This window comes from Streptomyces sp. HUAS YS2 (genome assembly GCF_033343995.1).
Taxonomy (GTDB): domain Bacteria; phylum Actinomycetota; class Actinomycetes; order Streptomycetales; family Streptomycetaceae; genus Streptomyces; species Streptomyces solicathayae.
In genome coordinates this window covers 3683539-3796863 of sequence record NZ_CP137573.1, presented here as the reverse complement: position 1 = coordinate 3796863, position 113325 = coordinate 3683539, and the positions used below count along the sequence as shown (strand labels likewise).

The 113325-nt window shown below is 72.3% G+C and carries 108 protein-coding genes and 2 tRNA genes (1 of these 110 only partly in view); 75 read left to right on the top strand and 35 right to left on the bottom strand.

Annotated elements, in window-relative coordinates; all coding sequences use genetic code 11:
• Positions 1-33: 33 nt before the first annotated feature.
• The 6 genes from R2D22_RS17335 to R2D22_RS17310 all read left to right on the top strand — a co-directional run bounded on the left by R2D22_RS17335 (position 34) and on the right by R2D22_RS17310 (position 5595).
• Positions 34-879, top strand: coding sequence for an SRPBCC domain-containing protein (locus tag R2D22_RS17335; RefSeq protein ID WP_318104568.1), 846 nt, complete (start codon positions 34-36; stop codon positions 877-879).
• Positions 880-905: 26 nt separating this feature from the next.
• The gene (locus R2D22_RS17330) at positions 906-1739 is read left to right on the top strand and encodes an aldose epimerase family protein (protein ID WP_318109829.1); all 834 of its coding nucleotides are present in this window, start codon (positions 906-908) and stop codon (positions 1737-1739) included.
• A 10-nt stretch (positions 1740-1749) separates the two neighbouring features.
• Positions 1750-2298: an orotate phosphoribosyltransferase gene (pyrE, locus tag R2D22_RS17325; protein ID WP_318104566.1), complete on the top strand. Its 549-nt coding sequence runs from the start codon at positions 1750-1752 to the stop codon at positions 2296-2298.
• A gap of 171 nt (positions 2299-2469) precedes the next feature.
• Positions 2470-3492: a class II fructose-bisphosphate aldolase gene (fbaA, locus tag R2D22_RS17320; protein WP_318104565.1), complete on the top strand. Its 1023-nt coding sequence runs from the start codon at positions 2470-2472 to the stop codon at positions 3490-3492.
• Between the two features lie 114 nt (positions 3493-3606).
• The gene (locus R2D22_RS17315) at positions 3607-5088 is read left to right on the top strand and encodes an MFS transporter (protein WP_318109827.1); all 1482 of its coding nucleotides are present in this window, start codon (positions 3607-3609) and stop codon (positions 5086-5088) included.
• A gap of 93 nt (positions 5089-5181) precedes the next feature.
• Entirely contained in the window at positions 5182-5595 is a 414-nt protein-coding gene (locus tag R2D22_RS17310; protein WP_318104563.1) for a DUF3151 domain-containing protein, read from the top strand.
• Between the two features lie 185 nt (positions 5596-5780).
• Here the strand turns inward: R2D22_RS17310 and R2D22_RS36125 are convergent, their stop codons facing one another.
• Positions 5781-6065, bottom strand: coding sequence for a hypothetical protein (locus R2D22_RS36125; RefSeq protein WP_411977037.1), 285 nt, complete (start codon positions 6063-6065; stop codon positions 5781-5783).
• On the opposite strand from R2D22_RS36125, the gene R2D22_RS17305 reads away from it, so the two are divergent.
• The 11 genes from R2D22_RS17305 (at position 6043) to R2D22_RS17255 (ending at position 17523) form a co-directional block, all read left to right on the top strand.
• Complete coding sequence (locus tag R2D22_RS17305) at positions 6043-6609, top strand: DUF3152 domain-containing protein (RefSeq protein ID WP_411977036.1); 567 nt, start codon at positions 6043-6045, stop codon at positions 6607-6609. The genes R2D22_RS36125 and R2D22_RS17305 overlap by 23 nt on opposite strands.
• Before the next feature lie 108 nt (positions 6610-6717).
• Positions 6718-7566, top strand: coding sequence for a tryptophan 2,3-dioxygenase (locus tag R2D22_RS17300; RefSeq protein ID WP_318104561.1), 849 nt, complete (start codon positions 6718-6720; stop codon positions 7564-7566).
• Positions 7559-8764: a kynureninase gene (kynU, locus tag R2D22_RS17295; RefSeq protein WP_318104559.1), complete on the top strand. Its 1206-nt coding sequence runs from the start codon at positions 7559-7561 to the stop codon at positions 8762-8764. The genes R2D22_RS17300 and kynU overlap by 8 nt, the downstream gene beginning before the upstream one ends.
• Before the next feature lie 121 nt (positions 8765-8885).
• The gene (locus R2D22_RS17290) at positions 8886-9755 is read left to right on the top strand and encodes an alpha/beta hydrolase (protein ID WP_318104557.1); all 870 of its coding nucleotides are present in this window, start codon (positions 8886-8888) and stop codon (positions 9753-9755) included.
• A 165-nt stretch (positions 9756-9920) separates the two neighbouring features.
• On the top strand, positions 9921-10844 hold the full coding sequence (locus tag R2D22_RS17285; protein WP_318104556.1) for an alpha/beta hydrolase: 924 nt from the start codon (positions 9921-9923) through the stop codon (positions 10842-10844).
• Positions 10844-12205: an acyltransferase family protein gene (locus R2D22_RS17280; protein WP_411977035.1), complete on the top strand. Its 1362-nt coding sequence runs from the start codon at positions 10844-10846 to the stop codon at positions 12203-12205. Before R2D22_RS17285 ends, R2D22_RS17280 begins: the two co-directional genes overlap by 1 nt.
• Positions 12198-13544, top strand: a complete 1347-nt coding sequence (locus R2D22_RS17275; RefSeq protein ID WP_318104553.1) for a sensor histidine kinase — start codon at positions 12198-12200, stop codon at positions 13542-13544. The genes R2D22_RS17280 and R2D22_RS17275 overlap by 8 nt, the downstream gene beginning before the upstream one ends.
• The gene (locus R2D22_RS17270) at positions 13541-14218 is read left to right on the top strand and encodes a response regulator transcription factor (RefSeq protein ID WP_318104552.1); all 678 of its coding nucleotides are present in this window, start codon (positions 13541-13543) and stop codon (positions 14216-14218) included. Before R2D22_RS17275 ends, R2D22_RS17270 begins: the two co-directional genes overlap by 4 nt.
• 126 nt (positions 14219-14344) lie before the next feature.
• Positions 14345-15670, top strand: a complete 1326-nt coding sequence (locus tag R2D22_RS17265; protein WP_411977034.1) for a sensor histidine kinase — start codon at positions 14345-14347, stop codon at positions 15668-15670.
• Positions 15667-16326, top strand: a complete 660-nt coding sequence (locus tag R2D22_RS17260; RefSeq protein WP_318104550.1) for a response regulator — start codon at positions 15667-15669, stop codon at positions 16324-16326. Before R2D22_RS17265 ends, R2D22_RS17260 begins: the two co-directional genes overlap by 4 nt.
• Before the next feature lie 9 nt (positions 16327-16335).
• On the top strand, positions 16336-17523 hold the full coding sequence (locus tag R2D22_RS17255) for a cytochrome P450 (RefSeq protein ID WP_318104549.1): 1188 nt from the start codon (positions 16336-16338) through the stop codon (positions 17521-17523).
• 77 nt (positions 17524-17600) lie between these two features.
• Here R2D22_RS17255 and R2D22_RS17250 read toward each other — a convergent pair whose 3' ends face one another.
• Both R2D22_RS17250 and R2D22_RS17245 read right to left on the bottom strand, forming a co-directional pair.
• The gene (locus R2D22_RS17250) at positions 17601-19181 is read right to left on the bottom strand and encodes an ABC transporter permease (RefSeq protein WP_318104547.1); all 1581 of its coding nucleotides are present in this window, start codon (positions 19179-19181) and stop codon (positions 17601-17603) included.
• On the bottom strand, positions 19178-20077 hold the full coding sequence (locus tag R2D22_RS17245) for an ABC transporter ATP-binding protein (RefSeq protein WP_318104545.1): 900 nt from the start codon (positions 20075-20077) through the stop codon (positions 19178-19180). The genes R2D22_RS17250 and R2D22_RS17245 overlap by 4 nt, the downstream gene beginning before the upstream one ends.
• A 93-nt stretch (positions 20078-20170) precedes the next feature.
• Here R2D22_RS17245 and R2D22_RS17240 point away from each other — a divergent pair, with 93 nt between their 5' ends.
• Positions 20171-20647, top strand: a complete 477-nt coding sequence (locus tag R2D22_RS17240) for a GbsR/MarR family transcriptional regulator (protein WP_411977033.1) — start codon at positions 20171-20173, stop codon at positions 20645-20647.
• Here R2D22_RS17240 and R2D22_RS17235 read toward each other — a convergent pair.
• Complete coding sequence (locus tag R2D22_RS17235) at positions 20644-21498, bottom strand: diacylglycerol kinase family protein (protein WP_318104542.1); 855 nt, start codon at positions 21496-21498, stop codon at positions 20644-20646. The two genes, R2D22_RS17240 and R2D22_RS17235, sit on opposite strands and share 4 nt — an antisense overlap.
• A gap of 143 nt (positions 21499-21641) precedes the next feature.
• On the opposite strand from R2D22_RS17235, the gene R2D22_RS17230 reads away from it, so the two are divergent.
• Complete coding sequence (locus tag R2D22_RS17230; RefSeq protein WP_318104541.1) at positions 21642-22925, top strand: adenylosuccinate synthase; 1284 nt, start codon at positions 21642-21644, stop codon at positions 22923-22925.
• 64 nt (positions 22926-22989) lie between these two features.
• On the opposite strand, the gene R2D22_RS17225 is transcribed toward R2D22_RS17230, so the two are convergent.
• Positions 22990-24828 (bottom strand): serine/threonine-protein kinase, encoded by a 1839-nt coding sequence (locus tag R2D22_RS17225; protein ID WP_318104539.1) that lies wholly within the window; start codon positions 24826-24828, stop codon positions 22990-22992.
• Positions 24829-25003: 175 nt separating this feature from the next.
• On the opposite strand from R2D22_RS17225, the gene R2D22_RS17220 reads away from it, so the two are divergent.
• Both R2D22_RS17220 and R2D22_RS17215 read left to right on the top strand, forming a co-directional pair.
• A complete protein-coding gene (locus tag R2D22_RS17220; protein ID WP_318104537.1) occupies positions 25004-25942 on the top strand; it encodes an NADP-dependent oxidoreductase in 939 nt (312 codons plus the stop codon).
• 111 nt (positions 25943-26053) lie between these two features.
• A complete protein-coding gene (locus R2D22_RS17215; RefSeq protein WP_411977032.1) occupies positions 26054-26464 on the top strand; it encodes a hypothetical protein in 411 nt (136 codons plus the stop codon).
• 13 nt (positions 26465-26477) lie between these two features.
• Here R2D22_RS17215 and R2D22_RS17210 read toward each other — a convergent pair whose 3' ends face one another.
• Positions 26478-26939, bottom strand: coding sequence for a MarR family winged helix-turn-helix transcriptional regulator (locus tag R2D22_RS17210; protein ID WP_318104536.1), 462 nt, complete (start codon positions 26937-26939; stop codon positions 26478-26480).
• 13 nt (positions 26940-26952) lie between these two features.
• The gene (locus R2D22_RS17205) at positions 26953-27564 is read right to left on the bottom strand and encodes a DJ-1/PfpI family protein (protein WP_318104535.1); all 612 of its coding nucleotides are present in this window, start codon (positions 27562-27564) and stop codon (positions 26953-26955) included.
• 207 nt (positions 27565-27771) lie between these two features.
• Between R2D22_RS17205 and R2D22_RS17200 the strand changes: the two genes are divergently transcribed.
• From R2D22_RS17200 to R2D22_RS17190, 3 genes are all read left to right on the top strand, one after another.
• On the top strand, positions 27772-29133 hold the full coding sequence (locus tag R2D22_RS17200) for an aspartate aminotransferase family protein (protein WP_318104534.1): 1362 nt from the start codon (positions 27772-27774) through the stop codon (positions 29131-29133).
• A gap of 95 nt (positions 29134-29228) precedes the next feature.
• Positions 29229-29978, top strand: a complete 750-nt coding sequence (locus R2D22_RS17195; protein ID WP_318104532.1) for a GntR family transcriptional regulator — start codon at positions 29229-29231, stop codon at positions 29976-29978.
• Positions 29979-30088: 110 nt separating this feature from the next.
• A complete protein-coding gene (locus tag R2D22_RS17190) occupies positions 30089-30739 on the top strand; it encodes a hypothetical protein (RefSeq protein ID WP_318104531.1) in 651 nt (216 codons plus the stop codon).
• Positions 30740-30779: 40 nt separating this feature from the next.
• Here the strand turns inward: R2D22_RS17190 and R2D22_RS17185 are convergent, their stop codons facing one another.
• Positions 30780-31562 carry an SLATT domain-containing protein gene (locus R2D22_RS17185; protein WP_411977143.1) on the bottom strand — a complete coding sequence of 261 codons (783 nt, stop codon included), beginning with the start codon at positions 31560-31562 and terminating at the stop codon, positions 30780-30782.
• 276 nt (positions 31563-31838) lie between these two features.
• Between R2D22_RS17185 and R2D22_RS17180 the strand changes: the two genes are divergently transcribed.
• From R2D22_RS17180 to R2D22_RS17150, 7 genes are all read left to right on the top strand, one after another.
• Entirely contained in the window at positions 31839-32195 is a 357-nt protein-coding gene (locus R2D22_RS17180; RefSeq protein WP_318109818.1) for a YbaB/EbfC family nucleoid-associated protein, read from the top strand.
• Positions 32196-32250: 55 nt separating this feature from the next.
• The gene (recR, locus tag R2D22_RS17175; protein WP_318104527.1) at positions 32251-32850 is read left to right on the top strand and encodes a recombination mediator RecR; all 600 of its coding nucleotides are present in this window, start codon (positions 32251-32253) and stop codon (positions 32848-32850) included.
• A 44-nt stretch (positions 32851-32894) separates the two neighbouring features.
• Positions 32895-33557: a DUF5063 domain-containing protein gene (locus R2D22_RS17170; protein WP_318104525.1), complete on the top strand. Its 663-nt coding sequence runs from the start codon at positions 32895-32897 to the stop codon at positions 33555-33557.
• Positions 33558-33697: 140 nt separating this feature from the next.
• Positions 33698-34972 (top strand): aspartate kinase, encoded by a 1275-nt coding sequence (locus R2D22_RS17165; RefSeq protein ID WP_318104524.1) that lies wholly within the window; start codon positions 33698-33700, stop codon positions 34970-34972.
• Positions 34969-36057, top strand: a complete 1089-nt coding sequence (locus R2D22_RS17160) for an aspartate-semialdehyde dehydrogenase (protein WP_318104523.1) — start codon at positions 34969-34971, stop codon at positions 36055-36057. The genes R2D22_RS17165 and R2D22_RS17160 overlap by 4 nt, the downstream gene beginning before the upstream one ends.
• A 289-nt stretch (positions 36058-36346) precedes the next feature.
• Entirely contained in the window at positions 36347-37081 is a 735-nt protein-coding gene (locus R2D22_RS17155) for a SigE family RNA polymerase sigma factor (RefSeq protein WP_318104520.1), read from the top strand.
• On the top strand, positions 37078-38298 hold the full coding sequence (locus R2D22_RS17150; protein WP_318104519.1) for a hypothetical protein: 1221 nt from the start codon (positions 37078-37080) through the stop codon (positions 38296-38298). Before R2D22_RS17155 ends, R2D22_RS17150 begins: the two co-directional genes overlap by 4 nt.
• Before the next feature lie 85 nt (positions 38299-38383).
• Here R2D22_RS17150 and R2D22_RS17145 read toward each other — a convergent pair whose 3' ends face one another.
• Both R2D22_RS17145 and R2D22_RS17140 read right to left on the bottom strand, forming a co-directional pair.
• The gene (locus R2D22_RS17145; RefSeq protein ID WP_318104518.1) at positions 38384-39127 is read right to left on the bottom strand and encodes an SURF1 family protein; all 744 of its coding nucleotides are present in this window, start codon (positions 39125-39127) and stop codon (positions 38384-38386) included.
• A 22-nt stretch (positions 39128-39149) separates the two neighbouring features.
• Positions 39150-41018 carry a S9 family peptidase gene (locus tag R2D22_RS17140; protein ID WP_318104516.1) on the bottom strand — a complete coding sequence of 623 codons (1869 nt, stop codon included), beginning with the start codon at positions 41016-41018 and terminating at the stop codon, positions 39150-39152.
• Between the two features lie 70 nt (positions 41019-41088).
• On the opposite strand from R2D22_RS17140, the gene R2D22_RS17135 reads away from it, so the two are divergent.
• Positions 41089-41919: a class I SAM-dependent methyltransferase gene (locus R2D22_RS17135; RefSeq protein WP_318104514.1), complete on the top strand. Its 831-nt coding sequence runs from the start codon at positions 41089-41091 to the stop codon at positions 41917-41919.
• On the opposite strand, the gene R2D22_RS17130 is transcribed toward R2D22_RS17135, so the two are convergent.
• Both R2D22_RS17130 and R2D22_RS17125 read right to left on the bottom strand, forming a co-directional pair.
• On the bottom strand, positions 41897-42226 hold the full coding sequence (locus tag R2D22_RS17130) for a DUF6191 domain-containing protein (protein ID WP_318104513.1): 330 nt from the start codon (positions 42224-42226) through the stop codon (positions 41897-41899). The two genes, R2D22_RS17135 and R2D22_RS17130, sit on opposite strands and share 23 nt — an antisense overlap.
• 98 nt (positions 42227-42324) lie before the next feature.
• Positions 42325-42975 carry a peroxiredoxin-like family protein gene (locus tag R2D22_RS17125; RefSeq protein WP_318104512.1) on the bottom strand — a complete coding sequence of 217 codons (651 nt, stop codon included), beginning with the start codon at positions 42973-42975 and terminating at the stop codon, positions 42325-42327.
• Positions 42976-43099: 124 nt separating this feature from the next.
• On the opposite strand from R2D22_RS17125, the gene R2D22_RS17120 reads away from it, so the two are divergent.
• Positions 43100-43723 (top strand): TetR/AcrR family transcriptional regulator, encoded by a 624-nt coding sequence (locus tag R2D22_RS17120; RefSeq protein ID WP_318104511.1) that lies wholly within the window; start codon positions 43100-43102, stop codon positions 43721-43723.
• Between the two features lie 46 nt (positions 43724-43769).
• Positions 43770-43976: a cold-shock protein gene (locus tag R2D22_RS17115; protein ID WP_318104510.1), complete on the top strand. Its 207-nt coding sequence runs from the start codon at positions 43770-43772 to the stop codon at positions 43974-43976.
• Between the two features lie 27 nt (positions 43977-44003).
• Here the strand turns inward: R2D22_RS17115 and R2D22_RS17110 are convergent, their stop codons facing one another.
• On the bottom strand, positions 44004-44837 hold the full coding sequence (locus R2D22_RS17110; protein WP_318104509.1) for an alpha/beta fold hydrolase: 834 nt from the start codon (positions 44835-44837) through the stop codon (positions 44004-44006).
• A 125-nt stretch (positions 44838-44962) separates the two neighbouring features.
• Between R2D22_RS17110 and R2D22_RS17105 the strand changes: the two genes are divergently transcribed.
• Positions 44963-45412 (top strand): helix-turn-helix domain-containing protein, encoded by a 450-nt coding sequence (locus tag R2D22_RS17105; protein WP_318104508.1) that lies wholly within the window; start codon positions 44963-44965, stop codon positions 45410-45412.
• A gap of 43 nt (positions 45413-45455) precedes the next feature.
• On the opposite strand, the gene R2D22_RS17100 is transcribed toward R2D22_RS17105, so the two are convergent.
• Positions 45456-46031 carry a TetR/AcrR family transcriptional regulator gene (locus tag R2D22_RS17100; RefSeq protein ID WP_318104507.1) on the bottom strand — a complete coding sequence of 192 codons (576 nt, stop codon included), beginning with the start codon at positions 46029-46031 and terminating at the stop codon, positions 45456-45458.
• A gap of 141 nt (positions 46032-46172) precedes the next feature.
• Here R2D22_RS17100 and R2D22_RS17095 point away from each other — a divergent pair, with 141 nt between their 5' ends.
• Both R2D22_RS17095 and R2D22_RS17090 read left to right on the top strand, forming a co-directional pair.
• Entirely contained in the window at positions 46173-47021 is an 849-nt protein-coding gene (locus R2D22_RS17095) for an SDR family NAD(P)-dependent oxidoreductase (RefSeq protein ID WP_318104505.1), read from the top strand.
• Positions 47022-47424: 403 nt separating this feature from the next.
• The gene (locus tag R2D22_RS17090) at positions 47425-47943 is read left to right on the top strand and encodes a hypothetical protein (RefSeq protein ID WP_318104502.1); all 519 of its coding nucleotides are present in this window, start codon (positions 47425-47427) and stop codon (positions 47941-47943) included.
• Positions 47944-48040: 97 nt separating this feature from the next.
• Here R2D22_RS17090 and R2D22_RS17085 read toward each other — a convergent pair.
• From R2D22_RS17085 to R2D22_RS17070, 4 genes are all read right to left on the bottom strand, one after another.
• Positions 48041-48114 (bottom strand) — tRNA-Pro (locus R2D22_RS17085).
• Positions 48115-48173: 59 nt separating this feature from the next.
• Entirely contained in the window at positions 48174-48929 is a 756-nt protein-coding gene (locus tag R2D22_RS17080; RefSeq protein WP_318104501.1) for a Pr6Pr family membrane protein, read from the bottom strand.
• 35 nt (positions 48930-48964) lie between these two features.
• Positions 48965-49903, bottom strand: a complete 939-nt coding sequence (locus tag R2D22_RS17075) for a metallophosphoesterase (RefSeq protein ID WP_318104499.1) — start codon at positions 49901-49903, stop codon at positions 48965-48967.
• Between the two features lie 32 nt (positions 49904-49935).
• The gene (locus R2D22_RS17070; RefSeq protein WP_318104497.1) at positions 49936-50862 is read right to left on the bottom strand and encodes an SMP-30/gluconolactonase/LRE family protein; all 927 of its coding nucleotides are present in this window, start codon (positions 50860-50862) and stop codon (positions 49936-49938) included.
• 100 nt (positions 50863-50962) lie between these two features.
• Here R2D22_RS17070 and R2D22_RS17065 point away from each other — a divergent pair, with 100 nt between their 5' ends.
• Entirely contained in the window at positions 50963-51427 is a 465-nt protein-coding gene (locus tag R2D22_RS17065) for an Lrp/AsnC family transcriptional regulator (RefSeq protein ID WP_318109816.1), read from the top strand.
• A gap of 32 nt (positions 51428-51459) precedes the next feature.
• The gene (locus tag R2D22_RS17060; protein ID WP_318104496.1) at positions 51460-51924 is read left to right on the top strand and encodes a GatB/YqeY domain-containing protein; all 465 of its coding nucleotides are present in this window, start codon (positions 51460-51462) and stop codon (positions 51922-51924) included.
• A 127-nt stretch (positions 51925-52051) separates the two neighbouring features.
• Here the strand turns inward: R2D22_RS17060 and R2D22_RS17055 are convergent, their stop codons facing one another.
• Positions 52052-54277 (bottom strand): transglycosylase domain-containing protein, encoded by a 2226-nt coding sequence (locus R2D22_RS17055; RefSeq protein WP_318104494.1) that lies wholly within the window; start codon positions 54275-54277, stop codon positions 52052-52054.
• Positions 54278-54684: 407 nt separating this feature from the next.
• On the opposite strand from R2D22_RS17055, the gene R2D22_RS17050 reads away from it, so the two are divergent.
• Positions 54685-55029 (top strand): WhiB family transcriptional regulator, encoded by a 345-nt coding sequence (locus tag R2D22_RS17050; RefSeq protein WP_318104491.1) that lies wholly within the window; start codon positions 54685-54687, stop codon positions 55027-55029.
• Positions 55030-55118: 89 nt separating this feature from the next.
• Here the strand turns inward: R2D22_RS17050 and bagB are convergent, their stop codons facing one another.
• Positions 55119-56381 carry an ATPase BagB gene (gene bagB / locus R2D22_RS17045; protein ID WP_318109814.1) on the bottom strand — a complete coding sequence of 421 codons (1263 nt, stop codon included), beginning with the start codon at positions 56379-56381 and terminating at the stop codon, positions 55119-55121.
• Between the two features lie 65 nt (positions 56382-56446).
• Positions 56447-57409 carry an ATPase BagA gene (gene bagA, locus R2D22_RS17040; RefSeq protein WP_318104490.1) on the bottom strand — a complete coding sequence of 321 codons (963 nt, stop codon included), beginning with the start codon at positions 57407-57409 and terminating at the stop codon, positions 56447-56449.
• A 72-nt stretch (positions 57410-57481) separates the two neighbouring features.
• Between bagA and R2D22_RS17035 the strand changes: the two genes are divergently transcribed.
• The 5 genes from R2D22_RS17035 to R2D22_RS17015 all read left to right on the top strand — a co-directional run bounded on the left by R2D22_RS17035 (position 57482) and on the right by R2D22_RS17015 (position 60983).
• Entirely contained in the window at positions 57482-57643 is a 162-nt protein-coding gene (locus R2D22_RS17035) for a Sp36 family protein (RefSeq protein ID WP_143608830.1), read from the top strand.
• On the top strand, positions 57640-58116 hold the full coding sequence (locus R2D22_RS17030) for a RidA family protein (protein WP_318104486.1): 477 nt from the start codon (positions 57640-57642) through the stop codon (positions 58114-58116). Before R2D22_RS17035 ends, R2D22_RS17030 begins: the two co-directional genes overlap by 4 nt.
• A gap of 180 nt (positions 58117-58296) precedes the next feature.
• Positions 58297-59175, top strand: a complete 879-nt coding sequence (locus R2D22_RS17025) for an NUDIX hydrolase (protein ID WP_318104485.1) — start codon at positions 58297-58299, stop codon at positions 59173-59175.
• Positions 59172-60002, top strand: a complete 831-nt coding sequence (locus R2D22_RS17020; RefSeq protein ID WP_318104483.1) for an MBL fold metallo-hydrolase — start codon at positions 59172-59174, stop codon at positions 60000-60002. The genes R2D22_RS17025 and R2D22_RS17020 overlap by 4 nt, the downstream gene beginning before the upstream one ends.
• 99 nt (positions 60003-60101) lie before the next feature.
• Positions 60102-60983, top strand: a complete 882-nt coding sequence (locus R2D22_RS17015) for a prohibitin family protein (protein ID WP_318104481.1) — start codon at positions 60102-60104, stop codon at positions 60981-60983.
• A gap of 74 nt (positions 60984-61057) precedes the next feature.
• Here R2D22_RS17015 and R2D22_RS17010 read toward each other — a convergent pair whose 3' ends face one another.
• Positions 61058-61732, bottom strand: coding sequence for a Crp/Fnr family transcriptional regulator (locus tag R2D22_RS17010; protein WP_015034542.1), 675 nt, complete (start codon positions 61730-61732; stop codon positions 61058-61060).
• 350 nt (positions 61733-62082) lie between these two features.
• Positions 62083-62496 carry a hypothetical protein gene (locus R2D22_RS17005; protein ID WP_318104461.1) on the bottom strand — a complete coding sequence of 138 codons (414 nt, stop codon included), beginning with the start codon at positions 62494-62496 and terminating at the stop codon, positions 62083-62085.
• 121 nt (positions 62497-62617) lie between these two features.
• Here R2D22_RS17005 and nth point away from each other — a divergent pair, with 121 nt between their 5' ends.
• From nth to R2D22_RS16990, 3 genes are all read left to right on the top strand, one after another.
• Positions 62618-63463, top strand: coding sequence for an endonuclease III (gene nth, locus R2D22_RS17000; protein ID WP_318104458.1), 846 nt, complete (start codon positions 62618-62620; stop codon positions 63461-63463).
• 76 nt (positions 63464-63539) lie between these two features.
• Complete coding sequence (locus R2D22_RS16995; protein ID WP_318104456.1) at positions 63540-64265, top strand: NUDIX hydrolase; 726 nt, start codon at positions 63540-63542, stop codon at positions 64263-64265.
• A 46-nt stretch (positions 64266-64311) separates the two neighbouring features.
• Positions 64312-65511 carry a MarP family serine protease gene (locus R2D22_RS16990; RefSeq protein WP_318104455.1) on the top strand — a complete coding sequence of 400 codons (1200 nt, stop codon included), beginning with the start codon at positions 64312-64314 and terminating at the stop codon, positions 65509-65511.
• A gap of 44 nt (positions 65512-65555) precedes the next feature.
• On the opposite strand, the gene R2D22_RS16985 is transcribed toward R2D22_RS16990, so the two are convergent.
• From R2D22_RS16985 to R2D22_RS16960, 6 genes are all read right to left on the bottom strand, one after another.
• Positions 65556-65744 (bottom strand): hypothetical protein, encoded by a 189-nt coding sequence (locus tag R2D22_RS16985; RefSeq protein WP_318104454.1) that lies wholly within the window; start codon positions 65742-65744, stop codon positions 65556-65558.
• A gap of 114 nt (positions 65745-65858) precedes the next feature.
• Positions 65859-66797 (bottom strand): alpha/beta fold hydrolase, encoded by a 939-nt coding sequence (locus R2D22_RS16980; protein WP_318104453.1) that lies wholly within the window; start codon positions 66795-66797, stop codon positions 65859-65861.
• Positions 66794-67267, bottom strand: a complete 474-nt coding sequence (locus R2D22_RS16975; protein ID WP_318104452.1) for a phage holin family protein — start codon at positions 67265-67267, stop codon at positions 66794-66796. The genes R2D22_RS16980 and R2D22_RS16975 overlap by 4 nt, the downstream gene beginning before the upstream one ends.
• A 37-nt stretch (positions 67268-67304) precedes the next feature.
• Positions 67305-68702: a Na+/H+ antiporter NhaA gene (nhaA, locus tag R2D22_RS16970; protein ID WP_318104450.1), complete on the bottom strand. Its 1398-nt coding sequence runs from the start codon at positions 68700-68702 to the stop codon at positions 67305-67307.
• A 212-nt stretch (positions 68703-68914) separates the two neighbouring features.
• Positions 68915-70870 (bottom strand): acetate--CoA ligase, encoded by a 1956-nt coding sequence (gene acs, locus R2D22_RS16965; RefSeq protein ID WP_411977031.1) that lies wholly within the window; start codon positions 70868-70870, stop codon positions 68915-68917.
• Between the two features lie 223 nt (positions 70871-71093).
• Positions 71094-73418, bottom strand: a complete 2325-nt coding sequence (locus R2D22_RS16960; RefSeq protein ID WP_318104448.1) for a bifunctional SulP family inorganic anion transporter/carbonic anhydrase — start codon at positions 73416-73418, stop codon at positions 71094-71096.
• 326 nt (positions 73419-73744) lie between these two features.
• Here R2D22_RS16960 and R2D22_RS16955 point away from each other — a divergent pair, with 326 nt between their 5' ends.
• Positions 73745-75043: a polysaccharide deacetylase family protein gene (locus R2D22_RS16955; RefSeq protein ID WP_318104446.1), complete on the top strand. Its 1299-nt coding sequence runs from the start codon at positions 73745-73747 to the stop codon at positions 75041-75043.
• Positions 75044-75196: 153 nt separating this feature from the next.
• On the opposite strand, the gene R2D22_RS16950 is transcribed toward R2D22_RS16955, so the two are convergent.
• On the bottom strand, positions 75197-76183 hold the full coding sequence (locus tag R2D22_RS16950; RefSeq protein ID WP_318104445.1) for an ATP-binding protein: 987 nt from the start codon (positions 76181-76183) through the stop codon (positions 75197-75199).
• A 102-nt stretch (positions 76184-76285) separates the two neighbouring features.
• Here R2D22_RS16950 and R2D22_RS16945 point away from each other — a divergent pair, with 102 nt between their 5' ends.
• Positions 76286-77104 carry a Fic family protein gene (locus R2D22_RS16945; RefSeq protein ID WP_318104444.1) on the top strand — a complete coding sequence of 273 codons (819 nt, stop codon included), beginning with the start codon at positions 76286-76288 and terminating at the stop codon, positions 77102-77104.
• 317 nt (positions 77105-77421) lie between these two features.
• Here R2D22_RS16945 and R2D22_RS16940 read toward each other — a convergent pair whose 3' ends face one another.
• Complete coding sequence (locus R2D22_RS16940; RefSeq protein ID WP_318104442.1) at positions 77422-78276, bottom strand: HAD family hydrolase; 855 nt, start codon at positions 78274-78276, stop codon at positions 77422-77424.
• Positions 78277-78759: 483 nt separating this feature from the next.
• On the opposite strand from R2D22_RS16940, the gene ssd reads away from it, so the two are divergent.
• The 7 genes from ssd (at position 78760) to R2D22_RS16905 (ending at position 83756) form a co-directional block, all read left to right on the top strand.
• Positions 78760-79863, top strand: a complete 1104-nt coding sequence (ssd, locus tag R2D22_RS16935) for a septum site-determining protein Ssd (protein WP_318104439.1) — start codon at positions 78760-78762, stop codon at positions 79861-79863.
• The gene (locus R2D22_RS16930) at positions 79860-81038 is read left to right on the top strand and encodes a TadA family conjugal transfer-associated ATPase (protein WP_318104437.1); all 1179 of its coding nucleotides are present in this window, start codon (positions 79860-79862) and stop codon (positions 81036-81038) included. The genes ssd and R2D22_RS16930 overlap by 4 nt, the downstream gene beginning before the upstream one ends.
• Positions 81032-81901, top strand: a complete 870-nt coding sequence (locus R2D22_RS16925) for a type II secretion system F family protein (protein ID WP_318104436.1) — start codon at positions 81032-81034, stop codon at positions 81899-81901. Before R2D22_RS16930 ends, R2D22_RS16925 begins: the two co-directional genes overlap by 7 nt.
• Complete coding sequence (locus R2D22_RS16920) at positions 81898-82671, top strand: type II secretion system F family protein (RefSeq protein WP_318104434.1); 774 nt, start codon at positions 81898-81900, stop codon at positions 82669-82671. Before R2D22_RS16925 ends, R2D22_RS16920 begins: the two co-directional genes overlap by 4 nt.
• An 80-nt stretch (positions 82672-82751) precedes the next feature.
• The gene (locus R2D22_RS16915) at positions 82752-82958 is read left to right on the top strand and encodes a DUF4244 domain-containing protein (protein WP_318104432.1); all 207 of its coding nucleotides are present in this window, start codon (positions 82752-82754) and stop codon (positions 82956-82958) included.
• The gene (locus tag R2D22_RS16910; RefSeq protein WP_411977030.1) at positions 82945-83364 is read left to right on the top strand and encodes a TadE family type IV pilus minor pilin; all 420 of its coding nucleotides are present in this window, start codon (positions 82945-82947) and stop codon (positions 83362-83364) included. The genes R2D22_RS16915 and R2D22_RS16910 overlap by 14 nt, the downstream gene beginning before the upstream one ends.
• Complete coding sequence (locus R2D22_RS16905; RefSeq protein ID WP_318104431.1) at positions 83361-83756, top strand: Rv3654c family TadE-like protein; 396 nt, start codon at positions 83361-83363, stop codon at positions 83754-83756. Before R2D22_RS16910 ends, R2D22_RS16905 begins: the two co-directional genes overlap by 4 nt.
• On the opposite strand, the gene R2D22_RS16900 is transcribed toward R2D22_RS16905, so the two are convergent.
• Complete coding sequence (locus R2D22_RS16900) at positions 83662-86184, bottom strand: DEAD/DEAH box helicase (RefSeq protein ID WP_318104429.1); 2523 nt, start codon at positions 86182-86184, stop codon at positions 83662-83664. The genes R2D22_RS16905 and R2D22_RS16900 overlap by 95 nt on opposite strands.
• Before the next feature lie 79 nt (positions 86185-86263).
• On the opposite strand from R2D22_RS16900, the gene R2D22_RS16895 reads away from it, so the two are divergent.
• From R2D22_RS16895 to R2D22_RS16850, 10 genes are all read left to right on the top strand, one after another.
• A complete protein-coding gene (locus R2D22_RS16895; RefSeq protein WP_318104428.1) occupies positions 86264-86617 on the top strand; it encodes an STAS domain-containing protein in 354 nt (117 codons plus the stop codon).
• Positions 86618-86721: 104 nt separating this feature from the next.
• Positions 86722-87180 carry an ATP-binding protein gene (locus R2D22_RS16890; RefSeq protein ID WP_318104426.1) on the top strand — a complete coding sequence of 153 codons (459 nt, stop codon included), beginning with the start codon at positions 86722-86724 and terminating at the stop codon, positions 87178-87180.
• A gap of 215 nt (positions 87181-87395) precedes the next feature.
• Positions 87396-89792, top strand: coding sequence for a sodium-translocating pyrophosphatase (locus tag R2D22_RS16885; RefSeq protein WP_318104425.1), 2397 nt, complete (start codon positions 87396-87398; stop codon positions 89790-89792).
• 165 nt (positions 89793-89957) lie between these two features.
• On the top strand, positions 89958-90587 hold the full coding sequence (locus tag R2D22_RS16880) for a small secreted protein (protein ID WP_318104421.1): 630 nt from the start codon (positions 89958-89960) through the stop codon (positions 90585-90587).
• A gap of 116 nt (positions 90588-90703) precedes the next feature.
• A complete protein-coding gene (locus R2D22_RS16875; RefSeq protein WP_318104420.1) occupies positions 90704-92257 on the top strand; it encodes a class I SAM-dependent methyltransferase in 1554 nt (517 codons plus the stop codon).
• Positions 92258-92482: 225 nt separating this feature from the next.
• On the top strand, positions 92483-92680 hold the full coding sequence (locus tag R2D22_RS16870) for a hypothetical protein (protein ID WP_318104419.1): 198 nt from the start codon (positions 92483-92485) through the stop codon (positions 92678-92680).
• A 251-nt stretch (positions 92681-92931) separates the two neighbouring features.
• A complete protein-coding gene (gene topA, locus R2D22_RS16865; RefSeq protein ID WP_318104416.1) occupies positions 92932-95784 on the top strand; it encodes a type I DNA topoisomerase in 2853 nt (950 codons plus the stop codon).
• A gap of 117 nt (positions 95785-95901) precedes the next feature.
• Entirely contained in the window at positions 95902-99057 is a 3156-nt protein-coding gene (gene tmk / locus R2D22_RS16860) for a dTMP kinase (protein ID WP_318104414.1), read from the top strand.
• A 168-nt stretch (positions 99058-99225) separates the two neighbouring features.
• Positions 99226-100062, top strand: a complete 837-nt coding sequence (locus R2D22_RS16855; protein WP_318104412.1) for an ABC transporter ATP-binding protein — start codon at positions 99226-99228, stop codon at positions 100060-100062.
• Positions 100059-102515, top strand: a complete 2457-nt coding sequence (locus tag R2D22_RS16850; protein ID WP_318104411.1) for an ABC transporter permease — start codon at positions 100059-100061, stop codon at positions 102513-102515. The genes R2D22_RS16855 and R2D22_RS16850 overlap by 4 nt, the downstream gene beginning before the upstream one ends.
• A gap of 34 nt (positions 102516-102549) precedes the next feature.
• Here the strand turns inward: R2D22_RS16850 and R2D22_RS16845 are convergent, their stop codons facing one another.
• Both R2D22_RS16845 and R2D22_RS16840 read right to left on the bottom strand, forming a co-directional pair.
• A complete protein-coding gene (locus R2D22_RS16845; protein WP_318104408.1) occupies positions 102550-103191 on the bottom strand; it encodes a LuxR C-terminal-related transcriptional regulator in 642 nt (213 codons plus the stop codon).
• Positions 103179-104342, bottom strand: coding sequence for a sensor histidine kinase (locus R2D22_RS16840; protein WP_318104406.1), 1164 nt, complete (start codon positions 104340-104342; stop codon positions 103179-103181). Before R2D22_RS16840 ends, R2D22_RS16845 begins: the two co-directional genes overlap by 13 nt.
• A gap of 158 nt (positions 104343-104500) precedes the next feature.
• On the opposite strand from R2D22_RS16840, the gene R2D22_RS16835 reads away from it, so the two are divergent.
• From R2D22_RS16835 to R2D22_RS16820, 4 genes are all read left to right on the top strand, one after another.
• Positions 104501-104677 (top strand): hypothetical protein, encoded by a 177-nt coding sequence (locus R2D22_RS16835; RefSeq protein WP_318104404.1) that lies wholly within the window; start codon positions 104501-104503, stop codon positions 104675-104677.
• Between the two features lie 70 nt (positions 104678-104747).
• A complete protein-coding gene (locus R2D22_RS16830; RefSeq protein ID WP_318104403.1) occupies positions 104748-105950 on the top strand; it encodes a DNA polymerase III subunit delta' in 1203 nt (400 codons plus the stop codon).
• Between the two features lie 70 nt (positions 105951-106020).
• Complete coding sequence (locus R2D22_RS16825) at positions 106021-107577, top strand: alpha/beta hydrolase (protein WP_318104401.1); 1557 nt, start codon at positions 106021-106023, stop codon at positions 107575-107577.
• Between the two features lie 74 nt (positions 107578-107651).
• Positions 107652-107725 (top strand) — tRNA-Thr (locus tag R2D22_RS16820).
• Between the two features lie 99 nt (positions 107726-107824).
• On the opposite strand, the gene R2D22_RS16815 is transcribed toward R2D22_RS16820, so the two are convergent.
• Positions 107825-108196 (bottom strand): hypothetical protein, encoded by a 372-nt coding sequence (locus tag R2D22_RS16815; protein ID WP_318104399.1) that lies wholly within the window; start codon positions 108194-108196, stop codon positions 107825-107827.
• Between the two features lie 211 nt (positions 108197-108407).
• On the opposite strand from R2D22_RS16815, the gene R2D22_RS16810 reads away from it, so the two are divergent.
• The 4 genes from R2D22_RS16810 to R2D22_RS16795 all read left to right on the top strand — a co-directional run.
• Entirely contained in the window at positions 108408-109802 is a 1395-nt protein-coding gene (locus R2D22_RS16810) for an outer membrane protein assembly factor BamB family protein (RefSeq protein ID WP_318104398.1), read from the top strand.
• A 177-nt stretch (positions 109803-109979) separates the two neighbouring features.
• Positions 109980-110570 (top strand): hypothetical protein, encoded by a 591-nt coding sequence (locus R2D22_RS16805; protein WP_318104397.1) that lies wholly within the window; start codon positions 109980-109982, stop codon positions 110568-110570.
• Between the two features lie 211 nt (positions 110571-110781).
• The gene (locus tag R2D22_RS16800) at positions 110782-112341 is read left to right on the top strand and encodes a hypothetical protein (RefSeq protein WP_318104395.1); all 1560 of its coding nucleotides are present in this window, start codon (positions 110782-110784) and stop codon (positions 112339-112341) included.
• Positions 112342-112515: 174 nt separating this feature from the next.
• Positions 112516-113325, top strand: partial view of an MFS transporter gene (locus R2D22_RS16795; protein WP_318104392.1) — the 5' portion only. Its footprint extends 489 nt past the window's final position; the window shows 810 of its 1299 coding nt (coding positions 1-810); the start codon lies at positions 112516-112518; its stop codon lies off the right edge, out of view.

Below are 113325 nucleotides of genomic sequence, written 5' to 3'. Positions count from 1 at the left end.
CGGCGGCGGGCGGTCTGAGTAGGCTCGGCTTCCATGGAGCATGAGGTGTTCGTTCCGGTCACGACCGAACTGCTGCGCGGGACGCTGGCGGACCCCGCCCGGGTGGCGCGCTGCGTGCCCGGGCTCCAGCAGGACGCCGACGCGGACGCCGGTCCGTTGGCCGGCCGGCTGAGGATCCGGGTGGGCGGCCACACCATCACGTACCGCGGCGCGCTGCGGCTCGCCGGGCGCGGCGACGCCTGGACGGTCGAGGGCGAGGGTACGGAGGCGCGCGGTTCGGGCTCGGTGAAGCTCGCGCTGACGCTCCGGCTCACCCCGACGGAGGAAGGCGCCACGCTCGCGTTCAGCGGGACGGCCGGGGCGGAGGGCCGACTCGTGGAGCTGCCGGCCGACACCGTCGACGCGGCGGCCCGGCGCCTGCTCGACCGGTTCGCGGCGGCCCTGGGCGCCGAGGCGGAGCGGGCGGAGGAGGCTGCGGCGCGTCAGGCCGAGGCCGACGACGAGGGGGCGGACGCCGCTGAGGAGTCCGGGGACGCGGAGGCCGGTGCGCCGCCCGCGGCCGGCCACGACCTGCCCGTACCTCCGCCGTCCGTCGAGCCCCTCGAGCCCCTCGAACCGCTCGTCGGCGACGAGCCCGACGCCGAGACCGCCGCGCCGGACTTCGTCGGTCCTCCCGCCGAGGCCGCGCACGCCCGGCGGACCATGATCGGCCGCAGTGCCGAGGAGGTCGACCACGCGCCGCCGCGCGGCCGGTACGCCCCGGTGCCCGCGCCGGAGACCGCCCGGGCCGGGGCCACACTCCGATGGGTCGCCCCCGCCGCGGCCCTCGCCCTCGCCTCGGCGGTCGTCGTCGGACGTGCCCTGCGCCGCCGTCGCTGACACCGCCTAAGGTCGGGGCTGTGAGCATGCAGACGCGACTGACGGCGGGCGACGCCGAGTTGACCATCGACCCCGACAACGGCTGCCGCATCGCGGGCCTGCGCATCGGCGGCACCGAACTCCTGCGCCAGGGCGAGCGGTACGGCAGTTTCCCGATGGCTCCATGGTGCGGGCGGGTGGCGAACGGCGAGTTCCGCGACGGCGCCGACAAGCACCAGCTGCCGCTGAACGCCCCGCCGCACGCCATCCACGGCACCGTCCGCGACGGCGCCTGGCGGCGGGCCGAGGCCGACGAGCGCACTGCGGCGTTCACGTACGACCTGGTCGCGCCCTGGCCGTACGCGGGCCGGGTCACCCAGACCTTCGAGCTCGCCGAGGACACGCTGACCCTGCGGATGGGCGTCGAGACCGCGGGCGAGTCCTTCCCGGCGCAGGCCGGCTGGCACCCCTGGTTCAACCGCGTCCTCGACGGCCCCGACGGCCCGTCGGCCCCGGTCCGTATCGACTTCACGGCCGGCTGGCAGGAGGAGCGCGGCGACGACCACCTGCCCACCGGCCGCAGAATCGACCCTTCCCCGAGCTCTCAACTTCGTTCGAGCAGGGGATACCCCATTCCGGGTCTGTGGGACGACTGCTTCGGCATGCCCGGCGGCGTCGACGTGACCCTCACCTGGCCGGAGCGGTTCGAGGTCAAGATCACCAGCCGCGACGAGTGGGTGGTGATCTACGACGAGCAGGAGGCCGCGGTCTGCGTCGAGCCGCAGTCCGGTCCGCCGAACGGCCTCAACACCCACCCGCGCCTCGTCACCCTCATCGATCCGCTGGAGATCACGGCGACCATCGCCTGGCGGCGGCTTTAAGCTCATGACCATGACTGACGTACGCGCTGAGCTGCTCCAGCAGATCAAGGACAAGGCCGTGGTGCACGGCAAGGTGACCCTCTCCTCGGGTCTGGAAGCCGATTACTACGTGGACCTGCGCCGGATCACGCTGGACGGTTCCGCCGCGCCGCTGGTCGGTCAGGTCATGCTCGACCTGACCGCCGACCTGGACTTCGACGCGGTCGGCGGGCTCACCCTGGGCGCCGACCCGGTCGCGACGTCGATGCTGCACGCGGCCGCCTCCCGGGGCCGCCGCCTGGACGCCTTCGTGGTCCGCAAGGCCGCCAAGGCGCACGGCATGCAGCGCCAGGTCGAGGGTCCGGACATCAAGGGCCGCCGGGTCCTGGTCGTCGAGGACACCTCCACCACCGGCGGTTCGCCCCTGACGGCCGTCGAGGCCGCGCGCGCCGCGGGCGCCGAGGTCGTGGCCGTCGCCACGATCGTCGACCGGGCCACCGGCGCCGGCGAGAAGATCAGCGGTACGGCGGGCGTGCCGTACCTGTACGCCTTCGCGCTCGACGAGCTGGATCTCGGCTGATCAAGAGTGTGACCTGCAGGTTTCGGTCAGGGCGGAGTGTTTCACGTGAAACGCTCCGCCCTGACCTGTAAGGGGAGGTCAAGAGTCTGGAAAGATGGGCCCCGACGATGACGTCGCCCCCAGGTCAGGGCTAAGCACCACACATCCCCGCACATCACAAGGAGCGGACGAATGCCCATCGCAACCCCCGAGGTCTACAACGAGATGCTCGACCGGGCGAAGGCAGGCAAGTTCGCCTACCCGGCCATCAATGTCACCTCGTCCCAGACGCTCCACGCTGCGCTGCGCGGTTTCGCGGAGGCCGAGAGCGACGGCATCATCCAGATCTCGACCGGTGGCGCCGAGTTCCTGGGTGGCCAGCACAAGAAGGACATGGTCACCGGCGCCGTCGCCCTGGCCGAGTTCGCGCACATCGTCGCTGCGAAGTACGACATCACGGTGGCTCTGCACACCGACCACTGCCCGAAGGACAAGCTGGACGGCTACGTCCGTCCGCTGCTCGACATCTCTGCCGAGCGCGTCGCCCGCGGCGACAACCCGCTGTTCCAGTCGCACATGTGGGACGGCTCCGCCGAGACCCTCGCGGACAACCTGGCCATCGGCCAGGAGCTGCTCGCGAAGGCCGCCGCCGCCAAGATCATCCTCGAGGTCGAGATCACCCCGACCGGTGGCGAGGAGGACGGCGTCACCCACGAGATCAACGACGAGCTGTACACCACCGTCGACGACGCGATCCGTACCGCCGAGGCCCTGGGCCTGGGCGAGAAGGGCCGCTACCTGCTGGCCGCCTCCTTCGGCAACGTGCACGGCGTCTACAAGCCGGGCAACGTCGTGCTCCGTCCCGAGCTGCTGAAGGACCTGCAGGCGGGCGTCGCCGAGAAGTTCGGCAAGGTCTCCCCGTTCGACTTCGTCTTCCACGGTGGCTCCGGCTCCTCGCAGGAGGAGATCTCCACCGCCCTGGAGAACGGCGTCGTCAAGATGAACATCGACACCGACACCCAGTACGCCTTCACGCGTCCGGTCGCGGACCACATGTTCAAGAACTACGACGGCGTCCTGAAGGTCGACGGCGAGGTCGGCAAGAAGTCGACCTACGACCCGCGGACCTGGGGCAAGCTGGCCGAGGCGAGCATGGCCGCGCGCGTGGTCGAGGCCTGCGCGGCGCTGCGCTCCACGGGCACCCGCCTGAAGTAGTCGTTCCGCGCGTACGTGACGACGCGTCTCGTACGTGACGACGCGTTGCCACACGCCGACGGGCCCGGCACCTTCCTGGTGCCGGGCCCGTCGGCGTACGCGAGGATGGCCGGTATGGAGATGCGGCTGAAGTCCCGCGCCGGGCGCTGGGTCGTCTTCGTGACGGTGCTCGGGTCCGGGATGGTGCTGCTCGACTCCACCGTCGTCAACGTCGCCCTGCCCCACATCGGGGAGGACCTCGGCACCGACATGGCGGCCCTCCAGTGGACCGTCAACGCCTACATGCTCACCCTCGCCGGGCTGATCCTGCTGGGCGGGGCGCTCGGCGACCGGTACGGGCGCCGGCGGGTGTTCCTCATCGGTGTGGTGTGGTTCGCCCTGGCCTCGCTGCTGTGCGGGGTCGCGCCGAACGCGGGCGTCCTGATCGCCGCCCGCGCCCTGCAGGGCGTCGGCGGTGCCCTGCTCACCCCCGGCTCCCTCGCGATCCTCCAGGCGAGCTTCCACCCCGACGACCGGGCGCGGGCGGTCGGCCTGTGGTCCGGATTCGGCGGGGTGGGCGCGGCGGTCGGGCCGTTCGTGGGCGGATGGCTGGTCGACGGGCCCGGCTGGCGCTGGGTGTTCCTGCTGAACGTGCCGCTTGCCGCCCTCTGCGTGCCGATCGCGCTGCGCCACGTCCCCGAGACCAGGGACTCGGAGGCGGACCACGGGCGGTTCGACATCCCGGGCGCGCTGCTCGGCGCGGCGTCGCTGGCCCTGATCACGTACGGGTTCATCGGGGAGAGCTGGGCCGCGGGGATCAGCGGCGTGGTGGTCGGGGTCGCGTTCGTGGCCGTCGAACGGCGCACCGCCCATCCGATGCTGCCGCTGTCGATCTTCTCCTCGCGGTTGTTCACCGCGGTCAACCTGGTCACCCTGTGCGTGTACGCGGCGTTCGGCGGCTTCTTCTTCCTCGCGGCGCTCCAGCTCCAGGTGGTCTCCGGGTACTCCGCGCTCGGCGCGGGCACCGCGCTGCTGCCGACGACCGTGCTGATGCTGCTGCTCTCCGCGCGGGCCGGGGAGCTCGGCGAGCGGATCGGGCCGCGGATCCCGCTGACCGTCGGCCCGCTGCTGTGCGCGGCGGGGATGCTGCTGATGCTGCGGGTCGGCGAGGACGCCTCGTACGTACTCGACGTGCTGCCCGCGATGCTGGTGCTGGGGCTCGGCATGACGACCCTGGTGGCGCCGCTCACCGCGACCGTTCTGTCCTCCGTGGACGTCGCGCGGGCGGGTCTGGCCAGCGGGATCAACAACGCGGCGGCGCGGGCGGCGGGCCTGCTCGCGGTGGCCGCGCTGCCCCTGCTCGCCGGCATGGGGCCGGAGGCGTACCGCTCGGCCGAGGAGTTCGGGGAGACCTTCCGCCGCGCGATGCCGATGTGCGCCGGGCTGCTGGTGGCGGGCGCGGCGCTGGCCTGGGCGACGATCCGCGAGCCGAAGCCTGCCGGCTGCCACCCCGACTGCAAGGTCCACTGCGGCGTCACCGCGCCCCCGCTGGACCCGGGCGACGCACGCGGCGGCACGGGCGACCAGGGCCCCGCCCCGGACGCCGCGGGGTCCTGAGGCGTGGGCGGTGCAGGCCCCCCGGGGGCCTGAGGCAGGAGTGACAGGGGCGTCGCCCGAGGCGCCGCGGGGTCCTGAGGCAGACTTGGCCTCATGGCCATCCACGAGAACCTGCTGGGGGGACCCGCCCCCACCCACCTGCCCGACGAGCCCGAGCCGCGCGAGCTGCTCGCCGCAGGCACCGCTCCGGCGGACGTCGCCGCGAAGTACCCGACCTCCTCGCTGGCCTGGGCGCAGCTCGCCGACGAGGCGTTCGAGGGCGGCCGCGTCGTCGAGTCGTACGCCTACGCCCGGACCGGCTACCACCGCGGCCTCGACGCGCTGCGCCGCAGCGGCTGGAAGGGCCACGGCCCGGTGCCGTGGGAGCACGAGCCGAACCGCGGCTTCCTGCGGGCGCTGCACGCGCTGGCGCGGGCCGCGCAGGCGATCGGCGAGCAGCACGAGTACGAGCGCTGCTCGACGTTCCTGCGCGACTCCTCGGCCACCGCGGCCGACACGCTGAACTGACGACCGACCTCCGGTGAGGCGCGCGGCGGGACCCGCCGCGCGCCACGCGGGGAGCCGGGGGGCGACAGGGGCGGCCGGTACGATCGCACGCACCATCGAATTGACCATCCGGCCCACGAGGCCGGCGCAGGGGGGAAATCTGTCGTGGGCAAGCGTGGTGCCGGTTCACGGGGACGCCGGCGTGCTCAGGGGCGTCGCCGGGCCCGGAACAGACGCCGTCCCGTGGCGCGGGTGATGCTGCTCGCCGTCGCGCTGATCGGCATGACGTTCGCGGGGGGCGCGGCGCTGGCGTACTGGAAGAACGCGCGGGAGACCGGGGCGTCGGCGGCCCCGGAGCCGACCCGGACGCCCACCCCGAAGCGGGTCGCGAGCCCCCGCCCGAGTCCGAGCCCGACGCCCACCCCGAAGCCCAAGCCGTCGCCCTCGCCCTCGCCGAAGAAGACGACCGTGCCGAAGTCCGGCGCCGGCACGTTCACCACCGCCCAGGCCGCCGGCGACGCGGTCGGCTCCGGGACGCTGCGCCGCTACCGGGTCCAGGTCGAGGACGGCATCGACATCTCCGCGCGCGAGGCGGCGAAGGAGATCCAGGAGATCCTGGCCCACCCGCAGGGCTGGGCCGCGCACGGCCGAGGCCGGTTCCAGCTGGTCTCGGAGAACGCCGACTTCGTCATCCGGATCGCCACCCCGGACACCGCCGACCGGCTGTGCCTGGCACAGGGTCTCAACACGCACGGCGAGCTGAACTGCGAGACCACGCAGGGCGTCGTGGTGAACCTGAAGCGCTGGATGCTCGGCTCCCCGACCTTCGCCGGGCCGCCCTCCGAGTACCGGCACCTGATCATCAACCACGAGGTCGGGCACGAGATCGGCATCCGGCAGCACATGAGCTGCCCGGGTCCGGGCAAACTCGCGCCGGTGATGCAGCAGCAGATCAAGGGCCTGAACGGCTGCCGTTCGAACGCATATCCGTATGACGAAGACGGGAGCTACATCACGGGCCCAGTCGTGCCATGATGCGCGTGGGACGTACACGAAGTCGTGTGCGCCCCGAGGGGACCGGGGCTCCGTCGTCACACGGAAGGAGCGGACCGCTACCCGGAAGTACGTATCGAGGAGACAGAAATGTCTACTTTCCCCGATGCCTCCGGAGCCGGTTCGGTCGATGACCCGAACCTCGACTTCGCGGGCACCACGCCGTACGAGGACTACGTCCAGGCGGACGTTCTCACCCACCTCCAGCACCTCCGCTCCGACGATCCGGGCGAGATGGTCTTCCTGGTCACGACCCAGGTCATGGAGCTGTGGTTCACCGTGATCGTCCACGAGTGGGAGACCGCGAGCCGCGCCCTGCGCGAGGACCGGATCCCGGTGGCGCTGGACGCGCTCAAGCGCTCCGTGCGCGAGCTGGAGGCCCTGAACCACTCCTGGCGGCCGCTCGCCCAGCTCACCCCGGCACAGTTCAACGCCTACCGCGGCGCCCTCGGCGAGGGCTCCGGCTTCCAGTCGGCGATGTACCGGCGGATGGAGTTCCTGCTCGGCGAGAAGTCCGCGTCCATGCTGGTGCCGCACCGCGGCGCGCCGCGCGTGCACGCCGAGCTGGAGAAGGCGCTGCAGGAGCCGAGCCTGTACGACGAGGTGCTGCGGCTCCTCGCCCGGCGCGGGCTGCCGGTGCCGGACGCGGTCCTCGGCCGCGACCTGGCGCTGCGCTACGAGCCCTCGCCCGAGGTCGAGACGGTCTGGGCCGGTATCTACGCCGACCCCGACCAGAACGGTGAGCTGGTGCGGCTCGGCGAGGCGCTCAGCGACGTCGCCGAACTGGTCTGGCGCTGGCGCAACGACCACCTGGTCGCCACCCGGCGGGCCATGGGCTCGAAGACCGGCACCGGCGGTTCGGCGGGCGTGGCCTGGCTGGAGAAGCGGGCGCAGAAGAACGTGTTCCCCGAGCTGTGGACGGCGCGCAGCCATGTCTGAGACCTTGCGCGAGACCGCGCTGCGCCTTGACTCCGAGGACCCGCTGGCCAAGCGCCGCGAGCTGTTCGCCCTCGACGCCGCCGTGTACCTGGACGGGAACTCGCTGGGCGCGCTGCCCGCGCACGTCCCGGCCCGCATGGCCGACGTCATCACCCGTGAGTGGGGCGCGCTGCGCATCCGCTCGTGGGACGAGAGCGGCTGGTGGACGGCCCCCGAGCGGACCGGCGACCGGATAGCCCCGCTCGTCGGCGCGGCCCCCGGGCAGATCGTCGTCGGCGACTCGACCAGCGTGAACGTCTTCAAGGCCGTCGTGGCCGCCGCCCGGCTGGCCGGGGAGGAGCGCGACGAGATCCTCGTCGACGCGACGACCTTTCCCACGGACGGGTACATCGCCGAGTCCGCGGCCCGCATGACCGGGCGCCGGATCGTGCCCGTCGCGCCGGCCGAGGTGGCCGGCGCCGTCGGGCCGCGTACCGCCGCCGCCCTGGTCAACCACGTGGACTTCCGCACCGGCCGACTGCACGACCTGCCCGGCATCACCGCCGCCGTGCGGGCGGCCGGCGCGCTGGCCGTCTGGGACCTGTGCCACAGCGCCGGCGCGCTGCCGGTCGGCCTGGACACGCACGGCGTCGACCTGGCGGTCGGCTGCACGTACAAGTACTTGAACGGCGGTCCCGGCTCGCCCGCGTACCTGTACGTCGCCGAGCGGCACCAGGGCGTCTTCGATTCGCCGCTGCCCGGCTGGAACTCGCACGCCGACCCGTTCGGCATGACGCCCGGCTACGCGGCGGCGGACGGCGCGGCGCGCGGCCGGGTCGGCACTCCCGACATCCTGTCGATGCTGGCCCTGGAGTCGGCGCTCGACGTGTGGGACGGGGTGGCGATCGAGGACGTGCGCGCCAAGTCGCTCGCCCTGACGGACTTCTTCCTGGAGTGCGTCCGGGGGTACGTGCCGGACGGCGTGGTCGAGTCGCTGACGCCCGCGGCGCACGCCGAACGGGGCAGTCAGGTGGCGCTGCGCTGCGACGCGGCCCCTGCGGTGATGGCGGAGCTGATCGCGCGCGGCGTCGTCGGCGATCTGCGCAGGCCGGACGTGCTGCGCTTCGGCTTCACGCCGCTGTACGTCGGCTTCGCGGACGCCGAGCGGGCGGCGCGGGTGCTGGCGGAGGTCGTCACCGACCTGGGCGTCGCGGCCTGACGGCGTGACCGTCTGATGGCTTGATGGCCTGATGATCGCCTGATCTGCGGGGGTGTTGCTTTTGGTACCGTCCCCGCAGGTCAGGCCGATTCGGCCCCGTCCCCGAGAGGTTGGCACAGCCATGCCGGATCCCGCCGCACGCGACGCCGCCGAAGAAGCATCGGCCTTCTCGCACCCGGCCGTCGCCCCTGACGCGTCCGCCCCGTACGGCGAACACCCGGACCAGGTCGTCGACTTCTACGCCCCGCGCGACGGCAGACAGCAGGCCCCGCTCGTCGTCGCGCTGCACGGCGGAGCGTGGCGGGCACCCTACGACCGGCAGCACCTGACCCCTTTCGTGGACTTTCTGGCGCGCCACGGCTTCGCCGTCGCCAGCGTCGAGTACCGACGCGGCAGCGACATCCCCCGGCAGGGCGGCACGGCGCCGGTCGCCGGCCGCTGGCCGGAGACCTTCGACGACGTGGCCGCCGCGCTGGACGCCGTACCGGACCTCGCCGCCGCGCACCTGCCGCAGGCCGACCCGCGCAGGATCGTGCTCACCGGGCACTCGGCGGGCGGGCATCTGGCCCTGTGGGCCGCGGCCCGGCACGTCCTTCCGCAGGGCTCGCCGTGGCGGCTGCCCGCCGCGCCGGCGCTGCGCGGTGTCGTCGCCCTCGCCCCGATCGGGCACTTCGCGCGGGCCGTGGAACTGGACGTGTGCGGCGGCGCGGTGACCCAGCTGCTCGGCGGCGAGGCGGAGGCTGAGGGCCGGATGCCGTACGCGGATCCGGCCGCGCTGCTGCCGACGGGGATCGCGACCACGATCGTGCAGGGCCGCGAGGACATCGTGGTGCCGGCGGAGGTCGCGGACGCGTACGTGGAGGCGGCGGCGAAGGCCGGCGAGACGGTGGGGCTGACCCTTCTGGAGGACATCGGCCACTTCCCGCTGATCGATCCGGCGGCGGACGCGTGCGCGGTCGTCGCGGAGGAGATCGCCCAACTGGCATGGTGATGGAGCGGATCTGACCCGGGGTCGTACGTCCCGGGTCGACAGTCGGGTGCTACGGAACGGCAGTTGAGGCGGCCGGGAGTCGTACCCGTCATACCTGAGAGCTACGTGGGAAGTGTCCCCCCTGGTGTGATGCCCGCTACCAGGGCCGGTTCGTAGCTTCGGGGCATGAACACGAACCGGCTCCGTCGCACGCTGCTCGCCTCGCTCGTCGTCGCCGCGGTCGCCGTTCCGGTGTCCGGTGCGGCGACCCGGGCGGGGATCCCCGCGCCCGCCGCCGTCGTGTTCGACGCGGGCGACACCCCACAGGCGCGGTACGCGGCCAACCGGGTCGCCGTCGCCGAGGCCGCACGCACGGCCGAGGCGCACGGCGACCGCAGGCGCGCCGGGCGACTGCGCGCCCTGGCCGCCGCCGACCGCCGGCTGCTCGCCTTCGACGGGCACGGCACCGGGCGGATCGTCGAGGTGTTCGGCGACCTGGAGCGGGCCCGGCGGATCGCCGTGCTGGTCCCCGGCTCGGACGTCAACCTCGACACGTACGGCGGCCGGTTCAGGCGCGGCGCGGCCGCGCTGAGCGCGGAGCTCGGACCGGACGCGGCGGTGGTCGCCTGGCTCGGCTACGACACCCCCGAAACGGTCGGCCCGGAGGTGCTCACTCCGGGCCGGGCCGACGAGGCCGCGCCGGAACTCCGGGCGTTCATGGGCCTGCTGAGGTCCTTCAACCCGGACGCGCGGATGTCCGCGCTCTGCCATTCGTACGGGTCCGTGGTCTGCGGCCGGGCCGCGCGCGGCCTCGACGTCACCGACCTCGTTCTGTACGGCAGCCCCGGCACCGGCGCCGACACGGCCGCGGGGCTCGGGACCGCGGCGCGGGTGTGGGTCGGGCGGGGCGCGGACGACTGGATCGCGCGGGTGCCGCACGTGGACGTCGAGGTGTTCGGCACGAAGCTCGGGCTCGGCCCGGACCCGTCCGAACCATCCTTCGGCGCGCGGCCGTTCGCCGCCGGGGACGGCGGGCACGGCGACTACCTGGAGGCGGGGACGGTGCCGCTGCGCAGCATCGCCCGGATCGTGAAGGGGGACGTGGCGTGATGGCGACCGATCGTGTGCGGGGGCGAGGCGTGGCGGCGAGCGTCCGTGGGCCTGGGCGAGGCGTTGCGGCGGCCGTTCGCTGGCCTGGGCGAGGCGTTGCGGCGGCCGTTCGTGACGCGGCGCGGCGGATCGACGAGGCGACCCCGCCCGGGCGCGACCGGGCCGTCGACGCCTTGAGGGCCCTGGCCATCCTCGGGGTGGTCCTGGGGCACTGGCTGGTCACCGCGCTCGTCGCCGACACCGGCACCCTGCGGACCGCGAGCCCGCTCCAGCACCTTCCCGAACTCACCCCGATCTCCTGGGTGTTCCAGACGCTGGCGGTGTTCTTCTTCGTCGGCGGTCATGTCGGGGTGCGCAGCCACCTCGCCGCCCGGGAGCGCGGCACGCCGTACCGGGCCTGGCTGACGGCCCGCCTGGCGCGGCTGTTCCGTCCGGTCGTCGCGGTGCTCGTGCTGTGGACGGTGGCGGCGGCCCTGATGCTGCTCGCCGGGGCGGAGCCGCAGACCGTCCACACCCTGGGGAAACTGGTGCTCTCCCCGCTCTGGTTCCTGCTGGTGTTCGCCGCCCTGACCGCCGCGACCCCGCTGCTCGTCCGGCTCCACCCGCTGTGGGCGCTCGCGGTCGTGGCCCATGTGGACCTGATCCGGTTCGGGTTCGACGGTCCGCAGGAACTCGGCTGGATCAACGTGGCGGCCGGCTGGCTCGTCCCGTACACGCTCGGTGCGCTGTGGGCGCGCGGCGAACTGAGCCGGCGGGCCGGGTGGATCCTGCTGGTGTCCGGCGCGGCGGTGACCGCCGCCCTGGTGGCCGGGTGCGGCTATCCCGCGTCGATGGTCGGCGTCCCGGGGGCCGAGGTGTCCAACCTCAGCCCGCCGACGCTCGCCGCCGTCTGCTTCGGGCTCGCGCAGTGCGGTCTCGCGCTACTCCTGCTCGGACCGCTGCGCCGGGCGATGCGCAGGCCCCTGGCGTGGGCGGCGATCGCGCTGCTCAACGTGTCGGCGATGACGGTGTTCCTGTGGCACCAGACGGCGATGATGGCGGTCACCGCGACGGGCCTGCTGGCCGGCCGGCCGCTGGCCGGGCTGCACACGGTGCCGGACGACGCGGGCTGGATACTGGCACGCTTGGCCTGGCTGCCGGTTTTCGCGCTGGCGCTGGCGGTGTGCTGGACGGCCTTCCGGGCGTACGAGACGGGGGAGCGGGGCGGGTCACGGGTGCGGGGCGGTTCACGGGTGCGGGGCGGATCGGGGGAGCGAGTGAGGCCGGGGGAGCGAGTCGGGTCGCGGGTGCGGGGCGGGAGTCCGAAGGGCGGTGCCTCTTCGCCTCCCGTCCTCCGGAGGAGGGAGATGCACCGTGCCTAGGGGGGACGGCCGGACGATCGCGGCCGAGGTGCGTCGAGTGCTGCGCGCCGATCTCGGCGCGACCGGACCCGACCCGCTGCCGCCGCTGAGCGGGCCGCGCGGACCCCTGCTGCTGCGCTGGGTGCGGTGGATGCCGCACGGACTGGTGCTGCTGACGGCCGCGCTGCTCGCGTCTTACGAGCTCAAGGAACTGACGGCCCGTCTGGGCGTGAGCGCGGCCGGTGCGGTCGTGCTCGTCGCCGCGCAGTCCGGCTGCGTCCTGCTGGCGCTCTTCCGTCCGCTGAACGCGCTGTGGTTCTCGCTGACCCTCGCCGTCGTGGTCGCGGTGCTGTCGAAGACGTACGCCACCGAGGACGGGGTGCCGATGTGGCCGTGGCTCCGGGACGGGCCCTGGCCCTGGCCGGTCGGCGGGATACTGGCCCACGCCCTGGTCCTGCTGCTGCTCGCCCTTCGGGTCCGGGTCCGGGTCGCGGCCCAGGCACTGATGCTCAGCCTGCTCGTGGGTCCGGTGCTCGAAGCGCTCACCGGAGACCACCCGCACATGCAGACGGCGTCCTCGGCAGCCCTGGCGTTCGCGGTCGTGGTCCTCGTCGGCGCGTCGATGCGCGGCCGGCGCGTGGCCGGGGTCCGCCTCGTCGAGCAGGAGGTGCTGACGGCGGAGGAACGCACCCGCCGCACGATCCTGGAGGAGCGCAGCCGGATAGCGCGCGAGCTGCACGACGTCGTCGCCCACCACATGTCGGTGATCTCCATCCAGGCGCAGGTCGCCCCACACCTCGTCGAGGATCCACCGGAGGAGCTGCGGGAGAACCTGGCGGCCATACGCCGGAACGCGGTCGACGCGCTCACCGAACTCCGCCGCGTCCTCGGGGTCCTCCGCGCGGAGGAGGCGAACGGGACGGCGGAGGCGGCGCCGCAGGCCCCGCTGCCGACCCTCGACCGGCTCGACGCCCTGCTCGACAACGCGCGCGCGGCAGGGCTCGACGTGACCTCCGAGGTCGTCGGGGAGCGGCGGGCCGCGACGCCGGGCGTGGAACTCTCGGCGTACCGGATCGTCCAGGAGGCGCTGAGCAACGCGCTCCGGCACGCGCCGGGTGGTACCGCGCGGGTGGAACTCTCCTACTCCGCGCCGGGGCTGCGGGTCCGCGTCACCAACACGGCGGGCACGCAGGGGAGTCGGGTGCGGAAGGGAGCCGGGGTGGGCGCCGGCGCCGGGCACGGGCTGCTGGGCATGCGTGAGCGGACCGCCATGCTGGGCGGGGAACTGGCCACCGGGCCGACGCCCGACGGCGGTTACGAGGTGTCGGCGTTCCTGCCGACGGAGGGGGAGAGAGCATGACGGCCGGGACGATCCGGGTGCTGATAGCCGACGACCAGATGATGGTCCGGCAGGGTTTCACGGTGCTGCTGAACGCCGAGCCGGGCCTGGAGGTCGTCGGCCAGGCGGTGGACGGCCTCGACGCCGTCGCACGGGTGGCCGAGACGCTGCCGGACGTGGTCCTGATGGACATCCGGATGCCGGAGCTCGGCGGCATCGAGGCGACGCGCCGGATCACCGCGGCCCACCCCGGCATACGCGTTCTGGTGCTGACCACCTTCGACCTCGACGAGTACGTCTACGAGGCGCTGCGCGCAGGCGCGTCCGGATTCCTCCTCAAGGACGCCTCGGCCGACCAGTTGGCGGAGGCGGTCCGGGTCGTGGCGGCCGGGGAGGCGCTGCTGTCCCCGGGGATCACCCGGCGGCTGATCGCCGAGTTCTCCCGGCTGAGCGGTGAGGCGCCCCGCGTGCCGCTGATGCGGCGGGTGGGGGAGCTGACGGAGCGGGAGACGGAGGTGCTCGCGCTGATCGCGCAGGGCCTGTCGAACGCGGAGATCGCGCGGCAGTTGGTGGTGGCCGAGCAGACGGTGAAGACGCACGTGGGCCGGATCCTGGTGAAGCTGGGCCTCCGGGACCGCACACAGGCGGCGGTCTTCGCGTACGAGACGGGTCTGGTGCGGCCCGCGGGCTACTAGCGGCCCGGGGTACCGGCGGCCGACCGACCGGCCGCCGACCGGCGTCAGTCGTCCGTGTAGTACCTGCGACGGAGGGCGAAGGATCCGCATTCAGCCGGACGACCCGACCCCCGCACCGCCCGTACCTTGGCTGACGTGACCGAGACGACGCGCATTCCACTCGACGACAAGCGCAGCCCCGAGTTCCGCCTGGCCATGGGCGCGCTCGGCGGACTGCGCGAGGACCTCTTCCACAACGCCTTCGCGTACCGGCCGCTGCCGCGGATGGACGTCGACCGCGGCCTCACCCGGCACCTTCCGGAGGGCATACGTGCCTACACCGGGTACCTTCCGCACGCCGCGGTGGCCTGGGGCGCCTTCATGGTCTTCCTGATCGGCCTCGGCGCGATCAGCGGCACCGGGGCCATGGCGCTCGGGATCGCCGCGATTCCCGCCGGGATCGTGCTGCTCACCCTCGTCCGGCCGGTGTTCGCCTTCTGGGCCTCGCTCCTGGCGACCCCGTTCATCGGAGTCATCGGCTCACCCGACGGCTGGCCCTGGTCGCCGAACGGCTTCGCCGCGCACGTCCTCGTGCTGACCGTCGTCGCCGCCCGCACCCGCCCCCGCACCGCCGCCTGGATGTGGGCCGCGACCGCCGGCTACGCCCTGTTCGCCGAGACGTTCCTCGGCATCGGACGCACGAGCGACTCCGTGCCGCTGCTGTTCGTCGCCGCGCTCGCGCTGCTCGTCGTGACCGTCCTCCAGGTGCGCCGCCAGGCCGCCGCCGAGGTCACCGCCCAGCAGTCCGTGACGGCCGTCGAGCGGTCGAAGCGGACCCTGCTGGAGGAGCGCACCACCATCGCGCGCGAGCTGCACGACGTGGTCGCGCACCACATGTCGGTCGTCGCCATCCAGGCGGAGGCCGCCCCGTACCGGGTGGAGAACCCGCCGCCGGAGCTGGAGCAGGCGTTCGCCACGATCCGGGAGAACGCGGTGGCGGCGCTGACCGAGCTGCGCCGGGTCCTCGGGGTCGTCCGTGCGGAGGACTACGAGGCCCCCGACGCCCCGCAGCCGACGCTCGCCGATCTCGACGGGCTGATCGGCAACGTGCGGGAGGCCGGGCTGGACGTGGAGAAGACGGTCACGGGTGCGGTGCGCGAGCTGCCGCAGGGCGTGGAACTGTCGGCGTACCGGATAGTCCAGGAGGCGCTCAGCAACGTGCTCCGGCACGCCTCGGGGGCGTCCGCCAAGGTCGAGGTGAGCTATGTGCTCGGCGGTCTGGGGCTGCGCGTGGTGAACGCGCGGCCGGCGGTGGCGATGGTCAAGCCGTCGCCGGGGGCCGGGCACGGGATCACCGGGATGCGGGAGCGGGTGACGATGCTGGGCGGTGAGATGGACGCCGGGCAGACGGACAGCGGCGGCTACGAGGTGACCGCGTTCATCCCGGTGCCGCGAGAGGAGGCCGGCCAGTGATCGGAGTGCTGATCGTGGACGACCAGATGATGGTCCGGGAGGGCTTCTCGGTGCTGCTCGGCGCGATGCCGGACATCGAGGTCGTCGGCGAGGCGGTGAACGGGCGGGAGGCGATCGCGCAGGTGGCGGCACTGCGGCCGGACGTGGTGCTGATGGACATCCGGATGCCGGAGCTGAACGGCATCGAGGCGACCCGGGAGATCGTCGCGTCGAACCCGGAGGCGAAGGTGCTGGTCCTGACGACCTTCGACCTCGACGAGTACGTGTACCAGGCGCTGCGCGCCGGGGCCTCGGGCTTCCTGCTGAAGGACGCCTCGGCCCGGCAACTGGCGGAGGGCGTACGGGTGGTCGCGGCGGGCGAGGCGCTGCTCGCGCCGACGGTGACGAAGCGGCTGATCACCGAGTTCGCCAAGGCCGCCGGGTCGCCCCGGCCGCCGGCGCTCTCGCAGATCGGGGATCTGACCGAGCGGGAGACGGAGGTGCTCGTGCTGATCGCGCAGGGTCTGTCCAACCAGGAGATAGCGGACCACCTGGTGGTGGCCGAGTCGACCATCAAGACGCATGTGAGCCGGATCCTGGTGAAGCTGGGCCTGCGGGACCGGACACAGGCGGCGGTGTTCGCGTACGAGGCGAGGCTGGTGCAGGTGGGCGGGTAGCGTCCGGGCATGGACGTTGCTTTCGACCCCTGGTCACCGGAGTTCGTCGCCGACCCCTACCCCGCCTACGCCGAGTTGCGGGCGACCGGACGCGCCCACTGGTACGCGCCGACCCGGCAGTGGCTGATCCCGCACTACGAGGACGTGTCGGCGTTGCTGCGGGACCGGCGGCTCGGGCGCACGTACACGCACCGCTTCACCCATGAGGAGTTCGGACGGGAGGCACCGGACGCGGCGCACGAGCCGTTCCACACGCTCAACGACCACGGGCTGCTCGACCTGGAGGGGGCGGACCACACGCGGATCCGGCGGCTGGTCTCCAAGGCGTTCACGCCGCGGACGGTGGAGAACCTGGTGCCGACGGTGCGCCGGCTCGCCGCCGGCCTGGTCGGGGGCCTTGTGGAGCGGGGCGGCGGGGACCTGCTCGCGGAGGTCGCCGAGCCGCTGCCGGTCGCGGTGATCGCCGAGATGCTGGGAATCCCGGAGGGAGAGGAGGAGCGGGGCCGGCTGCGGCCCTGGTCGGCCGCGATCTGCGGGATGTTCGAGCTGAATCCCTCGGAGGAGACGGCCCGGCAGGCGGTCCGGGCGTCGATCGAGTTCTCGGACTACCTGCGGGAGTTGATCGAGCGGCGGCGGAAGAGTCCGGGGGACGACCTGATCTCGGGGCTGATCGGCGTGGAGGATCTGACCGAGCAGGAGATGATCTCCACCTGCGTGCTGCTGCTGAACGCGGGCCACGAGGCCACGGTGAACACCACGGTCAACGGCTGGTGGACGCTGCTCAGGGAGGGCGTGCTGCCGGATCCCGAAAAGTTGTCCACAGCTGTGGAAGAACTGCTGCGGTACGACACCCCGCTGCAGATGTTCGAGCGCTGGGTGCTGGACGACATCGAGGTCGGCGGCCAGGTGATCCCGCGTGGCTCGGAGGTGGCGCTGCTGTTCGGCTCGGCGAACCGGGACCCGGCGCGGTTCGGGCCGACGGCCGACGTGCTGGACCTGACCCGCGTGGACAACCCGCACATCACCTTCGGCGCGGGGATCCACTACTGCCTGGGCGCGCCGCTGGCGCGGGTGGAGCTGTCCGCGGTCTTCGCGGAACTCCTCCACCGCGCGCCCTCGCTCCGCCTCGCGGCGGAACCGGTGTGGAAGCCGGGCTACGTGATCCGGGGCGTCGACGAACTCCTCGTGGAGCTGTGACGGAGCGGGGGCCGGTCGACTCCCGACCCGGCCCCCGCTCCGTCCCTCGTCCCGCTCCCCCGCGCCGTCCGCCCGGTTCAGCAGCCCGCGTCGCGGCGGCGGAGCCGCCACAGGCCGGCCGCCGTCAGGGCCACCGCCAGGGCGGTGAGGACGACCAGCGGCGTCCAGGTCATCGACGGGCCCGGCAGCTTCGGCAGGTGGCCGAAGGGCGAGATGTCCAGCACGGTCTGCGGGAGGTTCAGCGCCGGGCCGATCCACCCCAGGACCAGCGCCAGTCCGGCCGCGCCCCAGGCCGCGGCCGCCGCCTTCGGGACCGCGCCCCACAGCAGGACCGCGAGACCGCCCAGCACCCAGACGGCGGGCAGTTGGGCCAGCGCCGCGCCGAGGATCGCCCCGAAGTCCTTGCCGTACGAGGCGTACAGGCCGACCGCAGCCAGCGTCATGATCAGCGCCGTGCCGGCGAACGCGATCACCAGGTGCCCGGCCGCCCAGCGCAGCCGGCCCAGCGCGTTCGCCAGGAGCGGTTCGGCGCGCTGCGAGGTCTCCTCGCCGTGCAGCCGCAGCACCGAGCCGACCACGTACAGGGCCGCGATCATCCCGAACATGCCGACCATGGTGGCGAGGAAGGCGTCCGTCAGGGCGCTCTGCCCGCCCATCCGCTCGAAGATCTCCTTCGCCTGCTCGTTGTCCCCGACGATGTCCGCCGCGCCCTCGACCATGCCGCCGAAGACCAAGCCCACCACCAGGAACCCGAGCGACCAGCCCAGCAGGGTGCCCCGCTGCAGCCGCCAGGCCAGCCCGCCGGCCGTCGCGAGCCGCCCCTCGGCCGGGCCCGGCCGGGCCGGCAGGAAGCTCATGCCGACGTCGCGCCGGCCGGTCAGTACGTACGCGATCGCCGTCTGGACGACCACCGCCGCCGCGATCAGCAGCAGCACCCACCAGCGCTCGTCGGCGTACGCCCGGACGTTCTCCGCCCAGCCGACCGGCGACAGCCAGGTCAGCACGGAGCTGCCGTCGGCCGTCCCCGCGTCGCCCGCGGCGCGCAGCACGAAGGCGAGTCCGAGCACCGCGCCCGACAGCCCCTTCGCGAGCCGCGCGCTCTCGGTGAGTTGCGCGACGATCGCGGCCGTCGCGGCGAACAGCATGCCGGTCCCGCCCACCGCGAGCCCGAGGGCGAGCGCGCCGCCGGCGCCCTGGCCGGCCAGGCCGGCCGTGACGATCAGCGCGACGGCCGTGTTGGCGACGAGCGCGGCCAGCAGCGCCGCCGTGAGCGGCGCCCGCCGCCCCACCGCGCCGGCCGCGAGCATCTCCTGACGGCCGGTCTCCTCTTCCTCCCGGGTGTGCCGGACGACGACGATCAGGCTCATCACGGCCGCGAGCGTCGCGGCGAAGACCCCGAACCGCCAGGCGACGAGGCCGCCGATCGAGTCGTCGAAGACCGGTCCGTACAGCGACCGCAGCGAGCTGTTGGCGTTCATCGAGCCGGCCAGCTGGGCCCGCGCGGCGTCGGTGCCGTACAGGCTCTGCAGCGAGCCGACGCCGCTGGCGACCATGCCGCCGACGACCAGCACCCACAGCGGCATCATCAGCCGGTCGCGCCGCAGCGCGAGCCGGGCCAGGGTGCCGGTGCCGGTCAGGGGAACCGCGAGCGTACTCATCGCGCCATCGCCTCGTCGTCCGCGTAGTGACGGAGGAACAGCTCCTCCAGGGTGGGCGGGGTGCTGGTCAGCGAGCGCACCCCGGACGCGGTCAGGGACCGCAGTACCGCGTCCAGCTGGTCGGTCTCGACCTGGAGCTTGACCCGGTTCCCCTGCACGTCCAGGTCGTGCACGCCGGGCAGGTGGGCCAGCCCGTTCGGCGCGCCGGAGAGTTCGGCGCTGACGCTGGTTCGGGTGAGGTGGCGCAGGTCGGCGAGCGAACCGCTCTCCACGGTCCGGCCCTTGCGGATGATGCTGACCCGGTCGCAGAGGGTCTCGACCTCGCTGAGGATGTGCGAGGAGAGCAGCACCGTCGCGCCCCGGTCGCGCGCCTCGGCGACGCAGCTCTGGAAGACCTCCTCCATCAGCGGGTCCAGGCCGCTGGTGGGCTCGTCGAGGATCAGCAGGTCGACGTCGGAGGCGAAGGCGGCGACGAGGGCGACCTTCTGCCGGTTGCCCTTGGAGTACGTCCGCCCCTTCTTCGTCGGGTCGAGCTCGAACCGCTCGATCAGCTCGGCCCGCCGCGCCTTGTCCAGCCCGCCGCGCAGCCGGCCGAACAGGTCGATGACCTCGCCGCCGGAGAGGTTGCGCCACAGCGTCACGTCGCCGGGGACGTAGGCGATGCGGCGGTGCAGTTCGACCGCGTCCTGCCACGGGTCCCGGCCGAGCAGCTGGGCCGCGCCGGCGTCGGCGCGCAGCAGACCCAGCAGGACTCGGATGGTGGTGGACTTCCCGGACCCGTTGGGTCCGAGGAAGCCGTGGACCTCGCCGGTCTCGACCGTGAGGTCGAGGCCGTCCAGCGCATGCGTCCGCCCGAACGACTTGTGCAGTCCGGAGACGGTGATTGCCTTCGTCATGCTTCAGAACGTACACTCATTTCACAAACTTGTGAAGTTAAGAAAGCGTATAAAGTCGAGGCGCCAAGGTGAACGAGGGAGACCATGAGCGGCATGACCAGCAACGAAGAGGACGTGGCCCGGTTCGTCGAGCGCTTCGCCGCCGAACTGACGCAGGCCGGCATGCAGCGCATGGCGTCCCGCGTCTTCGCCGCCCTGCTCGCCTCCGAGGCGGGCGCGCTGACCTCGGCCGAGCTGGCCGAGCAGCTCCAGATCAGCCCGGCGGCCATCTCGGGCGCGGTCCGGTACCTCACCCAGGTCGGCATGGTCAGCCGTGAACGCGACCCGGGCACCCGCCGCGACCGCTACGTGCTCCACAACGGCGTCTGGTACGAGACCTTCACCCGCCGCGACCAGATCCTGACCCGCTGGGAGAAGGTCCTCCGCGACGGCGCGGAGATCCTCGGCCCCGACACCCCGGCGGGCGCCCGCACCGCCGAGACGGCCGAGTTCTTCGAGTTCCTCCAGAAGGAGATGCTCGCCACCATGGACCGATGGCGCGAGCACCTCGCGGCGAAGACCCGGGCCTAGGGTCTGTCCGGTGTCCCGCCCCAGACCTCTCCCGCCCCCGCTGGAACGGGCGGCAGGGTCAGGCTCCACGCTCCTTCGCGGACCGTCCAGGTGCGTGCGCGGACGAGCGGGGAGGTGCGGGAGTCCGCGTGGTAGCGGAAGTCCGGGCCGGAGACCGTGAGGGTGCGGGCCTCGGCGCGCAGCGGCGGCGCGTGCGGGGGGCGTACGACGACCTCGGCGATGCCGCCGAGGGAGCGTACGGTCACCGCCTCCACCGGCTCGTCCACGTCGCTGAGCAGCACCCCGTCAGCCTCCACCCGGAGCCGGTGGGTGCGGAGGCCGCCCTGCGCGGGGACGGTCCTGACGAGGGTGCGCACCAGCGTGCGGCAGGTGTCCCACATCGTCGCGGGCGGCGGCGCCGCGACCGCGGCGGGCCCTGGCGTCGCCGGGATCCGCACTCCGCCGAGCACCACGCCGTCGCCGTCGTCGACCAGCAGGTCCAGGCGGCGCGCCACGCCGTCGACCACCGTCCGTGCCGCCGCCACCGCGCCCGGCGGCACGCCGAGCGACCTGGCCACTTCGAGTGATCCCGGCGCGCCGATCGGGACGACCGACAGCGCGCCCTGCGCGAGCTCACGCTCCCGGTGCAGCAGCGTCACCGTCCGTAGCAGCGCCCGGTCGTCGCCGACCACGACGGGGCGGCGCGAGCCCCGCCGGGCCAGGGCCCGGGTGAATTCCTCGGGGCTGTCCGGCAGGCAGATCTTCGTTTCCGCGGCCGCACACAACACATCTTTCGCGATCCGCACGGACTCGCCGTCACTTCGGCGGGCGACCGGGTCGACGATGACCAGCAGCTGGTCGTGATCCGACACCTCGGTCCTTCCTCGGGTAGCATCTTTGTGCAAGAGCCCCTTGCGCTATTGCGCCAGGGGCTTCGTCTATTCCGGGGCACACCGGTGAGGCGGCGTACGCCCCCTGACCTTGGACATGCCCCGCCCGGAAGGGGTGTACGCCTGTGCCCGCACTTGTGCTGCTCGGTGCTCAGTGGGGTGACGAGGGCAAGGGAAAGGCCACCGACCTGCTCGGTGGCTCCGTGGACTATGTGGTGCGTTACCAGGGCGGCAACAATGCCGGCCACACGGTCGTCGTCGGCGACCAGAAGTACGCGCTGCATCTTCTCCCTTCCGGAATCCTGTCGCCGGGGTGTACCCCGGTCATCGGAAACGGTGTCGTCGTCGACCCGGCGGTCCTGCTCTCCGAGCTGAGCGGGCTGAACGAGCGCGGCGTCGACACGTCCAAGCTCCTGATCAGCGGTAATGCTCACTTGATCACCCCGTACAACGTCACCCTCGACAAGGTGACGGAACGGTTCCTCGGCAAGCGCAAGATCGGCACCACCGGCCGGGGCATCGGCCCGACCTACGCCGACAAGATCAACCGCGTGGGCATCCGGGTCCAGGACCTGTACGACGAGTCGATCCTCACCCAGAAGGTCGAGGCGGCGCTGGAGGGCAAGAACCAGCTGCTCGCCAAGCTGTACAACCGCCGGGCGATCGAGGCCGGGCAGATCGTCGAGGAGATGCTCCAGTACGCGGAGCAGATCAAGCCGTTCGTCGCCGACACCACGCTGATCCTCAACAAGGCCCTCGACGACGACAAGGTCGTGCTCTTCGAGGGCGGTCAGGGCACCCTGCTCGACGTCGACCACGGCACGTACCCCTTCGTCACCTCCTCGAACCCGACCGCCGGCGGTGCCTGCACCGGCGCGGGCGTGGGTCCGACGAAGATCAGCCGGGTCATCGGCATCCTCAAGGCGTACACCACCCGTGTCGGCGCCGGCCCGTTCCCGACCGAGCTGTTCGACGAGGACGGCGAGGCGCTGCGCCGCATCGGCGGCGAGCGGGGCGTCACCACCGGCCGTGACCGCCGCTGCGGCTGGTTCGACGCGGTCATCGCCCGCTACGCGACCCGCGTCAACGGCCTGACGGACTTCTTCCTCACCAAGCTCGACGTGCTCACCGGCTGGGAGCAGATCCCGGTCTGCGTCGCCTACGAGATCGACGGCAAGCGCGTCGAGGAGCTGCCCTACTCGCAGACCGACTTCCACCACGCGAAGCCGGTCTACGAGATGCTGCCGGGCTGGTCCGAGGACATCACCAAGGCCAAGACCTTCGCCGACCTGCCGAAGAACGCGCAGGCGTACGTGAAGGCCCTGGAGGAGATGTCGGGCGCCCCGATCTCCGCGATCGGCGTCGGCCCCGGCCGCGACGAGACGATCGAGATCAACTCGTTCTTGTAGGCAGTACGTCCGTGAAGGGCCCGTCCCCCCGATGGGGGACGGGCCCTTCACGCGTCCCGGCGTCCTACGGCCGGGCGAACTCACCCGGCTCGCTGTCCCCCTGCATGCTGTAGACGAACAGCCGCTCCTTGCCGTCGACGCGCTCGATGCGGAGGTTGGACGCGCCGTTCTCGGCGCAGTCCTTGGCGTCCCAGTTCTCGGGGTCGCGGATCTCCGGGCCGAGGATCAGGTACGGGGAGGTGCCGCCGAGGACGGCGGTTGTGTGGCAGGCGTAGGACTCGCCGGTGAGGTTGCCCTCGGAGTCGGTACGCGGGTTGGACTGCTCGAGCCGGACCAGCTGCGCCCCGACGGGCCCTTGGGTGATGGTGAGCCGGTAGTCGTAGCGGTCGGCGTCGGCGGACGCCGTCCCGGCCAGGGGGACCTGCTTCCATCGGCCGAGGAAGGCCGCGGGGACGACGTCCGTGCCCGTGCGCGCCTTGCGGAAGGTGGCCTTGACCGTCCCGGAACTCCATTCCAGGACGTTGGAGCCGCGCAGGGTCAGCGTCTGGCGGGCGGCGGGGGTGCAGCGCCCGGCCGGGACGCTGGTGGTGACGTCGGCCTCGCCGAGGACGACCTTGTCCTGGTTCGCGGAGACCAGCACGGAGCGGCCCATGCACAGCTTCTCGCCGGTGACCATGACGTACACGGCCGCCTTCGAGCCGGCCGCGCCCTGGGTGATCTCGATGCGGGCCGTTTCGTACGGGACCTCCGCGGAGCCCTTCAGGACGCCCTCCCACGCACCGAGGAAGGCCCCCGGGACGATGCCGGCGGGCCTTGCGGCGACGCCGTCGGTGGTGCCGCGGGGGCGGTTCTTCTGCTCGTCGATGCCGGTGGTGGGGTCGGGCCAGAAGACGTACGCGAGCGAGGCCACGGCCACGGCGAGCGCGGCGGTCAGGGCGACGAGCCTCTTGCGGCGGGGGCGCCCGGGCTCGGGCCCAGGGTCCGCTGCCGGGATCTCGGGGCGAGCGGTCGCCGCCCCCTCGGCCTCCAGGGCCCGGGCCGCGTGCCGGCCGAGGCGTGCGAGGACCTCCGCCGGGAGCCACGGCTCGGGGACGACGAGCGTCCCGACGAGTTCCTCGGCCGACGGGCGGTCCGCAGGGTCCTTCGCCAGACAGGCCCGGGCCAGACCGGCGAGTTCGGGCGGCAGCCCGGTCAGGTCGGGCTCGTCGTGGGCGATCCGGAACATCGTCGCGTGCACGCCGCTGTCCGCCGTCCCGAACGGCGCCCGCCCGGTCGCCGCGTACACCAGCACCGAGCCCAGGCAGAACACGTCCGAGGCCGGGGTGAGCCGCTCCCCGCGCACCTGCTCCGGGGACATGAACCCGGGCGAGCCCACGACCGCGCCGGTGCTGGTCAGGCCGCCGTCGGTGATGGTGTCGACGGCGCGTGCGATGCCGAAGTCGATGATCTGCGGGCCGTCGACGGTGAGCAGCACGTTCGACGGCTTCAGGTCGCGGTGGACGAGACCGGCGGCGTGGATGTGGGTGAGTGCCCGGGCGAGCCCGGCCGCCAGGGCCCGTACCGACGGGGGCGGCAGCGGCCCCGACTCGTCGGCCACCACGGTCCGCAGCGACGGCCCTGGTACGTACCCGATCGCCACCCACGGCGCCTCCGCCGCGGTGTCCGAGCCGAGCACCGGCGCCGTGCCGGTCCCGCCGACCCGCTCGAGGGCCGCCACCTCGCGGGTGAAGCGCCGCCGGAACTCGTCCTGCTCCGCCAGCTCGGCGTGCACGACCTTGACCGCCACGGTCCGCCCGCCGGTCGAGCGGGCCAGGAAGACCCGGCCCATCCCGCCGACGCCGAGCCGGCCGAGCAGGCGGAACGGGCCGATGGCGACCGGGTCTTCGGGATTCAAGGGGTCCACGTCGACAGAGCATGCCAGACACCCGTTGCCCCCTTGGCCCCGTTCGCCTCCCCTGTCGCGTCCCCGTCCGGCGTCGTCCGCGTTGCCGGTGATGCGGGCCATGGGTTCAATGGCCACGAGGGGGCCTGTCGTCCGATCAGCCCGATCCGTCCCGATCCGTCCGAGAGGAACCCCGATGCGCGTGGTCGAAGTGTCCGCCTACGGCGGTCCGGAAGTGTTGGGGATGGCCCACCGGCCCGAACCGGAGGCCGGTGCCGTGCCGGGCGAGGTACGGGTCCGGCTCAAGGCCACCACCGTCAACCAGGCCGATGTCGCGATCCGTGCGGGCTTCTTCGCCGACGTCATGCCCGACCTCAAGCCGCCCTTCGTGCTGGGCTTCGACTTCGTCGGCCGGCTCCTCGATCCGGTCCCCGGACTGGCGGAGGGGCAGCGCGTCGCCGGCTTCGTCCCCTGGTTCAAGCGGCCCGGGCGGGGCACGTACGCGGAGGTCATCACCGTCGACCCGGTCTGGCTGGCCCCGGTGCCCGACGAGGTGGACGTGGTGGACGCGGTGTCCGTCCCGTTCAGCTCCCAGACCGCCCACGAGGCCCTGGAGCTCCTCTCGCTCCCCGAGGGCTCGACCGTCTTCATCTCCGGCGCGAGCGGTGTGGTCGGCCGCTTCGCCGTGCAGCACGCCGCCGAGCGCGGCCTGCGCGTCATCGCACTCTCCCACGAGGGCGGCGAGAACGAGCTGAAGGTGCTCGGCGCCGAGCACACCGTGCGCCGCGACAGTCCGGAGGCCGTCGTCGCGGAAGTGCTCCGGCACGTGCCGGAGGGCGTGGACGGCGTCTTCGACCCGGCCCGCATGGCCGACCCGCTGCTGCGCCTGGTCAAGGACGGCGGCGTCTTCATCGCCGGCCACGCGGCCTCGGTCCCGGCCGCGGAGCGCGACATCAGGGCCCACACGTTCGCGACGACGTCCGACGGCGCACGGCTGAAGGAGATGCTGGAGCGCCTCGCCGAGCGCAGGCTCACCACCCGCGTGGCCGACGTCCTCCCCCTGGAGGAGGCCGCCGAGGCCCACCGCCGCGTGGAGTCCGGCGGTCGCCTGGGGCGCATCGTCCTGGTGATCTGACGAGCCGCCGGATCGCCGGGTCCGGTCGCCGTCGAATCGCCCGCCCGGTAGCCGCCGAATGCCCGGCCGGGTCGCCCCGGATCCCCTGCGGTGACGCGCGAGACTGGCCGCGTGAACGCAGCGAACCGGGCAGAAGCCATGGACTGGATTCCGGTTTCCGGATTCCGACTCCGCAGAGCGGGCGTGCAGTTCGACGCGGTGCGGGTCGACGGGGACGACGGGCGCCGGCTGGCCGACTGGATGGAGGAGCTGACCGGCGGCGACCCCGGGCCCGTGGTCGCCGAGGCGAACGGGCGGCGGAGCGTCTACTTCCTCGTCCCGCCCGGTTCCACCACCCACCGCGCCTGGCCGCGCGGCGTCACCCGCCTGAACGCGGACGCCGCTCAGGTGGGTTACGTCCCCGTCCCCGCCCTCCGAGGCCGCACCTGGCCGCTCTCCTGGCGGTTCCCGCCGACGGGACCGGGCAGGTTCGTCCACTCCCTGCTCCTGCGCAGCACCGCGACCGAGCTTCTCGTGACATGAGGGCCCGGCGGGGTCACGCGGGGGCGTCGGCCTCGATCGCGTCCAGGGCCCGCGACAGCCGTTCGAGGACCCGTACCGTCTCGTCGAACGCCTCCTGACCGCCCAGTTCCCGCATCATCCGGGCGGCCAGCTCCGCGTGGCCCGGGTCGATGCGGCGGACGGCGGCGCGGCCCTCCGGGGTGGGGGCGAGGAGTTTGGCGCGGCGGTGCGCCGGGTTGGGCTCGTACGCGGCCAGGCCCTGGGCAACCAGCAGGTCGGCGATCCGCTGGACGCTCTGCCGGGTGATGCCCATGACCCGGGCGATCCCGGAGACCGGCAGGGGTTCGGGCAGTACGGCGCCCAGCACCTGCCACCAGGCGGCCGTCAGACCGGCCGGCTCGGCCAGCCTCTCCGAGACGGCGAGGAACTGGCCGTTCAGCCGGAACACGGCGAGAGCGGTCCTGGACAGCGCATCCTGTTGTTGCGCCCGGCTCATCTGTGTCTCCCCATCACTCCGCCTGCTCCTCCTCCGCGTTCAGCTCGGCGTACGCCGCCGGGTCCGAGTCGTGGAAGAGGCGGTACCAGGCGTCCAGCCTGGAGCCCTCGAACGCCCCCAGTGTGCCGAGGATCTCGCGGGCGAAGGCGACCGGCTCGGTCGGACCGGCCGTGATCAGCTCGCCGTCGGTGACCGCGTCCGCCTCCTTGTACCGCTCCGCGCCCGCGTAACCGGTCGCGGCGAGGTAGAAGGAGACCGCGCTGGTGTGCGTGCGGTCGTCGAGCAGGCCCTCGCGGGCCAGGCCGGCGGTCGCGCCGCAGATCGCGGCGACCGGGACCTTCGCGTCGAGGAACTCGCGGGCCTTGGCGGCGAACGGGGCGAGGCCGTCGCCCGCGTCCCACAGGTCGGCCCCCGGCAGGATCAGCATCTTGCTGTCCTCGGGGCGCAGGTCCGCGAGGGCGAGGTCGGGGACGACACGGAGGCCGGCGAGGGTGGTGACGGGCTCGTCGGCGACGAACCCGACCGTCCTGACCGTGAAGCCGGAGCGGGCGAGCCAGGCCGTCGCGTGACCGGTCTCCCAGTCGGCGAGGGTGTCGTAGACGGCGAGGTGGACGGTGTGGGACATGTCGGGCCTCCTGCGGTTGTCTGTGCCGATCGTGTGCCGAACTCTTATGACAGTAGACTGTCATTTCGACAGCATGCTGTCAATAGATTCCCCGATCGCGCGAACCCCCGCGACGAGGCCCCTCGTGGCAACCTGTCGCGTCGCTCCCGGTCTCGTTGGACAAGATGGTCATGGCCGCTCCGACCTGCACGTCCTTACCCTGGCCGCATGACCCCTCATGTCGAACCCGACCCCCAGGCCGGCGCCGCCGTCAAGGCCGCGGACCGCGCGCACGTGTTCCACTCCTGGTCCGCCCAGGGCCTGATCGACCCGCTCGCCGTCGCCGGCGCCGAGGGTTCGTACTTCTGGGACTACGACGGCAACCGCTACCTCGACTTCACCAGCGGCCTCGTCTACACCAACATCGGCTACCAGCACCCCCGCGTGGTCGCCGCGATCCAGGAGCAGGCCGGGAAGCTCGCCACCTTCGCGCCCGCCTTCGCCGTGGACGTCCGCTCCGAGGCCGCACGCCTCATCGCCGAGCGCACCCCCGGTGACCTGAACAAGATCTTCTTCACCAACGGCGGCGCCGAGGCCGTCGAGAACGCCGTCCGGATGGCCCGGCTGCACACCGGCCGCCACAAGGTGCTCTCGGCCTTCCGCTCGTACCACGGCGCCACCTCCACCGCGATCAACCTCACCGGCGACCCGCGCCGCTGGGCCTCCGACACGGGCTCCGCGGGCGTCGTGCGCTTCTGGGCGCCGTTCCTCTACCGCTCGCCGTTCTACGCCGAGACCGAGCAGCAGGAGTGCGAGCGCGCCCTGGCGCACCTCGAGGACACCATCGCCTTCGAGGGCCCGCAGACCATCGCGGCGATCATCCTGGAGACCGTGCCCGGCACCGCCGGCATCATGACGCCGCCGCCCGGCTACCTCACCGGCGTGCGCGAGATCTGCGACAAGTACGGGATCGTCTTCGTCCTCGACGAGGTCATGGCCGGCTTCGGCCGGACCGGCAAGTGGTTCGCCGCCGAGCACTTCGACGTCGTGCCGGACCTGATGACCTTCGCCAAGGGCGTCAACTCCGGGTACGTGCCCCTCGGCGGCGTCGCGATCAGCGAGAGGATCGCCGCCACCTTCGACAAGCGGCCCTACCCGGGCGGTCTGACCTACTCCGGTCACCCGCTCGCCTGCGCCGCCGCCGTCGCCACCATCGAGGTGATGGAGGACGAGAAGGTCGTCGAGCACGCCGCCCGCATCGGCGAGACCGTCCTCGGCCCCGGCCTGCGCGCGCTCGCGGACCGCCACCCGTCCGTCGGCGAGGTCCGCGGCCTCGGCGTCTTCTGGGCGCTCGACCTGGTCAAGAACAAGGAGACCCGCGAGCCGCTCGTCCCGTACAACGCGGCCGGCGAGGCCAACGCCCCGATGGCGGCCTTCGGCGCGGCGGCCAAGAAGCACGGCCTGTGGCCGTTCATCAACATGAACCGCACCCACGCCGTCCCGGCCTGCAACGTCTCCGAGGCCGAGGTCAAGGAGGGCCTCGCCGCCCTCGACGCGGCGCTGACCGTGGCCGACGAGCACACCGTCTGACCGGTCCGGCCGGGCAAACACGGGGGCGCTGTCGACCGGGAGGCCCCCTCCGTCTGGACTAGGGTGTCCGGGAGCCGGACGGAGGGGGCCGAACCATGGCCGCGAACGGAGCCGCCAGCGGGGCCGTGACGCGCAGCACCCTGCGGCAGCAGATCGCGGACGCGCTGCGTGACGAGATCCTCGCGGGGCGTCTGCGCCCCGGGGACGCGTTCACCGTCAAGCAGATCGCCGAGCAGTACGGGGTGTCCGCCACGCCCGTGCGCGAGGCCCTCGTCGACCTCTCGGCGCAGGGGCTGCTCGACTCCGACCACCACCGGGGCTTCTGCGTGCACCGGTTCACGGTCGACGACTACCGGGGCATGGTCGACGCCCGCATGATGATCGTGGACGGGATATTCCGCCGCCATCTCGCGACCCTCGCCGCTCCCCGGCCGCCGGCGGCCGCCGCCCCGGAGGCGGCCGGAGAGGCGCCCGACGTACGGCTCGGGGCCGCCATCGCCTCCGTGCGCCGCCGGGCCGAGGCCGCCTCCCGCGCCGCCCGCGCCGGGGACCTGGACGTCCTCATCGGCTACGACATCCGGTTCTGGCGCGAGCTGAGCCGGCTCGTCGCCGCCAACGACTACGTCGCCGGCTTCCTGCACCGGCTGCGCGTGCACGCCTGGGTCTTCGCCGTGCCCTACCTGCGCTCCGACCACGAGCTGCTCGACTGGCTGTGGGGCGGGCACACCGACCTCGTCGACGCCATCACCCGGGGCGACGCGGCGGCCGCGATCGCCGTGGTCGAGGCGTACAACGCGCACGCGCTGCAGTGGGCGGACCGGCTGGAGCGCCGCCCCGGGCACTGACGTCCGGGCAAAGTCGCGGTTGAGACCGCGTACCCGGCCTGTGCGGAGGGTACGGAGACAACTACGCTGTCCCGACCTGATGACCGACGACGACGGAGAGCGAGCCCGCCTTGGCCTGTGACCTGTGGCTGGTCCCCCTTGTCGACGTGCTGTGCCACAGCCCCGACAATCCCTTCGCCGAAGAGATCGCCGCCTACGACAAGGCCCTGACCGACTCCGGTCTGCCCACCGTCCCCGTCTTCGCCTACATGCCGGGGCTGTCCGGCGACGTCGCGCCCGTCGCCGGCTTCGACTACGACGCCCTGCACTTCCTGCGCCGCGCGTACCTGCTCCAGATGTGCGGGCTGCCCGTCGAGCCGGTCGACGAGCTCGGCGGGGACTACGAGCAGCTCCTGGAGATGTTCGAGGCGACCGCGCAGCAGTCCCACCTGGTCTGGCACTACGACCATGCCGGCGCGTACGTCCCGGTCGACTTCCCGGCCCCGCTGTCCAACGACGAGCTGCTGGAGGGCGGCGGCCCGCTCGGCTCCTCGCAGGGGCTGCTGCGGGAGCTGGAGTTCGTGGCCCCGGCGATCGGCATCGACCCGGCGAACCCGCCGGCCCCGCCGCGCCCGCCGGAGCGGCCGACCTCGCTGGAGGAACCGGCCGGTCCGATGCCGTACGACGAGAGCCCTTTCGCGCGGGAGCGGCACGTGTGGCTCGGACTGCACGCGGCGGCGACCCGGAGCCTCGGCCAGGGCTCGATGATCATCTTCAGCTGACCGGACACCCCGCGCCCGGAGACGGGCGCGGGGCCGTCGGCTACCGCGGCTCCGGCGGCCGCTGTCGCGGCATGTTCGGGCGGGTGCCCGGCGGGAGCGGGAACCGCGCCGACGGGTGCGGGGCCTCCGGGCGGCCGCCCGCGGCCCCCACCGACTGCATCACCAGCGGCGCCGGCCCCGAGCGGAACTCGACCATCCAGTCCGCCGTCTCCGCCCGCACCAGCTCCGTCACGTCCTCCGAGAACCGCCGCAGCACCCCCAGGCAGCGCTCCGCCGCCTCGCTCGCGGTGCCCTCCGTGGGGCCCAGCACCTCGCGCACGCTCTCCGACGCCCAGTCGAACTGGAGCGCCTGCAGCCGGCGCTGGATCGCCTGCGCGGTGGCCACGTCCCTTATCCAGCCGGACGTAAGGCCGAAGAACCGGTCGCACGCCATGCACGCCGCGCCCAGCAGCAGGGAGAGGTAGCCCCAGCCGGCCGCCCCGTCCGCCGCGACGCCCGTCAGGTCCAGCAGTGGCAGCGCCGCGCCCGCGACGACGCCCAGGGCCGTACCGACGCGCAGGGCGCGGGCGGAGCGGCGCTTCCAGACGCGGTCGGAGAGGTACCACTCGGCGGTGCGCAGCGCGTTGCCCTCGACCCAGCGGTACAGCTCGTCGAGGCGCTCCGCGGGCTCGCCCCAGTCCCCGAGCGGGAACGGCGCACCCGTCAGGTCCGGGTTCCGGTGCCGGTCCGCGGCCGCCGGGGCCGGGTCCGGCTCACGGTCGCCGTGCGGCGAAGGGCGGCCCGGCCCGCCGGGCTGCCCCGGCTGCATCTCCGGCGGCTGCATCTCCGGCTGCTGGCTCACCGGGGCACTCCTCTGCATGGTTGCGTCGTGCGATGCGTCGTGCGTGACGTGCGGTGCACGTGGTGCCTGCCCTTCCTACCGCCGAATGGTGGGCTGTGGGCCCGGATTCCCGGGATTTCCGCCCGCAAGGGGGTCTTGATCAGGTAGAGGAGACCTGAGTTTCTCACTCGAAAGAGTGGGGCGGCAGTCGGGGCGTGGACCACGTAGGCTCGGCATACCGAACAGTCGTCAGCAATGACATGCCAGGAGTGAGTGATCGTGATCCCCGGTGGTGGCCAGCCCAACATGCAGCAGCTCCTCCAGCAGGCCCAGAAGATGCAGCAGGACCTCGCGCGCGCTCAGGAGGAGCTCGCCGCGACCGAGGTCGAGGGCCAGGCCGGCGGAGGTCTCGTGCGCGCGACGGTCACCGGCTCCGGGGAGCTCCGCGGCCTGGTGATCGACCCGAAGGCGGTCGACCCCGAGGCTGCGTCTTCCTTGCAGGAGCTTGGCGAGACCCTGGCCGACCTGGTCGTCGCGGCCGTGAAGGCGGCCAACGACAACGCGCAGCAGCTCCAGCAGGCCAAGCTCGGCCCGCTCGCGCAGGGCCTGGGCGGTATGCCGGGTCTGGGCTTCTAAGCCACCCCTGAAGCCACTACCGTAAGAAACAAGCACTCCCGGGAAGGCGCTGACGTTGTACGAAGGCGTGGTGCAGGACCTCATCGACGAACTGGGCAGGCTGCCCGGCGTCGGTCCCAAGAGCGCGCAGCGGATCGCCTTCCACATCCTCCAGGCGGAGCCGACCGACGTGCGCCGGCTGGCGCACGCGCTCCTCGAGGTCAAGGAGAAGGTCCGGTTCTGTGCGGTCTGCGGCAACGTGGCCCAGCAGGAGCAGTGCAACATCTGTCGCGACCCGCGCCGGGACGCGACGGTCATCTGCGTGGTCGAGGAGCCCAAGGACGTCGTGGCGATCGAGCGGACGCGTGAGTTCCGCGGCCGCTACCACGTGCTGGGCGGCGCGATCAGCCCGATCGAGGGCGTCGGGCCGGACGACCTGCGGATCCGCGAGCTGCTCGCGCGGCTGGCGGACGGCACGGTCACCGAGCTGATCCTGGCCACCGACCCGAACCTGGAGGGCGAGGCCACCGCGACGTACCTGGCGCGGATGATCAAGCCCATGGGGCTGAAGGTGACCCGGCTCGCGAGCGGGCTCCCCGTCGGCGGCGATCTCGAGTACGCGGACGAGGTCACGCTGGGCCGTGCCTTCGAGGGGCGGCGCCTGCTAGATGTATGACGACAGGGCATGCGCGCACCGTGCGCTCAAGGGAGGCACCCTCGATGTCTGACGCCACGCTGCACTCGATCACGCAGGATCCGGACGACTTCGCGGTCCAGATCGCGGACTCGATCGAGTCCTTCATCGTCGCGACCACGGAAGTGGCCAAGGGCGACGAGCCCGACAGCGCGGTTCCGTTCCTGCTCCTGGAGCTCTCCCAGCTGCTGCTCGCCGGCGGGCGGCTCGGCGCGCACGAGGACATCGTCCCGGACGAGCGGTACGAGCCGGACACCGGTCCGGACGTGGACGTCGACGAGCTGCGGGAGCGGTTCGCGGTGCTGCTGGACCCGGTGGACGTGTTCTCCGAGGTCTTCGACCCGTACGAGCCGCGCAAGGCGCCCATCCCGTCCCGGATCTCGGACAACCTGGCCGACATCGTCACGGACCTGCGGCACGGTCTGGCGCACTACCGGGCCGGCCGGACGACCGAGGCGCTGTGGTGGTGGCAGTTCTCGTACTTCTCCAACTGGGGCCCGACCGCATCGGCGACCCTGCGGGCGCTGCAGTCGCTGGTCGCACACGTCCGGCTGGACCAGCCGCTGGCCGAGCTGGACGGCCTGGACACGGACGAGGACCTGACCGAGGACGATCTCGCGGAGGAGGCCGGCCGGGTGATGGCGCGGGAGATCGCCGGTCCGCTGGGGCTGCGCCCGGTCAAGCGCTGACCTCCCGGCATGCGGGTGCTCGCCCTATGAGCGGAACATCTCAGCATGCGATATCCGGTCGGCGATCCCGGGCCGCTCGATAAACTGACGCCGACCGCAGTGATGACTGCACTGCGGCAGGGACTGAGCGAGGAGCGCACGTGGGCCTTGTCGTGCAGAAGTACGGAGGCTCCTCCGTTGCGGATGCCGAAGGCATCAAGCGCGTCGCCAAGCGGATCGTGGATGCCAAGAAGAACGGCCACCAGGTGGTCGTCGTGGTATCCGCGATGGGCGACACGACGGACGAGCTGATCGATCTCGCCGAGCAGGTTTCCCCGATGCCTGCCGGACGCGAATTCGACATGCTGCTGACCGCCGGAGAGCGGATCTCCATGGCACTGCTGGCCATGGCGATCAAAAACCTGGGCCACGAGGCCCAGTCGTTCACCGGCAGCCAGGCAGGCGTCATCACCGACTCGGTCCACAACAAAGCGCGCATCATCGATGTCACGCCGGGCCGGATCCGTACCGCGCTGGACGAGGGCAACATCGCCATCGTCGCCGGTTTCCAGGGTGTCTCGGCGGACTCCAAGGACATCACCACCCTCGGCCGGGGCGGCTCGGACACCACCGCCGTCGCGCTCGCGGCCGCGCTGGACGCCGAGGTCTGCGAGATCTACACCGACGTGGACGGCGTCTTCACCGCCGACCCGCGCGTGGTGAAGAAGGCCCGGAAGATCGACTGGATCTCCTCCGAGGACATGCTGGAGCTGGCCGCCTCCGGCTCCAAGGTGCTGCTGCACCGCTGCGTCGAGTACGCGCGCCGATACAACATTCCGATCCACGTACGGTCCTCGTTCTCGGGGCTGCCGGGCACCTGGGTCAGCAACGAGAAGCCGAATGGGGACGTTCAGGTGGAGCACGCCATCATCTCCGGAGTCGCCCACGACGTCTCCGAAGCCAAGATCACGGTCGTCGGTGTCCCGGACAAGCCGGGCGAGGCCGCGGCGATCTTCCGCGCCATCGCGGACGCCGAGATCAACATCGACATGATCGTGCAGAACGTGTCCGCCGCGGCCACCGCCCTGACGGACATCTCCTTCACCCTCCCCAAGACCGAGGGCCACAAGGCCATCGAGGCCCTGGAGCGGACGAAGGGCTCGATCGGCTTCGACTCGCTGCGCTACGACGACCAGATCGGCAAGATCTCCCTGGTCGGCGCGGGCATGAAGACCAACCCGGGCGTCACCGCCGACTTCTTCAAGGCGCTGTCCGACGCGGGCGTCAACATCGAGCTGATCTCGACCTCCGAGATCCGGATCTCGGTCGTGACCCGCCAGGACGACGTCAACGAGGCGGTGCGCGCCGTGCACACCGCGTTCGGTCTCGACAGCGACTCCGACGAGGCCGTCGTCTATGGAGGCACCGGCCGATGAACCGCAGGCCGACGCTCGCGGTCGTCGGTGCGACCGGAGCCGTCGGTGCGGTGATGCTCCAGATGCTCTCGCAGCACGCGGACGTCTGGGGCGAGATCCGTCTCGTCGCCTCACCGCGCTCGGCCGGCCGCAAGCTGGCCGTGCGCGGCGAGGAGGCCGAGGTGCTGGCCCTCTCCGAGGAGGTTCTGGAGGGGGTGGACGTCGCCCTCTTCCTCGTACCGGAAGAGGTGGCGGCGCAGTGGGCGCCGATCGCCGCCGCCAAGGGCGCGGTGGTCGTGGACAATTCGGCGGCGTTCCGGCTCGATCCGGACGTGCCGCTGGTCGTGCCCGAGATCAATCCGCACGCCGTACGGGTACGGCCGCGCGGGATCGTCGCGAGTCCCGGCGACAGCACCCTGGCGCTGATCGTGGCGCTCGGGGCGCTGCACGCCGAGTTCGGCGTGGACGAGGTGGTCGTGACCGCCCTTCAGGCGGTCAGCGGGGCCGGGCAGGAGGGCGTCGCCGCGCTGCGCGCCCAGCTGTCGACGGTCGCCGGTACGGAACTGGGCGCGCACCCCGGCGACGTACGGCGGGCCGTGGGCGAGGACACCGGGCCGTTCGCCGCGCCCGTCGCGCTCAACGTCGTGCCCTGGTCGGGCGCGCCGGCCGAGGGAGGCTGGTCCTCGGAGGAGGCCGGGCTGCGCGCCGAGACCCGCAAGATCCTGGACCTGCCGCGGCTGCGGGTCGTCGCGACCTGCGTGCGGGTGCCGGTGCTGACCACCCACTCGCTGTCCGTGCACGCGCGGTTCGAGCAGCCGGTGACGGTGGAGCGGGCGCACGAGATCCTCGCCACCTCGCCCGGTGTCGTCCTCTACGACGACCCCGGCGCCGGGGACTTCCCCACTCCGGCGGACGTCGTCGGTACCGATCCCACCTGGGTGGGACGGGTGCGCCGGACGCCGGACGACGAGCGGGCGCTCGAGTTCTTCGTCTGCGGCGACAACCTCCGCAAGGGGGCCGCGCTCAATGTCGTGCAGATCGCCGAATCCGTCGTTTCCACGCTTCGTCCGGAATCCGGGAAGCGTCCGGAATTCGGCGACAGCTGATCGTTCGCCTTTGTAGGATCTGTGAACGCGGTGTGAGCAAATCGCGGACAAGTCACGAGTAAGTGGCTCTTGAACTGCGACGATGTCATGTTCGACGATGCTCTTCCCCCTACCGGCAACCGACGGCCGGTCAGGGGGCGTCTCTGTGGGCACCCTCGGGGTGCCCCGGACGACGGCGGTACGAACGGGGTATTGGGGAAGATCGGGTACGCATGAGGACGAACGACGCACCGTCAAAAACGGTGGCGTACGCGTACAACCCTGACGGGGGGGAACGTGTCCAACAGGCGTGGCAGAGGTACTCGACATCACAACGGTGGTCTCGCTCCGCGGCGCGGCCCTCGTCCCCGCGCGGGGCGCGGCGCTCGTCCCGGCACGGGGCGGGTCCGGCGTTCCCGCCGGAAGCGCCGTCGTGCGCCCGCTCCGGCGGCCGCGCACGCCCGGCGGCATGCCGGTGATCGCGCCGATGCCCACCGCCCGCACCACCCGCATCCCGTCGCCCCGCGAGGGCGCTGACGACGCCATGGCCGCGGGGACCACCGTCGACCACCTCACCGAGACCTACCGCGCCCACTACCGGTCGCTGCTCGGTCTCGCGGCCCTGCTCCTGGACGACACCGCCTCCTGCGAGGACGTGGTCCAGGAGGCCTTCATCCGGGTCCACTCGGCGCGCTCGCGCGTCCGCGACCCCGAGAAGACGCTGGCGTACCTGCGGCAGACGGTGGTGAACCTGTCGCGTTCCGCGCTGCGCCGGCGCATCCTCGGCCTCAAGCTGCTGTCGAAGCCGATGCCCGACATGGCGAGCGCCGAGGAGGGAGCGTACGACCAGCTGGAGCGGGACGCGCTGATCAAGGCGATGCGCGGACTGCAGCGGCGCCAGCGCGAGGTGCTGGTGCTGCGGTACTTCGCCGACATGACCGAGGCGCAGGTCGCCGAGACGCTCGGGATATCCCTGGGTTCGGTGAAGGCGTACGGCTCGCGCGGCATCGCGGCGCTGCGCGTCGCCATGGAGGCCACGACATGAGCGGGCCGCTGGACGAGCACGACAGGCACGACGAGCGGGACGAACGCGATGAGCGGGACGCACGCGACGAGCGGGCCGAGCACGACGGGCGTGACGAGTGCGACAGGCGTGACGAGCGCGCGGATCACGACGAGCTGAGTGGAAACGACATTGTGAACGACGGGCCGGACAACGGGCTGGGCGACCTCCTGGGCGGCGCCTTCGGCGGCGGCAGTCATCGCGGCGACGAGGAGGCGCTGCGCCGGCTGCTCCAGGGCGCGGTGAGCGACCTGGAGCCCTCCGACGGCGCGCTCGACCATCTGCGCCGGGCGGTGCCCGCGCGGCGGGCCCGCAAGCGCCAGGCCGTCGTCGGCATCGCGGCCGCCGTGGTGCTGATCGGCACGGCCGTCCCCGCGTTCGTGCACGTGGCGAGCTCCGGCGGGGTCAGCGACGAGCACGCGATCAACGCCGGGCACGGCGAGCAGGCCCAGGGCGGCACCGGCGCCGAGACGGGTGTCGAGGGCGGCGCGAAGGGCAACGGCACGCCGAGCGCCTCGACGTCCCCCGGTGGCCGCGACAACCCGGCCACCGAGAAGCCCCGCCAGTCCGGCTCGCGGACCGGCAGCGGCTCGGACGCGGGCGCGGGCGACCAGGTCCCGGCGTCCATCCCGGTCTCCTCGCCGATCTGCCGGGCCGACCAGCTCGGCGTGACCTCGGCGTACGCGGGCGGGCCGGACGGAGAGGGCAAGGTGTACGGCACCTTCCGGATCTCCAACATCTCCGGGCGCGACTGCAGGGTGAGCGGCGCCGGCAGCATCTCCTTCCAGACCTCGGGCGCGGCCGACTCGGCCAAGATCTCGGTCGTGACGCACCACGCCGGCGACGCGGCCGGCGGCCTGCCGGACCCCTCGCAGGAGTCCACCCCGCTGCTGCTGAAGCCGGACACGGCGTACGAGGTGAAGTTCGCCTGGGTCCCCTCGGAGACCTGCCCGACCACCAACCCCTCGCCGACGCCGACGCCGCCCGCCACGGACGGTGGGACCGGATCCACCGGCTCGACGGGCACCGACGGCACCGACGGCGCCCTGCCGCAGCTGGTCGCGGAGGACGGCGGCCTGGCGGACGGCAGCGTCACGGTGACCCACACGCCCGAGGCCGGTGCCCCGGGCGCGCAGGCGACCGTCCCGAACGCGTGCGCCGGAACGATCTACCGGACGGGCGTGCTGGACGCGTCCTGACGCGGTACCGGCTGTGCGACACGAAAGACCCCCGGGGCCATGCCGGCCGCCGGGGGTCTTCGCGTGTCGCGCGGGTCCTGCGGTGTCAGGCCAGGCCGAGGGCCTCGTCGCGGTGCGCCTCCGCCTCGCGGCGCAGCAGCCGGAACCACATGAAGACCACGAAGCCCGCGAAGACGAACCACTCGGCCGTGTAGCCGAGGTTCTGGAACGCCTTCACGTCCAGGCCGGTGCCCGCGGCGGCCTGCGGCGGGACCGGGGTCAGGCCCGCGGGGGAGTCGGTCTGGGCCAGCCACGCGTCGTAGACGTCGTCGTCGACCACGTTCACCAGAGCCGCCGCGCTGATGATCCCCAGCTGGCCCTCGGGCAACCCGCCCGCGGCGGACGCGCCCTTGGTGCCCGCGTTCTCCGAGGCCTGGAGCGCGCCGGTGACCGTGACCTCGCCGGACGGCGCGGCCGGGGCCTTGCCGCCCGCGGGCAGCCAGCCCCGTACGACCGGCAGCGTCCGGCCGCCGTCCGTCTTCAGCAGGGTCAGCACGTACCCGCCGTCCTTGCCGTCGAGCCGCCGGTCCGGCACGAGGAACTGCTCGCCGTAGCGGCCCTTCGCCTCGGCGATCCGCCCCGAGGTCTCCTTGTCCACCGGCAGCAGGGAGGCCAGCGGCGCGGCCTTCCGCGTCGAGGGATCCGGGCGCTTCTCGGCCGCCTGGTGGGTGTCCACGCGGTCCTCGAACTTGCCCAGCTGCCACGTTCCCATGAACAGGCAGAACGGAATCGCGAGCAGGACGAAGACGTTGATCCCCCACCAGCGGGGCGTTCTCAGGAACCCGTACACCCCTCCACGGTACGCAGCGCCCTCAGTTTCCCTCCGCCGGGGTCCCCAGGTGGCGCAGCGCGAAGTCCAGCTCCAGCCGCAGCTGCTTGATCCGCTCGTCGACCACCAGCGAGCCGTGCCCCGCGTCGTACCGGTACACCTCGTGCACCGCGCCGCGGGCCGCCAGCCGGTCCACGTAGTTCTCCACCTGACGGATCGGGCAGCGCGGGTCGTTGACGCCCGCCGAGATGTAAACCGGCGCCTTCACGGCGTCCACGTACGTCAGCGGGGACGAGGCCTCGAACCGCTCCGGGACCTCCTCGGGAGACCCTCCGAGCAGCGTGCGGTCCAGTGCCTTCAGGGCCTCCATCTCGTCGTTGTACGCCGTCACGTAGTCGGCGACCGGCACCGCGGCGAGGCCCAGCGACCAGGAGTCCGGCTGGGTGCCCAGGCCGAGCAGCGTCAGGTACCCGCCCCACGAGCCGCCCGCCAGGACCAGCCGCTCCGGGTCGGCGAGACCCGAGTCCACCGCCCATGTCCGGACCGCCGCGACGTCCTCCAGCTCGATCAGCCCGACCCGGTGCTTGAGCGCGTCCGTCCACTCCCGCCCGTAGCCGGTCGACCCGCGGTAGTTCACCCGGACCACCGCGAAGCCGTGGTCCACCCAGGCCGCCGGGCCCGCAGCGAACGCGTCGCTGTCGTGCCAGGCCGGCCCGCCGTGGATCTCGAAGACCGTCGGGAACGGGCCCTCGCCGGTGGCCGGCCGCTGCACCAGGGCGTGGATCCGGCCGCCCGGGCCCTCCACCCACACGTCCTCCACCGGCACCGACTCCGGCGCCTTCGGCCCGGGTGGGTCGAGCACCACGCCGCCTGCCGTCGACCGGAGCACCGCGGGCCGCGCCGCCGACGACCACATGTACTCCACCGAGCCGTCCGGCCGGGCCGTCGCACCCGAGACCGTGCCCGCCGGGGTGTCCACCTTCACCAGCGCGCCGGTGCCGATCTCGTACCGCCACAGCTCGCTGCGCGCCTCGTAGCCGTGCACGATCAGCAGTCCGGAGCCGTCCGGGTACCACTCCGCCGAGACGTCGCCGGGCAGCTCCAGGGCGAGGTCGGTCTCCGTGCCCGTCGCCACGTCCCACAGCATCGGCTCCCAGCGGCCGCGCCGCTGGTGACCGACCAGCAGCCGGGTGTCGCCGGGCAGCGGCGCGAAGCCCAGCACGGACAGGCCGAGTTCCGCCGTGCCGCCCTTGGTGTCGTCCAGTTCCGCCATCGTCGAGCCGTCCTCGGCGCGGAGCACGCGCAGCGACGCGTGCATCGAGTCGCCGTGCTCGGTGTGCTCGACCGCGATCAGGGACGCGTCGTGGGAGAGGTCGCCGACGCCCGCCGACTCGCGGTGCCGGTAGATCTCCACCGGCTCCGGCCGCCCCGGCCGGAGTAGATGGACCGTCGAGCCGTCCTCGTCCGTGGACCGGCCGACGACCACCGTGCCGTCCCGACCCAGCGCCAGGCCTGCCGGGTAGGACGCGTCGAGCCCGGGGACGGCCGGTTCGTCGGCGCCGCCCTCGAAGGGCTGGCGCATCCACACCCCGAACTCGTCCCCGTCGGTGTCCGAGAACCACCAGACCGACTCTCCGTCCGGCGACAGCGTGCCGTCCGTCGTGCCGTTGGGCCGGTCCGTGACCTGGCGCTGCATCCCGCTCGCCCGGTCCCACGCGTACAGCTCGTACGTGCCCGTCGCGTTGGAGACGAACAGCGAACGGTCCGGGGCCTCCTCGGCCCAGTCGGGCAGGGACACCCGCGGGGCACGGAAGCGCTGCTCCCAGACGGGTACGTCGGGGTCGCCCCCGCGGCTTTCGTCGCGGCCGTCGTCGTGGCTGTGGTCGATGCCGGTCTCGTTGCTCTCGGTCATGGCCCCATGATGCTCCGCCCCGGAGACAATCCGCTCGCGCCCTCGTGAACCTGTGGATAACCTGCCCGGCATGTACGCACCGACTCCGTCCGACTGGCGCGACGCCAACCGCGCCCGCTGGGACGAACGCGTCCCGATCCATGTCGCGAGCGACTTCTACGACCTCGCGTCATTCCGCGACGGCAAGGAGGCGCTGCGGGACTTCGAGATCGACGAGGTCGGCGACGTCACCGGCAGGTCGCTCCTCCACCTGCAGTGCCACATCGGCCTGGACACCCTGTCCTGGGCCCGCCGCGGTGCCGCCCAGGTCGTCGGCCTGGACTTCTCCGAGCCGGCCGTCGAGACGGCCCGCGGCCTCGCCGCCGATCTGGGTCTGACCGCCGACCGGGCGGCCTTCGTCGCCGCCGACGTCTACGACGCCGCAGAAGCGGTGCCCGACCGCGCGTACGACATCGTCTACACCGGCACCGGGGCGCTCAACTGGCTCCCGGACATCCAGCGCTGGGCCGAGACCGCGGCGTCCCTCGTCGCTCCCGGCGGCTTCCTGTACGTCGCCGAGTTCCATCCGCTGACCGATGTCCTGGACGACGAGACCGGCTCACGGGTGCTGCACGACTACTTCGCCCGCGACGCCTGGGTGGACACCTCGCCCGGGACGTACGCCGACCTCGACGCCGACACCGTCCACAACCGCAGCGTGGAATGGCAGCACCCGGTCGGCGAGGTCGTGACGGCGATCGCGGCGGCGGGGCTGCGCATCGAGTTCCTGCACGAGCACGATGCCTCGCTCTTCCCGCGGTACGGATCGCTCCGCCGCGACGAGCAGGGCTACTACCGCTTCCCCACGGACCGGGCGCGCATCCCGCTGATGTACTCGATCAAGGCGTCCCGCCCGGGCTGACGGCCGCTCCCGCCTCCCGGCCCTCCGGGAGGCGGATGACGGCGCGACCCGCTTTCAGGTCCACCGTCGACCGGTGCGGCGGCGCGCCGTCCTCCTCGTCGTCCCGCATGACCAGGGCGCTCTGCCGCTCCTTGAGCTCGTTCTCCTTGCCCGGCGAGAACGTCGCGTGCAACTGCTCGAAGCCGGTCGACGACACCTGCCCCTGCCGCCGGCCGCGTCCCGTCGCGCGCAGGATCTGGTCGGCGAAGGCGATCACGCACAGCAGGATCACCAGACCGGGCAGCGTCACGAACACGGCGAACTCCATGCCGCCATTGTCGGACCCTCGCCGCCCCCTGAGCCAGACGTCCGGGCGAGCGACATCGCCTGACGGAACCCGGCCGCCCTGCCCGGACCCCCGGACTCCTACGCCTCCAACCCGTCCAGCGCGGCCAGCACGTCGTCCGGCTCCGCCCGCCGCACGTAGTCGGTGTCGACGAACGACCACCGGACGACGCCGGCCCGGTCGATCACGTACGTCGCCGGGAGCGGGAGGGTCCGCGGGTGGCCGCCGTTGACCCGCTGGAGGTCGAAGCCCAGCGACTCGTACACCTCGGCCAGTTCCTCGGTCAGGTCGAAGGCGAGACCGAACTGCCGTGCCACGTCGGAGCCGAGGTCGCTGAGGACGTCGAAGGCGAGGCCGTGCTTCTCCGTCAGGGACAGGGACTCGTCCGGGATCTGCGGGGAGACGGCCACCAGACGCGCACCGCGCGCGGCGATCTCCTCGTGTCGCTGCTGGAGCGCGCGCAGCGCGATGTTGCAGAAGGGGCACCAGGCGCCCCGGTAGAAGGTGAGCACCACCGGCCCTTCGGCCAGCAGGTCGTCCAGGGCGACGCTGCCGCCGGTCGCGGTGGGCAGCTCGAACCACGGCGCGCTCGCGCCCACGGCGAGGGCGTGCCCGGCCAGTCCGGACCGCGCCAGCTCCTCGGCGGCACGCTCCATGACGGTCAGGTCGGCAGCGGGGATGTGGGCGTGGCGCAGGTCGAAGACAGCACGGAGTTCGGCGTCGAGGCTCATCGTGGGTTCCCCTCCAGAACTTGGAATGACCGTTTCAAGATAGGGGGAGGTGCGGGCTGCGCACCAGAGGAATCGCCGGTTATCTTGAACTCATCGTTCCAATATCCATTCCTTGCAGGTGGGCATGCCGGACATCAAGCACTTCGATCCCGACGCGGCGCTCGAAGCGGCCATGCAGCTCTTCTGGCGGCAGGGCGCGTCTTCGACGGGCATCCAGGAGGTCGTCACCGCCACCGGACTCAACCGCTCCAGCCTCTACTCCACCTTCGGCGGCAAGCAGCAGCTCTATCTGTCGGCCCTGCGCCGGTACGCGGAGCAGCGCGCCGACGTCGCGTACCGCGCCATCGCGGAGGACGAGCGCGGCCTGCCCGCCGTCGAGGAGTTCTTCGAGGCGCTCGTCGAGGTGCGTTGCACCGGGGAGCACGCACGCTGGGGCTGCATGATCACCAACGCGATCGCGGCCGGCGAGAACGGCGACCCCGACGTAGGCGCCGTCCTCGACGAGCAGTACCGAGCCCTCACCGACGCCTTGGAGCAGGCCCTCGTCACCGCCGACCGCCTCGGCCTGCTCGCCCCCGCCCCGGCCGCCGCGCCGCGGGCGGCGGCCGAGGTCCTCGTTCTGCTCGCCTACGGCGTGAACCTGCGCTCCCGAGCCGGCGCCGAGCCCGCGGAACTGCGGCGCACGGTGGCGACGGCCCTCGGCACCCTGCGCGTGCCGAAGCGGGCGGCGGGCGACGGCGGTCGCTGAGGCGGGGTGCGCCTCGGCGGGGTACACATCAGGGAAGGAGGCCGTCATGGAAGACAGAAGCACCGGATTCGTGCAGTCCTTCGACCGCCGTCGAGGCTACGGCTTCGTGCTCCCCAAGGGGTCCGAGGAACCCGTGTTCTTCGCCGCCGAGGAAATCGAGGGCCCCACCCGCACGCTCGCCGAAGGCCAGCAGGTCACCTTCGTCCTCGTCCTGGCCCCCGGCAGATTCGAAGCGAAACAGCTCCGCCCCTGACTCGGCCGCAGCCTCTCGAGGCGCCGGTCATATGGCGGCGGCGAGCACCTCGCGCAGCCGACGGGCGTAGGCACGCGGGTGGCTGGTGTTCCCGTTGTGCCCACCGGGGAACTCCACCACGTCCTCGCCCACGAGCTCGGCCAGCGCGAGGGAGCAGTGGTAGTCGAAGACCGTCGTCGGCGTGGTGCGGCCGACCACGGGGACCATGCGCGTGCCGGAGGCCTTCAGTGCCGTCGTGTCGAGGGTGTCCTGGATGATCGCCGTGAAGTCGTGCCGGATGAAGTGGTCGAAGTTGGCGATCCGGCGGGCGTCCATCGGCTGCGGCGTCAGGTCCGGCTCGGCGTCGCGGTTGGTGGGATCGATGCCGAGCGTCCGTGCGATCTCCGGCAGCACGCCGCCGAGCCCGTCCCGGCTGTAGAGGTCTTGCAGATGGGCGAGTTCGTGCTCGTGCCGGCCGCGCTCGTCGTCGGGCAGCAGCCTCGGCGCGACGGGCTCGTGGGCGATGAGCGTGCGGATCTGCCCCGGATGGCGCACGGCGGTGTGCAGCCCGATGACGGCCCCCAGGCTGCAACCGAGCACGTCGGCGGAGGAGTCGGTGAGAACCGAGAGCAGCCGGTGGAGGTCGTCGGCGTGCTCGACCAGCGTCGCCCCCCGCTCCGGGTCGTCGAGCCGGCTGCGGGAAAGGCCGCGGCGGTCGTACGTGGCCACGGTGTACGAGTCGGTGAGCTGTGCGACGAGGTCGGCGCTTCGGTCGGCGTCCCCCTCCCCGCTCTGCGAGATCACCAGCAGCGGTCCGGCGCCCTGGACCTGGTAGTGCAGGGAGGCTCCCGGTACGTCGAGCGTTCCGCGGTGCGTGGTCATGGTGTTCCCCCTCCGAGTGCGACGGTCCCTCCGTCGCGCCCTTCACAGACAATATTCCATCGAGTCCGATACATCAAACCCGATGGATAAATTTCGATGGATCGATTTGGATGTATGTTGTCGGGGTGAACGGAGTCGAGTTGTTCCTGCTGGGGCGTGTCCTGATGAAGATCGGCGAGGACGCCCTGCCCGAACCCCCCGGTGGCGAGGGTCGGTACGCCGGCAGCGCTCGTCTCGTCCTGATCGTGGCCAGTGACATCGCCGCCCACCCCGACAGTTCCGTCGGCGAGATCGCGGCGCGTACGGGCCTGCCGCAGAGTCAGGTGTCCACGGCTGTCGCCCGCTTGAAGGAGGCCGGTTCCGCCCAGGCCGTGCCGGACCCGGCCGACCGCCGCCGCGTCCTCGTGCGCCCGGCCCCCGGGGTGTCCGACCGCGTGGCCGAGGTCCGTGCCAGCCGTGTCGAGTCCGCCCTCGCCGCGGCCCTCGGCACCGACGACCCCCAGCGCCTGACCGAGATCGAAGCGGCCTTGGACGTCCTCGCCCGCCACCTCATGCCGGGCCCCGGTCGCGGCTGAAGTATCAGCCCAATCGCCGCCGGCGCACCCGCCCGGTCGTGGATCAGGCGCGCGGGCCGGCGCCGTGCAGCAGGGTGTCGATGATGCGGGCGGCGAGAGCGTCCGGGTCGGCGCCGTCCGCGTTGCCCCGCAGGGACTCCCCGATGAGTGCGTAGTAGACCCGGCGCACCCATTCGAGGTCGGCCGCCTCGTCGATGAGCTTCTCGGCCTGGGCCCGTTCCAGTACGGCGATGCAGCGGCGGTTGATGTCCTCGTGCAGGACGGCGGCGTCGCTGTCCGGGTCCGCCGGCAGCTCCAGGGCGAACGCCCAAGCACTCTTGACCTGCAGCACGTTGGCCGTGATCCGGTGCATCGCCACCAGCGGTGGCGCGGTGTCCGGCCTGCCGTCGTCCACCGCCTGGGCGAGCTGACGGGCCGCGGACGACGCCAGCGCCTCGATCAGCGACTGACGATTGGCGAACCGCCGGTGGATCGTCGTCCGGGCCACTCCCGCGGCCGCGGCGATCTGCTCCATCGATGCGCCGGGCTCCGCGGCGAGCACCCGCTCCGCCGCCTCCAGGATCGCCCGCACGCTGCGCTCCGCGTCCGCCCGCAACGGCTGTGCCGCCGTCTCACCCATCACGCCTCCTGGTAGAGCACCTGTCTCGAAACACAGTACATCCGGGACGCAATATCAGCGCTATCTGCATCACCACTGTTGCAACTTCTCGCGAAACCGGTACGCTCGAATACCAGTTGCCATCGACTGAAGGGGGAAGCCATGCACCGCACCGCTCTCATCACCGGAGCCTCGTCCGGCCTCGGCGCCGAATTCGCCGAGCAGCTCGCCGCCCAGGGACACGAAGTGATCCTGGTGGCACGGTCCGGCGACCGGCTGACCGCGCTCGCCGAGCGCCTGACCGCAGAGCGCGGCGTTCGCGCCCATGTACTGGTCCAGGACCTCGCCGAGCCGGACGCGGCCCGCCGCGTCGCCGACCGGCTGACGGCCCTCGGCCTGAGCGTCGACGTGCTGGTCAACAACGCCGGCTTCGGCACCTGCGGCCGCTTCGAGGAGATCTCCGGGGACCGCGACCACGACCAGCTCATGGTCAATGTCGTCGCGCTCGTCGACCTCACCCACGAACTGCTGCCCGGCATGCTGGAGCGCGGCCGCGGCTCGGTCGTCAACGTCGCTTCCAACGCCGCCTTCCAGCCTTCCCCGTACTTCGCCGTCTACGGTGCGGCCAAGGCGTTCGTGCTGAATTTCGGCCTCGCCCTGCGGCAGGAGTACCGGGGGCGCGGCATCCGTGTGCTCACCCTGTGCCCCGGCCCGGTCGAGACCGCGTTCTTCGACACCATCGGTACCCGCAAGGCGGCGGTCATGGGCTCCATGACCACCCCGAAGCCCGTCGTGCGCGCCGCGCTGCGCGCACTGGACCGCGACCGCGGCTACGTCGCCCCCGGCCTCGGCAACGCCCTGGCCGCACACCTGACACCGCGCCGCCCCCGCACCCTGGTCGCCGCCATCGCCGAACGCATCACCCGCAAGGTCCTGACCCCGCCGGCCGCCACTCCACCGGCCGCCACCCCGTCGCCCGCCACCCCGACATCGCGGGAGCACGCCGCATGAGACCCGCCACCGCCCCTCGGCGCGGCCTCGGCGATGCTGCTCGTGGTCTCATCCGCTGCGGTACGACTTGTCCGCCGCGCAGAAGCTGACCCTTGCGGCCAAACCGCGAAGAGTGGGCAGCTCCGCCGGATAGGGGAACTCGGCCGAACCGGCCCGCCCGCTCCTCTGTACCGCGCGTGGTTCGGATTGGGCTGGTAAGGGGCGTCGGCCGTGGCTCGGTTGAGCATTCCCGTGGAATACATGTTCTGGGCGTGCGTTCGGCATATGCCCGCCCCTTGAATGCACCGAAACATCATGAACCGCCCTCCGCCTCCCTTCCCGGCCTTCCGGCGGAGCGCCAGGGTGGTCGGACCCGATGTTGGCTACCGGGCTCACAAAGCCCGCACCACACAGGAGGTTTGTGATGGCGCTGACACAGTGGACGAAGGCAATCGAGTGGCTGGCAGCCACCGCCGACGATCCGCAAGCCTACGAGCGCGACTGCCGCCGCGGCGGCGCCGGCATCCATCTGTTGGCTGCCGGACGCCAATGGGACGTGCTGATCGTTCCCGCGTGCCTGGGCCTGCGCGCCGCGGACATCCTCGCCGCCCCTCCTCGCGTCGGTCCCGGCCCTGTGCTGCTGGACGGCCGGCGACGCGAGGTCGGTTTCTTCCTGCCCCCCGACCCCGGGGCCACCTGGGTCGGTGACCGCACCCGCCACATCACCCAGGGAGGATGGATCGCCGCCCCTGCCCCCCACTGCCGCTGGGGAGACCTGCGATGGCTCGTACCGCCCGACGGCAGCGGCGCCCTGACCACGCCCCGCACCATGGAGCTCGCCCTGCGCCGGGCCACGAAGGAGCTCGCCCGCTGCCACGGCACCCCCATCCACGCCGTCCGGTCCCCCCACCGACGTGCAGACGCCGACCCGCAGCGGCCGTAGACACGCGCGAAGCGGTAGTCACGCAGATAGACACGCAGACAGAAACAGGTGAGGGACCTACGGATATCCGTAGGTCCCTCACCTGGTGTTTCGGCTGTCGGGGTGGCGGGATTTGAACCCACGACCTCTTCGTCCCGAACGAAGCGCGCTGCCAAGCTGCGCTACACCCCGATGTCGCTGCTTCGTTGTTCTCGTCGCGGCGACATCGATTACTTTAGCCCACCCGCGCTCTAGGACGAAATCCGGTTTTCCCGCGGCCCCACCGCAGGTCGGATGCGGTCCAGGGCGACGATCGCCAGGCCGAGGGCGTAGAACGCGGCTCCCAGGACCAGGGCGTTGGTCAGGACGCCGGCGTAGCCGTGGGCGGCGGCATCGATGAAGGGGTAGGTGTAGCGGGTCGGGGTGTCCGGGGAGAGCAGGGCGCCGCGGATCAGGGCGAAGGTCAGGTACGCCGCCGGGGCGGCGAGCCACTGGGCGGCGTGGCGCCAGTGGAGGGCGCCGGGGAGGGTGAGGAGCAGCCAGTCCAGCACGGTGGCGATCGGGGTGACCGTGTGGAGCAGCTGGTTGGCGACCGCCTTCGCGCCCGTGAGCTCGGCGATCTCCGCCGCCTGGTTGAACTCGCTCGCTTCGTTCGCCAGCACGAAGTGGAAGACCAGGCCGACCACCGAGATGCACAGCAGCAGTCCGCCGGTCCACACCGCCGGCAGCGGGGTCCGGCCCGTCCAGGCCCGGACGGCGCCCCAGCCCATGACGACGGCGACCCCGATGTTCGACCAGATGGTGAAGAAGGAGAGGACCACCGGCACCCGGCCGTAGACGCACTCGATGCCGACACCGACGATGGCGGCCAGCGCGATCAGCGCGCGGAAGGCGGCCGCGTACGGGCGGCGGGCGAGCGGCACGGCCGTGCCTTCCGCGGACCCGGCGACCGCGCCGGTGGTGGGGGTGTCCCTCGGGGACGACCCGGCGGTGTTCGGCGTGAGCATGACTCACACCGTACGGGCCGGGCCGCCGCCCGGGCTCAGTCGCGCGCCGTCAGAGTGAGGAGTGTCGCCTCGGGCGGGCAGGCGAAGCGCACCGGCGTGAAGCGGTTGGTGCCGCAGCCCGCCGAGACGTGGAGGAAGGAGGTGCGGTCCGCGACCGTGTGCGTCGACAGGCCCTTCACCCGGTCCGTGTCCAGGTCGCAGTTGGTCACCAGTGCCCCGTAGAAGGGGACGCACAGCTGACCGCCGTGCGTGTGCCCGGCCAGGACCAGCGGGTAGCCGTCCGCCGTGAAGGCGTCCAGGCAGCGCAGATACGGCGCGTGCACGACGCCCATCGAGAAGTCGGCCGACTCGTCGGGGCCGCCGGCCACCTCCTGGTACCGGTCCCGCTTGATGTGCGGGTCGTCCACGCCGGTGAAGGCGAGTTCGAGGCCGCCGAGCTTCAGACGGCCGCGGGTGTTCGTCAGGTTCACCCAGCCCGCCTCGTCGAAGGCGTCCCGGATGTCCTCCCACGGGTTGTGCACGGCGCCGACGACCGGCGGGTTGCCGTTCAGGCCGTGCCGGCCCTGCACTTTCTCCAGGAGGTAGCGGGCGGGGTTGCGCAGCTGAGGCCCGTAGTAGTCGTTGGAGCCGAAGACGAACACGCCGGGGAAGTCCATCAGCGGCCCGAGCGCGTCGAGCAGCTCCGGCACGGCGTTGGTGTCGGACAGGTTGTCCCCGGTGTTCACGACGAAGTCGGGGCGCAGCCCCGCCAGCGACTGCAGCCACGTCCGCTTCTTGCGCTGGCCGCACACCATGTGGACGTCCGAGACCTGAAGCACCCGCAGGTCCCGCATCCCGCGCGGCAGTACAGGGACGGTGACGCGGCGCAGCCGGAACGAACGGGCCTCGAAGCCTGCGGAGTAGATCAGACCTGCCGCGGCCGTCGCCGCGACGCCTGCCGTGATTTTCAGGGGGAGTCCGTAGCGTGCGCGCATGCGCCCCATCGTCGCAGACCCGGAGGGCCGGCTCAGACGCGGATGCGCGGCGCTCCGGTCACGGCGGTCATGAAGCAGTACACGGATGTCGATGCGGCGAGGAACATGATGTTGTTCTTCGGGCCGCCGAAGGCGACGTTGGCGACCGGTTCCGGCATCAGCAGCCGGCCGATGAGGGTGCCGTCCGGGTCGTAGCAGTGCACGCCGCCCTGCATGGCGGCGGCCCACAGCCGTCCGCCGTCGTCGAATCGGATGTTGTCGAAGCGGCCGAGACCCTCCTTCGTCTCCGCGAACACCTTGCCGTCCGACAGCGTCCCGCCGTCGCGCACGTCGAAGACCCGGATCACCCCGTTCCGCGTGTCGGAGACGTACAACTCCCGCTCGTCGGGCGAGAACACCAGCCCGTTCGGCGCCCCGAAGCCGTCCGCGACGAGCCGCACCTCGCCGCTGCCGGGGTCGATCCGGTACACCTGGTTGGCGCCGATCTCGGACTCGGCGCGGTGGCCCTCGTAGTCGCTGGTGATCCCGAAGTCGGGGTCGGAGAACCACACGGACCCGTCCGAGTGCACGACCACGTCGTTCGGGCTGTTGAGCCGACGGCCCTGCCAGCGGTCGGCGAGCACCGTGATCCGTCCGTCGTGCTCGGTCCGCGTCACCCGCCGGTTCCCCTGCTCGGCGCTGATGAGCCGGCCCTCGCGGTCGAGCGTGTTGCCGTTGCTGTGCCCGGCGGGGGAGCGGAACACGCCGACGGTCCCGGTCGTCTCGTCCCAGCGCAGCATGCGGTCGTTGGGGATGTCGCTCCAGATGAGCTGCCGCCAGGCGGGCAGATAGACGGGTCCCTCGACCCAGCGGCCTCCGTTGTGCAGGACGCGCATGACGTCGTCGCCGTTGGCGCAGCGTCCGGTGCGGAAGCGCTCGTCCAGGATCTCGTACACGACAGGGTGAGTGCTGCCGGACATCGTCATCCCCCATGGCTTGTTCGCCGAATGTGATTCTGTCGAGGTCGACTATGGCAGAAGCGGATACGGTTGTGCCATGGCCAAGGATGTGACGACGGACATCGACGAGACCGACCGCAGACTGATCGCGGCGCTCCAGCGGGACGCGACCACGGCATACGCGGCGCTCGGCAAGGAGGTCGGCCTGTCCGCCGGCGCCGCCCACGAGCGGGTACGGAAGCTGCGCGAACGCGGGGTCATCCGGCGCACGACCGTCGACGTGGACCCGGCGGCGCTCGGGCAGGGGGTGCTGGCGTTCGTGATGGTCGAGTCCTCCGCCTGGATGGGCGACTCGGCGGACGCCTTCGCGGCCATCCCGGAGATCGTGGAGGCGCACGTCATCGCAGGCAGCGCGTCGGTCCTGGTCAAGGTGCGCACCGCGACGACCGAACAACTGCAGGACGTGCTCCGCCGGTTGTACGCGATCGAGGGCGTGCGCGGTACGCAGGCGACGGTGTCCCTGGAGACGTTCTTCGAGCGCCCGGTGGCCGCCCTCGACCCGTCGGCCACACCGAAAGCGCTTTGACCGGGTCCAGAGGAAGGGACTAAGAAGAAGCCATGACCACGCTCAAGTCCAAGCTGCAGGAAGACCTCAACACCGCGATCAAGGCGCGTGACGAGCTGCGTTCGTCCACGCTCCGACTGACGCTCGCCGCCGTCCAGAAGGAGGAGGTCGCGGGTACCACCAAGCGCGATCTCTCCGACGACGAGGTGCAGAAGGTCATCGCCAAGGAGGCGAAGAAGCGCCGCGAGGCCGCGGAGGCCTTCGCGCAGGGCGGTCGCACGGAGCAGGCCGAGCGCGAGAAGGCGGAGGGCGTCGTTCTCGACGCGTACCTTCCGCAGCAGCTGAGCGACGACGAGCTGGAGCAGATCGTGGCGGCGGCGGTCGCCGAGGCCAAGGGCGCCGGGGCCGAGGGCCCGCGCGCGATGGGCGCGGTCATGAAGATCGTGAACCCGAAGGTCGCGGGGCGGGCGGAGGGCGGCCGGGTCGCCGCCACGGTGAAGAAGCTGCTGGCCGGCTGAGCCGACGCGACGGCCGCACGGCAGCCGCACGCCGCGCCGTACCAAGGCCGCTCGGCCGTACGGCTGATGCAGAGACGGGGCGTCCCTCCTGAGAGGGACGCCCCGTCTTCATGTCAGCCGTGCCGCGTCACCGGCCTCCGCCGCCGTTGCCTCCCTGGCCGCGGTGGGTGCCGCCGCCGATGAGGTCCGGCGGGAAGGTGATGTCCGGGAAGATGTCGCCGTCGTCGCCCGGCTTGTTGTCGCCGCCCGGGCGCCGCCGGTCACGGCCCTTGTCCTTCGGGTCCTTCTGCGCGTCCGGGATGTTGACGCGGACGAACTGTCCCGCCGGCAGACCGTCCAGCGCGCCCGTCATCGCGTCCTTCCAGATCGGACCCGGGACCCGGCCACCGAAGACCTTGTCGTGGTAGACGCCGCCGATCGTGATCTGCTCCATCGAGACCTGCTGGCTGGCGCTGCCGACCCACACCGCGCCCGACAGGTTCGGCGTGTAGCCGACGAACCAGGCGTTCTTCCGCTCGTCCGTGGTACCCGTCTTGCCCGCGTTGTCACGGCCGCTCAGACCGGCCTGCTGGCCCGTACCGGAGTCGACCACACCGCGCAGCAGCTCGTTGATCGTGTCCGCGGTGCGCTCGGTCATCGCCTTGCTGCACTCGGACTTCGGCACGTCGAGCCGCTTGCCGTCCGCGGTCTTGATCGCCTGGATCGCGGTCGGCGTGCAGTACGTGCCCCGGTTGGCGAAGGTCGCGTACGCCGTCGCCATCGTCAGCGGCGAGATACCGGTCGAGCCCAGGGTCAGCGCCGAGGGCGACACCGGCAGCTTCGTGCCGTTGCCCTGCACGACGCCCAGCTTGTCGGTGATGTCGACCACCGGGCAGAGCCCGATGTCCTGGATCATCTGCACGAAGTAGGTGTTGACCGACTTCTCCATCGCCTCCTTCAGCGCGTACGGACCGACCTCCGTCTCGTTCTCGTTCTCCAGCTTGTAGCCGCCGTCGTTCACCCACGGGGAACCGGAGCAGGTGGGGATCGAGGCCGGGTACGGCATCTCGTACGGCGCCGAGTAGACCTGCGTCGGCGGTCGGCCCTGCTCGATGGCGGCCGCGGCGAGGAACGGCTTGAAGGTCGAACCGACCGGGAAGCCGAAGTTCGAGCCGCCCTGCTTCTTGTTCACCGAGTAGTTGATCGTGGTCTCGTGCTCGCCGAAGCCGTACGGCTTGGACTGGCCCATCGCCAGGATCTTGCCGGTGCCGGGCTCGACCATGGTCACCGCGGCGGCGACCTTGTCGTCCTGGTTCACGTGGTCCTTGAGCGACTGCTGCGCCGCCTCCTGGGCCTGGGAGCTCAGAGTGGTCCGGATGGTCAGACCGCCCTGGTTCCAGATCTTGGCCCGGTCCTCGCGGGTCTTGCCGAAGACCGGGTCGGACAGGAAGACCTGCTTGACGTAGTCGCAGAAGAAGCCGGCGCCGCTGGCGGCGGTGATGCAGCCGTTCTTCGGCTTGCTCACCTTCAGCTTCAGCGGGCTGGCCTTCGCCCGGTCCGCCTCCGCCTGGCTGATGTCCTTGAGGTCCGCCATGCGCTGGAGCACGACGTTGCGGCGCTTGACGGCCTCCTGCGCGTCGTTCACCGGGTCGTACCGGCTGGGGGACTGCACGATGCCCGCGAGCATCGCCGCCTCCTCCACGTCCAGGTCCTTGGCGTGCTTGGAGAAGTAGCGCTGCGAGGCCGACTCGATGCCGTAGGCCTGCTGCCCGAAGAACGTGATGTTGAGGTAGTTCTCCAGGATCTTCTTCTTCCCCAGCTCCTCTTCGACCTGGATCGCGTACTTGAGCTCGCGCACCTTGCGGCCGATGGTCTGCTGGGTGGCCTGGGCGACCTTGTCGGGGTCGTCGCCGGCCTCCTCGACGAAGACGTTCTTCACGTACTGCTGGGTGAGCGTCGACGCGCCCTGGGCGACCCCGCCGGACTGCGCGTTCCGGTTGATCGCGCGCAGCACGCCCTTGAGGTCGATCGCACCGTGCTCGTAGAAGCGCGAGTCCTCGATCGCGACGATCGCCTTCTGCATGTACGGGGAGATCTTCTCCAGCGGCACGACCGTGCGGTCACGGGAGTAGACCGTGGCGATACGGCCGCCGTCGGCATTGAGGATCGTGGTGCGCTGACTGAGCGGGGGCGTCTTCAGATTCGCGGGGATCTCGTCGAATCCCTCGACGGTTCCCTTCGCCGCGAGTCCCAGTGCCCCGGCGGCGGGCAGGGCGATTCCCGCCAGCACCGCTCCGGCGAGCACACTGACACCGAGGAACTTGGCGGCCTGCTGGGTCCCGGTCAGACCACCGCCCGAGCGCTTCTTTGCCATGGGGGCAGCCTACGTTCTCATTCGCCGGACACACGTATATGCCTTGGCCTAAGCTGCTCTCAACTGTCACAGCTGTGTGGTTCTGCATCAAGACCCCGTCATGAATTCGGCGTGACGACCCATGACCCCGAAACGTGGGACGTCGTGCCCGATTCCGCCGGATGTGTCATTCCCTGCCCAGTACGGCCCGGGTTTTTTGCCCAGAATTCACCGGGGAATTCCCTTATGTCCTCGGCTCACTCCCCTGGGTGATCTGCCGCGTACGCATAGTCCGTTCGGGCCATTCAAGATTGGGCCCGAAGGGGGTGTTGCGCTGTGCCCACCTTCCGTAACGTCCTCAACTGGCAGCGGTGAATATGCCGCTACCGCCGTGGGGGAGCCTCGATTCGGGAGAGGACGGCGCCGGTATGGGCTGGGTAGCTGACTGGAGTGCGCAGGCGGCCTGCCGCACTACCGATCCGGATGAACTGTTTGTTCAGGGAGCGGCGCAGAACAGGGCGAAGGCGGTGTGCACCGGATGCCCGGTGCGGACCGAATGCCTGGCCGACGCGCTGGACAACCGCGTCGAGTTCGGCGTGTGGGGCGGAATGACGGAGCGCGAGCGCCGTGCGCTGCTGCGCCGGAGGCCGACCGTCACCTCGTGGCGCCGGCTCCTGGAGACCGCGCGGACCGAGTACGAGCGCGGTGCGGGCCTGCTGCCCGTCGCGATGAACGACGACGAGACGTACGAGGAGTACGCCGCGGTGGGCTAGGCCCACACGCAGGTCGTCACAGCACGGCCCAGGCCGACACGCCACGGCTCAGGTCGGACACCTCATGGTCAGGTCCGACACGTCACAGCTCACACCGGGGACGGGCTTCCGGTCGCGAGCCGGTCGCCGATGGCCCGGAGGCCGGCGAGGTCGTGCACGTCACCGGGCAGGGCGGCCACTTCGGTCACCGCCACCTCGGGGTGCAGCGCGGTGAAGCGGTCCCGCGTGCGCTGTTCACGCGCGATCACCTGCATCCGCTCGGCGTGCAGCCGGAGCAACCCCGCGGTCAACTGCTCGAGATCGGGCCGGTTCTTCGTGTCCGTGTCGCCGCCGTCGAGGGGGGATTCGGACGGCTCGGGAGAGGCGGCCCCGGGGCCACGAACACCAGTCTTCCCGGCCTCCTGATCCACAATGCGGCCCTCACCAAGATTTTCCGCGGCCGCCCGTGCGCGCTCGGCGGAGAGCCGCGCGGCCCCGCTGCCGTGCACCCGGTTGAGGATCAGGCCCGCCAGGGGCATGTGCTCCGCGGCCAGCCGCTCCACGAAGTACGCGGCTTCGCGCAGTGCGTCCCGCTCCGGCGTGGCGACCACGAGGAACGCCGTGCCGGGCGCCTGGAGCAGCTTGTACGTGGCGTCGGCGCGGGTCCGGAAGCCGCCGAACATCGTGTCCATCGCGGCGACGAAGGTCTGCACGTCCTTGAGGAACTGCCCGCCGAGCAGCTTCCCCAGAGACCCCGTCATCATCGACATGCCGACGTTCAGGAACTTCATCCCCGCCCGGCCGCCCACCTTCGCAGGCGCCATCAGCAGCTTGATGAACTTCCCGTCCAGGAAGGACCCGAGCCGCTTCGGCGCGTCCAGGAAGTCGAGGGCCGAACGGGACGGGGGAGTGTCGACGACGATCAGGTCCCACTCGTCCTTGGCGCGGAGCTGCCCGAGCTTCTCCATCGCCATGTACTCCTGTGTGCCGGCGAAACCCGCCGACAGGGACTGGTAGAAGGGGTTCTCCAGGATCGCCCGCGCCCGCTCGGAATCCGCGTGCGCCTCGACGATCTCGTCGAAGGTCCGCTTCATGTCGAGCATCATGGCGTGCAGTTCACCGCCGTTCGACCCCTTGATGCCCTCCACCCTGCGGGGGACGTTGTCGAGGGAGTCGATGCCCATCGACTGGGCCAGCCGCCGCGCCGGGTCGATCGTGAGGACGACGACCCGCCGCCCCCGTTCGGCCGCGCGCACGCCGAGGGCCGCCGCCGTGGTCGTCTTGCCGACGCCGCCGGCGCCGCAGCAGACGATGATCCGGGTGCCCGGGTCGTCGAGGATCGGGTCGAGGGCGAGGACCGGCACGGAGTCGATGCCCTGTGACGCCCCGGTCCCGAACCCCGTCTCCGCCCCCTCGTTCGCCGCAGTGTCCCGCTCCGTCACGCGCCGACCCCCAGCTTCCGCAGTTCCTTCGCCAGCCGGTAGAGACCGGCGATGTCCGCGCCCTCCCCGAGGAAGGGCAGTTCGTACGCCGGCACGTCGAGGCCCGCCAGCACGGCGCGCTGCTCGCGCTCCAGGGCGACCCGCTGCGCGTGCTCCGCCGCCTGCTCCAGGAGCGGGTCGACCAGGCGCGTGCCGCCGGCGACGCCGACGGACGCCAGGGTCTTCGCGATCCCCGCGCGGTGGTCGCCGGCCGCGGCCCGTACCGCGTCCTCGTCCAGGACGTGCGGCCGGACCATGTTCACGATGACCGCGCCCACCGGCAGTTCGGCGTCCCGGAGTTCGGCGATGCCGTCGGCGGTCTCCTGGACCGGCATCTCCTCGAGCAGGGTCACCAGGTGCACTGCCGTGTCGGGCGACTTGAGGAAGCGCATCACCGCCTGCGCCTGGTTGTGTATCGGGCCGATCCTGGCCAGGCCCGCGACCTCGTCGTTGACGTTGAGGAAGCGGGTGATGCGGCCGGTCGGGGGCGCGTCCATCACGACGTAGTCGTACGTGAACCCGCCCTGCTTCTCGCGCCGCCGGACGGCCTCGCACGCCTTGCCGGTGAGCAGGACGTCCCGCACCCCCGGCGCTATCGTCGTCGCGAAGTCGATCGCGCCGAGCTTCTTGAGGGCGCGGCCGGCGCTGCCCAGTTTGTAGAACATCTGGAGGTAGTCGAGGAGCGCGCGCTCGGCGTCGATGGCCAGCGCGAACACCTCTCCGCCGCCCGGCGCGACGGCGATCTTGCGTTCCTCGTAGGGAAGGGCCTCCGTCTCGAAGACCTGTGCGATGCCCTGTCTTCCTTCGACCTCCACGAGGAGAGTCCGCTTGCCCTCGGTCGCGAGGGCGAGCGCGAGGGCGGCGGCTACCGTCGTCTTACCGGTACCACCCTTGCCGCTGACGACCTGGAGCCTGCTCACGTCATCGAGCCTAACCACTGGCGGGGCCGTCCAAGCAGGAGGCTGCCTGTGGCAGCGGCTACAGTCGGCTCCATGACCAAGTGGGAATACGCGACCGTGCCCCTTCTCGTGCACGCGACCAAGCAGATTCTGGACACCTGGGGCGAGGACGGCTGGGAGCTCGTCCAGGTCGTGCCCGGGCCGAACAACCCCGAGCAGCTCGTGGCCTACCTGAAGCGCGAGAGGTCCGCGTGAGCGGCGCCGGCGCCGTCGAGGCGAAGCTCGCCGAGCTGGGTCTGACCCTGCCCGAGGTCGTGCCGCCGCTGGCCGCGTACCAGCCGGCCGTGCAGTCCGGGCCGTACATCTACACCGCGGGCCAGCTGCCGATGGTGGAGGGCAAGCTCCCGGTGACCGGCAAGGTCGGCGCGGAGGTCACCCCCGAGGAGGCCAAGCAGCTCGCGCGCACCTGCGCGCTGAACGCGCTGGCCGCCGTGAAGTCGGTCGCCGGTGACCTGGACCGGATCAAGCGCGTCGTGAAGGTCGTCGGCTTCGTCGCCTCGGCCTCCGACTTCACCGGGCAGCCCGGCGTCCTCAACGGCGCCAGCGAGCTGCTCGGCGCGGTGCTCGGCGACAAGGGCGTGCACGCGCGCAGCGCCGTGGGCGTCGCGGTGCTTCCGCTGGACGCGCCGGTCGAGGTCGAGATCCAGGTGGAGCTGGAGCAGGGCTGACCGTCACCGGTCCAGCAGGTTCGAGTACGGCCCCGTGCGCGTGAGGACGCGCACGGGGCCGTACGCGTGTGCCGGAGGCCGTACGAACCTGCGGCCCGCCCCGGGTGCCGGCGCCTCGGTACGGCCACGCACCCAAGATCGGCCCTCGAACATCCCGATGGATGCGCATACCATCCGCCCATGTCGAATGGTCAGTGGTACCCACCGGAATGGCCCGACCGCATCCGCGCCCTTGCCGCCGGGGAGCTGGAGCCAGCGGCCCCCAAACGGGCCGCGACCGTCCTGCTGCTGCGGGACGGGGCCGACGGGCCCAGCGTCCACATGCTCCGCCGCCGCGCCTCCATGGCTTTCGCGGGCGGCGCGTACGCCTACCCGGGCGGCGGGGTCGACCCGCGCGACGAGCACCCCGTGCACTGGGCCGGACCGTCCCTGGCGGAGTGGGCGGAGGGGCTCGGCGTCAAGGACGAGGCGGAGGCGCAGGCCATCGTCTGCGCCGCGGTCCGCGAGACGTTCGAGGAGGCGGGAGTGCTGCTCGCCGGCGAGACCGAGAACTCGGTCGTCGGCGACACCACGGGCGCCGACTGGGAGCGGGACCGTGAGGCGCTGATCGCCCGGGAGCTGTCGTTCGCCGAGTTCCTCGACCGGCGCGGACTCGTCCTGCGCTCGGACCTGCTGGGGGCGTGGGCGCGCTGGATCACGCCCGAGTTCGAGCCCCGGCGGTACGACACCTGGTTCTTCGTGGCCGCGCTGCCCGCCGGACAGCGGACCCGTGACACCTCGTCGGAGGCGGACCGGACGGTCTGGATCCGCCCGGCGGAGGCGGCGGCCGGTTACGACCGGGGTGAGCTGACGATGATGCCGCCGACGATCTCGACGCTGCGCGGCCTGGAGCGCTTCGGCACGGCGGCCGAGGCACTGGGCTCGGCGGCCGGCCAGGACATGACCCCGGTGCTCGCGCAGGCGCGCCTGGACGGGGACGAGCTGATCCTGAGCTGGCCGGGACACGACGAGTTCACGAAGCACATCCCGTCGGCCGGCGGGACGGGAGGCACGGCATGACGGACGCGGCCGCCCTGCCGGGCCAACCCCGGGACGCCGTGGTCTCCGGGCCCGCGACCGCCCGCGCGGTCAACGTCCTGGCCCCGAACCCGTCCGTGATGACCCTGGACGGGACGAACACCTGGATCGTCTCCGAGCCGGACTCGGACCTCGCGGTCGTGATCGACCCGGGTCCGCTGGACGAGGCCCATCTGGGCCGGGTGATCCGTACGGCCGAGGAGCTCGGCAAGCGGATCGCGCTCACCCTGCTCACGCACGGCCATCCGGACCACGCGGAGGGAGCGGGCCGGTTCGCGGAGCTGACGCGGACTCACGTACGGGCACTGGACCCGGCCCTGCGTCTGGGCGACGAGGGCCTCGGCGCGGGCGACGTGATCACGCTCGGCGGTCTTGAGCTCCGGGTCGTACCCACCCCGGGCCACACCTCGGACTCGCTCAGCTTCCATCTGCCCGCCGACCGGGCGGTGCTGACGGGGGACACGATCCTCGGGCGCGGCACGACGATAGTGGCCCATCCGGACGGCCGGCTCGGCGAGTATCTCGACTCGCTGCGCCGGCTGCGCTCCCTCACCGTCGACGACGGTGTGCACACGGTCCTGCCGGGGCACGGGCCGGTCCTGGAGGACGCGCAGGGGGCCGTCGAGTTCTATCTGGCGCACCGGGCCGGCCGGCTCGCCCAGGTGGAGACGGCGGTCGAGAACGGCCACACCACCGCGGCGGAGGTGGTGGCCCATGTGTACGCGGACGTCGACCGCTCGCTGTGGCCGGCGGCGGAGCTGTCGGTACGGGCGCAGCTGGAGTACCTGCGGGAGCACGGCCTGATCTGACGCAGGGTCGGAGGCGGCGCGACCCCCGAGAAATGGATCTTTCGGTCCGTGCTTTACGCTCCGCTTACTTCTGGCCGTAGATCTCGGGGGAGAATGCCCGTGTTCGTCATATCCATCCTGTTGCTGATCGCCGCAGTGGTGCTGTTCTTCGTGGGCCGCGGCAACGACAGCCGCGGCCTGAAGCTCGGTTCGCTCGGCGCCCTGCTCGCCGGCCTGTTCACGCTGATCGGCAGCATGCTGTACGTCATCAGCGCGTACGAGGTGGGTGTCCCGGTCGCCTTCGGCAAGGTCGGCTCGCCGATGCGGTCGGGCATGCACTTCAAGTCGCCGTTCACCGACGTCACGACCTTCTCGACGCGCCCCGTCGACCTCAACCTCTCCGACAAGGACGTGGTCGAGGTCCGCTCCTCGCAGGGCGGCGTGATGTACGCCGAGGTGACCGTGAAGTGGGCCGTGACGCCGGCCAAGGCGGTCGAGCTGTACAAGCTCGCGGGCACCGAGGACGCCATCCAGCAGCGCCTGGTCTACCCCGACAGCCGTGAGATCGTCCGCAACGTCTTCGCCCGCTACTCCAGCGAGCAGGGCTACGCGAGCGACCGCGAGAAGATCAACGCCGAGATCGCCGACCTGATCAAGGAGCGCCTGGCGCCCCGCGGGATCGCCGTCACCACGGTGAACCTGCGCAACGTGAAGCCGTCGGACCGGCTGCAGGACCAGATCGACAGCAAGATCCAGCAGCAGCAGGCCACCGAGCGCGCCACCGAGGCCGCCCGTACGGCCAAGGCCGAGTCGGACCGCCGCCGGATCGAGGCGGAGGGCATCGCCCGCGCCAACAAGATCCTCAGCGACTCCCTGACCGACAAGGTCCTGATGAACCAGTGCATCGAGGCGTACAAGGAGGCCGCGGCGAAGAACCCGGTGTACGCGGTGCCTTGTGGCGGCGGCAGCGGCAACCCGCTGATCGTGGACACGAAGAAGTAGGACGGCCGGTCCGTATACGGAAGGGCCGCCCCGGTTCGACCGGGGCGGCCCCTTCTCGTGCGTACGGAGGGTGCTCAGCGCGAGCGCTTCGCGAGGCGCTCCACGTCCAGCAGGATCACCGCGCGGGCCTCCAGGCGGAGCCAGCCGCGCTGGGCGAAGTCCGCCAGGGCCTTGTTGACCGTCTCGCGGGAGGCGCCGACCAGCTGCGCCAACTCCTCCTGGGTGAGGTCGTGCACGACGTGGATGCCCTCTTCCGACTGCACGCCGAAGCGGCGCGACAGGTCGAGGAGCGCGCGGGCGACACGGCCCGGCACGTCGGAGAAGACCAGGTCGGACATCTGGTCGTTGGTCTTGCGCAGGCGGCGGGCGACGGCGCGCAGCAGGGCCGTGGCCACCTCGGGCCGCGCGTTCAGCCAGGGCTGGAGGTCGCCGTGGCCCAGGCCCAGCAGCTTGACCTCGGTCAGCGCGGTCGCGGTCGCGGTGCGCGGGCCCGGGTCGAAGAGGGACAGCTCGCCGATGAGCTCGCCGGGGCCGAGGACGGCCAGCATGTTCTCGCGGCCGTCGGGGGAGGTGCGGTGGAGCTTCACCTTGCCCTCGGTGACCACGTACAGGCGGTCGCCGGGGTCGCCCTCGTGGAAGAGCGCGTCGCCACGGGCGAGCGTCGCCTCACTCATCGAGGCGCGCAGCTCAGCGGCCTGCTCGTCATCGAGCGCCGCGAAGAGCGGGGCGCGCCGCAGAACGTCGTCCACGAGTTCTCTCCTTGTCGACCTGCTCAGGGGACGGTGGTCCCCATGATGCCGCACCGCAAAACAGTGCGATCGATCACAAGGATCCACCACAAGTCTGACGTACCGGCGACCCGGAGAGTGCCCGAGGGCCGGATTCGTGTGCTGATCGGCCTCGGCGGGGGGCAGTTGCCGGGTCGGGACGCAGGTTGTACCGGTTCCGGAAGATGGAATTCAGCCGTGGGCGAACGTGGGCTTTCGGAGTGGTGGGAATCTCCGCGAACCGGGCGAAATCGGGCGGGTCGTCGGGAGGGTCGGTCGGGCCCCGGCCGCCGGTGCCGGTGCGGCCGGGGCTCGCGCTGTGCGGCCGAGCGTCAGCGCCTGAGGCGAATGGTGGTTCGCTCGTCCAGGAAGGCGCAGCCGAAGGCGTCGCAGGCATTGGCGGACAACTGCGCGCCCGCCGGGCCGGGGGCGAAGCCCGGACCGCTGAAGGCCGTGATGGTGAACCAGATGGTCTGCGGGGCGCCCGTGCACTCGATCGAGCTGAAGCTCGAGCCGGCGGACAGGATTCCCATGCGTGTCTGCTGGGCGTACGCGCTGGCGCTGCCCTCGGCCCCTGCTGTGCAGGTGACCTCGGTCTTCAGCAGTACCTGGCCCTCGCTGTTCACATAGGACGGCGGCGTGACCACGAAGCTGAGTTGCGGGTCCGCGACGGCCGGCGCGGCGGAGACGGCGAGCGGGACGATGGACAGGACGGACGCGGCGAGCGCCTTGCGGATGGGCAGCACGGAGTTTCCTCTCGGGAAGTGACGGTCTGTAGCTGACTGCTACACACCGTCAGAATCCGGTCCGTGATCACCTCGCGCGAACGCAACTGCTCCGAACGCGTCCCGGCGTAGCCTTCAGGGCATGGCAGAGAGCAACGTCACGACGGCGAAGCCGAAGAAGGCGGCCGTGAAGCCGGCCGTGAAGCCGGCCAAGCCGGCCAAGCCCGAGTCGCGGCTCGCGATGGTGCGCCGGGCGCGCCGGATCAACCGGGAGCTCGCGGAGGTGTATCCGTACGCGCACCCCGAGCTGGACTTCCGCAACCCCTTCGAGCTGCTCGTCGCCACCGTGCTCTCCGCCCAGACCACCGACCTCCGGGTCAATCAGACGACGCCCGCGCTCTTCGCGAAGTACCCGACGCCCGAGGACCTCGCCGGGGCGAACCCCGAGGAGGTCGAGGAGCTGATCCGGCCGACGGGGTTCTTCCGGGCCAAGACCAAGTCGATCATGGGGCTCGCCACCGCCCTCCGGGACGACTTCGGCGGCGAGGTCCCCGGCCGCCTCGACGACCTGGTCAAACTCCCCGGAGTGGGCCGCAAGACCGCCTTCGTCGTCCTCGGCAACGCCTTCGGCGTCCCCGGCATCACGGTCGACACCCACTTCATGCGGCTGGCCCGGCGCTGGAAGTGGACCACGTCGGACGACCCGGTCAAGATCGAGGCCGAGGTCGCCACGATCTTCCCCAAGAGCGACTGGACGATGCTCTCGCACCGGGTGATCTTCCACGGCCGCCGCATCTGCCACGCCCGCAAGCCGGCCTGCGGCGCCTGCCCGATCACGCACCTCTGCCCCTCCTACGGAGAGGGCGAGACGGACCCGGAGAAGGCGAAGAAGCTGCTGAAGTACGAGAAGGGCGGCTACCCCGGCCAGCGGCTGAACCCGCCGCCGGACTACCCGGGCCTGCCGGCACCCCCGCTGGGCGCCGCGTGACGTCTGCACGCCGATCGCGGGGGAGCGGAACGATCTCGAACGCCGTAGGCGTTGCACAGGACGGACGGGGGTGCCGATGACACGCGCCGGAGAGACAGAGACGTACGACGGCAGGACCGAGAGCGGCACGGACGGCGGGATCGTCGTGTCGGGAGAGGGGCTGCCCGACTGGCTGGAGCCGGTCGAGCGGGCCGCGCGCACGGTCGAGCCCGAGCAGCTCAGCCGGTTCCTGCCGCCCGAGAGCGGCTCCGGCCGCCAGTCCGCGGTGCTGATCCTGTTCGGAGAGGGCGAGCGCGGGCCCGAGCTGCTGCTCATGGAACGCTCCGGCAACCTGCGCTCGCACGCCGGCCAGCCGTCCTTCCCGGGCGGCGCCCTCGACCCGGAGGACGGCGATCCGGAGAACGGCGGGCTGCTGCGCGCCGCGCTCCGCGAGGCCGAGGAGGAAACCGGTCTCGACCCCGCCGGCGTCCAGATCTTCGGGGTGCTGCCCCGGCTCTACATTCCGGTGAGTCATTTCGTCGTCACCCCCGTACTCGGCTGGTGGCGGACTCCGACGCCGGTCGGCGTGGTGGACCCCGCGGAGACCGCCCGGGTCTTCACGGTTCCCGTGGCGGATCTCACGGACCCGGCCAACCGCGCCATGTCCGTCCACCCGAGCGGCCACCAGGGCCCCGCGTTCCTGGTCGCATCGGCTCTGGTCTGGGGTTTCACCGCGGGAGTGATCGACCGGATCCTGCACTTCGCGGGGTGGGAGCGACCGTGGGACCGGTCGAAGCAGGTCCCACTGAACTGGCGCTCATGACACCCTGACCCGGGCGACCGAAGACGAATCTGCGAGGCTACCGACGGTGAATGTGCTGGACATCCTGCTGCTGCTCGCCGCCGTGTGGTTCGCGATCGTCGGCTACCGCCAGGGCTTCGTCGTCGGCATCCTGTCGGTGATCGGCTTCCTCGGCGGTGGCCTCGTCGCCGTCTACGTGCTGCCGCTGCTCTGGGAATGGCTGACCGACGGCTCCGAGGTGTCGACGACGGCGGTGGTCGTCTTCGTCATCGTGGTGATCGTCTGCGCGTCCGTCGGCCAGGCGTTCACCACCCACCTCGGGAACAAGCTGCGCCGGTACATCACGTGGTCGCCGGCCCGCGCCCTGGACGCCACCGGCGGCGCGCTGGTGAACGTCGTCGCGATGCTGCTGGTGGCCTGGCTGATCGGCTCCGCCCTCGCCGGAACGTCCCTGCCGACGCTCGGCAAGGAGGTCCGCACGTCGAAGGTGCTGCTCGGGGTGTCCCGCGTGATGCCGGCTCAGGCGTCCACCTGGTTCACCGACTTCTCCTCCGTCCTCGCGCAGAACGGCTTCCCGCAGGTCTTCAGCCCGTTCGCGAACGAGCCCATCACGGAGGTCCGGGCGCCCGATCCGGCCCTGGCGAACAGCCCGGTGGCCGCGCGCGCCCAGCGGTCCATCGTGAAGGTCGTCGGCACCGCGCCGAGCTGCGGCAAGGTCCTCGAAGGCACCGGCTTCGTCTTCGCCCCGCGCCGTGTGATGACCAACGCGCACGTCGTGGGCGGCGTCGACGAGCCGACCGTGCAGATCGGCGGCGAGGGCCGGCTCTACGACGCCAAGGTCGTCCTGTACGACTGGCAGCGCGACATCGCGATCCTGGACGTGCCGGACCTCGACGCCCCCCCGCTGCGGTTCACCGCCGAGGACGCCCGCAGCGGCGACAACGCCATCGTCGCGGGCTTCCCGGAGAACGGCTCGTACGACGTCCGCTCGGCGCGCGTGCGCGGCCGCATCAACGCCAACGGCCCGGACATCTACCACCGGGGCGAGGTGCGCCGTGACGTGTACTCGCTGTACGCGACGGTCCGTCAGGGCAACTCCGGCGGCCCGCTCCTCACCGCGGACGGCAGGGTGTACGGCGTGATCTTCGCGCGGTCCCTCGACGACGCGAACACCGGGTACGCCCTGACGGCGGACGAGATCCGCGAGGACATCGAGCGCGGTGCGGTGGCGAACCAGCAGGTCGACAGCCAAGGCTGCGCCCTGTAGCCCGGGCGCCGGCCCGGGCCCTCGGCCTCGGTCGCGGGTGTGTCTCAGTCGCGGGTGTGCCTCAGCCGCGCCGAGACCCAGCGGGCCCGGCGGCGGAGAATGCGCGGGATCCCGATCCCCTGACCGGAGTGCGCGTGGCCCTCGTCCTGTGGGCCACCCCTCTCGTGCGTGATCGGCCCCCTGGCCGAGCGGCGGTTGCGTGCTGCGTCACCGTAGTCGTGCGTCCAGCCCATACCCCGACGTCTGCCCGTGCCCCAAGGTCGGTAACCGCCCGGGGGGCGGCCAATTGGAGTATGCGCCGGGCACATGGCCGTTCGCAGAACGCGAGTTCGCCCCGCGCGGACCCCTCAACGGTCCGGTTCGGGGTCCTTGAGCCAGTTGATGAGCTCCGACGAGAACGCCACCGGGTCCTCCTCGTGAGGGAAGTGGCCGAGGCCGTCGAACAGGCGCCAGCGGTAGGGGGCCTCCACGTACTCGCCCGAGCCCGCCGCGCTGCGCGTGCGCATCGCCGGGTCCATCGAGCCGTGCAGGTGCAGGGTCGGCACCCGGACGGGGCGCTTCATGCGCCGGTTGAACTGGATGCCGTCCGGCCGGGCCATCGACCGCACCATCCACCGGAACGGCTCGATCGAGCAGTGCGCCGTCGACGGGATGCGCATCGCCCGCCGGTACACCTCGATCGCGTCCCCGTCCGGGATCCGCGGCCCGGACCAGTCGTGGATCAGCCGGCCCACCAGCGCCGCGTCGTCCGCGACGAGCTGACGCTCCGGCACCCACGGCCGCTGGAAGCCCCACACGTACGAACCCGCCCGCGACTGGGCGAAGTCGGAGAGCATCGCCGACCGCCAGCGCCGCGGGTGCGGCATGGAGGAGACCGCGAGCCGCCGCACCAGCTTCGGGCGCATCACGGCCGCGGTCCACGCCAGGTACCCGCCCAGGTCGTGCCCGACCAGCGCCGCGTCCGGCTCGCCGAGCGAGCGGACCACGCCGGTGATGTCCAGCGCGAGGTTCGCCGGGTCGTAACCGCGCGGCGTACGGTCGCTGCCGCCCACGCCGCGCAGGTCCATCGCCACGGCGCGGAACCCCGCGTCGGCGAGCGCCGGCAGCTGGTGCCGCCAGGTCCACCAGAACTGCGGGAAGCCGTGGAGCAGCAGGACCAACGGCCCGTCGCCCATCTCGGCGATGTGGAAGCGCGCCCCGTTGGCGGCCACGTCGCGATGGGTCCACGGCCCGTCGATGCGGACCGGGCTTCCGCCGTTGGCGCTGCTGCTCTCTGGGACGGTCATGCAGACGAGCGTGCCACAACGACGGACTTGTCCTGAACCGGACGCGGATGCGGCTTGACGCCCTGGAGTACGGCTGCCGTCTGCTTGGCCGAGGCGATGGACTTCTCCGGCGGCTTGACCTTGCGGAACTTGAGGTACGCCACGAAGCCCAGCAGGCCCGCGAGCAGCACGTTCGCCGCGAAGGACAGCAGGAAGCACCAGGCGAGGTTCCAGCCGCCGTTGCCGTTGTGCCCGCCGGTCCAGGTGTTGATGCCGTACGCGAGTGCGAAACTCAGCATCGGCAGCGAGAAGAGGAGCACGGTGGCCGCGCCGATCCCGGCCGCACCGCCCATCACACCCCGCTTGACGTCCTGGCGGATCTCGGCCTTCGCCAGGGCGATCTCGTCGTGCACCAGTGCGGACATCTCGGCGGTCGCCGAGGCGACCAACTGGCCGAGGCTGCGCTCGGTGCCGTCGAACGGCTCGCTCATGGCTGCTCCCTCTTCTCTTCTACGGTCCGGACTCAGATCATGCCGGACTGTCGGCGTCATCGCGCGATGCCCCCGCCAGTTCGGCCTTGGCGCGGTGCTCGGCGGCCTTCCTCTCGTAGATCGCCGCCATCCTCAGGTGGTACTCAGGGTTGTCCTGCTCGTACATGTCCGGGATGCCGTCCTCGTCCTCGTCGCGCTCCTCCTCGGTGAGGAGCGCCTGGTACTTCCGGACCCTGAGTTTGAGCAGCACGGTGGCGCAGATGGCGGCGATCAGCGAGCCGACCAGTACCGCCGCCTTGACCTCCTCGGTCAGCGCGGTGTCGTCGGCGAAGGCCAGCTCGCCGATGAGGAGCGAGACGGTGAAGCCGATGCCGGCGAGGGACGCGACGGCGAAGACGTCCGGCCAGGAGAGGTCCTCGTTCAGCTCCGCACGGGTGAACCGGGCCGTCAGCCAGGTGCCGCCGAAGATGCCGACCGCCTTGCCGACGACCAGGCCGAGGACGACGCCGAGCGTGACCGGCTGGGTGAACACGTCGCCGAGCGACTTCCCGGAGACGCTGACGCCCGCGGAGAACAGCGCGAACAGCGGCACCGCGATGCCGGCGGACACCGGTCGGACCAGGTGCTCGATGTGCTCGCCGGGGGACTGCTCCTCACCGTCGCGCCTGGTGCAGCGGAGCATCAGGCCCATGGCGACGCCCGCGATGGTGGCGTGGACGCCGCTGTTGTACATCAGGCCCCAGATGACCAGGGCGAGTGGGACGTACACGTACCAGCCGCGGACGCCCACGCGGAGCAGCACCCAGAAGACGACGAGGCCGGCGAACGCGCCGCCCAGGGCCAGGAAGTCCAGGTCGTCCGTGAAGAAGATCGCGATGATCAGGATCGCGAACAGGTCGTCGACGACGGCGAGCGTCAGCAGGAAGGCGCGCAGCGCGGACGGCAGCGAGGTGCCGATGACGGCCAGCACGGCGAGCGCGAAGGCGATGTCGGTGGCGGTGGGCACGGCCCAGCCGTCGAGGGAGCCGTCGCCGACCGTGTTGACCAGCGTGTAGACGAGCGCGGGGACGGCCATGCCGCAGACGGCGGCGATGACGGGCAGGGCGGCGGCTCTGGGGTCGCGCAGTTCACCCGCGACGAGCTCGCGCTTGAGCTCGATGCCGGCGACGAAGAAGAAGATCGCGAGCAGGCCGTCGGCGGCCCAGTGCTGAATCGACAGGTCGAGGCCGAGGGCGGCCGGGCCTATGTGGAAGTCCCGGACGGTCGTGTAACTGTCGCTCAGGGGGGTGTTCGCCCAGATGAGGGCGATGATCGCGGCGATGAGGAGGAGTACGCCGCCGACCGTCTCGGTGCGCAGGGCGTCCGCCACGAACCGTCGCTCGGGCAGGGAGAGACGTCCGAGTACTTTGCGGCGGGTGGGGGTGGGCGCGGCCACGGCGTGGGACCTCCGGTCGGGTGGGCAGGACGGATCACATGCCGACCAGACTTCCCGGCGCACCTAGGTCTTCTTGTCGCGTCGTTGACGCGGTCCTTACTTTACCTAACGGTGCGAGGGTGGTGTCCGGCGATCATCACTTTAGGTGCATAACGGCGACGACGCCCGCCCCGGAAGGCCGGGGCGGGCGTCGTCGTAAGGGGCGTCTCGGGTCAGTCCTCGCTGGGTGCGGCCGGCAGCTTGGTCTGGATCAGGTCCATCACCGACGAGTCGGTCAGCGTCGTGACGTCGCCGAGCTCGCGGTTCTCCGCGACGTCGCGCAGCAGGCGCCGCATGATCTTGCCCGAGCGGGTCTTCGGCAGCTCCGCGACGGGCAGCACCCGCTTCGGCTTGGCGATCGGGCCGAGCGTCGTGCCGACGTGGTTGCGCAGCTCCGCGACCAGGTTCTCGTCCTCGCTGGCGGTGCCGCGCAGGATCACGAAGGCCACGATCGCCTGGCCGGTGGTCTCGTCGGCCGCGCCGACCACCGCCGCCTCGGCGACGGCCGGGTGGGAGACGAGCGCCGACTCGACCTCGGTGGTGGAGATGTTGTGCCCCGAGACGAGCATGACGTCGTCGACCCGGCCGAGCAGCCAGATGTCGCCGTCCTCGTCCCTCTTCGCGCCGTCGCCGGCGAAGTACTTGCCCTCGAAGCGGGACCAGTACGTGTCGAGGAAGCGCTGGTCGTCGCCCCAGATGGTGCGGAGCATCGACGGCCACGGCTCGGTGAGCACCAGGTAACCGCCGCCGCCGTTCGGCACCTCGTTGGCCTCGTCGTCGACGACGGTGGCGGAGATGCCCGGCAGCGGGCGCTGGGCGGAGCCCGGCTTGGTCTCGGTGACGCCCGGCAGCGGCGAGATCATCATCGCGCCGGTCTCGGTCTGCCACCAGGTGTCGACGATCGGCGTCCTGTTGGCGCCGATGTGCTCGCGGTACCAGACCCACGCCTCGGGGTTGATCGGCTCGCCGACCGAGCCCAGCACGCGCAGGCTGGACAGGTCGAACTTGGCGGGGATGTCGTCGCCCCACTTCATGAACGTGCGGATCGCGGTCGGCGCGGTGTAGAGGATCGTGACGCCGTACTTCTGGACGATCTCCCAGAACCGGCCCTGGTGCGGCGTGTCCGGGGTGCCCTCGTACATGACCTGCGTCGCGCCGTTGGCCAGCGGTCCGTACGTGATGTACGAGTGGCCGGTCACCCAGCCGATGTCGGCGGTGCACCAGTAGACGTCGGTCTCCGGCTTGAGGTCGAAGACCGCGTGGTGGGTGTACGCCGCCTGGGTGAGGTAGCCGCCCGAGGTGTGCAGGATGCCCTTCGGCTTCCCGGTCGTACCGGAGGTGTAGAGGATGAAGAGCGGCTGCTCCGCCTCGAAGGCCTCGGGGGTGTGCTCGGCGGACTGGCGGCCCACGAGCTCGTCCCACCAGACGTCGCGACCCTCGGTCCAGGCGACCTCCTGGCCGGTGCGGCGGACGACGAGCACGTTGTTCACCCGGTCCACGCGGGCGAGGGCCTCGTCGACGGCGGGCTTGAGCGCCGAGGGCTTGCCGCGGCGGTAGCCGCCGTCGGCGGTGATGACGAGCTTGGCGTCGGCGTCCTCGATACGGGTGGCGATGGCGTCGGCGGAGAAGCCGCCGAAGACCACGGAGTGCGCGGCGCCGATGCGGGCGCAGGCCAGCATCGAGACGACGGCCTCCGGGATCATCGGCAGGTAGATGGCGACGCGGTCGCCCTTGGTGATGCCGAGCTCGGTGAGGGCGTTGGCGGCCTTGGAGACCTCGTCCTTCAGCTCGGCGTAGGTGATGGCGCGGCTGTCGCCCGGCTCGCCCTCGAAGTGGATGGCGACCCGGTCGCCGTTCCCGGCCTCGACGTGCCGGTCGACGCAGTTGTACGCGACGTTCAGCGTCCCGTCGGCGAACCACTTCGCGAACGGCGGGTTCGTCCAGTCGAGGGTCTCGGTCGGTTCGGTGGCCCAGGTGAGCCGCCTCGCCTGCTCGGCCCAGAAGCCAAGCCTGTCCGTCGCAGCCTGCTCGTACGCCGCCGCCGTCACGTTCGCGTGCGCGGCCAGCTCGGCCGGCGGCGTGAAGCGCCGTTCTTCCTTGAGCAGGTTGGCCAGGCTCTCGTTGCTCACGACATCTCCCTTTCCCAGGGCGTCCTATGTACCTCTGTGTCCCAGGTCATAGCTCATCAGCCAGATGCCCGGGTGACAAGAGCCTCCGGGAAATTGGTTTAGACCTGTGAGCGGACCGGGCGCGGTGCGGATGGCCCCCGCTCCCCGGGCGGTGGGGAGAAGGGGCCACACCCTCTCACGGACGGCCGCCGGGAAAGGTTCAGGACGCGCGGGAATCCGCAGGTCAGGCCCCTGCCTGCGCCAAGGCGGCGGGCTGGACGCGGTCGAAGACGTCGTCGTAGCCGGTCCCGGCGGCCGGGTCCGCCAGCAGGTACGCCTGGGCCTCGCCGACATGGAAGTACATGCCGTGCAGCTGCAGCGTGCCCTCCGCGAGCCGCCGAGCCACCGGCTCGTACGCCTTCAGGTGCTCAAGTTGCTGGACCACATTGGTCAGGCACAGCTGCTCCACCGCGTCGGCGGGCAGCCGGCCGGAGATCCGCGCCCAGACGTGGTGGCGGCTCGCCATCCGCTCCAGGCTCGGCAGTCCGTGCCGCAGCCAGCGGCGCAGCGGAGTCTGCGGGTCGTCGGGGCCGGCGGCCAGGAGCGCCTGCATGGCCCCGCAGCCGGAGTGCCCGCAGACCGTGATCGACTCCACCCGCAGGACGTCCACCGCGTACTCGATGGCCGCGGCGACCGAGTCGTCCCCGCTCTCCTCGCCGGGCAGCGGGACGAGATTGCCCACGTTCCGCACGGTGAACAGGTCGCCCGGGCCGCTGGATGTGATCATGCTCGTCACCAGCCGGGAATCGGCGCAGGTGAGGAAGAGCTGCGAGGGGCGCTGGCCCTCGCGGGCGAGCCGGGCCAGCTCGTCCCGCACCAGCGGGGCCGTGTTGCGCTGGAACTTGCGGATCCCGCTCGCCAGTTGGTGCCCGGTGGGGTGCGGGGTCTCGTCGGCCGGTGGGTGCTCGCCGCAGTGGTGGTTGCGCCAGGGCGTCCAGGGGCGGCAGCAGGTGTGGGCCTCGGAGGCCGGTTCGGTGATCCGGCCGCCGCCCGGGCCGGTCATCTCCACCGTGCCGCCCTGCCGGATGTACGACGCCTGCCACTCGGTCAGCGCCTCGTAGGCGGCGTGGTCCATGAAGGAGCCGTCCAGCTCGACCACCACGCCGGCGCCCGGCGGCAGATGGTGCAGCGTGCGGCTCAGCCGGGGGACGGCGAGGAACGTCAGCTGGCCGCGCACGCGCACCAGGTGGCCGCCGTCCCGCTCCTCATGGGTGATCCTCGTCCGGGTGAGCCGGTGCAGCGCGACGGCGACGGCGAACGCGACCCCGAGGGCCACGCCCTCCAGCACGCCGATCACCACCGTGCCGCTCAGCGTCACCGCGTACACGAGGACTTCGCGGTGCCGGGTGACCGTGCGGATGTGCGTGATGCTGACCATCTGGACGCCGACCACCATCACCAGCGCGGCCAGTGCGGGCAGCGGGATGAGGTCGAGCACCGGGATCAGGAGCAGCGCGGCCAGCACGACCCACAGGCCGTGCAGCATCGTGGAGTGCCGGCTGACCGCGCCCGCCGAGACGTTGGCGACGCTGCGGACCGCGACGCCGGCAACCGGTAGCCCGCCGAGGGCCCCGGAGACGACGTTCGCCGCGCCCTGACCGGCGAGTTCGCGGTCGAGCCGGGAGCGGGGCACGCCGTGTCCGTGGTCGGTGCGAGCGGCCACCAGCTTGTCGACGGCGACGGCAGAGAGCAGCGACTGGACACTCGTCACGAGCGTGATCGTGAGCACGGCGGCGAGCAGGCCGAGGACCGGCCCCTCGGGCAGCCCGGGCAGCGCGTGGCTCTGCCAGGACTCCAGGTCGACGCGCGGCACGCGCAGGCCGGCGAGCGCGGCGAGCCCCGTCGCCGCGGCCACCGCGGCGAGCGCCGCGGGGATCCTCCGCGCGAACGCCCCGGCGCGCCCGGGGATCCGCGGCCACAGCAGCAGGACGACGATGGTGAGGGCGCTGACCGAGAGCGCGGCCGGGTGCACCTCGGCCAACTGGGAGGGCAGGCCGAGGAGATTGTCGACGGTGGAGCTCTGCGGCGTGCCGCCGAGGACGATGTGGAGCTGGGCGACGGCGATGGTGACGCCGATGCCCGCGAGCATGCCGTGCACGATCGCGGGTGACACGGCGAGCGCCGAGCGGGCGACGCGCAGGGCGGCGAGGGCGATCTGGGCCAGGCCGGCCAGCACGGTGATCGCGCAGGTGGTGCGCCAGCCGTATCGCTGGATCAGCTCGGCGGTGACCACGGTCAGGCCCGCGGCGGGGCCGCTGACCTGGAGGGGGGAGCCGCCGAGGCGTCCGGCGACGATGCCGCCGACGGCGGCGGCCACCAGACCGGCCTGGAGCGGGGCGCCGGTGGCGAGTGCGATGCCCAGGGAGAGCGGCAGCGCGATCAGGAAGACGGTGACGGACGCGGACAGGTCGGCGCCCGCGATGCGGAACCGGCGGCCGTTGCCGGGCGGGCTGTGCGGTCGCTGGGAGTGGCGGCGGGCGGTCGTGCGGGCAGGGGTGCAGAGAGTCATGTGTTCCCGTCTCCTCCGGGGCAGCGCGGTCGCGGCTCGTGCGGGACGAACGTGGGGGTCGCGGCCGTGGGTCACGGCGTGCAGCGGCGGGATGCTGGGCGCTGCCGCTCGGTTCCGCCGGCAGCGCTCGCCTCGAGCGAGTATCAACGCTCAGTAAATGGATCGTAATGCAGAGTAAAGACTCCGGCATTATTTTCGGGGCAAACAGGGCAATGATTCACCGGTTCCGGTGATTGCCGGGCTCCGTTCCGCTTGTCGTTTCATCATTCCGGTTCCCGTGGTGCGACGTTGACGCCGCTCGCACGGAATCCGAGGAGAGGTGGGCGATGACAGTCGCCGGGAGAAGGACCACGGTCCGCAGGGGAAGTCTCGCCACCGGCGCGGTCGCCGTGGCGCTGGTCGCCGGACTTGCCGGCTGCTCAGGCCAGGGTGCCGACGCCCCGCCCAAGGGCGCGCGAGGCGGAGCGGCCGTCGAGAAGGGCGCCCCCGGAGCCGCGCCCCCGAAGAGCGCGGTACGCCTCATCGGCGACGGCTCCACGGCGTACACCGGAGCCCAGCCGCTCCAGCCGACATGGAAGCGCCTCAAGCCCGGCGAGAAGCCACCGCAGTTCGTGGTGTTCTCCTGGGACGGCGCCGGCGAGGACAGTCAGAAGCTCTTCTCCCACTTCCGGGCCGTCGGCAAGAAGTACAACGCGAAGATGACGTACTTCCTCAGCGGGGTCTACCTGCTTCCGGAGGGAAAGTCGAAGCTCTACAACCCGCCGCAGCACGCGGCCGGCCGCTCCGACATCGGCTTCAACGACACCGAGGGAATCCGCGACACAGTCCGTGAGCTGCGCGGCGCCTGGCAGGAGGGCAACGAGGTCGGCACGCACTTCAACGGACATTTCTGCGGCCCGGAGAGTGGTGTCGGCAACTGGTCGGTGGAGGACTGGAAGAGCGAGATCGCCCAGGCGAAGTCGTTCGTGAAGAACTGGCGGACGAACGCCGGCCTGACCGCGGAGCAGCCGCTCCCGTTCGACTACGACAAGGAATTGGTCGGCGCGCGCACCCCCTGTCTGGAGGGGCGCAAGAACTTCGTCCGGGCGGCGAGCCAACTGGGCTTCCGCTACGACACCAGCGGCGTCAACAACCAGGTCTGGCCCAAGAAGGACCAGGGGCTGTGGGACCTGTCGATGCAGCTCGTACCGATGCCGGGGCGGGCCTTCGAGACGCTGTCCATGGACTACAACTTCATGGTCAACCAGTCCGGCACGAGGACCCAGGGCGACTCCTCGCAGCACACGTACTGGGGCAACCAGATGCGTGACGGCCTCGTCCAGGCCTTCGACCGCGCGTACGAGGGCAACCGCGCCCCGCTGATCATCGGCAACCACTTCGAGTCCTGGAACGGCGGCACGTACATGCGTGCCATCGAGGAGACGATCGCGACGGTCTGCACGAAGCAGGACGTCCACTGCGTCTCGTTCCGGCAGCTCGCCGACTGGCTGGACGCCCAGGACCCCGCCGCCCTGGAGAAGTTCCGCAGTCTGAAGGTCGGTCAGGCCCCGCAGGGCGGCTGGCAGTCCTTCGCCGCCGCCCCCGCGGCCCCGGCGCCCGCGGTCAAGCGGGCTGAGGAGCGCTGACCTCCTCGCCCAGCATGAACCCGGGGTCGACCTGCGCCGCCAGGCCGACCCCGGGCTGCGTCTCTCCCGCGGCCCTCGCACCGCTCGGCGCCGGGGGCGCCTCCCGGGCTTCGGCGCGCTGCGCCGGACTCCGTCCGCCGATCGTGGGCATCGTCAGCCGGGCAGTGGTACGGCGAGCTGTTCGTCGAGCACGAACCCGGGGTCGACCTGGGCCGCCAGGTCGGCGCCGGTCTTGGCGTTGCCCCAGCTCTCGGCGTTTCTCAGGTGGAAGTGGACCATCTGGCGGGTGTAGCGCTCCCAGTCGCGGTGGGCGTACGAGTCGTCCGCCGCGTCCTGCAGGGCCTGGAGGGCCATCCGGTTGTCCGCCTCCAGGAGTTCGAACCGGGACGGCCGGCCCTTCTCCATCGCGCGGACCCAGTTCGAGTGGCCGACCGTCACCAGCAGGTCGTCGCCGACCTCCTCGCGCAGGAAGTCCAGGTCGTCCGGCCCCTGGACCTTGTTGCCGACGACCTTGAGCGCGACGCCGAAGTCCCGCGCGTACTCCTTGTACTGGCGGTACACGGACACGCCCTTGCGGGTCGGCTCGGCGACCAGGAACGTCATGTCGAAGCGGGTGAACATGCCGGACGCGAAGGAGTCCGACCCGGCCGTCATGTCGACGACGACGTACTCGTCCGGCCCGTCCACCAGATGGTTCAGGCACAGCTCCACCGCGCCGACCTTCGAGTGGTAACAGGCCACCCCGAGGTCCGACTCGGTGAACGGACCCGTCGCCATCAGCCGGATGTCGCCGTCGTCCAGCCGGACAGTGCGGGCGCAGGCGTCGTACACCGGGTTGTCCTCGCGGACCCGGAGCAGGCGCGAGCCCCGGCCCGGCGGAGTCGTCTTGATCATCGTGTCGGCGGAGGCGATCCGCGGGTTCGCGCCCCGCAGGTACTCCTTGATCAGGGGCAGATGCGCACCCATCGCGGGCAGCGCGGCCGTCTCCGTCTCGTCGAGCCCGAGCGCGGCGCCGAGGTGCTGGTTGATGTCCGCGTCCACCGCGACGACGGGCGCCTCGTTCGCGGCGAGATGGCGGACGAAGAGCGAGGACAGCGTCGTCTTGCCGCTGCCGCCCTTCCCTACGAAAGCGATCTTCATGTTCACCTAGCGTAGTCGCATCGTCGCTTCATGTGGTCAAGGTGCGTGAAGAAGACCACTCCAAGGTGGGGTGCGGCCCTTGGGCGCGTAGCCTCGCTACTTATGAGTACGCACGCCTCTGACCCCCTGGCCGCCCTCGGCTCCCTGCCGGGCGTCGCCGACTCGGTGGACTCCGTACGCAAGGCCGTCGACCGGGTCTACGGGCACCGCATCATGCGGCGCCGCAGCAGCGAGATCACCGGCGAGGCGGCGCTGCGCGGCGCGCGCGGCTCCGCGGCGCTGTCCGGCGCCGACTGGGCGCTGGAGGAGGTGCGCCGGCGCACCGACTTCGGCGGCGACCCGGAGGCCAGGACCGTCGGCGCCGCGCTGCGCCTCGGCTCCGAGGCCGGGCAGCTGCTGTCCATCTGGCGCCAGTCGCCGCTGCGGGTGCTGGCCCGGCTGCACCTCGTCGCCGCCGGCGAGCCGACCGACTCGACCGGACGCCCGCGCCATGACGGCGAGGCGGTGGACGAGCCGCTGATCGAGGCCCCGCTGCCCGGCGCGGAGGAGGTGGAGGGCCGTCTTGACGGGCTCTCCCGGCTGATCATCGCGGGCGGAGAGGCCCCGGCGCTGGTGACGGCGGCCGTGGTGCACGGCGAGCTGCTGGCGCTGCGCCCGTTCACCTCGTACAACGGGCTGATCGCGCGGACCGCGGAGCGGATCGTGCTGGTCGGCAGCGGCCTGGACCCGAAGGCGATCTGCCCGGCGGAGGTCGGCCACGCGGAGCAGGGGCGGGCGGCGTATGTCGCGGCCTTCGAGGGCTACCTCTCCGGGACTCCGGAGGGTGTGGCCGCGTGGATCGCGCACTGCGGGCGCTCGGTCGAGCTGGGGGTCAGGGAGTCGACGGCGGTCTGCGAGGCGCTGCAGCGCGGCGCGGCCTGACCGGCTTTGGGTGAAAGCCCCTGAACAGGGTTGCGGCGGTACCAACTTCTGGTACCGCCGCTGGCACGTCTGCCCAGTTACCAAGCGTCCTCGATATGTGCCCATCAGGCGGGGACTTTGCCCTACGCCTGGTGCGGCTGGCCCGTAATCGACGGGTCGACGTCGCGTGGGTGCCAAGCTTTCGTGCTCAGGTCCGTGGGGCCTTCATGCTCAACAGGTGATCCTCTCGGATGTCCTAGGTCTCGCGGGCCTGATTCCTTTGTACCTCTCCCGAATGGGAAGCGGAACCCCTTAGCTGCACTTCTTTGCCTTTCGCCTCAAATCTGGACAAAGTGTCCGATTCGGTTCGCCTGGCGGCGTCGACTGGCGTACCAGACCAGTCCGGCGGTGGCGACGGCCGCTCCGACGGCTGCCGCGGCGAGCAGTGTCGGGCGCGGCGGCATCCGGAATTCCGGGAGCCGCTGCTTGAGTCGAACGGGTCGGTTGAAGACGAGGACCGGCCAGTCCCGGGCGGTCGCCTCGCGGCGCAGCGCGCGGTCCGGGTTGACGGCGTACGGGTGGCCGACGGACTCCAGCATGGGGACGTCGGTCGCCGAGTCGCTGTACGCGTAGCAGCGCGAGAGGTCGTACCCCTCCGACTCCGCGAGCTCCCGGATCGCCTCCGCCTTGGTAGGGCCGTAGGCGTAGTACTCCACCTCCCCTGTGAAGCAGCCGTCGTCGCCGACGACCATCCGGGTGGCGACGACCCGGTCGGCGCCGAGCATCTCGCCGATCGGCTCGACCACCTCGACGCCGGAGGTCGAGACGATCACCACGTCCCGGCCGGCGGCGTGGTGCTCCTCGATCAGCGAGGCGGCCTCATCGTAGATGATCGGGTCGATCAGGTCGTGCAGGGTCTCGGCGACGAGTTGCTTGACCTGTGAGACGTTCCAGCCCTTGCAGAGCGCCGAGAGGTACTCGCGCATCCGCTCCATCTGATCGTGGTCGGCGCCGCCCACGAGGAAGACGAACTGGATGTACGCGGTCCGCAGGGCGGCACGGCGGCTGATCAGTCCGCCTTGGTAGAAGGACTTGCTGAAGGTCAGCGTCGACGACTTCGCAATGACCGTCTTGTCCAGGTCAAAGAAGGCGGCTGTGCGCGGCAACGAGTGGTTTTCCACGAGCCTGAGCATAGGTGCCCGCCATTCGGGGCACCCAGGGGCGCGTGGGTTTGCCTGAGAAGGCTCTCGGGTACACCATGGAAGTCACGGATCGTTCGCGACCGTGCTAACCCGGTCCGGCTCCTCCCCCCCCGAGTCGGCCGGAGAGACGACCCCCGCTCTCCCCCCCGGCGGGGGTCGTCGCATGTCCGGACGCGTTTTCCGGTGTCGCACCCGCCCATGACGCCCTCCTCTCCGCCGCGCGCGGGCGGCGGTCCGCATCTCTGCTTTCGTCACTCAGTGTAGTCGTGGCGATGCGCTCCGGAAGTCGCTGGTATGGGCGACGGGGATATTCACAACCGGCGAGTTATCCACAGTTTTTGAGCAAGATCCACTTTATTTCCGGGATCGCTCCACCGTGATTCCTGCCGCGAAGTTCGCGGACGACAGGAATCACGGATCTCGCCCCGCGCGGTCGAAGCGGGAGGGGATCACGGCGACGAGGGGGCGTGGACCATGAGCGGATCCATCACGGCCGAGCGGACGCGAGCCGTCGAGGGGCGGCGGGCCGGACCGCTGATCGTGACCGAGGACGTGGCGCTGCTCGACGACCTGCTGCGGCTGTGCGCCGCCGCCGGGGCCGAGCCCGAGGTGCATCACGCGGTGCCCGAACACCGCCCGAGCTGGGACGAGGCGCCGCTCGTCCTGGTCGGCGACGACGCGGCAGCGCGCTGCCGGGGTGCGACGCGCCGGCAGGGCGTTGTGCTGGTCGGCCACGACCAGGACGACGCCGACGTGTGGCGGCGGGCGGTGGAGATCGGCGCGGACTGCGTGTTGCGGCTCCCGGACGCCGAGGGCTGGCTGGTCGACCGGATCGCCGACGCCGCCGAGGGCGTGGGGCGCCAGGCCCTGACCGTCGGCGTCATCGGCGGCAGCGGCGGGGCCGGCGCGTCCACGCTGGCCTGCGGGTTGGCGCTGGCCGCCGCCCGCGCGGGCCGGCGCACGCTGCTCGTCGACGGCGACCCGCTCGGCGGCGGACTGGACGTGCTGCTCGGCGGCGAGCGCGCCGAAGGGCGGCGCTGGCCGGACTTCGCCGCCTCGAAGGGCCGGGTGGCCGGCGGGGCGTTGGAGGAGTCACTGCCGGCGGTGCGCGGGCTGCGGGTGCTGAGCTGGGACCGCGGCGACTCGGTGCTCGTACCTCCCGAAGCCATGCGGTCGGTGCTCGCGGCGGGGCGCAGGCGCGGCGGCGTGGTCGTCGTGGACCTGCCGCGGCGGATCGACGAGGCGGCGACGGAGGCGCTCGCCCAGCTCGACCTCGGCCTGCTCGTCGTCCCCGGCGAACTGCGCGCCGTCGCGGCTGCGGGCCGGGTCGCCTCGCTCGTCGGCATGGTGCTGCGGGACCTGCGCGCAGTGGTGCGCGGCCCGTACGCGGCCGGGCTCGACGAGCAGTGGGTCGCGGACGCGCTGCGACTTCCGCTCGCCGGTGAACTGCCGCTGGATCCACGGTTGTCGGCGGCGCAGGACGCCGGGCTGCCGCCCGGGGCGGCGGTGCGCGGGCCGCTGGCCCGGTTCTGCAAGGCGTTCTGGGAGCAGGCCCTCGCCCCGGACGGCGTCTCGTGAGCGCCCCGGCGGTCCTCGGCCCACAGAGCGGTGCGCGGCTGCTCGAAGCGGTGCGCCGGAGGCTCGCGGAGAGCGGCGCAGAGCCGACGCCGGCCCGGGTGGCGGCCGCGCTGCGCGCGCAGGGCCGACTGCTCGGCGACGCGGAAGTCCTCGGCGCGGCAGAGGAGTTGCGCTGCGAACTCGTCGGCACCGGGCCGCTCGAGCCGCTGCTCGCCGACCCGTCGGTGACCGACGTGCTGGTGTCGGCCCCCGACCAGGTGTGGGTGGACCGCGGATCGGGCCTCGAACGGGCCGCCGTGTCCTTCTCCGACGCCGAGGCGGTGCGCCGGCTGGCCCAGCGGCTCGCCGCCGTCGCCGGGCGGCGGCTGGACGACGCCCGGCCCTGGGTGGACGCCCGGCTGCCCGACGGCACCCGGATGCACGCGGTGCTGCCGCCCGTCGCGGTCGGCTCGGCCTGTCTGTCGCTCCGGGTGGTGCGCCCCCGCGCGTTCACCCTGGCCGAGCTGTCCGCCGCGGGCACGGTCCCGCCGGACGGCGAGCGGGTGCTGCGCGCGCTGATCGCGGGCGGGGTCTCGTTCCTGATCAGCGGAGGTACGGGCTCGGGCAAGACGACCCTGCTCGCGGCGCTGCTCGGCCTCGTCGGCCCGCGCGAGCGGATCGTCCTGGCCGAGGACTCGGCGGAGCTGCGCCCCGACCACCCGCACGTGGTGCGGCTGGAGGCGCGGCCCGCGAACCAGGAGGGCGCGGGACTGGTGACCCTGCGGGACCTCGTGCGGCAGGCGCTGCGGATGCGGCCGGACCGGCTCGTGGTCGGCGAGGTGCGCGGTGCGGAGGCCGTGGACCTGCTCGCCGCGCTCAACACGGGCCACAGCGGCTGCGGGACGGTGCACGCCAACACGGCCGCGGACGTGCCGGCCCGGCTGGAGGCCCTCGGGACCCCGGCCGGGCTCGACCGGGTGGCACTGCACAGCCAGTTGGGCGCGGCGCTGTCGGTGGTCCTCCATGTCGTACGGGACGGGGAGGGGCGGCGGCGGATCGCCGAGGCGCACGTCCTGGAGCGGGACGCGGCGGGGCTGGTCGTGACCGTGCCCGCGCTCAGGTGGGGCAGGGACGGATTCGTCCACGAGCGGGGCTGGGAGCGGCTGCGGGCGCTGATCGGGGGTGCGGGGTGCTGACGGGGCAGCAGGTGCCCTTCCTGGCGGCGGCGTTCGGGTGCGCGGTGGCGGCGGCGTGGTTGGTCGTGGACGGGCGCCGACGGGGCCTGCGCAGGGCCCGGCTGGTGCTCGCGGGCGGGGGCGTCGTGGCGGCGCCGCCGAGCGGGGCCGGTGCCGTGGAACGGTGGCGGGCGGCGCTGAGGGCGCGGCCGGAGTGGTTCTGCCTGGTCGCGGCGGGGCTGGTGGCCATGCTCGGAGGTTCGCCGCTGCCGCTGGTCGCGGGAGCGGTCGCGGTGCCGTTGGCCGGGCGCAGCCTGCGGGCGGCGCGGCTCGGGAAGGAGCGGGAGGAGCGGGCCGACGCGGTCGTCGCGCTGTGCGGCACGCTCGCGGGCGAGCTGCGGGCGGGGCGCCAGCCCGGACCGGCGCTGTGCTTCGCCGCCGGCTCTACGGGCGCACTGGGCCCGGACGAGGCGGCGGTCCTCGCGGCGGCCCGGTTCGGCGGTGACGTGGCCGGAGCGCTGCGGAGGGCGGCGGGACAGGGCGGGGCGGACGGGCTGGCCGGGCTGGCGGCGTGCTGGCAGGTCGCGGTGGACGGGGGCGCGGGCCTGGCGGCCGGGCTCGACCGGCTGGAGGGCGCGCTGCGCGAGGTCAGGGACCGGCGCGAGGCGCTGCGCGCCCGGCTCGCGGGGACCTGGGCGACGGTGGCGGTGCTCGCGGTACTGCCCGTGGCCGGGCTACTGCTCGGGACCGCGATGGGCGCGAGTCCGCTGCGGGTGCTGCTCCACACACCGGCCGGACTGGCCTGCCTCGTGACCGGATTGCTCCTGGAGGGCGCGGGGCTGCGGTGGGCGACGTGGATCGTGCGCAAGGGGGAGGCGGCATGACCGGGTCGGCGGAGGAACTCCTCCACAGGCTGGGGGCGGTGGGCGGCGCCCTGGGCGCGCTGGTGTGGGCCGGATACTCCGTGGCGAGGTGGCGCCACGAACGCCGGACGCGGCGGCGGGTCGCGGAGCTGCTGGCGGCGGAGTGCGAGCGGAGCCGACGGTGGCGCCCGGGCTGCCCCGAAGGGCTGCGGCCCTGGCTGGTGCCGCTGGGGGCGGTCCTGGCTTGCTACGTGCTGATCGGCGGGGCGACGGGGTGCCTGGTGGGGATCGGTGCCGGGTACGGGGTGCGGCGGTGGCGGGAGCGCCGGTTCCCGGCCGGGGAGGAACAGGAAGCCGCGCGGCAACTCCCGCTCGCGGCCGATCTCCTGGCGGCCTGCGTCTCCTCGGGAGCGGGGCCCGGACAGGCGGCCGAGGCGGTCGGGCGGTCGCTGGACGGCCCCGTGGGCGCGGCGCTGCTGCGGACGGCGGCCGAGCTGAGACTCGGCGGCGAACCGGCCGAGGTGTGGCGGAGGTTCGGCGCGATACCGGGCGCCGAGGGCCTCGCCCGTTGCCTGGAACGGGCCGGCTCCTCGGGCGCGCCCGCCGCGGAGGCGGTCTCGCGGCTGGCGGCCGGGCTGAGGGAGGCACGCGCCCGGGAGGCCGAGACCCGGGCCCAGCGGGCCCAGGTGCTGATCACCGCGCCGGTCGGGCTGTGCTTCCTGCCCGCCTTCCTGGCGCTGGGGGTTGCCCCGGTCGTGATCGGGCTCGCGACCGGCCTCCTGAGGAGATGACCGCGGCCGGAAGCCGCGGCTCGACGTACACGACACATCACGACGGATCGACACATCGGAACACACACATGGGGGTTGGCATGAACAGGCGAGGCTGGAGCCGGCTGAGGAGTCGGCTGGAGGCGCTCCGGGAGCGGTCGGAGCGGGGGATGGCGACGGCCGAGTACGCGGTGGGCACGATCGCGGCGGCGGCCTTCGCGGCGGTGCTCTACAAGATCATCAAGAGCGGCTCCGTCTCCAAGGCGCTGGAGTCGGTCATCGGGAAGGCACTCGATGCGAGTTTCTGACATCCGGGCGCCCGACACCCGCGTGCCCGACACCCGCGTGGCCGTCCGGGCTCCCCGGGTCCGCGACCGGGGGATGGTGACCGCGGAGGCGGCGACGGCGCTGCCCGCGCTGGTCGCTTTCGCCGCCGCCCTGGTCTGGGCGCTGGGCGCGGCCGCCGCGCAGATCCAGTGCGTGGACGCGGCGCGGGCGGGGGCCCGGGCAGCCGCCCGGTCGGAGCCGGTGGCGAGGGCGGAGGCCGTGGCGCGGGAGGCCGCGCCGGACGGGGCCGAGGTCTCACTCACCCGCTCGGGCGAACTGTGGCGGGTGATCGTCCGGGCGCCCGCGCCCGGGCCGGGCGGCCTGGGGCTCACCCTGGGCGCCGAGGCCGCCGCCCTTGCCGAGGACACCGTGGGGGTGGAGCCATGAGGGGCGACCGGGGACTGGCGACGGTGTGGACCGCGATCGCGGCCTGCGCGCTGTGCGCGGTGTTCGGGGCGGTACTGCTGCTCGGCCAGGCGGTCGCCGCCCGGCACCGGGCGGGCGGGGCCGCCGACCTGGCCGCGCTGGCCGCCGCGGACCGGGCGCTGTGGGGCGAGGAGGCCGCCTGTGACACGGCGGTCCGGGTGGCCGAGGCGCAGGGCGCCGTGCTCGTGCGGTGCTCGCTGCGCGCCGACATCGCCGACGTGACCGCGCGGGCGCGCTTCGGGCCGTACGCGCCGCAGGTCAGGTCGCGGGCGGGGCCTCCGGCGGCCGTGCCGGCTCCGGGGCTTCCCGTTCCGGGACCGCCGGTTCCGGTGCCTCCCGCAGGAGCTCCGTGAGGAGCCGCACCGCGCCGCGCTTGTGCAGCGGATCGTTGCCGTTGCCGCACTTGGGCGACTGGATGCAGGACGGGCAGCCGGCCTCGCACTCGCAGGCGGCGATGGCCTCGCGGGTGGCGGCCAGCCAGGCGCGGGCGGTGTGGAAGGCCCGCTCGGCGAAGCCCGCGCCACCCGGATGGCCGTCGTACACGAAGACCGTCGGCAGCAGGGTGTCCGGGTGGAGCGGGACGGAGACGCCGCCGATGTCCCAGCGGTCGCAGGTGGCGAACAGCGGCAGCATGCCGATGGACGCGTGCTCGGCGGCGTGCAGGGCCCCACCGAGGATCTCCGGGTTGATCCGGGCGGCGTCCAGCTGGTCCTCGGTGACCGTCCACCACACGGCCCGGGTGCGCAGGGTGCGGGGCGGCAGGTCGAGCTTGGTCTCGCCGAGGACCTCGCCGGTGATCAGACGGCGGCGGAGGAAGGAGACGACCTGGTTGGTGACCTCGACGGAGCCGTAGCAGAGGCGGCCGGCTCCCCAGGGGATCTCCGTGTCGGTCTCCAGGACGGAGATGGAGGTGGTGTCGCGGGCGACCGTCGAGTACGGCGGGTTCGCCTGCTCGACCAGGGCCACGGGACCGTCGGGGTCCTGAAGGTCCAGGTGCTTCACCAGGTACGTACGGCCCTGGTGGAGGTGGACGGCGCCGTCGTGGACGGCGGCGTGCGAGGCGGCCTCGTCGACCGTGCCGAGCAGGCGGCCGGTGCCGGCCTCGACGATCTGGACGGGGCTGCCGCCCCCGCCCCGGATGTCGGTGAGGTCGGCGGCCCGCTCGCGGCGGGTCCAGTACCAGCCGGAGGAGCGCCGACGGAGCAGTCCGGCGGCCTCCAGCTGGGGCATCAGGCCGGGCGCGGCGGGGCCGAACAGGTTCAGGTCCGCTTCGGTGAGCGGCAGCTCGGAGGCGGCGGCGCACAGATGGGGGGCGAGGACGTAGGGGTTGTCGGGGTCCAGGACGGTCGACTCGACCGGCTGTCGGAACAGGGCCTCCGGGTGGTGGACCAGGTAGGTGTCCAGCGGGTCGTCGCGGGCGACCAGGACGGCGAGGGCGCCCTCGCCGGAACGGCCCGCCCGCCCGGCCTGCTGCCACAGGGAGGCCCGGGTGCCGGGGTAGCCGGCGATGACCACGGCGTCCAGGCCGGAGACGTCGATGCCCAGCTCCAGGGCGGTGGTCGCGGCCAGGCCCAGGAGCTCGCCGGAGTGCAGGGCCTGCTCCAGGGCGCGGCGCTCCTCGGGGAGGTAGCCGCCGCGGTAGGCGGCGACCCGGCGGGCCAGGGAGCGGTCCACCTCGGCGAGCCGTTCCTGGGCGATGACCGAGATCAGTTCCGCGCCCCGCCGGGAGCGGACGAAGGCGACCGTGCGGACGCCCTGCACGGTCAGGTCGGTGAGGAGGTCGGCGGTCTCGGCGATGGCGGTGCGGCGGACCGGGGCGCCCTGCTCGCCGTGCAGCTCGGTGAGCGGCGGCTCCCACAGGGCGAAGACCAGTTCGCCGCGGGGGGAGGCGTCGTCGGCGACCTCGGTCACCGGCAGCCCGGTCAGCCGGCCGGCGGCCACGGCGGGCTCGGCGGACGTGGCCGAGGCGAGCAGGAAGACCGGGTCGGCGCCGTACTTGGCGCAGACGCGGCGCAGCCGGCGCAGGACCTGGGCGACGTGCGAGCCGAAGACGCCCCGGTAGGTGTGGCACTCGTCGATCACGACGTAGCGCAGTGAGCGCAGGAAGGAGGACCACCTGGGGTGGGAGGGCAGGATCCCGCGGTGCAGCATGTCCGGGTTGGTGAGCACGTAGTTCGCGTACTGCCGGACCCACTCGCGCTCCTCGACCGGGGTGTCGCCGTCGTAGACGGCGGGCCGGATCCGGTTGCCGAGCGGAGCCGCCAGCGCGCGCACGGAGCGGCGCTGGTCGGCGGCCAGGGCCTTGGTGGGGGCGAGGTAGAGCGCGGTGGTCCCGCGGCCGTTCGCGGCCTCGGAGCCGTCCAGCAGGGTGGACAGGACGGGAGCGAGATAGGCCAGGGACTTGCCGGAGGCGGTGCCGGTGGCGATCACCACGGACTCGCCGTCGAGGGCGTGCTCGGCGGCCTCCGCCTGGTGGGCCCAGGGGTGCTCGATTCCGGCGTCCTGGACGGCGCGGATCACTTCCGGCCGGATGGAGTGCGGCCAGACTGCATGACGACCCGGTCTGGGGGGCAAGTGCTCCGTATGAGTGATGCGCGCGGCCCGGCTCTCCGAAGCGGTGAGCCGGTCGAGGACCACGCGGGGAGAGGGGCGATTGCCCCGACTCTCCGGGGGTCGACTGGGGCGGTGATTCTTGGCCATCGGCACCGAGTGTGTCACTGGCATGACGGACAATGCTCCCAAGGCGTCGTGCATGGCTGCTGGTAAGTGATTGAATGCCATCGCGGCTGGCGATCCGTCCCCTGGCTCCGCCGGGGAGCCCGAAGGGGCGACCGCTCGATAGCAAGGTGCTGGAGGATCCGTGGACCTGTCCCTGTCGACTCGCAACGTGCCTGGACCCACCGGCGACCGTACGGTCGTCGAGGTCGGCGGCGAGATTGATGTGTATACCGCGCCCAAGCTGCGCGAGCAGTTGGTCGAGTTGGTGAACGACGGCAGCTACCACCTGGTTGTCGACATGGAGGGCGTGGACTTCCTCGACTCGACCGGCCTCGGCGTGCTCGTGGGCGGTCTCAAGCGTGTGCGCGCCCACGAGGGCTCGCTGCGCCTCGTCTGCAACCAGGAGCGCATTCTCAAGATCTTCCGCATCACCGGTCTGACCAAGGTGTTCCCCATCCACACCTCGGTCGACGAGGCCGTCAACGCCACCGACTGACGTCGGCCGGCATCGGCCGGAAGAGCGCAGAGAACCCGCTACGGAGTGCCGGGCCGGCGGCTCGGTCCTCCGAGCCGCCCGCCCGTACGCCCGAGGGGGACCGCATGGCCACCGTTGAACTCCGCTTCAGCGCTCAGCCCGAGCACGTCCGCACCGCCCGCCTGGTGGCGGCCGCGGTGGCGCGCCGGGCCGGCGTGGACGAGGCGGTCCTCGACGAGGTCAGGCTCGCCGTCGGTGAGGCGTGCTCCCGTGCCGTCGGGCTGCATCGCAGCAACGGCGTGACCGCTCCGATCCGCGTCGTGCTGACCGAGGAGGAGAAGTCGTTCTCCATCGAGGTCGGCGACGAGGTGCCGGGCGCGGGTGTCGCCGCCGCGGACGCGGCGGGGGTGCCCGGGGCTCGCGGCTCCGCCCCGGCGGAGGACTTCGACGACGCGGACGGCGAGGACTCGATGGGTCTCGCCGTGATCAGCGGGCTCGTCGACGACGTCGAGGTGCGCGCGGGCGAGGGGGGCGGGGTCATTCGCATGAGCTGGCCGACGAACCCGGCGATCGCGCTGCCCTGAGACACCCCGTTCCGAACGGAAAATGAGGCCCTGCCGAGCAGGGCCTCTTTTCATTTCTCCCGTTCATTGATCAAGCGTCAATGCGCCAGCCCCATTACTACTTTTGATGGGGAAGTGCAGGTAGCGGCCAATGAGATTTGCGGCGCCCTGTTTTGATCAGGTTCCGCTCCCTACAATCCGTCCACATCTTGAGCTCTGAGCGTCAAGGAGGACGAATGGCGGGGCTCTTCAATCCACACCTGTCCGACCACCCCACATCTCTCGCCGCAGCGGTACTCACCGACGAGAACCGAACCATCGTGATCGTCATCGCGGTCGTCGCGTTGGCCGCCCTGTTCGTCGCCCAGCTGCTGGTACGTCAGGTGCTGGCGGCGGGCGAGGGCACCGAATCGATGAAGAAGATCGCGGGCGCCGTGCAGGAAGGCGCAAATGCGTATCTGGCACGGCAGTTGCGCACTCTCGGGATCTTCGCCGTCGTGGTGTTCTTCCTGTTGATGTTGTTGCCGGCCGACAACTGGTCGCAACGCGCGGGCCGTTCCGTGTTCTTCCTGGTGGGTGCGCTTTTCTCGGCGGCCACCGGATACATCGGCATGCGGCTCGCGGTGCGGGCGAATGTACGCGTGGCGGCTGCCGCGCGAGAGGCGACTCCGGCCGAGGACGGACCGGAAAAGGATCTGACGTCCGTCGCGCACAAGGCCATGAAGATCGCTTTCCGTACCGGCGGCGTCGTCGGCATGTTCACGGTCGGCCTCGGCCTGCTCGGCGCCTCCTGCGTCGTCCTGGTCTACGCGGCGGACGCGCCCAAGGTCCTGGAGGGCTTCGGCCTCGGGGCGGCGCTCATCGCCATGTTCATGCGTGTCGGCGGCGGCATCTTCACCAAGGCCGCGGACGTCGGCGCCGACCTGGTCGGCAAGGTCGAGCAGGGCATCCCGGAGGACGACCCCCGCAACGCCGCCACGATCGCCGACAACGTGGGCGACAACGTGGGCGACTGCGCGGGCATGGCCGCCGACCTGTTCGAGTCGTACGCGGTGACGCTGGTCGCCGCGCTCATTCTCGGCAAGGCCGCCTTCGGCGACCTCGGGCTCGCCTTCCCGTTGATCGTCCCGGCGATCGGCGTGGTCACCGCGATGATCGGCATCTTCGCGGTCGCCCCGCGGCGCGCCGACCGCAGCGGCATGACCGCGATCAACCGCGGATTCTTCATCTCCGCGCTGATCTCGCTCGCCCTGGTCGCGGTGGCCGTCTTCGCCTACCTGCCGTCCTCGTACGCGGACCTCAAGGGAGTCACCGAGGAGAGCATCCTCACGCACAGCGGCGACCCGAGGATCCTCGCCCTGGTGGCGGTGGCCATCGGCATCGTCCTCGCGGCGCTGATCCAGCAGCTCACCGGCTACTTCACCGAGACCAGCCGGCGCCCGGTCCGCGACATCGGCAAGTCCTCGCTCACCGGGCCCGCCACCGTCGTCCTCGCCGGCATCTCCATCGGTCTGGAGTCCGCGGTCTACACCGCGCTGCTGATCGGGCTCGCCGTGTACGGCGCGTTCCTGCTCGGCGGGGCGTCGATCATGCTGGCGCTGTTCGCGGTCGCGCTGGCCGGCACCGGCCTGCTCACGACCGTGGGCGTCATCGTCGCGATGGACACCTTCGGCCCGGTCTCCGACAACGCCCAGGGCATCGCCGAGATGTCCGGCGACGTCGAGGGCGCCGGCGCGCAGGTCCTCACCGACCTCGACGCCGTCGGCAACACCACCAAGGCCATCACCAAGGGCATCGCCATCGCCACGGCCGTCCTGGCGGCGGCGGCGCTCTTCGGCTCGTACCGGGACGCGATCGCCGCGGCGGTCTCCGACGTCGGTGCGAAGGCCTCCGGGATGAACCTGTCGATGGACATCTCGCAACCCAACAACCTGGTCGGCCTGATCCTCGGTGCCGCGGTGGTGTTCCTCTTCTCCGGGCTGGCGATCAACGCGGTGTCGCGGTCCGCCGGCGCGGTGGTCTTCGAGGTGCGCCGGCAGTTCCGCGAGCACCCCGGGATCATGGACTACACCGAGACGCCGGAGTACGGGCGCGTCGTCGACATCTGCACCAAGGACGCGCTCCGCGAACTCGCCACACCCGGCCTGCTCGCCGTGATGGCGCCGATCGCGGTCGGCTTCAGCCTCGGTGTCGGCGCCCTCGGCTCGTACCTCGCGGGCGCCATCGGCACCGGCACGCTGATGGCCGTCTTCCTCGCGAACTCGGGCGGCGCCTGGGACAACGCGAAGAAGCTGGTCGAGGACGGGCACCACGGCGGCAAGGGCAGCGACGCCCACGCCGCCACGGTGATCGGCGACACCGTCGGCGACCCGTTCAAGGACACCGCGGGCCCGGCGATCAACCCGCTGCTGAAGGTGATGAACCTGGTCGCGCTGCTGATCGCACCCGCCGTGGTGCAGTTCAGTTACGGCGACGACGCCAGCCCCGGGATGCGGGCGCTGGTCGCGGTGCTCGCGATCGTCGTCATCATCGGCGCGGTGTACGTCTCCAAGCGACGCACCGTGGCGATGGGTGACGAGGACAACACCGCCGAGCGCACGTCGAGCAGCGCGGATCCCGCAGTGGTCTCGTAACAGCTGGTCAAACTGTGGGCGGGCGGCGCGTTCTGACGTGTCGTCCGCCCCCTCGTGTCTGGTGCAAATGGCTGCAATGGCATACGGATCGGTCGCACGAAAGGTGGATGTCGCCCGATCGGCGTGTATGTTCCGGGGCCGAGAGCCTTGGAAGGGACCGATCCGGTGAACAAGAAGCTTGCGGCCGCACTGTCCGGCGGTGCGGTACTGATGCTGGCGCTGTCGGGCTGCAGCGACGACGGCAACGACGACAAGGTCAACGCCTGGGCCAAGACGGTCTGCGACCAGGCCAAGCCCCAGCTCCAGAAGAGGGCCGACGCCCAGCAGGTCATCATCTCGACGGCCGCGGACGGCAAGCCCGCCGACATCCAGGCCGCGGACTCGAAGGCCTTCCAGGACATCGCCGACGCGGACCGCGCGCTGGCCAAGGCCGTCGAGGGCGCGGGCGCGCCGCCGGTGGACAACGGCGAGAAGCTCCAGTCGGACGCCGTGAAGGAGCTCAACGCCACCGCCGTCGCGTACGAGAACCTGAAGAAGCAGGTCGACGCGCTCGACCCGAACAACCAGCAGAAGTTCGCGGACGGCCTGCAGGGCGTCGCGGACGGGCTGAAGAAGATCGAGAAGATGGACCAGGACGCCCTGGCGAAGCTCCAGTCGGGCGAGCTGGGCACGGCCATGGCCAAGCAGCCGGGCTGCCAGAAGGTGACGCCGTCGGCGCCCGCGCCGAAGCCGTCGGGCTCCGCGAGCGCCAAGCCCGGCGCGCCGGCGTCCCCCTCCGCTTCGGCGAAGTCGTAACGGACCCGGAGAATCCCGTTCTCACGCCAGCGGGCCCGGGGACCTCGTGTCCCCGGGCCCGTCGCGTCCCGCGCCCTGGTGGCGGAATTGTCGGTGGCGCCGGTCACAATGGGGTGGTGAGTACGACCAGCCAGACCCCCGGCCTTCCGACGTCCGCGCGAGCGGGCCTCCTTCGCGACGCGCTGCTCGCCGCCGACTTCACCGCCGACGGGCTGCTCGAGCTGCTCGGAGCCCCCGCCTACGCCGCGCTCGCCCGCAGCGAGACCGTGCCCGCGCTGCGCGCCACCCGGGGCGACAGCCCGCTGGAGACCCTCGTCCGGCTCTTCCTGCTGCAGAAGCCCGTTCCGGCGGAGCGGGCCGCCGCCGCGCTTCCGCTCGAGGACGCGCTGGCCGACGGCTGGCTGGTGCGGACCCCCGGCCCGGACGGCGCCGACGAGGTCGCCGCCGCCGTCGACGTACGGCCGTACGGCGGACCCGAGGGCCAGGACTGGTTCATCGTCTCCGACCTGGGCTGCGCCGTCGGGGGCGCGGGAGGCATCGGCAAGAAGGACGAGGGCGTCGTCCTCGGCGTCGGCGGCGCCTCCACCACGCTCGCCGGCATCACCGTCCGCACCCCCGTCGCCTCCGCGCTCGACGTCGGCACCGGCTCCGGCATCCAGGTGCTGCACGCGGCCCAGCACGCGACGCGGCTGACCGCCACCGACCTCAACCCCCGCGCCCTGGGCTTCACCCGGCTGACCCTCGCGCTGTCCGGCGTGCACGAGGCGACGCTGCTCGAAGGCTCGCTGTTCGAGCCGGTCGACGGGGACACGTACGACCTGATCGTGTCCAACCCTCCCTTCGTCATCTCTCCCGGCGCCCGACTGACCTACCGGGACGGCGGGATGGGCGGCGACGACCTGTGCCGCACGCTCGTCCAGCAGGCCGGGGCCCGGCTCAACGACGGCGGGTTCGCGCAGTTCCTCGCCAACTGGCAGCACGTCGACGGCGAGCAGTGGCAGGACCGGCTGCGGTCCTGGGTGCCGCGCGGCTGCGACGCCTGGATCGTGCAGCGCGAGGTGCAGGACATCACCCAGTACGCCGAGCTGTGGCTGCGCGACAGCGGCGACCACCGCGAGGACCCGGAGGCGTACGCCGGTCGGTACGAGGGCTGGCTCGACGAGTTCGAGGCGCGCGGCACCAAGGCGGTCGGCTTCGGCTGGATCACGCTGCGCAGGTCGGCGGCGGTCGAGTCCGGCGCGGTCGAGCCGTCGATCGTGATCGAGGAGTGGCCGCACGCGGTGGAGCAGCCGCTCGGGGACGTCGTACGGGCGCACTTCGAGCGTCAGGACTACCTGCGGGCGCGGGACGACGCGGCGCTGCTGGCCGATTCGTTCCGCCTCGCCCCCGAGATCGTGCAGGAGCAGGTCGGGCTGCCCGGCGCCGAGGACCCGGAGCACGTGGTGCTGCGGCAGAACCGCGGGATGCGGCGGGCCACCCGGGTCGACCACGTGGCGGCCGGGTTCGCGGGCGTGTGCGACGGCACGCTCAGCGCGGGCCGGATCCTCGACGCGATCGGGCAGCTGACCGGCGAGGACCCGGTGCTGCTGCGGGACCGCACGCCGCAGGCGATCCGGCTGCTGGTGGAGGAGGGCTTCCTGGAGCCGACGGGCGGCGCGGGCGCGTCCTGAGGCGGTGTCGACCCGTACGGCGCTGTCGGGCGGCGCGGCCGTCCGTGGACTCGTGGGCTGCGGGCCGTGACGTCCTGACGTCGGAAGGTTGCGCTCAGTACCGGCCATATTCGTGAACTCGTCCGGACCGGCCCGCGTCGTTCACCCGGAATTCGCGCCCACGACGCCCGGAGGTGCCAGCCTCGGCCTCTCGGGGGAGACCGGACACGGGAACGGGGTACGGGCATGGAGAGCGGGCCTGCGATCTTCGCCGGAACGGCGTTCGCGCTGTTCGGGGCGGCGCTGATGGTCTGGACGGGGGCGCGGCTGCTGCACCGGGCACCGGTCGCGCACGGGGTGAGCCCGGTCGCGGCGGCGACGCTCGCCACCGCCTTCGGCGTGATCTTCCTCGCCCTCGGCGTGTGGTGCTTCGGCCGCGTCTGACGGAACGGGGCGCACACCCCCGACCGGGGGTCCGGACAAGATCCGCTCGATGTCACGCAGGGTCCGGGCGGCAGGAATGCCCTGAGTCGGGTTACCGTTCGAGTGGCCGTTGCGGGCTTTTGCCGTTTGACACGGGGGCGGGTTGTACCGTCACACTCCGCAGCGACAGCAGGTGCCACGCCGTGGCCACACATGCGCCACGCACCCTGCGCCGCACGTTCACAGAGCGTCGACCGGAGAGAAGAGCGAAGTTGTCCCCGACCAGCGAGACCGCACAGGGCGGCCGCCGACTCGTCATCGTCGAGTCGCCTGCCAAGGCGAAGACGATCAAGGGCTACCTCGGCCCCGGCTACGTCGTCGAGGCGAGCGTCGGGCACATCCGCGACCTCCCGAACGGCGCCGCGGAGGTGCCGGAGAAGTACACCGGCGAGGTGCGTCGGCTCGGCGTCGACGTCGAGCACGACTTCCAGCCCATCTATGTCGTCAACGCCGACAAGAAGGCGCAGGTCAGGAAGCTCAAGGAGCAGCTGGCCGAGTCCGACGAACTCTTCCTGGCCACCGATGAGGACCGCGAGGGCGAGGCCATCGCGTGGCACCTCCTGGAGGTCCTGAAGCCCAAGGTCCCCGTCCACCGGATGGTCTTCCACGAGATCACCAAGGACGCGATCCAGGACGCCGTGCGCAACCCGCGCGAGCTGAACAAGCGGATGGTGGACGCCCAGGAGACCCGCCGCATCCTCGACCGCCTCTACGGCTACGAGGTCTCGCCGGTCCTGTGGAAGAAGGTCATGCCGCGGCTGTCCGCCGGCCGCGTGCAGTCCGTCGCCACCCGGCTCGTCGTCGAGCGCGAGCGCGAGCGCATCGCGTTCCGCTCCGCCGAGTACTGGGACCTCACCGGCACCTTCTCCACCGGCCGCGCCGGTGACCCGTCCGACCCGTCGTCGCTGGTCGCGCGCCTGAACACGGTCGACGGCCGGCGCGTCGCGCAGGGCCGCGACTTCGGCGCGGACGGTCAGCTCAAGACCGCCTCGGCCGGTCAGGTGCTGCACCTGGACGAGGCGAACGCCCGCGCCCTCGCGGCGGCGCTCGCCGAGACCGCGTTCGCGGTGCGCTCGGTCGAGTCGAAGCCGTACCGCCGCTCGCCGTACGCCCCGTTCCGTACGACCACGCTCCAGCAGGAGGCCTCGCGCAAGCTCGGCTTCGGAGCGAAGGCGACCATGCAGGTGGCCCAGAAGCTGTACGAGAACGGCTTCATCACCTATATGCGTACCGACTCCACGACCCTGTCCGACACCGCGGTCGCCGCGGCCCGGGCTCAGGTCACGCAGCTCTACGGCGCGGACTACCTGCCGGACAAGCCGCGCACGTACGCCGGGAAGGTCAAGAACGCCCAGGAGGCGCACGAGGCGATCCGCCCCTCGGGTGATCGTTTCCGCACGCCGGCCGAGACCGGCCTGACCGGCGACCAGTTCCGGCTCTACGAGCTGATCTGGAAGCGCACCGTCGCCTCGCAGATGAAGGACGCGACCGGAAACTCCGTCACCGTGAAGATCGGCGGCCGGTCCGCCGACGGCCGGGACGTCGAGTTCTCCGCGTCCGGCAAGACGATCACCTTCCACGGCTTCATGAAGGCCTACGTCGAGGGCGCGGACGACCCGAACGCCGAGCTCGACGACCGCGAGCGCCGCCTGCCGCAGGTCGCCGAGGGCGACGCGCTGCGCGCCGAGGAGATCACCACCGACGGTCACTCGACCAAGCCGCCGGCCCGCTACACCGAGGCCACGCTGGTCAAGGAGCTGGAGGAGCGGGAGATCGGCCGCCCGTCGACGTACGCGTCGATCATCGGCACGATCCTCGACCGCGGCTACGTCTTCAAGAAGGGCACGGCGCTCGTGCCGTCCTTCCTGAGCTTCGCCGTGGTCAACCTGCTGGAGAAGCACTTCGGCCGGCTCGTCGACTACGACTTCACCGCCAAGATGGAGGACGACCTCGACCGCATCGCACGCGGCGAGGCGCAGTCCGTGCCGTGGCTGAAGCGTTTCTACTTCGGCGAGGGCGACGCCGCCGGTGCGGCCTCGGAGGCCGGGAACGGCGACGGGGACCACCTCGGTGGCCTGAAGGAGCTCGTGACCGACCTCGGCGCGATCGACGCCCGGGAGATCTCCTCGTTCCCCGTCGGCAGCGGCATCGTGCTGCGGGTCGGCCGGTACGGGCCGTACATCGAGCGCGGCGAGAAGGAGACCGAGGGGCACCAGCGCGCCGACGTGCCCGACGACCTCGCGCCCGACGAGCTGACGGTCGAGTACGCGGAGGAACTGCTGGCGAAGCCGAGCGGCGACTTCGAGCTGGGCACGGACCCGGTGAGCGGCAACCAGATCGTCGCGAAGGACGGCCGGTACGGGCCGTACGTCACGGAGATCCTGCCCGAGGGCACCCCGAAGACCGGCAAGAACGCGGTGAAGCCGCGGACCGCCTCGCTGTTCAAGTCCATGGCACTGGACACGGTGACGCTGGAGGACGCGCTGCGTCTGATGTCGCTGCCGCGCGTGGTGGGCACGGACGCGGAGGGCGTCGAGATCACCGCGCAGAACGGGCGGTACGGCCCCTACCTGAAGAAGGGCACCGACTCGCGGTCGCTGACCAGCGAGGACCAGCTCTTCACGATCACGCTGGAAGAGGCGCTGGCGATCTACGCCCAGCCGAAGCAGCGTGGCCGGGCGGCGGCCAAGCCGCCGCTGAAGGAGCTGGGCACGGACCCGGTGAGCGAGCGCCCCGTCGTCGTGAAGGACGGCCGCTTCGGCCCGTACGTGACGGACGGCGAGACGAACGCGACGCTCCGGACCGGCGACAGCGTCGAGGACATCACGCCGGAGCGCGGCTACGAGCTGCTCGCGGAGAAGCGCGCGAAGGGACCGGCCAAGAAGACGGCCAAGAAGGCCCCGGCGAAGAAGACCGCCGCGAAGAAGACGGCGGCCAAGAAGACGACGGCCGCCAAGAAGACCGCGGCGAAGAAGACGACGACGGCCGCCAAGAAGACGACCACGGCGAAGAAGACGACCGCGAAGAAGGCGGCGGCTTCGACGAAGGCGTCGACGGACGAGTAGTCCGCCACCAGGCGTGAGGGAGGGGGCGGGGGCGATGCCCCCGCCCCCTTCGCGCGGGGCAGGCAAATGTTCGGGTGGGGCGTCCGGGGAGCAGGGGGCTCCGGATAGGCTGGGCGGATGACGCGAGCCGAGCAGCCAGACTTCGACGCCGCACTCGTCGCGGACTCCCGGGAACGTGCCGTACGGGCCCTCCTGCGCAATCAGCCGCTGCGGCGGCTGTGGAGTGCCCAGCTCGTCGGCGGGACGGGGGACGCCCTCGCCCTGCTGGTTCTGGTGCTGCTGGTCCTTCAGGCCACGGTCGCCCAGGACGCCTTCGGCGGCGGATACCGCGGGGCCGCCTTCGCCGTCGCCGCCGTGCTCGGGGCACGGGTGCTCGCGACCGTGCTGTTCGGAGCCGTACTCCTCGGTCCGCTCACCGCGCTGACCCGGCCCGGCGGCCCGCTCGACCGCCGGTGGACCATGATCGCCGCGGACGGCATCCGGCTCGCGCTGCTCGTCGTCGCGCCGCTGTGGATCGACTGGGTCCCCGACCGCGCCGTCTGGTTCCTGCTCGGGACCGTCTTCGTCACCGGCGTCGCCGAGCGGCTGTGGACCGTCGCCAAGGAGAGCGTCGCGCCGGCGCTGCTGCCCGCGCCGCCGCTGGAGGGCGCGGCCGTCCGGCCGCTGCCCGACCACCTCGACGCGCTGCGCCGGCTGTCGCTGCGTACCGACTTCCTCGCCGTCCCGGCCGCCGCGGCCGTGCTGCTCGTCGCCACGCTGATCGGCAACCTGCTCGGAACCGGCATCGCGTGGTTCGACCAGCACCAGGCCGCGCTCGGCGCGTACGTCGCCGCCGGTCTGTTCTCCGCCTCGCTCTCCGTCCTCGCCCTGATCGAGCTGCCCGACCGGCAGACGCCGCGCCCGCGCTCGCCGCTGGAGGGCCTGCGCCGGCCCACCACCGGCGAGGGCCCCGACAAGGGCCGCACCGGCGCCGTCCCGCTGCTCGTGCTCGCCTGCGCGAGCGTCGCCGGAGCGATCGCCTCCGCCGCGGCCGTCGCCGCGCTGCACGCCGTCGACCTCGGCGGCGGGCCCGCCACCTTCGCGCTGCTGATCCTCGCGCTGACCGGCTCGGTCGCCGTCGGCATCCGCACCGCCCCGGCCGTCCTCACCCTCCTCTCGCGCCGACGGCTGCTCGCCCTCGCGATCGCGCTGACCGGCGTCGCGCTGCTGGCCGTGGGCCTGGTCCCGGACACCGCGACCGTCATCGGCATCGCCGCGGTCGCCGGGTACGCGGCCGGTGTCGCCGCGAACACCGGGCACATCCTGATCGACCAGGAGAGCGAGGAGTTCCGGCGGGCCCGGTTCACCGAGCACCTGCAGGCCGTCGTCCGGGTCGCGATCGCGCTCGGCGCGATCGCCGGGCCGCTCGTGGCGGCCGCGATCAGCCGGCAGCGGCTCGGCTCCGGCGACTTCGTCTTCGCGCACGGCGGCGCCGCCTTCACGCTCATGCTGGTCGGCGCGCTGCTGCTGCCCGTCGCCGTGATCGTCCTCGCCAAGACCGACGACCGCGCCGGTGTCCCGCTCCGCCGCGACCTGCGCGACGCGCTGCGCGGCGCCGACCCGGTCCAGGCCCCGGCCCCGACCGGCTTCTTCATCGCCCTGGAGGGCGGCGACGGCGCGGGCAAGTCCACGCAGGCCGAGGCCCTCGCCGAGTGGATCCGCGCCAAGGGCCACGAGGTCGTCGTCACCCGCGAGCCCGGCGCGACGCCGATCGGCAAGCGGCTGCGCTCGATCCTGCTCGACGTGTCCAGTGCCGGCCTGTCGCACCGCGCCGAGGCCCTGCTGTACGCCGCCGACCGCGCCGAGCACGTCGACTCGCTGGTCAAGCCCGCCCTCGAGCGCGGCGCGATCGTCATCTCCGACCGGTACATCGACTCGTCCGTCGCCTACCAGGGCGCCGGCCGGGACCTGTCGCCGACCGAGGTCGCCCGGATCAACCGCTGGGCCACCGGTGGTCTCGTCCCGCACCTGACCGTGCTGCTCGACGTCTCCCCGGAGACCGCGCGGGAACGGTTCACCGAGGCGCCGGACCGGCTGGAGTCCGAGCCGCCCGAGTTCCACTCCCGGGTCCGGGCCGGATTCCTCGCCCTCGCCGCCGCCGACCCCGCGCGCTACCTCGTCGTCGACGCCGGCCAGGAGCCGGAGTCGGTCACCACCGTGGTGCGCCACCGGCTCGACCAGATGCTGCCGCTGTCCGAGGCCGAGGTGAAGGCCCAGGAGGAAGCGCGCCGCAAGGCCGAGGAGGACGCTCGTCGCCGGGCCGAGGAGGAGGCCGCGCGCAAGGCGGAGGAGGAGCGGCTGGAGCGCGAGCGCCAGGAGCAGCTCGCCAAGCTCCGCGCCGAGGAGGAGGCCCGCCGCAAGGCCGAGGAGGAAGAGGCCCGCCGCCGCGAGGCCGAGCGCCAGGCGGAGGAGGCCCGGCAGAGGGCCGAGGAGGCGCGGCAGGCCGCCGAGGAGGAGCGCCGCCGGCGCGAGGCCGAGGAGAAGGCCCACCAGGCGGAGCAGGAGCGGCTGCGCAAGCAGGCCGAGGAGGAGGCCCGGCTGCGGGCCGAGGCCGAGGCGCGCCGCCTGGAGAAGCAGCGGAAGGCCGAGGAGGCGCTGCTGCGGGCGGAGGAGGCCCGGCGCGCCGCCGAGGCGGAGGCCGCGGCCAAGGCCCGGGCGGAGGCGGAGGCCGCCGCGAAGGCGAAGGCCGCTGCCGAGGCGCAGGCCGCCGCTGCCGCTGCCGCGGCCGCGGAGGCGGCCCGGAAGGCAGCCGCCGAGGCGGAGGCCGCCGCGACCGTGTCGGCGAACGAGGTGACCGTCCCGACGCCGGTGGTGAAGCCGGACGACGTGACCCAGACCGTGCCGACGCCGGTCGTGCGGCCGCAGGACGAGACGACGGTGCTGCCGCAGGTGGGCGAGGACCGCGCCGTGGACGAGACGGCGGTCCTCCCGCCGGTGCGCGACCCGCGCGAGGCCCGCGACCCGCGCGCCGCCGACGAGACGGCCGTGCTCCCGTCCGTGAGCGACGCCGCCCCCGCGGACCGCGTGCCGCAGGACTTCTTCCGCGACGAGCGGCCCGGGCCGGACGGTGCCAACGACCGGACCGCCGAGCTGCCGCAGGTCGACGAGCAGGGCCGGCCGCGCCGCCGCTCGGACTGGGCGGAGGAGACCCCGCTCGACGACCTGCCGAGCCTCGCGGACGAGCTCCTCGGCCCGCACGACGACGAGGAGGACGGCCGGCGGCGTCGCCGCTGAGCCTCCCGCCCTCTGCCGAGACGCGCCCCGCCGGTCACCCGACCGGCGGGGCGCGGGCGTTCGGGGGTGTAGCTGGCCCCACCATGCATCCGGGGGCCTGCCGGGTACCTGTCTGACCTGCGCTTTTCTAGCGTTTCCGGAGAGAGACCGACTGCGGAAAGGCTGGGGATGTTCGGCTTCAGGCGACGACGTGACCGTGGGGAGGCGGCCGGAGCGTACGACTCCGGTCCCGCCCTCGTGCTCGACGCGGTGACCCGCTCGTACGGGACGGCCCGCGACGGCGGCGCGGCGGCCGTCGCGCTCGACGCGGTGAGTCTGACCGTGCCGCGGGGCGGGTTCGTCGCCGTCATGGGAAGCTCCGGCTCCGGGAAGTCGACCCTGCTGCGGTGCGCGGCCGGGCTCGACCGTCCGACCTCGGGCACGGTACGCATCGGGGGCGCCGACCTCGCGCGGCTGAAGCCGGCCGAACTGACCCGGCTCCGCCGCGACCGTGTCGGCTTCGTGTTCCAGTCGCTCAACCTCGTCCCGTCGCTGAGCGTGCGGGAGAACGTGGCGTTGCCGCTGCTGCTGGCCGACACCCCCGACGACGGACGGGCGCTCGCCGGCCTGGCGGCCGTCGGGCTCGCGGACCGCGCCGAGGACGTGCCCGCCCGGCTGTCCGGCGGACAGCGGCAGCGGGTCGCGATCGCCCGTGCCCTGGTGACCGAACCCGAGGTGATCTTCGCCGACGAGCCGACCGCGGCCCTCGACCCGGCGACCGCCGACGGTGTCCTGGCGCTGTTGCGCCGTGTCGTGGACGACCACGGCCGGACGGTCGTCCTCGTCACGCACGACCCGGTCGCCGCGCAGTGGGCCGACCGTGCGGTCTTCCTCGACGCCGGGCGCCTGGCCGGCACCCTCGACCGGCCGGACGCGGCCTCCGTGCGGGCGGCGCTGGGCGCGCCGGACCGCCGTCCGGCGCATGCCCACGCGGGATCGCCCGTGTCGCCGGCGGGGCGGCGGTGAACGGCGCCGAGCGGCTGCTGGCCGCGCGCTCGCTGCGGGCGCACCGGAAGGCGTGGGCGGCGGTCTTCGCCGCCGTCGTGGTGACCTCGACGCTGCTCGGATGCCTGGCGCTCGCGGCCGGGTCGGTGGGGATCGGGCACGCGCGGGTGGAGCGCTACGCCGCCGCGGGCGTGGTCGTGGCCGGGGACCAGGAGGTGAGCTGGACCGCGAAGCCCTGGGGCGGTGAGCCCCGGACGACGACGGCGGGGCTGACCGAGCGGGTCCGGGTGCCGAGCCGCGCCGTCGAGGTGCTGCGCGCGGTGCCGGGGGTGAGGGCCGCCGTGCCCGACACGGCCTTCGTCGTACGGGAGGGAGGGCGGGCGCTTCCCGGGCGGTCCTGGGACGCGGCGCGCCTCGCCCCGTACCGGCTGGTCTCGGGGCGGGCGCCCGAGCGGCCGGACGAGGTCGTCGCGGGCGGCGCGCTCGGGCGGCGGGGAACGGTCGCGGGCCATCGGGTCGTCGGGGTCGCGGACGGACCGGACGCGCTCTACGTCACGGCCGACCGGGCGCGGACGCTCGCCGGGCACCCCGGAGCCGTCGACGCGATCGGGGTGCTGGCCGCGCCGGGCGTCACCACGGAGGCGCTGCACGGGAAGGTGCGGCAGGCGCTGGACCGCGCGGGCCTGGTGGACGTCACCGCCGGCCGGCCCCTGCGCGCGCTGACCGGCGACGGGCGCGGCGGCGCCGAACACCTCGCCGCGGGCCCGGCCCGCATCGAGCTCCTCGCGATGCTGGGCGCGGTGTCCGGAACCGTCCTGATGGTCGCCGTGCTCGTGCTGAGTTCGCTCGTGGCCCAGGCCCTGCGCCAGCGCGCCCCCGAACTGGACCTCCTGCACAAGGTCGGCGCCACGCCCCGCCAGGTGCGGGCGGCCGTCGGCCACGAGGTCGTCCGGATCGCGGGCAGGGCTGCGGTTCTGGGCGCACTGGTCTCCGTCCCGGTCTTCCTGGCGCTGTGGGCCGGCCTGAAGTCGCGCGGCGTCGTTGCCGAGGGGCTCGAACTGCCGGTGCCGCCCTGGTTGTTCACGGCGAGCCTCGCCACGGCGGGCCTGACGGCGGGCGTGGCCCGGCTCGTCGTGCCCCTGGCCACGCGCCGCGTGGAGCCGGGTCCGGGAGCCGGCGCCGGGACGAAGGCGGCGCGCGGGCGGCTGATCACCGGGCTCGTGCTGCTGGCCGCCGGGGTGAGCGCGGCCGGCGCGGCCGGCCTGCAGGGCGGCGCGGCGGCGGCCGCGGCTGCCGGCGCGGCCACCGTCACGCTGGTCGCCGGGTGCGCGGTGCTCGGGCCGTGGATCGCGACGGGGGCGATGCGCGTCCTGGACGGGCCGCTGCGGCGGCTGGGGCGCGCGCCGGCCCGGCTGGCGGCCGCCGCCTGCGCGGCGGACGCGCGCCGGCTCGGCGCCGCGATCACCCCGATCGTGCTCGTGACGGCCTTCGCCGCCGTGCAGTTGGGCGCGGGCGCGACGATGCAGCGGGCCGCGGCCGGACAGGCCGGGGCGGCCACGCGGGCCGACTTCGCCGTGACGGGAACGACCGCCGACCGGGTCCGTGCCGTGCCCGGCGTCGCGGCCGCGACCGACGTACTGCGGTCCACCGTGGTCCTCGCCCACACGGAGGCCGGCGACCCCCGTCTCGACCGGCTGCCCGCGCTGGGCGTGGACGCGGCCGGCCTCACGGGCACCCTCGACCCGGGCGTGGTCACGGGCGACCTGGGGGGACTGGCCGTGCCGGGCACGGTGGCGCTCGGCGCGGACCGGGCCGACGCGATGGAGGCACGCCCCGGTTCGGTGGTGACTCTGCGCCTCGGCGACGGGACCGAGACACGGCTGCGGGTGGTGGCGGTCTATGAACGTGCGCTCGCCCTCGGGGAGTTCCTGCTTCCGGCGGGTGATCTGGCCCGGCACATGACGGACCCGTCCCCGGCCCGCGTGCTCGTGGCGAAGGAGCCCGGCGCCGACCCGGCCGCCGTACGGGCCGGGCTCGCCGCGCTCGGCGCCGTACAGGCCGGGCCGGAGCCGACGCCCGAGCAGGTCGTACGGGACGGCGAGGAGCTGGGCGGGCTGGTCTCCACGGCCGTGGTCGTGGCCATCGGCGGCCTCACCGTGATCGCCGTGATCAGCACGCTCGTCCTGATCACCGTCGGCCGCCGCGGCGAGTTCGCGCTCCTCGGCCGGGTCGGCGCCACCCGGAGCAGGCTGCGCCGGATGCTGCGTACCGAGGCCGCCGTCGTCGCCGCGACGGGTCTGCTCCTCGGCGCGGCGGTGGGGGCCCTGCCGCTGACCGCCTTCGCGGTCTCGACGGCCGGGACCCCGCCGTTCCTGCCGCCACTGCAGGCCGCGGCGATCGCCGCGACCGTCGCGATCACGGCGTACGCGGGAATCCTGCTGCCCGCGAAGCAGGGCAGGTTCGGGCGGAGTTGAGGCGGTCGGCCACCGGCCCGGGTGCTGTACGCGGTCAGGCGTCGAGGTACGCCAGCACCGCGAGCACCCGGCGGTGGCCGCTGTCGCTCGGCGGCAGGCCGAGCTTCGCGAACACGTTGCCGACGTGCTTGTGGACGGAGCGTTCGGTCACCACCAGCGTGCGCGCGATCGTCCCGTTGTCGTGCCCCTGCGCCATCAGCTCCAGGACCTCGCGCTCGCGCGGCGTCAGCGTCTCCAGCGGGTCGTCCCGCCGTCGGGCCATCAGCTCCGTGACGACCTCCGGGTCCAGCGCCGTGCCCCCGCCGGCCACCCGGTCCAGGGCGTCCAGGAACTCGTCCACCCGCCCCACCCGGTCCTTCAGCAGGTACCCGACGCCTCGTGCGCCGCCGCCGAGCAGTTCGGCCGCGTAGGTCTCCTCGACGTACTGGGACAGCACGAGCAGCGGCAGGTTCGGCAACTGCTCGCGGGCCGCCAGCGCCGCCCGGAGCCCCTCGTCGCGGAAGCCGGGCGGCAGCCGTACGTCGAGCACCGCCACGTCCGGGCGGTGCTCCAGCAGCAGCGGCAGGATCTCCGGGCCGGTCGCCGCGACCCCCGCCACCTCGTGGCCCGCCGACGTCAGCAGCAGGACCAGGCCCTCCCTCAGCAGGGCATTGTCCTCGGCGATCACCACACGCACGGCAACTCCACTTCGATCACGGTCGGCCCCCCGACGGGGCTGTTCAGACTGACGGCGCCGTCCAGCGCGGCGACCCTGCGGCGCATCCCGAGCAGCCCCGAGCCGCCGCTCTCGTCCGCGCCGCCGCGCCCTTCGTCGCGTACCGCGATCCGCAGCCGGGCCGGGTCGCGGACCAGCTCCACGCGGGCGCCCGCGGCCCCGCTGTGCTTGGCGGCGTTGGTCAGCGCCTCGGCCACGGCGAAGTACGCGGCGGCCTCGACGGCGGCGGGGGCGCGCGGGCCGTCGTCCGCGCCGTCGGTGACGACGGTGACGTCCAGTCCGCTGCTCGCCGCCAACGCCCGGACCGCGCCGGTCAGTCCGCGATCCGTGAGGATCGGCGGGTGGATGCCGCGGACGACGTGCCGCAGCTCGGCCAGCGCCTCCTCCGCCTGGTCCTGGGCCTCGTCCAGGAGCCGGCGGGCGGTCGCGGGATCGGAGTCGTACGCCCGGCGGGCCAGCCCGATCCGCATGGAGAGCGCGACGAGGCGGGCCTGGGCGCCGTCGTGCAGATCGCGTTCGATGCGGCGCAGCTCGGCGCCGTGCGCGGCGACCGCCCCGGCGCGGGTCGCGGTGAGCTGTTCGATCCGTTCGGCGAGTACCGCGTCCGCGGCGGCCGGGGACGGCGCGAGCAGGGTGCGCGACCACGCGGCCTCCAGGTCGGCGAGCCGCCCGATCAGGGGCAGTGCGACCGGCGGGCGGCCGACGAGTCCGCACCATACGCCGTCGACGATCAGCGCGGGGATCCACAGCACCATGGCGGCGTACAGCAGGAACATGCCGTAGAGGAGCTGCGCGGCCATCCAGATCAGGTCCCGGAACGTGCCGGGGTCGCCGAGCGCCAGGCGGACGCGTTCGGGGAGCGGGCCTTCGAGCGGGCGGTACGCCTCCGGAACCGGGACGCCCGAACGGGCGGCGCTGCGACGGCGTTCCCAGCCGGCGAGCCGGCGCAGCAGCAGGACGCTCTCCGGCAGCACGCCGGCGCCGATCACGGTGGCCGTGAGGAAGGCGGTGAAGAGCGCGACGCCGATCATGAGGTGGCACAGGAGCGAGAGGGCGGCCCCGAGGACGAGATGCAGGAACGCCCCGCCCGCTTCCTTGACCGTCTCACTCATGCGCCCAGGCTAGGCGACGGCCGGGGGCGCGGACGGTGTAGGGGACTACACCATGGACGCGGGGGCGGGCACGGGTGTGCGGGAGGGGCGGGAAGGCGATCATCGAGTGGTCGGAACGACCGACCGATCGATCGCCCAACTCCCTTGGAGGAAAACCCATGAGGCCACTGCTCTGGCTGCTGCTCGTCGTCTCCGTCGCCGCCAACCTCTGGGTCTCTCTCCTGTCCGGCTACACCGGGGCCGAGGAGGTCGTCGCGAGCGTGACGACCGGCAGCGTGGTGCTCGGCTCCGTGGTCGGCCTGTGGCTGACGCGGTCGCGGTCCCGTACCTCCTGATCGGTCGGGGTTGTCACAGGGGTGCTCCACAATGGAGGGCGTACCTGAGGCCTGAGGAGGCGGGGCTGACATGGCCGTGTGGGACGACCTGGTCGGACAGGAGCGGTTGGCGGAGCAGCTGGCCGCGGCCGCGCGCGACGCCGACGCGCTCGTGACCGCCCAGGCCGCCGGCGAGCCCGGCCCCGAGGCGTCGAAGATGACGCACGCCTGGCTGTTCACCGGCCCGCCGGGATCGGGGCGCGCGACCGCGGCGCGGGCGTTCGCCGCGGCGCTGCAGTGCGTCAGCCCGGACCGCGCGCTCGGCGGGGCGCCGGGCTGCGGATTCTGCGACGGCTGCCACACCGCCCTGGTCGGCACGCACGCCGACGTGGAGGTCGTCCGTACGGACCTGCTCTCGATCGGCGTGAAGGAGACCCGCGACCTCGTCCGCCGGGCTCAGCTCTCGCCCGCGGTCGGGCGCTGGCAGGTCATCGTCCTGGAGGACGCGGACCGGCTCACCGAGGGCGCGGGCAACGTGCTCCTGAAGGCCGTCGAGGAGCCCGCGCCGCGCACCGTCTGGCTGCTGTGCGCGCCGTCCCTGGAGGACGTGCTGCCGACGATCCGGTCCCGCTGCCGGCACGTCTCGCTGCGGACGCCGCCGGTCGCGGCCGTCGCCGACGTGCTCGTACGGCGCGACGGCATCGAGCCGCAGGCCGCGCAGGACGCCGCCCGCGCCACGCAGGGACACATCGACCGGGCGCGCCGGCTCGCCACCGACGAGCGGGCGCGCGCCCGCCGGGCGACGGTGCTCAAGCTGCCGCAGCGGGTCGAGGACGTCGGCGGCGGCCTGCGGGCCGCCCAGGAGCTGATCGACGCGGCGGCGGAGGACGCGCAGCAGGTCGCCGAGGAGGTCGACGCCAAGGAGACCGAGGAGCTGAAGGCGGCGCTCGGCGCAGCCCAAGGTGGGCGGATGCCGCGCGGCACGGCGGGCGTGATGAAGGAGCTGGAGGAGCGGCAGAAGCGGCGAAGAACGCGTACCCAGCGCGACAGCCTGGACCTCGCCCTCACCGACCTGACCGGCTTCTACCGGGACGTGCTGGCGATCCAGCTGGGTGCCCGCACGCCGCTCGCCAACGAGGACGTCCGCGACGCCCTGGAACGGATCGCCCGCGGCACCACTCCGGAGCGGACCCTGCGCCGCATCGAGGCGGTGCTGGCCTGCCGCGAGGCGCTCGACCGGAACGTGGCCCCGCTGCTGGCGGTGGAGGCGATGACGATGGAGCTGCGCGGCTGACGGGCCGGGCGCAGGCGACCGCTCCCGCCTGATTGGACACGCTGTGTACTCGTACGGCTACCCTCCGGGGATGAACTCCAGGCGTTTGCTCCGCACCACCGCCGCGGCTCTGGCCGTCGCCGGGCTCGTCGTCTCCGGATGCACGGCGGGAAGCGACGCCGCCGGGCCCGCCGCCGGGCCTGCCTCCGCGCCGCACCCGGCGCCCTCGCCGTCGGGGACGGCCGGCCTGGAGACGTACTACGGGCAGCGGCTCGCCTGGCGGGACTGCGGTGTGCCGGACTTCCAGTGCGCGACGCTCCGGGTGCCGCTGGACTACGCGAAGCCCGACGCCGGCGAGGTGAAGCTGGCCGTCTCCCGGGTGAAGGCCACTGGTCCGGGCAAGAGGCTCGGATCCCTGCTGGTGAACCCGGGCGGCCCGGGCGCCTCGGCGATCGGCTACCTCCAGGGGTACGCGGGCATCGGCTACCCGGCCCCGGTCCGGGCGCGGTACGACATGGTCGCCGTCGACCCGCGCGGCGTGGCGCGCAGCGCGCCGGTGGAGTGCCTCACCGGGCCGCAGATGGACGCGTTCACGCAGGTCGACTCGACGCCCGACGACGACCGGGAGTCGGCGGCCCTCGAGACCTCCTTCAAAGCCTTCGCGGCCGGCTGCGAGAAGGACGCCGGGAAGGTGCTGCCGCACGTCTCCACGGTGGAGTCGGCGCGGGACATGGACATCCTCCGGGCGGTCCTCGGCGACGAGAAGCTGACGTACGTGGGCGCCTCGTACGGGACGTTCCTCGGCGCGACGTACGCGGAGCTGTTCCCGCAGCGGGCGGGGCGGCTGGTGCTCGACGGTGCGATGGACCCGTCGCTGCCCGCGGTGGACCTGAGCCGCGACCAGACGGCCGGGTTCGAGACGGCCTTCCAGGCTTTCGCGGCGGACTGCGTCAAGGTGCCGGACTGCCCGCTCGGCACCGGGTCGGTCGAGGCGGCCGGCGAGCGCCTGCAGGCATTCTTCCGGAAGCTCGACGCCGAGCCCGTCCCCACCGGGGAGAGCCGCGCGCTGGGCGAGTCCCTGGCCACGACCGGGGTGATCGCCGCGATGTACGACGAGGCGGCCTGGCCCCAGCTCCGGGAGGCCCTGACGCGGGCGATGAGCGGCGAGGGGGCGGAGCTGCTGGCGCTGGCCGACAGCTACTACGAGCGGGAGCCGGACGGCACGTACACGAACCTGATGTTCGCCAACGCGGCAGTGAACTGTCTGGACCTCCCCCCGGCCTTCAAGGACCGGGCGGATCTGGAGAAGGCGGTGCCGTCCTTCGAGAAGGCGTCCCCGGTCTTCGGCGAGGGCCTGGCCTGGGCCGCGCTGAACTGCACCTTCTGGCCCACCCCCGCCACCGGCCGCCCGCACCGCATCAGCGCGAAGGGTGCGCCCCCGATCCTGGTCGTCGGCACCACCCGCGACCCGGCCACCCCCTACAAGTGGGCCCGGTCCCTCGCGTCCCAGCTGTCCTCCGGCGTCCTCCTCACCTACGAGGGCGACGGCCACACGGCCTACGGCCGCGGCAGCGACTGCATCGACACCGCCATCAAGACCTACCTCCTGGAGGGCACCCCTCCGGCGGACGGAAAGCGCTGCTCATGACGGTGGTCGGAGCACCCCGATTAACTGTGTAGACTTGGCGACGCTGCTGCACCCACCATGGGAACGCGCAGCATGCCGCCTTAGCTCAGTTGGCCAGAGCAACGCACTCGTAATGCGTAGGTCTCGGGTTCGAATCCCGAAGGCGGCTCGGATGAACCCCAGGACGCGCTCGTCGCGACCTGGGGTTTTTTCGTGTGCCCGGGCCGTTCTGTGCAGGCCGTTCTGCCCGGGCCGTTCTACAGGCCGTTCAGCGGCGGCTCTCCAGCACACGGTCCAGGGTGAGCCCCAGCACGCTGCCCAGCAGGACCGCGGCGAGCATCATCGAGCCGACCTCCGCGTCGAGGTCGCCCCAGCCGTTGACCAGCGAGATCGCCAGGGTGAAGACCGGGACCGCCAGGGTCGCCGTGAGGTGGCGGGGGACAGAGTCGCGGTGCGGCTCGCGGTGGACGCGGGCGGCGGCGAGGACGCACGCGGTGATGGTCAGCACGTTGGGGACGTAGACGAGGGCGAGGCGCCAGCCGAAGGCGTGGAGACGGGAGTCGAACACGCCCTGAACCGCGTAGCCCACCGCGATGCTCAGCAGCACGACCACCACGAGGCCGACCGCCCACGAGCGCATCAGCGGGAAGAACCATCGGGGGCCTCCCTGGATCCCCCCGGCCCGCATGTGATGTGCTGGCGCCCAGGCCTGGTTGCTGCGCGTGCCGAACATCGTGCACCTCTCTCTTTCCTCGGGGCCGCACACGCTATCTCAGTCGATCGTGTTGCCATCCGGTCTCCGCCAAGCGCCCGCGGACGCACGGAAGTTGCAACACGCGAAAGGTGAAGCAATGAACGCACGGGGACACGCCGGACGGCAGGGGCGGCACGTCGGCCGCCGAGCGGTGCTCGGGGCCGGGGTCGTGGGCGTCGGAGCCTTCGCGGCGTGGAAGGTCCTCGGCGGTGCGGAGGACCCGGAGATCCCGGCCCCGCCCGAGCGGCAGCCCCTGTGGACGTACGCGCTGAACGGTGCCGCGGCCGGGGTGACTTGGCTGAGAAGTGCGGGCGGCTCCCTCTACGTCACCTCCGACGGCCCGCTGTCCGTGCACGCGCTGGATGCCGGGAGCGGTCGCAGGCGGTGGGTGGCCGAGGTGACCGGCGGCAAGCAGGGGGACGCGGTGCTCGGGCCCGTCACCGTCGCCGACGGGACCGTCTACGCCGTGGCCGGCGGCGGACACGTCAACGCCTTCGCGGACGCCGACGGCGGCCGGCGCTGGGCGAGTGCGCCGCTGGGCGGAGGTTCTCCCGCGGCGCCCGTGGTGATCGGCTCCACCGTGTGCGTGCTGATGCAGACGGAGAAGGCGGCGGACGAGGCCGGAGGCACCCGCACCCTGGTCGAGGGTGTGCTGTGCGGGCTGGCGAAGGGCACGGGGCGCGTCAAGTGGCGGACCGGGGGGAACCGGCTGCTGCTGGGGGACCCCTCCCGCGGTCAGGTGATCGCGGAGACCCGGGGCGGCGAACGGATCGTCGCACTCGACGCGGATTCGGGGGACGAGCGCTGGTCGCTGCCGAAGCAGGACAGCGTGGTCCTGGCGGCGAACGGGAAGCTGATGTACGCGATCGGGGCGGGAAAGGGCAACGAGCTTGCCGCGTACGACCTTTCCACCGGGGGGCGGCGCTGGAAGTCCCCCGCGCCTCCGAAGGAGAGCGCGGAAGGTCCGGGCGCGGCGATCACCCTCTCCGCCGACGGGCGCACGGTCTACGCCTGCGAGGGCGGGACCGGGGCCGTGTACGCGTACGACGCCGCGACGGGTGACAGGCGCTGGCGCGCCACGGTCGATGCGCCCGTGAACCCCGAGGTCGCGTCGGGCGGGACCGCTGTCTTTCTGGCCACGAGTGACGGTTACCGGGGCGCGCACAACGTCGACTCCGGCCTCCAGAACCCCTTCTCCAGCGGGCAGAAGAGCGCCGGCGGCTATGTCACCGCGCGAGCCGCGGCCGACGGCAAGCAGTTGTGGCGTACGCGCTCCGACAGCTGCAGCACCGCACCGGCGCCTGCGGGGAGCCGGTTCGTACTGGTGGGCCACGGCGCGGAGTTGTGGGCCTACGACGCGGGTACGGGGGCGGCGCGCTGGCGCGTGCAGGGCGAGCCGGGTGCGGACCGGGTCCCGCTGGTCGCCGACGGCAGGGCCTATGTGCTCACGGATGCGGGAGTCGGCGCGTTCTCGGTCGCGGCCTCGGCGTGACGCCTCGAAGGTCGGGACGGTAAGTCGCCGTACAGAGTTGCGAATTGGGCCCCTGGGCCCATGCGTCGATCGGCGTCGCTCCGTACGATTCTCGAACACTCACTACCCATGGGACACACCTGCCCCAGGAGACACATCCCCCTGCGCTGAGCACGCCGTACGGAAGGAACCACAAGCATGAAGCACAAGGCCATGCGTCCCACGGCGATGCGCGCCACGGCGGTGGGCGGTGTGGTGGCCGCGATGCTGTTGTTGGCCGGTTGCGGAGACGGCGGCGCGGCGGGCGGGGCGGCGCCGGAGGGTTACGAGCGCCTCAAGACGGCCCACGTCACCGTGGACTTCCCCGAGACGTGGAAGGTCCAGTCCGAGGCGGAGCGACCCGAGCTCGCCGACGGGGCGGCCGTGCTGGAGCAGGGCGGACGCCAGCTCGGGAAGATCTCGGTCGTGCTCAAGTACGACGACACCCGTGACGCCGACAAGGCGGCGGCCTCCGCACTCGGTGACCACGAACTGCAGGCGCAGATCAAGGGGTTCAAGGACTTCTCCGTCGCCGGCACGGACGACGGACAGCGGATCGACTACTCCTTCAAGTCCGCGGGAACCGGGTCGACCCCTCCCAAGGGGGAGCCGGTCAACGGGGTCGACGTGGTGGGCACGGACAAGAGCGGCGAGACCTTCCTGGTGCGGATCAACGCCGCCGCGTCCGCTCTGAGCGCCGACGAGCTGGAGAAGGTCGCCAAGAGCGTCCAGGTCGTCGAATCCGAATAGGCCCCGTGCGGCGGCCGATTTTTCGTTTGCGTCGCGGACCCGTGAGCCGATCCGGACGCGCACAGTGACACTTCGCCCCTCGATGACTCCTTGCCTGATCACCGGAGTTGGGGGCAACAGGAGAGAGGCAGGGGGAATGGGACCCTTCGAGGGGTCGAGGTCGGGTTCGGGCAGGCTGTCGAACGATGCCGGACAAGGCGCTCTTGACTACGTGGGCGTCGTCGTCGTGGCCGCCGCGGTCGTCCTGGGCTTAACGGCCACCGGTGTCGACGGCAGTTTGGCGGCGAGCTTCCAGGCCCAGATATGCAAGGCGATGGGCGGTTCGAACTGCGACATCGTCTCCATCAGCGCCCCGGGTTCGAACCCTCTGGACAGGGACAAGGCCTACCGGCCGGCGCTGTGCAACACGAGGACCGAGCAGACCGACTCCGGGCAGGAGGTCAAGGTCGCCGTCGTCAAGCTGGGCAGCAAGTTCACCATGAAGCGCGAAGACTTCACGGACACGTCGGAGAAGCTCCCGGACGGCTCGAAGGGCACCGGGAAGCGCATCATGATCACCGTCCAGGACAGCGGTGAGGCCGGCCTGGAGACCGGGATCAAGGGGAAGCTCGGATCGAACAAGGCGAAGGTCCTCGAACTCGGCGCCGGGGTCGAGGTGAAGGACGGGGACACCTGGGTCTTCACCAACGAGAAGGAGGCCCAGGAGTTCCAGGACAAGGTCAAGAGCCTTCAGGACTCCCCCCCGAAGGAGATCGGGAAGGGGTTCCTGCGGGTCTTCGGGGTCGACCTCGACAAGGACGAGCGGAACGAGTTCAGCAAGAAGTACAAGGACAACCACATCACCACCGAAGAGACGAAGGTCAAGGGGAAGGCGGAGCTCGGGCTCGAAGGCGAGGTCAAGCAGAATGCCTACGGGATCTCGGGAGCCGTCGACGTGAGCGGCATGAAGCGCACCCAGATCAACAACTGGCTGAACCCGCCGGTCATCTCCACCACACGTGACTTCGAGATCAGCGGCAAGGGCAAGGCCGGCTGGGGCGCGAACGCACTTCCCGGGACCAAGCTCAAGGGCGAGGCCGGCGCCGGGATCAACGGTGCCATCACGGTAACGCGTTACTCCGAGGGCCCGAACAAGGGGAAGCTGGCCCGGATCGACGTCGTCCAGACGATCACCAAGGAGGGCAGCCTCACCAAGAACATCGAGGCGTCGAAGGAAGAAAAGCAGGGCAAGCACCGCAAGGGCAACAAGCACCGGAAGGACAAAGCCCCCAAGGGCACCGTCAAGGGCGGGCTCAAGGACGGCCTGAAGGAAGTGGAGACCACCACCACGACCCTCGCCTTCCCGCCGGAGTCGGAGATCACGCCTGAGCAGCGCGAGCAGCGGGACATGGTGGAGAAGGCCATCGGTGAAGGCAACAACGACATCGTCGGCGCCTCCGAGGGCAAGCCGAACGTCGACGGCAAGACCCTGACGGGAATGATGACCGATCCGCCTCCCGCGACGTCGCCCGACAAGCCGGGAACGCCGTTCAGCCAGAGCAAGAACCCGTACGCCCGCCTGCTCCACGACTCCGCCATCGCCACCAGGACGGTCCACTCGGTGGACGTCGGCAACAAGGAGGGCGGCTTCGAGCTGAAGGCCGGTCTCTCGCTCGGGTACACCACGAAACTCGATTCGGAGACCGCGGACCTCGAGACGGCCGAGTTCCTCGGAGCCCCGTCGGGCCCGGACGGGACCAGGTCCTTCACGCCCATCGACGCCTGCAGCTAGCGGCGACGTCGCTCGGTGCGCGGGTGAGCGCTTCAGCCCGGTCCGGACCCTGTCCGGGCCGGGCTTTCTGCTGACCGACCCCGCGTCCGACCCGCATCGATGAAGGAATGCTTAAGCGTTCTTGGAGAATTATTCGCTTGTGCTGCGCGTTCGGGGTGCGGGAGCGTCATGTGCATGCGCACTGAATCGCCCTGGCGGGTGCCCGACTTCCGGACCTTGTTCTCGGCCGCCGTGCTCAGCAACGCGGGAACCAATGTTGGCTACGTCGCGGTGCCGCTCGTCGCGGTCGGCTCGCTGGACGCCGGGGCCGGTGAGGTGGGCGCGCTCGCGACGCTGAGCACGGTGGCCTTCCTGCTCATCGGGCTGCCCGCGGGCGCCTGGGTGGACCGGATGCGGCAGCGGCGGGTGCTGATCGCCGCCGACCTCGCCCGCGCGCTGCTCTTCGCCTCCGTGCCGATCGCCTGGTGGGCGGACGTTCTGACTCTCGGTCAGCTGTACGCGGTCGTGTTCCTCAACGGCTGCGCGACCGTTTTCTCCGACGTCACCTCGCAGAGCGTGCTGCCCCAACTGGTCGGCCGGGAGGGGCTGGTGCGTGCCAACGCCGCCATGGTCAGCCTCATGGCCGCGGGGAACGTCGCGGGGCGCGGCGCCGGCGGCGCGCTCGTCCAGTGGCTGACCGCGCCGGTCGCCGTCGTCCTCACGGCCCTGAGTCACCTCGGTTCGGCGCTCCAGCTGATCCGCGTACGGCACGTCACGGCGCCGCCACCGGGGCGCAAGGACGGTGGCGAGGGGTTGCGGGCGCAGATCGCCGAGGGGCTGCGGCACGTCCTCGGGAACCCCGAGCTGCGCGCCCTCGCCCTGAGCGCCGCGATCGTCAACTTCGGGCTTCAGGTGGTCAACACGCTGCTTCCGGTGCTCTTCGTCCGCGAGCTCGGGCTGTCCCCGGCCGCCCTGGGCGCCTTCTGGGCGGCCGGCGGAGTAGGA

Coding starts and splice junctions, on each gene's coding strand:
- R2D22_RS17335 (WP_318104568.1), top strand. CDS start 34: ATGGAGCATGAGGTGTTCGTTCCGGTCACGACCGAACTGCTGCGCGGG.
- R2D22_RS17330 (WP_318109829.1), top strand. CDS start 906: ATGCAGACGCGACTGACGGCGGGCGACGCCGAGTTGACCATCGACCCC.
- pyrE (WP_318104566.1), top strand. CDS start 1,750: ATGACTGACGTACGCGCTGAGCTGCTCCAGCAGATCAAGGACAAGGCC.
- fbaA (WP_318104565.1), top strand. CDS start 2,470: ATGCCCATCGCAACCCCCGAGGTCTACAACGAGATGCTCGACCGGGCG.
- R2D22_RS17315 (WP_318109827.1), top strand. CDS start 3,607: ATGGAGATGCGGCTGAAGTCCCGCGCCGGGCGCTGGGTCGTCTTCGTG.
- R2D22_RS17310 (WP_318104563.1), top strand. CDS start 5,182: ATGGCCATCCACGAGAACCTGCTGGGGGGACCCGCCCCCACCCACCTG.
- R2D22_RS17300 (WP_318104561.1), top strand. CDS start 6,718: ATGTCTACTTTCCCCGATGCCTCCGGAGCCGGTTCGGTCGATGACCCG.
- kynU (WP_318104559.1), top strand. CDS start 7,559: ATGTCTGAGACCTTGCGCGAGACCGCGCTGCGCCTTGACTCCGAGGAC.
- R2D22_RS17290 (WP_318104557.1), top strand. CDS start 8,886: ATGCCGGATCCCGCCGCACGCGACGCCGCCGAAGAAGCATCGGCCTTC.
- R2D22_RS17285 (WP_318104556.1), top strand. CDS start 9,921: ATGAACACGAACCGGCTCCGTCGCACGCTGCTCGCCTCGCTCGTCGTC.
- R2D22_RS17280 (WP_411977035.1), top strand. CDS start 10,844: ATGGCGACCGATCGTGTGCGGGGGCGAGGCGTGGCGGCGAGCGTCCGT.
- R2D22_RS17270 (WP_318104552.1), top strand. CDS start 13,541: ATGACGGCCGGGACGATCCGGGTGCTGATAGCCGACGACCAGATGATG.
- R2D22_RS17255 (WP_318104549.1), top strand. CDS start 16,336: ATGGACGTTGCTTTCGACCCCTGGTCACCGGAGTTCGTCGCCGACCCC.
- R2D22_RS17250 (WP_318104547.1), bottom strand. CDS start 19,181: ATGAGTACGCTCGCGGTTCCCCTGACCGGCACCGGCACCCTGGCCCGG.
- R2D22_RS17245 (WP_318104545.1), bottom strand. CDS start 20,077: ATGACGAAGGCAATCACCGTCTCCGGACTGCACAAGTCGTTCGGGCGG.
- R2D22_RS17240 (WP_411977033.1), top strand. CDS start 20,171: ATGACCAGCAACGAAGAGGACGTGGCCCGGTTCGTCGAGCGCTTCGCC.
- R2D22_RS17220 (WP_318104537.1), top strand. CDS start 25,004: ATGCGCGTGGTCGAAGTGTCCGCCTACGGCGGTCCGGAAGTGTTGGGG.
- R2D22_RS17210 (WP_318104536.1), bottom strand. CDS start 26,939: ATGAGCCGGGCGCAACAACAGGATGCGCTGTCCAGGACCGCTCTCGCC.
- R2D22_RS17205 (WP_318104535.1), bottom strand. CDS start 27,564: ATGTCCCACACCGTCCACCTCGCCGTCTACGACACCCTCGCCGACTGG.
- R2D22_RS17200 (WP_318104534.1), top strand. CDS start 27,772: ATGACCCCTCATGTCGAACCCGACCCCCAGGCCGGCGCCGCCGTCAAG.
- R2D22_RS17195 (WP_318104532.1), top strand. CDS start 29,229: ATGGCCGCGAACGGAGCCGCCAGCGGGGCCGTGACGCGCAGCACCCTG.
- R2D22_RS17185 (WP_411977143.1), bottom strand. CDS start 31,562: ATGCAGCCGCCGGAGATGCAGCCGGGGCAGCCCGGCGGGCCGGGCCGC.
- R2D22_RS17170 (WP_318104525.1), top strand. CDS start 32,895: ATGTCTGACGCCACGCTGCACTCGATCACGCAGGATCCGGACGACTTC.
- R2D22_RS17160 (WP_318104523.1), top strand. CDS start 34,969: ATGAACCGCAGGCCGACGCTCGCGGTCGTCGGTGCGACCGGAGCCGTC.
- R2D22_RS17150 (WP_318104519.1), top strand. CDS start 37,078: ATGAGCGGGCCGCTGGACGAGCACGACAGGCACGACGAGCGGGACGAA.
- R2D22_RS17140 (WP_318104516.1), bottom strand. CDS start 41,018: ATGACCGAGAGCAACGAGACCGGCATCGACCACAGCCACGACGACGGC.
- R2D22_RS17135 (WP_318104514.1), top strand. CDS start 41,089: ATGTACGCACCGACTCCGTCCGACTGGCGCGACGCCAACCGCGCCCGC.
- R2D22_RS17130 (WP_318104513.1), bottom strand. CDS start 42,226: ATGGAGTTCGCCGTGTTCGTGACGCTGCCCGGTCTGGTGATCCTGCTG.
- R2D22_RS17125 (WP_318104512.1), bottom strand. CDS start 42,975: ATGAGCCTCGACGCCGAACTCCGTGCTGTCTTCGACCTGCGCCACGCC.
- R2D22_RS17120 (WP_318104511.1), top strand. CDS start 43,100: ATGCCGGACATCAAGCACTTCGATCCCGACGCGGCGCTCGAAGCGGCC.
- R2D22_RS17115 (WP_318104510.1), top strand. CDS start 43,770: ATGGAAGACAGAAGCACCGGATTCGTGCAGTCCTTCGACCGCCGTCGA.
- R2D22_RS17110 (WP_318104509.1), bottom strand. CDS start 44,837: ATGACCACGCACCGCGGAACGCTCGACGTACCGGGAGCCTCCCTGCAC.
- R2D22_RS17100 (WP_318104507.1), bottom strand. CDS start 46,031: ATGGGTGAGACGGCGGCACAGCCGTTGCGGGCGGACGCGGAGCGCAGC.
- R2D22_RS17095 (WP_318104505.1), top strand. CDS start 46,173: ATGCACCGCACCGCTCTCATCACCGGAGCCTCGTCCGGCCTCGGCGCC.
- R2D22_RS17090 (WP_318104502.1), top strand. CDS start 47,425: ATGGCGCTGACACAGTGGACGAAGGCAATCGAGTGGCTGGCAGCCACC.
- R2D22_RS17080 (WP_318104501.1), bottom strand. CDS start 48,929: ATGCTCACGCCGAACACCGCCGGGTCGTCCCCGAGGGACACCCCCACC.
- R2D22_RS17075 (WP_318104499.1), bottom strand. CDS start 49,903: ATGCGCGCACGCTACGGACTCCCCCTGAAAATCACGGCAGGCGTCGCG.
- R2D22_RS17070 (WP_318104497.1), bottom strand. CDS start 50,862: ATGTCCGGCAGCACTCACCCTGTCGTGTACGAGATCCTGGACGAGCGC.
- R2D22_RS17060 (WP_318104496.1), top strand. CDS start 51,460: ATGACCACGCTCAAGTCCAAGCTGCAGGAAGACCTCAACACCGCGATC.
- R2D22_RS17055 (WP_318104494.1), bottom strand. CDS start 54,277: ATGGCAAAGAAGCGCTCGGGCGGTGGTCTGACCGGGACCCAGCAGGCC.
- R2D22_RS17050 (WP_318104491.1), top strand. CDS start 54,685: ATGGGCTGGGTAGCTGACTGGAGTGCGCAGGCGGCCTGCCGCACTACC.
- R2D22_RS17035 (WP_143608830.1), top strand. CDS start 57,482: ATGACCAAGTGGGAATACGCGACCGTGCCCCTTCTCGTGCACGCGACC.
- R2D22_RS17025 (WP_318104485.1), top strand. CDS start 58,297: ATGTCGAATGGTCAGTGGTACCCACCGGAATGGCCCGACCGCATCCGC.
- R2D22_RS17020 (WP_318104483.1), top strand. CDS start 59,172: ATGACGGACGCGGCCGCCCTGCCGGGCCAACCCCGGGACGCCGTGGTC.
- nth (WP_318104458.1), top strand. CDS start 62,618: ATGGCAGAGAGCAACGTCACGACGGCGAAGCCGAAGAAGGCGGCCGTG.
- R2D22_RS16995 (WP_318104456.1), top strand. CDS start 63,540: ATGACACGCGCCGGAGAGACAGAGACGTACGACGGCAGGACCGAGAGC.
- R2D22_RS16985 (WP_318104454.1), bottom strand. CDS start 65,744: ATGGGCTGGACGCACGACTACGGTGACGCAGCACGCAACCGCCGCTCG.
- R2D22_RS16980 (WP_318104453.1), bottom strand. CDS start 66,797: ATGACCGTCCCAGAGAGCAGCAGCGCCAACGGCGGAAGCCCGGTCCGC.
- R2D22_RS16975 (WP_318104452.1), bottom strand. CDS start 67,267: ATGAGCGAGCCGTTCGACGGCACCGAGCGCAGCCTCGGCCAGTTGGTC.
- R2D22_RS16960 (WP_318104448.1), bottom strand. CDS start 73,418: ATGACTCTCTGCACCCCTGCCCGCACGACCGCCCGCCGCCACTCCCAG.
- R2D22_RS16955 (WP_318104446.1), top strand. CDS start 73,745: ATGACAGTCGCCGGGAGAAGGACCACGGTCCGCAGGGGAAGTCTCGCC.
- R2D22_RS16950 (WP_318104445.1), bottom strand. CDS start 76,183: ATGAAGATCGCTTTCGTAGGGAAGGGCGGCAGCGGCAAGACGACGCTG.
- R2D22_RS16945 (WP_318104444.1), top strand. CDS start 76,286: ATGAGTACGCACGCCTCTGACCCCCTGGCCGCCCTCGGCTCCCTGCCG.
- R2D22_RS16940 (WP_318104442.1), bottom strand. CDS start 78,276: ATGCTCAGGCTCGTGGAAAACCACTCGTTGCCGCGCACAGCCGCCTTC.
- ssd (WP_318104439.1), top strand. CDS start 78,760: ATGAGCGGATCCATCACGGCCGAGCGGACGCGAGCCGTCGAGGGGCGG.
- R2D22_RS16920 (WP_318104434.1), top strand. CDS start 81,898: ATGACCGGGTCGGCGGAGGAACTCCTCCACAGGCTGGGGGCGGTGGGC.
- R2D22_RS16915 (WP_318104432.1), top strand. CDS start 82,752: ATGAACAGGCGAGGCTGGAGCCGGCTGAGGAGTCGGCTGGAGGCGCTC.
- R2D22_RS16910 (WP_411977030.1), top strand. CDS start 82,945: ATGCGAGTTTCTGACATCCGGGCGCCCGACACCCGCGTGCCCGACACC.
- R2D22_RS16905 (WP_318104431.1), top strand. CDS start 83,361: ATGAGGGGCGACCGGGGACTGGCGACGGTGTGGACCGCGATCGCGGCC.
- R2D22_RS16900 (WP_318104429.1), bottom strand. CDS start 86,184: ATGGCATTCAATCACTTACCAGCAGCCATGCACGACGCCTTGGGAGCA.
- R2D22_RS16890 (WP_318104426.1), top strand. CDS start 86,722: ATGGCCACCGTTGAACTCCGCTTCAGCGCTCAGCCCGAGCACGTCCGC.
- R2D22_RS16885 (WP_318104425.1), top strand. CDS start 87,396: ATGGCGGGGCTCTTCAATCCACACCTGTCCGACCACCCCACATCTCTC.
- R2D22_RS16870 (WP_318104419.1), top strand. CDS start 92,483: ATGGAGAGCGGGCCTGCGATCTTCGCCGGAACGGCGTTCGCGCTGTTC.
- tmk (WP_318104414.1), top strand. CDS start 95,902: ATGACGCGAGCCGAGCAGCCAGACTTCGACGCCGCACTCGTCGCGGAC.
- R2D22_RS16855 (WP_318104412.1), top strand. CDS start 99,226: ATGTTCGGCTTCAGGCGACGACGTGACCGTGGGGAGGCGGCCGGAGCG.
- R2D22_RS16840 (WP_318104406.1), bottom strand. CDS start 104,342: ATGAGTGAGACGGTCAAGGAAGCGGGCGGGGCGTTCCTGCATCTCGTC.
- R2D22_RS16835 (WP_318104404.1), top strand. CDS start 104,501: ATGAGGCCACTGCTCTGGCTGCTGCTCGTCGTCTCCGTCGCCGCCAAC.
- R2D22_RS16830 (WP_318104403.1), top strand. CDS start 104,748: ATGGCCGTGTGGGACGACCTGGTCGGACAGGAGCGGTTGGCGGAGCAG.
- R2D22_RS16825 (WP_318104401.1), top strand. CDS start 106,021: ATGAACTCCAGGCGTTTGCTCCGCACCACCGCCGCGGCTCTGGCCGTC.
- R2D22_RS16815 (WP_318104399.1), bottom strand. CDS start 108,196: ATGCGCTCGTGGGCGGTCGGCCTCGTGGTGGTCGTGCTGCTGAGCATC.
- R2D22_RS16810 (WP_318104398.1), top strand. CDS start 108,408: ATGAACGCACGGGGACACGCCGGACGGCAGGGGCGGCACGTCGGCCGC.
- R2D22_RS16805 (WP_318104397.1), top strand. CDS start 109,980: ATGAAGCACAAGGCCATGCGTCCCACGGCGATGCGCGCCACGGCGGTG.